128 protein-coding genes, 2 tRNA genes and 14 pseudogenes (1 of these 144 running past the window's edge) are annotated in these 115,343 nt (G+C 32.6%); 72 read left to right on the forward strand and 72 right to left on the reverse strand.

Going from position 1 to position 115,343, the window contains the following annotated elements:
* From AAHN00_RS05705 to AAHN00_RS05725, 5 genes are all read left to right on the forward strand, one after another.
* Nucleotides 1-77, forward strand: partial view of a hypothetical protein gene (locus AAHN00_RS05705; RefSeq protein ID WP_342271157.1) — the 3' portion only. It extends 76 nt beyond the left edge of the window; the window shows 77 of its 153 coding nt (coding positions 77-153); its start codon lies beyond the left edge, outside the window; it ends in the stop codon at nt 75-77.
* 87 nt (nt 78-164) lie between these two features.
* Nucleotides 165-1,055, forward strand: coding sequence for an IS982 family transposase (locus AAHN00_RS05710; RefSeq protein ID WP_342270939.1), 891 nt, complete (start codon nt 165-167; stop codon nt 1,053-1,055).
* Nucleotides 1,056-1,104: 49 nt separating this feature from the next.
* The gene (locus tag AAHN00_RS05715; protein WP_342272376.1) at nt 1,105-2,088 is read left to right on the forward strand and encodes an Rpn family recombination-promoting nuclease/putative transposase; all 984 of its coding nucleotides are present in this window, start codon (nt 1,105-1,107) and stop codon (nt 2,086-2,088) included.
* 229 nt (nt 2,089-2,317) lie between these two features.
* On the forward strand, nt 2,318-2,485 hold the full coding sequence (locus tag AAHN00_RS05720; RefSeq protein WP_342272377.1) for a hypothetical protein: 168 nt from the start codon (nt 2,318-2,320) through the stop codon (nt 2,483-2,485).
* Nucleotides 2,486-2,600: 115 nt separating this feature from the next.
* Nucleotides 2,601-3,308, forward strand: coding sequence for an IS6 family transposase (locus AAHN00_RS05725; RefSeq protein WP_342270905.1), 708 nt, complete (start codon nt 2,601-2,603; stop codon nt 3,306-3,308).
* Between the two features lie 184 nt (nt 3,309-3,492).
* Here AAHN00_RS05725 and AAHN00_RS05730 read toward each other — a convergent pair whose 3' ends face one another.
* The 3 genes from AAHN00_RS05730 to AAHN00_RS05740 all read right to left on the reverse strand — a co-directional run bounded on the left by AAHN00_RS05730 (nt 3,493) and on the right by AAHN00_RS05740 (nt 4,810).
* Complete coding sequence (locus AAHN00_RS05730; RefSeq protein ID WP_342272378.1) at nt 3,493-3,702, reverse strand: hypothetical protein; 210 nt, start codon at nt 3,700-3,702, stop codon at nt 3,493-3,495.
* A 103-nt stretch (nt 3,703-3,805) separates the two neighbouring features.
* Nucleotides 3,806-4,345, reverse strand: a complete 540-nt coding sequence (locus AAHN00_RS05735) for an Arm DNA-binding domain-containing protein (RefSeq protein WP_342272379.1) — start codon at nt 4,343-4,345, stop codon at nt 3,806-3,808.
* Between the two features lie 388 nt (nt 4,346-4,733).
* Nucleotides 4,734-4,810, reverse strand: a tRNA-Asp gene (locus AAHN00_RS05740).
* A gap of 376 nt (nt 4,811-5,186) precedes the next feature.
* On the opposite strand from AAHN00_RS05740, the gene AAHN00_RS05745 reads away from it, so the two are divergent.
* Together AAHN00_RS05745 and AAHN00_RS05750 are read left to right on the forward strand one after the other, a co-directional pair.
* Nucleotides 5,187-5,624, forward strand: a complete 438-nt coding sequence (locus tag AAHN00_RS05745) for a transposase (protein ID WP_342270975.1) — start codon at nt 5,187-5,189, stop codon at nt 5,622-5,624.
* Nucleotides 5,591-5,893: a hypothetical protein gene (locus tag AAHN00_RS05750; RefSeq protein ID WP_342272380.1), complete on the forward strand. Its 303-nt coding sequence runs from the start codon at nt 5,591-5,593 to the stop codon at nt 5,891-5,893. Before AAHN00_RS05745 ends, AAHN00_RS05750 begins: the two co-directional genes overlap by 34 nt.
* On the opposite strand, the gene AAHN00_RS05755 is transcribed toward AAHN00_RS05750, so the two are convergent.
* Nucleotides 5,870-6,850, reverse strand: a complete 981-nt coding sequence (locus AAHN00_RS05755; RefSeq protein WP_342271025.1) for a transposase — start codon at nt 6,848-6,850, stop codon at nt 5,870-5,872. The genes AAHN00_RS05750 and AAHN00_RS05755 overlap by 24 nt on opposite strands.
* 495 nt (nt 6,851-7,345) lie before the next feature.
* Between AAHN00_RS05755 and AAHN00_RS05760 the strand changes: the two genes are divergently transcribed.
* Nucleotides 7,346-7,573, forward strand: coding sequence for a hypothetical protein (locus AAHN00_RS05760; RefSeq protein ID WP_342272381.1), 228 nt, complete (start codon nt 7,346-7,348; stop codon nt 7,571-7,573).
* Nucleotides 7,574-7,754: 181 nt separating this feature from the next.
* Here AAHN00_RS05760 and AAHN00_RS05765 read toward each other — a convergent pair.
* Nucleotides 7,755-8,213, reverse strand: a pseudogene (locus AAHN00_RS05765) (HD domain-containing protein); the annotation flags it as partial.
* Nucleotides 8,214-8,289: 76 nt separating this feature from the next.
* On the opposite strand from AAHN00_RS05765, the gene AAHN00_RS05770 reads away from it, so the two are divergent.
* Nucleotides 8,290-8,628: a hypothetical protein gene (locus tag AAHN00_RS05770; RefSeq protein ID WP_342272382.1), complete on the forward strand. Its 339-nt coding sequence runs from the start codon at nt 8,290-8,292 to the stop codon at nt 8,626-8,628.
* On the opposite strand, the gene AAHN00_RS05775 is transcribed toward AAHN00_RS05770, so the two are convergent.
* Entirely contained in the window at nt 8,605-8,919 is a 315-nt protein-coding gene (locus tag AAHN00_RS05775; protein ID WP_342272383.1) for a hypothetical protein, read from the reverse strand. The genes AAHN00_RS05770 and AAHN00_RS05775 overlap by 24 nt on opposite strands.
* Between AAHN00_RS05775 and AAHN00_RS05780 the strand changes: the two genes are divergently transcribed.
* On the forward strand, nt 8,920-10,104 hold the full coding sequence (locus AAHN00_RS05780; RefSeq protein WP_342270912.1) for an IS3 family transposase: 1,185 nt from the start codon (nt 8,920-8,922) through the stop codon (nt 10,102-10,104).
* A 25-nt stretch (nt 10,105-10,129) separates the two neighbouring features.
* On the opposite strand, the gene AAHN00_RS05785 is transcribed toward AAHN00_RS05780, so the two are convergent.
* Both AAHN00_RS05785 and AAHN00_RS05790 read right to left on the reverse strand, forming a co-directional pair.
* Nucleotides 10,130-10,267: a hypothetical protein gene (locus tag AAHN00_RS05785; protein ID WP_342272384.1), complete on the reverse strand. Its 138-nt coding sequence runs from the start codon at nt 10,265-10,267 to the stop codon at nt 10,130-10,132.
* 284 nt (nt 10,268-10,551) lie between these two features.
* Nucleotides 10,552-10,716, reverse strand: coding sequence for a hypothetical protein (locus AAHN00_RS05790; RefSeq protein WP_342272385.1), 165 nt, complete (start codon nt 10,714-10,716; stop codon nt 10,552-10,554).
* Nucleotides 10,717-11,068: 352 nt separating this feature from the next.
* Here AAHN00_RS05790 and AAHN00_RS05795 point away from each other — a divergent pair, with 352 nt between their 5' ends.
* Nucleotides 11,069-11,302 carry a hypothetical protein gene (locus tag AAHN00_RS05795; RefSeq protein ID WP_250310741.1) on the forward strand — a complete coding sequence of 78 codons (234 nt, stop codon included), beginning with the start codon at nt 11,069-11,071 and terminating at the stop codon, nt 11,300-11,302.
* A 215-nt stretch (nt 11,303-11,517) separates the two neighbouring features.
* On the forward strand, nt 11,518-12,714 hold the full coding sequence (locus AAHN00_RS05800) for an IS66 family transposase (protein WP_342272386.1): 1,197 nt from the start codon (nt 11,518-11,520) through the stop codon (nt 12,712-12,714).
* Here the strand turns inward: AAHN00_RS05800 and tnpB are convergent.
* Nucleotides 12,711-12,896, reverse strand: coding sequence for an IS66 family insertion sequence element accessory protein TnpB (gene tnpB, locus AAHN00_RS15020; RefSeq protein WP_410521371.1), 186 nt, complete (start codon nt 12,894-12,896; stop codon nt 12,711-12,713). The two genes, AAHN00_RS05800 and tnpB, sit on opposite strands and share 4 nt — an antisense overlap.
* Nucleotides 12,897-13,158: 262 nt before the next feature.
* The gene (locus AAHN00_RS05805) at nt 13,159-14,343 is read right to left on the reverse strand and encodes an IS3 family transposase (RefSeq protein WP_342270912.1); all 1,185 of its coding nucleotides are present in this window, start codon (nt 14,341-14,343) and stop codon (nt 13,159-13,161) included.
* A 91-nt stretch (nt 14,344-14,434) separates the two neighbouring features.
* Here AAHN00_RS05805 and AAHN00_RS05810 point away from each other — a divergent pair, with 91 nt between their 5' ends.
* The 3 genes from AAHN00_RS05810 (at nt 14,435) to AAHN00_RS05820 (ending at nt 17,757) form a co-directional block, all read left to right on the forward strand.
* Nucleotides 14,435-15,346, forward strand: a complete 912-nt coding sequence (locus tag AAHN00_RS05810) for a transposase (protein ID WP_342272387.1) — start codon at nt 14,435-14,437, stop codon at nt 15,344-15,346.
* 220 nt (nt 15,347-15,566) lie between these two features.
* Nucleotides 15,567-16,751, forward strand: a complete 1,185-nt coding sequence (locus AAHN00_RS05815; RefSeq protein ID WP_342270912.1) for an IS3 family transposase — start codon at nt 15,567-15,569, stop codon at nt 16,749-16,751.
* Between the two features lie 196 nt (nt 16,752-16,947).
* Entirely contained in the window at nt 16,948-17,757 is an 810-nt protein-coding gene (locus AAHN00_RS05820) for a transposase (protein ID WP_342272388.1), read from the forward strand.
* Between the two features lie 157 nt (nt 17,758-17,914).
* Here AAHN00_RS05820 and AAHN00_RS05825 read toward each other — a convergent pair whose 3' ends face one another.
* Nucleotides 17,915-18,139, reverse strand: a complete 225-nt coding sequence (locus tag AAHN00_RS05825; protein WP_342272389.1) for a hypothetical protein — start codon at nt 18,137-18,139, stop codon at nt 17,915-17,917.
* Nucleotides 18,140-18,344: 205 nt separating this feature from the next.
* Nucleotides 18,345-18,926, reverse strand: coding sequence for a transposase (locus AAHN00_RS05830; protein WP_342272390.1), 582 nt, complete (start codon nt 18,924-18,926; stop codon nt 18,345-18,347).
* Here AAHN00_RS05830 and AAHN00_RS05835 point away from each other — a divergent pair.
* The 5 genes from AAHN00_RS05835 (at nt 18,889) to AAHN00_RS05855 (ending at nt 23,828) form a co-directional block, all read left to right on the forward strand.
* Complete coding sequence (locus tag AAHN00_RS05835) at nt 18,889-19,596, forward strand: IS6 family transposase (RefSeq protein ID WP_342270905.1); 708 nt, start codon at nt 18,889-18,891, stop codon at nt 19,594-19,596. The genes AAHN00_RS05830 and AAHN00_RS05835 overlap by 38 nt on opposite strands.
* A gap of 1,040 nt (nt 19,597-20,636) precedes the next feature.
* Entirely contained in the window at nt 20,637-20,774 is a 138-nt protein-coding gene (locus AAHN00_RS05840; RefSeq protein ID WP_342272391.1) for a hypothetical protein, read from the forward strand.
* A gap of 86 nt (nt 20,775-20,860) precedes the next feature.
* Nucleotides 20,861-21,748, forward strand: coding sequence for an Rpn family recombination-promoting nuclease/putative transposase (locus AAHN00_RS05845; protein WP_342272392.1), 888 nt, complete (start codon nt 20,861-20,863; stop codon nt 21,746-21,748).
* Between the two features lie 257 nt (nt 21,749-22,005).
* On the forward strand, nt 22,006-22,881 hold the full coding sequence (locus AAHN00_RS05850; RefSeq protein WP_342272393.1) for a transposase: 876 nt from the start codon (nt 22,006-22,008) through the stop codon (nt 22,879-22,881).
* Nucleotides 22,882-23,255: 374 nt separating this feature from the next.
* On the forward strand, nt 23,256-23,828 hold the full coding sequence (locus tag AAHN00_RS05855; protein ID WP_342272394.1) for a hypothetical protein: 573 nt from the start codon (nt 23,256-23,258) through the stop codon (nt 23,826-23,828).
* A 159-nt stretch (nt 23,829-23,987) separates the two neighbouring features.
* On the opposite strand, the gene AAHN00_RS05860 is transcribed toward AAHN00_RS05855, so the two are convergent.
* The 10 genes from AAHN00_RS05860 to AAHN00_RS05905 all read right to left on the reverse strand — a co-directional run bounded on the left by AAHN00_RS05860 (nt 23,988) and on the right by AAHN00_RS05905 (nt 33,116).
* Nucleotides 23,988-25,109 carry an IS481 family transposase gene (locus tag AAHN00_RS05860; protein ID WP_342272395.1) on the reverse strand — a complete coding sequence of 374 codons (1,122 nt, stop codon included), beginning with the start codon at nt 25,107-25,109 and terminating at the stop codon, nt 23,988-23,990.
* Between the two features lie 500 nt (nt 25,110-25,609).
* The gene (locus tag AAHN00_RS05865) at nt 25,610-26,671 is read right to left on the reverse strand and encodes a hypothetical protein (protein WP_342272396.1); all 1,062 of its coding nucleotides are present in this window, start codon (nt 26,669-26,671) and stop codon (nt 25,610-25,612) included.
* A gap of 304 nt (nt 26,672-26,975) precedes the next feature.
* Nucleotides 26,976-27,860 (reverse strand): Rpn family recombination-promoting nuclease/putative transposase, encoded by an 885-nt coding sequence (locus AAHN00_RS05870; RefSeq protein WP_342272397.1) that lies wholly within the window; start codon nt 27,858-27,860, stop codon nt 26,976-26,978.
* 84 nt (nt 27,861-27,944) lie between these two features.
* Nucleotides 27,945-29,054, reverse strand: coding sequence for an IS1380 family transposase (locus tag AAHN00_RS05875; protein ID WP_342272398.1), 1,110 nt, complete (start codon nt 29,052-29,054; stop codon nt 27,945-27,947).
* A 12-nt stretch (nt 29,055-29,066) separates the two neighbouring features.
* The gene (locus AAHN00_RS05880; protein WP_342270912.1) at nt 29,067-30,251 is read right to left on the reverse strand and encodes an IS3 family transposase; all 1,185 of its coding nucleotides are present in this window, start codon (nt 30,249-30,251) and stop codon (nt 29,067-29,069) included.
* Between the two features lie 340 nt (nt 30,252-30,591).
* A complete protein-coding gene (locus tag AAHN00_RS05885) occupies nt 30,592-31,452 on the reverse strand; it encodes an IS3 family transposase (RefSeq protein WP_342272592.1) in 861 nt (286 codons plus the stop codon).
* Nucleotides 31,410-31,700, reverse strand: a complete 291-nt coding sequence (locus tag AAHN00_RS05890) for a transposase (protein WP_342270937.1) — start codon at nt 31,698-31,700, stop codon at nt 31,410-31,412. The genes AAHN00_RS05885 and AAHN00_RS05890 overlap by 43 nt, the downstream gene beginning before the upstream one ends.
* Before the next feature lie 61 nt (nt 31,701-31,761).
* A complete protein-coding gene (locus tag AAHN00_RS05895; RefSeq protein WP_342272399.1) occupies nt 31,762-32,037 on the reverse strand; it encodes a hypothetical protein in 276 nt (91 codons plus the stop codon).
* A gap of 102 nt (nt 32,038-32,139) precedes the next feature.
* On the reverse strand, nt 32,140-32,307 hold the full coding sequence (locus tag AAHN00_RS05900; protein WP_342271924.1) for a hypothetical protein: 168 nt from the start codon (nt 32,305-32,307) through the stop codon (nt 32,140-32,142).
* A gap of 98 nt (nt 32,308-32,405) precedes the next feature.
* Nucleotides 32,406-33,116, reverse strand: coding sequence for a transposase (locus AAHN00_RS05905; RefSeq protein WP_342272400.1), 711 nt, complete (start codon nt 33,114-33,116; stop codon nt 32,406-32,408).
* A 39-nt stretch (nt 33,117-33,155) separates the two neighbouring features.
* On the opposite strand from AAHN00_RS05905, the gene AAHN00_RS05910 reads away from it, so the two are divergent.
* Nucleotides 33,156-34,136, forward strand: coding sequence for a transposase (locus AAHN00_RS05910; protein ID WP_342271025.1), 981 nt, complete (start codon nt 33,156-33,158; stop codon nt 34,134-34,136).
* Between the two features lie 138 nt (nt 34,137-34,274).
* Nucleotides 34,275-34,475 carry a hypothetical protein gene (locus AAHN00_RS05915; RefSeq protein WP_342272401.1) on the forward strand — a complete coding sequence of 67 codons (201 nt, stop codon included), beginning with the start codon at nt 34,275-34,277 and terminating at the stop codon, nt 34,473-34,475.
* Nucleotides 34,476-34,547: 72 nt separating this feature from the next.
* On the opposite strand, the gene AAHN00_RS05920 is transcribed toward AAHN00_RS05915, so the two are convergent.
* A complete protein-coding gene (locus tag AAHN00_RS05920) occupies nt 34,548-35,450 on the reverse strand; it encodes an IS3 family transposase (protein WP_342272567.1) in 903 nt (300 codons plus the stop codon).
* Nucleotides 35,408-35,698 (reverse strand): transposase, encoded by a 291-nt coding sequence (locus tag AAHN00_RS05925; protein WP_342270937.1) that lies wholly within the window; start codon nt 35,696-35,698, stop codon nt 35,408-35,410. The genes AAHN00_RS05920 and AAHN00_RS05925 overlap by 43 nt, the downstream gene beginning before the upstream one ends.
* 63 nt (nt 35,699-35,761) lie before the next feature.
* On the opposite strand from AAHN00_RS05925, the pseudogene AAHN00_RS05930 reads away from it, so the two are divergent.
* The 11 genes and pseudogenes from AAHN00_RS05930 to AAHN00_RS05980 all read left to right on the forward strand — a co-directional run.
* Nucleotides 35,762-36,232: pseudogene (locus AAHN00_RS05930) on the forward strand (IS982 family transposase); the annotation flags it as partial.
* Nucleotides 36,233-37,158: 926 nt separating this feature from the next.
* Nucleotides 37,159-38,190, forward strand: a complete 1,032-nt coding sequence (gene zapE / locus AAHN00_RS05935; protein ID WP_342272402.1) for a cell division protein ZapE — start codon at nt 37,159-37,161, stop codon at nt 38,188-38,190.
* The gene (tmk, locus tag AAHN00_RS05940) at nt 38,180-38,797 is read left to right on the forward strand and encodes a dTMP kinase (RefSeq protein WP_342272403.1); all 618 of its coding nucleotides are present in this window, start codon (nt 38,180-38,182) and stop codon (nt 38,795-38,797) included. The genes zapE and tmk overlap by 11 nt, the downstream gene beginning before the upstream one ends.
* Nucleotides 38,798-38,802: 5 nt before the next feature.
* Complete coding sequence (locus tag AAHN00_RS05945) at nt 38,803-39,330, forward strand: 3-hydroxyacyl-CoA dehydrogenase NAD-binding domain-containing protein (protein ID WP_342272404.1); 528 nt, start codon at nt 38,803-38,805, stop codon at nt 39,328-39,330.
* Complete coding sequence (locus AAHN00_RS05950; protein ID WP_342272405.1) at nt 39,279-39,440, forward strand: hypothetical protein; 162 nt, start codon at nt 39,279-39,281, stop codon at nt 39,438-39,440. Before AAHN00_RS05945 ends, AAHN00_RS05950 begins: the two co-directional genes overlap by 52 nt.
* A gap of 83 nt (nt 39,441-39,523) precedes the next feature.
* Nucleotides 39,524-40,453 carry an IS982 family transposase gene (locus AAHN00_RS05955; protein ID WP_342272406.1) on the forward strand — a complete coding sequence of 310 codons (930 nt, stop codon included), beginning with the start codon at nt 39,524-39,526 and terminating at the stop codon, nt 40,451-40,453.
* Between the two features lie 20 nt (nt 40,454-40,473).
* Nucleotides 40,474-40,686 carry a hypothetical protein gene (locus AAHN00_RS05960; protein ID WP_342272407.1) on the forward strand — a complete coding sequence of 71 codons (213 nt, stop codon included), beginning with the start codon at nt 40,474-40,476 and terminating at the stop codon, nt 40,684-40,686.
* Between the two features lie 431 nt (nt 40,687-41,117).
* Nucleotides 41,118-41,872: pseudogene (gene tatC / locus AAHN00_RS05965) on the forward strand (twin-arginine translocase subunit TatC).
* On the forward strand, nt 41,850-43,142 hold the full coding sequence (gene serS, locus AAHN00_RS05970) for a serine--tRNA ligase (protein WP_342272408.1): 1,293 nt from the start codon (nt 41,850-41,852) through the stop codon (nt 43,140-43,142). Before tatC ends, serS begins: the two are co-directional and overlap by 23 nt.
* A gap of 32 nt (nt 43,143-43,174) precedes the next feature.
* Entirely contained in the window at nt 43,175-45,613 is a 2,439-nt protein-coding gene (locus tag AAHN00_RS05975) for a VirB4 family type IV secretion/conjugal transfer ATPase (RefSeq protein ID WP_341752335.1), read from the forward strand.
* Nucleotides 45,614-45,629: 16 nt separating this feature from the next.
* The gene (locus AAHN00_RS05980) at nt 45,630-48,557 is read left to right on the forward strand and encodes a hypothetical protein (protein ID WP_342272409.1); all 2,928 of its coding nucleotides are present in this window, start codon (nt 45,630-45,632) and stop codon (nt 48,555-48,557) included.
* On the opposite strand, the pseudogene AAHN00_RS05985 reads toward AAHN00_RS05980, so the two are convergent.
* Together AAHN00_RS05985 and AAHN00_RS05990 are read right to left on the reverse strand one after the other, a co-directional pair.
* Nucleotides 48,532-48,735 (reverse strand): annotated as a pseudogene (locus AAHN00_RS05985) (transposase); the annotation flags it as partial. The gene AAHN00_RS05980 and the pseudogene AAHN00_RS05985 sit on opposite strands and share 26 nt — an antisense overlap.
* Complete coding sequence (locus tag AAHN00_RS05990) at nt 48,690-48,872, reverse strand: hypothetical protein (protein WP_342272410.1); 183 nt, start codon at nt 48,870-48,872, stop codon at nt 48,690-48,692. The gene AAHN00_RS05990 and the pseudogene AAHN00_RS05985, both read right to left, overlap by 46 nt.
* 102 nt (nt 48,873-48,974) lie before the next feature.
* Between AAHN00_RS05990 and AAHN00_RS05995 the strand changes: the two are divergent.
* The 4 genes and pseudogenes from AAHN00_RS05995 to AAHN00_RS06010 all read left to right on the forward strand — a co-directional run.
* Nucleotides 48,975-49,310 (forward strand): annotated as a pseudogene (locus AAHN00_RS05995) (IS6 family transposase); the annotation flags it as partial.
* A gap of 74 nt (nt 49,311-49,384) precedes the next feature.
* Nucleotides 49,385-50,599 (forward strand): IS256 family transposase, encoded by a 1,215-nt coding sequence (locus AAHN00_RS06000; protein ID WP_342270921.1) that lies wholly within the window; start codon nt 49,385-49,387, stop codon nt 50,597-50,599.
* Nucleotides 50,600-50,721: 122 nt separating this feature from the next.
* A complete protein-coding gene (locus tag AAHN00_RS06005; RefSeq protein WP_342272411.1) occupies nt 50,722-51,555 on the forward strand; it encodes an IS982 family transposase in 834 nt (277 codons plus the stop codon).
* Nucleotides 51,556-51,658: 103 nt separating this feature from the next.
* Complete coding sequence (locus AAHN00_RS06010; protein ID WP_342272412.1) at nt 51,659-51,826, forward strand: hypothetical protein; 168 nt, start codon at nt 51,659-51,661, stop codon at nt 51,824-51,826.
* A gap of 248 nt (nt 51,827-52,074) precedes the next feature.
* Here AAHN00_RS06010 and AAHN00_RS06020 read toward each other — a convergent pair whose 3' ends face one another.
* Complete coding sequence (locus AAHN00_RS06020) at nt 52,075-52,239, reverse strand: hypothetical protein (RefSeq protein WP_342272413.1); 165 nt, start codon at nt 52,237-52,239, stop codon at nt 52,075-52,077.
* Nucleotides 52,240-52,410: 171 nt separating this feature from the next.
* On the opposite strand from AAHN00_RS06020, the gene AAHN00_RS06025 reads away from it, so the two are divergent.
* Entirely contained in the window at nt 52,411-53,625 is a 1,215-nt protein-coding gene (locus AAHN00_RS06025) for an IS256 family transposase (RefSeq protein WP_342270940.1), read from the forward strand.
* 46 nt (nt 53,626-53,671) lie between these two features.
* Here the strand turns inward: AAHN00_RS06025 and AAHN00_RS06030 are convergent, their stop codons facing one another.
* Both AAHN00_RS06030 and AAHN00_RS06035 read right to left on the reverse strand, forming a co-directional pair.
* A complete protein-coding gene (locus tag AAHN00_RS06030) occupies nt 53,672-54,994 on the reverse strand; it encodes an IS5 family transposase (RefSeq protein WP_342271031.1) in 1,323 nt (440 codons plus the stop codon).
* A gap of 73 nt (nt 54,995-55,067) precedes the next feature.
* Nucleotides 55,068-56,039 carry a transposase gene (locus tag AAHN00_RS06035; RefSeq protein ID WP_342272414.1) on the reverse strand — a complete coding sequence of 324 codons (972 nt, stop codon included), beginning with the start codon at nt 56,037-56,039 and terminating at the stop codon, nt 55,068-55,070.
* Between the two features lie 77 nt (nt 56,040-56,116).
* Here AAHN00_RS06035 and AAHN00_RS06040 point away from each other — a divergent pair, with 77 nt between their 5' ends.
* The 6 genes from AAHN00_RS06040 (at nt 56,117) to AAHN00_RS06065 (ending at nt 59,513) form a co-directional block, all read left to right on the forward strand.
* On the forward strand, nt 56,117-56,656 hold the full coding sequence (locus AAHN00_RS06040; RefSeq protein WP_410521435.1) for an IS982 family transposase: 540 nt from the start codon (nt 56,117-56,119) through the stop codon (nt 56,654-56,656).
* Between the two features lie 172 nt (nt 56,657-56,828).
* Complete coding sequence (locus AAHN00_RS06045) at nt 56,829-57,119, forward strand: hypothetical protein (RefSeq protein ID WP_342272415.1); 291 nt, start codon at nt 56,829-56,831, stop codon at nt 57,117-57,119.
* A 42-nt stretch (nt 57,120-57,161) separates the two neighbouring features.
* Nucleotides 57,162-58,082, forward strand: a complete 921-nt coding sequence (locus tag AAHN00_RS06050) for an Rpn family recombination-promoting nuclease/putative transposase (RefSeq protein WP_342272416.1) — start codon at nt 57,162-57,164, stop codon at nt 58,080-58,082.
* Nucleotides 58,083-58,273: 191 nt separating this feature from the next.
* A complete protein-coding gene (locus tag AAHN00_RS06055; RefSeq protein WP_342272417.1) occupies nt 58,274-58,873 on the forward strand; it encodes a hypothetical protein in 600 nt (199 codons plus the stop codon).
* A gap of 44 nt (nt 58,874-58,917) precedes the next feature.
* The gene (locus tag AAHN00_RS06060) at nt 58,918-59,040 is read left to right on the forward strand and encodes a hypothetical protein (RefSeq protein ID WP_342272418.1); all 123 of its coding nucleotides are present in this window, start codon (nt 58,918-58,920) and stop codon (nt 59,038-59,040) included.
* 8 nt (nt 59,041-59,048) lie between these two features.
* Complete coding sequence (locus AAHN00_RS06065; protein ID WP_342272593.1) at nt 59,049-59,513, forward strand: transposase; 465 nt, start codon at nt 59,049-59,051, stop codon at nt 59,511-59,513.
* 44 nt (nt 59,514-59,557) lie between these two features.
* Here the strand turns inward: AAHN00_RS06065 and AAHN00_RS06070 are convergent, their stop codons facing one another.
* Both AAHN00_RS06070 and AAHN00_RS06075 read right to left on the reverse strand, forming a co-directional pair.
* Nucleotides 59,558-60,772 (reverse strand): IS256 family transposase, encoded by a 1,215-nt coding sequence (locus AAHN00_RS06070; RefSeq protein ID WP_342270940.1) that lies wholly within the window; start codon nt 60,770-60,772, stop codon nt 59,558-59,560.
* A gap of 126 nt (nt 60,773-60,898) precedes the next feature.
* A complete protein-coding gene (locus tag AAHN00_RS06075) occupies nt 60,899-62,083 on the reverse strand; it encodes an IS3 family transposase (RefSeq protein ID WP_342270912.1) in 1,185 nt (394 codons plus the stop codon).
* Between the two features lie 89 nt (nt 62,084-62,172).
* Between AAHN00_RS06075 and AAHN00_RS06080 the strand changes: the two are divergent.
* Nucleotides 62,173-62,853: pseudogene (locus AAHN00_RS06080) on the forward strand (IS256 family transposase); the annotation flags it as partial.
* On the opposite strand, the gene AAHN00_RS06085 reads toward AAHN00_RS06080, so the two are convergent.
* The 11 genes and pseudogenes from AAHN00_RS06085 to ybeY all read right to left on the reverse strand — a co-directional run bounded on the left by AAHN00_RS06085 (nt 62,833) and on the right by ybeY (nt 71,616).
* Nucleotides 62,833-63,048, reverse strand: a complete 216-nt coding sequence (locus AAHN00_RS06085; RefSeq protein ID WP_342272419.1) for a hypothetical protein — start codon at nt 63,046-63,048, stop codon at nt 62,833-62,835. The pseudogene AAHN00_RS06080 and the gene AAHN00_RS06085 overlap by 21 nt on opposite strands.
* A 280-nt stretch (nt 63,049-63,328) precedes the next feature.
* A complete protein-coding gene (locus tag AAHN00_RS06090) occupies nt 63,329-64,543 on the reverse strand; it encodes an IS256 family transposase (RefSeq protein WP_342270921.1) in 1,215 nt (404 codons plus the stop codon).
* 74 nt (nt 64,544-64,617) lie between these two features.
* Nucleotides 64,618-64,935, reverse strand: a pseudogene (locus AAHN00_RS06095) (DDE-type integrase/transposase/recombinase); the annotation flags it as partial.
* A gap of 404 nt (nt 64,936-65,339) precedes the next feature.
* Nucleotides 65,340-65,540, reverse strand: a complete 201-nt coding sequence (locus tag AAHN00_RS06100; RefSeq protein ID WP_342272420.1) for a helix-turn-helix domain-containing protein — start codon at nt 65,538-65,540, stop codon at nt 65,340-65,342.
* A 53-nt stretch (nt 65,541-65,593) separates the two neighbouring features.
* Nucleotides 65,594-65,728 (reverse strand): annotated as a pseudogene (locus AAHN00_RS06105) (IS6 family transposase); the annotation flags it as partial.
* A 155-nt stretch (nt 65,729-65,883) separates the two neighbouring features.
* Nucleotides 65,884-66,375, reverse strand: coding sequence for an SH3 domain-containing protein (locus AAHN00_RS06110; protein ID WP_342272421.1), 492 nt, complete (start codon nt 66,373-66,375; stop codon nt 65,884-65,886).
* 8 nt (nt 66,376-66,383) lie between these two features.
* Nucleotides 66,384-68,111 carry a cation:proton antiporter gene (locus AAHN00_RS06115; RefSeq protein ID WP_341748266.1) on the reverse strand — a complete coding sequence of 576 codons (1,728 nt, stop codon included), beginning with the start codon at nt 68,109-68,111 and terminating at the stop codon, nt 66,384-66,386.
* An 83-nt stretch (nt 68,112-68,194) separates the two neighbouring features.
* Nucleotides 68,195-68,524: a ribosome silencing factor gene (gene rsfS, locus AAHN00_RS06120; protein ID WP_341751565.1), complete on the reverse strand. Its 330-nt coding sequence runs from the start codon at nt 68,522-68,524 to the stop codon at nt 68,195-68,197.
* 39 nt (nt 68,525-68,563) lie between these two features.
* Nucleotides 68,564-70,198: an ABC-F family ATP-binding cassette domain-containing protein gene (locus AAHN00_RS06125; protein ID WP_342272422.1), complete on the reverse strand. Its 1,635-nt coding sequence runs from the start codon at nt 70,196-70,198 to the stop codon at nt 68,564-68,566.
* Nucleotides 70,195-71,115 (reverse strand): hemolysin family protein, encoded by a 921-nt coding sequence (locus tag AAHN00_RS06130; protein WP_342272423.1) that lies wholly within the window; start codon nt 71,113-71,115, stop codon nt 70,195-70,197. Before AAHN00_RS06130 ends, AAHN00_RS06125 begins: the two co-directional genes overlap by 4 nt.
* 3 nt (nt 71,116-71,118) lie before the next feature.
* The gene (gene ybeY, locus AAHN00_RS06135; protein WP_342272424.1) at nt 71,119-71,616 is read right to left on the reverse strand and encodes an rRNA maturation RNase YbeY; all 498 of its coding nucleotides are present in this window, start codon (nt 71,614-71,616) and stop codon (nt 71,119-71,121) included.
* A 164-nt stretch (nt 71,617-71,780) separates the two neighbouring features.
* Here ybeY and dusB point away from each other — a divergent pair, with 164 nt between their 5' ends.
* Nucleotides 71,781-72,752 carry a tRNA dihydrouridine synthase DusB gene (gene dusB, locus AAHN00_RS06140; protein WP_342272425.1) on the forward strand — a complete coding sequence of 324 codons (972 nt, stop codon included), beginning with the start codon at nt 71,781-71,783 and terminating at the stop codon, nt 72,750-72,752.
* 24 nt (nt 72,753-72,776) lie between these two features.
* Here dusB and AAHN00_RS06145 read toward each other — a convergent pair whose 3' ends face one another.
* The 5 genes and pseudogenes from AAHN00_RS06145 to AAHN00_RS06165 all read right to left on the reverse strand — a co-directional run bounded on the left by AAHN00_RS06145 (nt 72,777) and on the right by AAHN00_RS06165 (nt 75,123).
* The gene (locus AAHN00_RS06145) at nt 72,777-72,935 is read right to left on the reverse strand and encodes a hypothetical protein (protein ID WP_342272426.1); all 159 of its coding nucleotides are present in this window, start codon (nt 72,933-72,935) and stop codon (nt 72,777-72,779) included.
* A gap of 113 nt (nt 72,936-73,048) precedes the next feature.
* Nucleotides 73,049-73,180, reverse strand: coding sequence for a hypothetical protein (locus AAHN00_RS06150; RefSeq protein WP_342272427.1), 132 nt, complete (start codon nt 73,178-73,180; stop codon nt 73,049-73,051).
* Nucleotides 73,164-74,381 (reverse strand): annotated as a pseudogene (locus AAHN00_RS06155) (IS256 family transposase). The gene AAHN00_RS06150 and the pseudogene AAHN00_RS06155 overlap by 17 nt, the downstream one beginning before the upstream one ends.
* Complete coding sequence (locus tag AAHN00_RS06160) at nt 74,323-74,484, reverse strand: hypothetical protein (RefSeq protein ID WP_342271266.1); 162 nt, start codon at nt 74,482-74,484, stop codon at nt 74,323-74,325. The pseudogene AAHN00_RS06155 and the gene AAHN00_RS06160 overlap by 59 nt, the downstream one beginning before the upstream one ends.
* Nucleotides 74,485-74,745: 261 nt before the next feature.
* Nucleotides 74,746-75,123: a hypothetical protein gene (locus tag AAHN00_RS06165; RefSeq protein WP_342272428.1), complete on the reverse strand. Its 378-nt coding sequence runs from the start codon at nt 75,121-75,123 to the stop codon at nt 74,746-74,748.
* A gap of 267 nt (nt 75,124-75,390) precedes the next feature.
* Here AAHN00_RS06165 and iscX point away from each other — a divergent pair, with 267 nt between their 5' ends.
* The 6 genes from iscX (at nt 75,391) to elbB (ending at nt 81,810) form a co-directional block, all read left to right on the forward strand.
* Nucleotides 75,391-75,600, forward strand: coding sequence for a Fe-S cluster assembly protein IscX (gene iscX, locus AAHN00_RS06170; protein WP_341747867.1), 210 nt, complete (start codon nt 75,391-75,393; stop codon nt 75,598-75,600).
* A 377-nt stretch (nt 75,601-75,977) separates the two neighbouring features.
* Nucleotides 75,978-76,053, forward strand: a tRNA-Val gene (locus tag AAHN00_RS06175).
* Between the two features lie 282 nt (nt 76,054-76,335).
* The gene (locus AAHN00_RS06180) at nt 76,336-78,942 is read left to right on the forward strand and encodes an AsmA-like C-terminal region-containing protein (protein ID WP_342272429.1); all 2,607 of its coding nucleotides are present in this window, start codon (nt 76,336-76,338) and stop codon (nt 78,940-78,942) included.
* A 10-nt stretch (nt 78,943-78,952) separates the two neighbouring features.
* Complete coding sequence (locus AAHN00_RS06185; RefSeq protein ID WP_342272430.1) at nt 78,953-80,197, forward strand: AmpG family muropeptide MFS transporter; 1,245 nt, start codon at nt 78,953-78,955, stop codon at nt 80,195-80,197.
* A gap of 4 nt (nt 80,198-80,201) precedes the next feature.
* Complete coding sequence (locus AAHN00_RS06190; protein WP_342272431.1) at nt 80,202-81,146, forward strand: D-alanyl-D-alanine carboxypeptidase family protein; 945 nt, start codon at nt 80,202-80,204, stop codon at nt 81,144-81,146.
* Nucleotides 81,147-81,153: 7 nt separating this feature from the next.
* Nucleotides 81,154-81,810 carry an isoprenoid biosynthesis glyoxalase ElbB gene (gene elbB, locus AAHN00_RS06195; protein WP_342272432.1) on the forward strand — a complete coding sequence of 219 codons (657 nt, stop codon included), beginning with the start codon at nt 81,154-81,156 and terminating at the stop codon, nt 81,808-81,810.
* A gap of 240 nt (nt 81,811-82,050) precedes the next feature.
* Here the strand turns inward: elbB and AAHN00_RS06200 are convergent, their stop codons facing one another.
* The 4 genes from AAHN00_RS06200 to AAHN00_RS06215 all read right to left on the reverse strand — a co-directional run bounded on the left by AAHN00_RS06200 (nt 82,051) and on the right by AAHN00_RS06215 (nt 86,935).
* Nucleotides 82,051-83,268, reverse strand: a complete 1,218-nt coding sequence (locus tag AAHN00_RS06200) for an IS256 family transposase (RefSeq protein WP_342272594.1) — start codon at nt 83,266-83,268, stop codon at nt 82,051-82,053.
* A gap of 439 nt (nt 83,269-83,707) precedes the next feature.
* Nucleotides 83,708-84,610 carry an IS3 family transposase gene (locus AAHN00_RS06205; RefSeq protein WP_342272567.1) on the reverse strand — a complete coding sequence of 301 codons (903 nt, stop codon included), beginning with the start codon at nt 84,608-84,610 and terminating at the stop codon, nt 83,708-83,710.
* On the reverse strand, nt 84,568-84,858 hold the full coding sequence (locus AAHN00_RS06210; protein ID WP_342270937.1) for a transposase: 291 nt from the start codon (nt 84,856-84,858) through the stop codon (nt 84,568-84,570). The genes AAHN00_RS06205 and AAHN00_RS06210 overlap by 43 nt, the downstream gene beginning before the upstream one ends.
* Before the next feature lie 892 nt (nt 84,859-85,750).
* Nucleotides 85,751-86,935, reverse strand: a complete 1,185-nt coding sequence (locus AAHN00_RS06215; RefSeq protein ID WP_342270912.1) for an IS3 family transposase — start codon at nt 86,933-86,935, stop codon at nt 85,751-85,753.
* Nucleotides 86,936-87,168: 233 nt separating this feature from the next.
* Between AAHN00_RS06215 and rimM the strand changes: the two genes are divergently transcribed.
* Complete coding sequence (rimM, locus tag AAHN00_RS06220) at nt 87,169-87,660, forward strand: ribosome maturation factor RimM (protein WP_341755445.1); 492 nt, start codon at nt 87,169-87,171, stop codon at nt 87,658-87,660.
* 9 nt (nt 87,661-87,669) lie between these two features.
* Here rimM and typA read toward each other — a convergent pair whose 3' ends face one another.
* From typA to AAHN00_RS06235, 3 genes are all read right to left on the reverse strand, one after another.
* On the reverse strand, nt 87,670-89,490 hold the full coding sequence (typA, locus tag AAHN00_RS06225; protein WP_342272595.1) for a translational GTPase TypA: 1,821 nt from the start codon (nt 89,488-89,490) through the stop codon (nt 87,670-87,672).
* 502 nt (nt 89,491-89,992) lie between these two features.
* Nucleotides 89,993-90,148 (reverse strand): hypothetical protein, encoded by a 156-nt coding sequence (locus AAHN00_RS06230; RefSeq protein WP_342272433.1) that lies wholly within the window; start codon nt 90,146-90,148, stop codon nt 89,993-89,995.
* 417 nt (nt 90,149-90,565) lie between these two features.
* On the reverse strand, nt 90,566-90,799 hold the full coding sequence (locus tag AAHN00_RS06235) for a hypothetical protein (RefSeq protein ID WP_250310741.1): 234 nt from the start codon (nt 90,797-90,799) through the stop codon (nt 90,566-90,568).
* A 274-nt stretch (nt 90,800-91,073) separates the two neighbouring features.
* Here AAHN00_RS06235 and AAHN00_RS06240 point away from each other — a divergent pair, with 274 nt between their 5' ends.
* A complete protein-coding gene (locus AAHN00_RS06240) occupies nt 91,074-91,472 on the forward strand; it encodes a hypothetical protein (protein WP_342272434.1) in 399 nt (132 codons plus the stop codon).
* Here AAHN00_RS06240 and AAHN00_RS06245 read toward each other — a convergent pair.
* The 3 genes from AAHN00_RS06245 to AAHN00_RS06255 all read right to left on the reverse strand — a co-directional run bounded on the left by AAHN00_RS06245 (nt 91,469) and on the right by AAHN00_RS06255 (nt 92,718).
* Complete coding sequence (locus tag AAHN00_RS06245; protein ID WP_342272435.1) at nt 91,469-91,945, reverse strand: transposase; 477 nt, start codon at nt 91,943-91,945, stop codon at nt 91,469-91,471. The two genes, AAHN00_RS06240 and AAHN00_RS06245, sit on opposite strands and share 4 nt — an antisense overlap.
* 87 nt (nt 91,946-92,032) lie before the next feature.
* Nucleotides 92,033-92,275 (reverse strand): transposase, encoded by a 243-nt coding sequence (locus tag AAHN00_RS06250; RefSeq protein ID WP_342271051.1) that lies wholly within the window; start codon nt 92,273-92,275, stop codon nt 92,033-92,035.
* Nucleotides 92,269-92,718 (reverse strand): helix-turn-helix domain-containing protein, encoded by a 450-nt coding sequence (locus AAHN00_RS06255; RefSeq protein ID WP_342271056.1) that lies wholly within the window; start codon nt 92,716-92,718, stop codon nt 92,269-92,271. Before AAHN00_RS06255 ends, AAHN00_RS06250 begins: the two co-directional genes overlap by 7 nt.
* A gap of 149 nt (nt 92,719-92,867) precedes the next feature.
* Here AAHN00_RS06255 and AAHN00_RS15025 point away from each other — a divergent pair.
* A pseudogene (locus tag AAHN00_RS15025) lies at nt 92,868-92,966 on the forward strand (IS200/IS605 family transposase); the annotation flags it as partial.
* Nucleotides 92,967-93,067: 101 nt separating this feature from the next.
* Here the strand turns inward: AAHN00_RS15025 and AAHN00_RS06260 are convergent.
* A pseudogene (locus tag AAHN00_RS06260) lies at nt 93,068-93,154 on the reverse strand (IS982 family transposase); the annotation flags it as partial.
* A gap of 89 nt (nt 93,155-93,243) precedes the next feature.
* Between AAHN00_RS06260 and tnpA the strand changes: the two are divergent.
* Complete coding sequence (tnpA, locus tag AAHN00_RS06265) at nt 93,244-93,684, forward strand: IS200/IS605 family transposase (RefSeq protein WP_342272437.1); 441 nt, start codon at nt 93,244-93,246, stop codon at nt 93,682-93,684.
* Nucleotides 93,685-93,788: 104 nt separating this feature from the next.
* Here the strand turns inward: tnpA and AAHN00_RS06270 are convergent, their stop codons facing one another.
* Nucleotides 93,789-93,992: a hypothetical protein gene (locus tag AAHN00_RS06270; protein WP_342271160.1), complete on the reverse strand. Its 204-nt coding sequence runs from the start codon at nt 93,990-93,992 to the stop codon at nt 93,789-93,791.
* A gap of 110 nt (nt 93,993-94,102) precedes the next feature.
* Between AAHN00_RS06270 and AAHN00_RS06275 the strand changes: the two genes are divergently transcribed.
* Nucleotides 94,103-95,254, forward strand: coding sequence for an IS256 family transposase (locus AAHN00_RS06275; RefSeq protein WP_342272596.1), 1,152 nt, complete (start codon nt 94,103-94,105; stop codon nt 95,252-95,254).
* Between the two features lie 24 nt (nt 95,255-95,278).
* On the opposite strand, the gene AAHN00_RS06280 is transcribed toward AAHN00_RS06275, so the two are convergent.
* The 3 genes and pseudogenes from AAHN00_RS06280 to AAHN00_RS06290 all read right to left on the reverse strand — a co-directional run bounded on the left by AAHN00_RS06280 (nt 95,279) and on the right by AAHN00_RS06290 (nt 98,206).
* Entirely contained in the window at nt 95,279-96,541 is a 1,263-nt protein-coding gene (locus tag AAHN00_RS06280; RefSeq protein WP_342270914.1) for an IS256 family transposase, read from the reverse strand.
* A 91-nt stretch (nt 96,542-96,632) separates the two neighbouring features.
* Nucleotides 96,633-97,157: pseudogene (locus tag AAHN00_RS06285) on the reverse strand (IS256 family transposase); the annotation flags it as partial.
* Nucleotides 97,158-97,225: 68 nt separating this feature from the next.
* The gene (locus AAHN00_RS06290) at nt 97,226-98,206 is read right to left on the reverse strand and encodes a transposase (protein WP_342271025.1); all 981 of its coding nucleotides are present in this window, start codon (nt 98,204-98,206) and stop codon (nt 97,226-97,228) included.
* A 131-nt stretch (nt 98,207-98,337) separates the two neighbouring features.
* Between AAHN00_RS06290 and AAHN00_RS06295 the strand changes: the two genes are divergently transcribed.
* Nucleotides 98,338-98,616 carry a transposase gene (locus tag AAHN00_RS06295; protein WP_342272438.1) on the forward strand — a complete coding sequence of 93 codons (279 nt, stop codon included), beginning with the start codon at nt 98,338-98,340 and terminating at the stop codon, nt 98,614-98,616.
* 120 nt (nt 98,617-98,736) lie between these two features.
* The gene (locus AAHN00_RS06300; RefSeq protein ID WP_342270940.1) at nt 98,737-99,951 is read left to right on the forward strand and encodes an IS256 family transposase; all 1,215 of its coding nucleotides are present in this window, start codon (nt 98,737-98,739) and stop codon (nt 99,949-99,951) included.
* Nucleotides 99,952-99,977: 26 nt separating this feature from the next.
* Here the strand turns inward: AAHN00_RS06300 and AAHN00_RS06305 are convergent, their stop codons facing one another.
* Nucleotides 99,978-100,928 carry a transposase gene (locus AAHN00_RS06305; RefSeq protein WP_342272439.1) on the reverse strand — a complete coding sequence of 317 codons (951 nt, stop codon included), beginning with the start codon at nt 100,926-100,928 and terminating at the stop codon, nt 99,978-99,980.
* A gap of 107 nt (nt 100,929-101,035) precedes the next feature.
* Here AAHN00_RS06305 and AAHN00_RS06310 point away from each other — a divergent pair, with 107 nt between their 5' ends.
* The 4 genes and pseudogenes from AAHN00_RS06310 to AAHN00_RS06325 form a co-directional block, all read left to right on the forward strand.
* Nucleotides 101,036-101,401: a transposase gene (locus AAHN00_RS06310; protein ID WP_342272568.1), complete on the forward strand. Its 366-nt coding sequence runs from the start codon at nt 101,036-101,038 to the stop codon at nt 101,399-101,401.
* 238 nt (nt 101,402-101,639) lie between these two features.
* The gene (locus tag AAHN00_RS06315) at nt 101,640-102,146 is read left to right on the forward strand and encodes a transposase (RefSeq protein ID WP_342272440.1); all 507 of its coding nucleotides are present in this window, start codon (nt 101,640-101,642) and stop codon (nt 102,144-102,146) included.
* A gap of 75 nt (nt 102,147-102,221) precedes the next feature.
* Nucleotides 102,222-103,406: an IS3 family transposase gene (locus AAHN00_RS06320; protein ID WP_342270912.1), complete on the forward strand. Its 1,185-nt coding sequence runs from the start codon at nt 102,222-102,224 to the stop codon at nt 103,404-103,406.
* A 64-nt stretch (nt 103,407-103,470) separates the two neighbouring features.
* Nucleotides 103,471-103,788 (forward strand): annotated as a pseudogene (locus AAHN00_RS06325) (transposase); the annotation flags it as partial.
* Nucleotides 103,789-103,831: 43 nt separating this feature from the next.
* On the opposite strand, the gene AAHN00_RS06330 reads toward AAHN00_RS06325, so the two are convergent.
* The 3 genes from AAHN00_RS06330 to AAHN00_RS06340 are packed head-to-tail and all read right to left on the reverse strand — an operon-like array spanning nt 103,832 to nt 105,779.
* Nucleotides 103,832-104,539 carry an IS6 family transposase gene (locus AAHN00_RS06330; RefSeq protein ID WP_342270905.1) on the reverse strand — a complete coding sequence of 236 codons (708 nt, stop codon included), beginning with the start codon at nt 104,537-104,539 and terminating at the stop codon, nt 103,832-103,834.
* 21 nt (nt 104,540-104,560) lie between these two features.
* Nucleotides 104,561-105,292 (reverse strand): transposase, encoded by a 732-nt coding sequence (locus AAHN00_RS06335; RefSeq protein ID WP_342272441.1) that lies wholly within the window; start codon nt 105,290-105,292, stop codon nt 104,561-104,563.
* Nucleotides 105,293-105,314: 22 nt separating this feature from the next.
* The gene (locus tag AAHN00_RS06340) at nt 105,315-105,779 is read right to left on the reverse strand and encodes a helix-turn-helix domain-containing protein (RefSeq protein WP_342272442.1); all 465 of its coding nucleotides are present in this window, start codon (nt 105,777-105,779) and stop codon (nt 105,315-105,317) included.
* A 115-nt stretch (nt 105,780-105,894) separates the two neighbouring features.
* On the opposite strand from AAHN00_RS06340, the pseudogene AAHN00_RS06345 reads away from it, so the two are divergent.
* The 5 genes and pseudogenes from AAHN00_RS06345 to AAHN00_RS06365 form a co-directional block, all read left to right on the forward strand.
* A pseudogene (locus AAHN00_RS06345) lies at nt 105,895-106,062 on the forward strand (DDE-type integrase/transposase/recombinase); the annotation flags it as partial.
* A gap of 73 nt (nt 106,063-106,135) precedes the next feature.
* Nucleotides 106,136-107,350, forward strand: coding sequence for an IS256 family transposase (locus AAHN00_RS06350; protein WP_342272443.1), 1,215 nt, complete (start codon nt 106,136-106,138; stop codon nt 107,348-107,350).
* A 188-nt stretch (nt 107,351-107,538) separates the two neighbouring features.
* Complete coding sequence (locus AAHN00_RS06355) at nt 107,539-107,721, forward strand: JAB domain-containing protein (protein ID WP_342272444.1); 183 nt, start codon at nt 107,539-107,541, stop codon at nt 107,719-107,721.
* On the forward strand, nt 107,718-108,731 hold the full coding sequence (locus AAHN00_RS06360; RefSeq protein ID WP_342272445.1) for a UDP-phosphate alpha-N-acetylglucosaminyltransferase: 1,014 nt from the start codon (nt 107,718-107,720) through the stop codon (nt 108,729-108,731). Before AAHN00_RS06355 ends, AAHN00_RS06360 begins: the two co-directional genes overlap by 4 nt.
* Entirely contained in the window at nt 108,718-109,038 is a 321-nt protein-coding gene (locus AAHN00_RS06365; protein ID WP_341752329.1) for a DUF721 domain-containing protein, read from the forward strand. The genes AAHN00_RS06360 and AAHN00_RS06365 overlap by 14 nt, the downstream gene beginning before the upstream one ends.
* Nucleotides 109,039-109,053: 15 nt before the next feature.
* Here AAHN00_RS06365 and metG read toward each other — a convergent pair whose 3' ends face one another.
* The 4 genes from metG to AAHN00_RS06385 all read right to left on the reverse strand — a co-directional run bounded on the left by metG (nt 109,054) and on the right by AAHN00_RS06385 (nt 111,467).
* The gene (gene metG, locus AAHN00_RS06370) at nt 109,054-110,592 is read right to left on the reverse strand and encodes a methionine--tRNA ligase (RefSeq protein WP_342272446.1); all 1,539 of its coding nucleotides are present in this window, start codon (nt 110,590-110,592) and stop codon (nt 109,054-109,056) included.
* Nucleotides 110,593-110,762: 170 nt separating this feature from the next.
* Complete coding sequence (locus AAHN00_RS06375; RefSeq protein ID WP_342272447.1) at nt 110,763-110,987, reverse strand: hypothetical protein; 225 nt, start codon at nt 110,985-110,987, stop codon at nt 110,763-110,765.
* A 63-nt stretch (nt 110,988-111,050) separates the two neighbouring features.
* On the reverse strand, nt 111,051-111,290 hold the full coding sequence (locus AAHN00_RS06380) for a hypothetical protein (protein ID WP_342272448.1): 240 nt from the start codon (nt 111,288-111,290) through the stop codon (nt 111,051-111,053).
* A gap of 36 nt (nt 111,291-111,326) precedes the next feature.
* Nucleotides 111,327-111,467 (reverse strand): hypothetical protein, encoded by a 141-nt coding sequence (locus AAHN00_RS06385; RefSeq protein ID WP_342272449.1) that lies wholly within the window; start codon nt 111,465-111,467, stop codon nt 111,327-111,329.
* 140 nt (nt 111,468-111,607) lie between these two features.
* Here AAHN00_RS06385 and AAHN00_RS06390 point away from each other — a divergent pair, with 140 nt between their 5' ends.
* The 3 genes from AAHN00_RS06390 (at nt 111,608) to AAHN00_RS06400 (ending at nt 112,611) form a co-directional block, all read left to right on the forward strand.
* On the forward strand, nt 111,608-111,736 hold the full coding sequence (locus tag AAHN00_RS06390; RefSeq protein ID WP_342272450.1) for a hypothetical protein: 129 nt from the start codon (nt 111,608-111,610) through the stop codon (nt 111,734-111,736).
* Between the two features lie 141 nt (nt 111,737-111,877).
* Nucleotides 111,878-112,057, forward strand: coding sequence for a winged helix-turn-helix domain-containing protein (locus AAHN00_RS06395; RefSeq protein ID WP_342272597.1), 180 nt, complete (start codon nt 111,878-111,880; stop codon nt 112,055-112,057).
* The gene (locus AAHN00_RS06400; RefSeq protein ID WP_342270961.1) at nt 112,051-112,611 is read left to right on the forward strand and encodes an IS630 family transposase; all 561 of its coding nucleotides are present in this window, start codon (nt 112,051-112,053) and stop codon (nt 112,609-112,611) included. Before AAHN00_RS06395 ends, AAHN00_RS06400 begins: the two co-directional genes overlap by 7 nt.
* Here the strand turns inward: AAHN00_RS06400 and AAHN00_RS06405 are convergent.
* Both AAHN00_RS06405 and AAHN00_RS06410 read right to left on the reverse strand, forming a co-directional pair.
* Nucleotides 112,608-112,940, reverse strand: coding sequence for a hypothetical protein (locus tag AAHN00_RS06405; RefSeq protein WP_342272451.1), 333 nt, complete (start codon nt 112,938-112,940; stop codon nt 112,608-112,610). The two genes, AAHN00_RS06400 and AAHN00_RS06405, sit on opposite strands and share 4 nt — an antisense overlap.
* Before the next feature lie 418 nt (nt 112,941-113,358).
* Nucleotides 113,359-113,526, reverse strand: coding sequence for a hypothetical protein (locus AAHN00_RS06410; RefSeq protein WP_342272452.1), 168 nt, complete (start codon nt 113,524-113,526; stop codon nt 113,359-113,361).
* A 295-nt stretch (nt 113,527-113,821) separates the two neighbouring features.
* Here AAHN00_RS06410 and AAHN00_RS06415 point away from each other — a divergent pair, with 295 nt between their 5' ends.
* On the forward strand, nt 113,822-115,309 hold the full coding sequence (locus AAHN00_RS06415; protein WP_342272453.1) for a carboxypeptidase M32: 1,488 nt from the start codon (nt 113,822-113,824) through the stop codon (nt 115,307-115,309).
* Nucleotides 115,310-115,343 lie beyond the last annotated feature (34 nt).

Raw genomic sequence — 115,343 nt, forward strand, 5'->3', positions numbered from 1 at the left:
TATTACCAAATCCTAACCGTAAGCGTAAAGTGGGCTGCAGTATAGGACTCTCAGAGATTATTACTATTATAACCTGAGTTTGACGTAAGAAAGAACATTTGAAAATTAAGAAGGGAGGGATTATAAAGTTCTCTAATAATAATGACAAAATTGGAGAATATATTATGATCCCTCTTACGGAGATTTTCTGCTTAATTGATGATTTTTGCAAGCATTTTGATACGGAGCGAAATAAATATATATTACCAAATCCTAACCGTAAGCGTAAAGTGGGCTGCAGTATAGGACTCTCAGAGATTATTACTATTATAGTAATGTTTCACTTGAGTCACTACCGTACCTTTAAAGATTTTTATTTATGCTGCCTATGCCAAAGTTATAGAAAGGAATTTCCAAAACTTGTGAGCTATAGTCGTTTTGTTCAGTTAATGCCAATGAGCTTCATGCCCATGGTGTTACTGCTAAAAAGCCTAACAGGAAAACAAACTGGTCAATATTATATCGACTCTACTAAACTTCCTGCTTGCCATAATTTAAGAATTAATAGACATAAAGTATTCAAAGACATAGCAAAAAGAGGTAAGACTTCCACTGGGTGGTTCTTTGGCTGTAAGCTACATATTGTCATTAACAGTTGCGGAGAGATTATGAGTTTTTCTTTAACTCCTGGAAATGTCGATGATAGAGCAGTGGTGGAAAATTTAGTAGATAAATTACAAGGCTGGCTTTTTGGTGATCGTGGGTATATCAGTAAAAAACTCACTCAATCCCTTGCTAATCAAGGTTTAGAACTAATAACAAAAATTAAAAGTAATATGAAAGAAAGAATAATAGATCCTATTAAAAAGCAGTTTTTAAATAAAAGGCACATTATTGAAACCATTAATGATCAATTGAAAAACCTTTTTCATATAGACCATACAAGGCATAGATCTGTTATGAATTTTCAAACTAATGTATTAGCTGGGCTACTTGCCTATGTTTTCAAACCTAATAAAATTTCTGTAGCTTTTGGAAAATTAAACAATCTCAACCTTCATCTTGCATCAAACTGAGGTTAATTAACTAATTAAGAATATGTCAAAACAACTAAAACATGATGCATTGTTTAAAAAGATAATGGTCAATCAAATAGCAGCCCAAGAATTTTTGGAGCATTATTTACCAGAAGAGGTTAAGGAAATAGTTGATTTAACCAAAATAACAATAGAGAAAGAATCATTTGTTGAGGATGATCTAAAAAGAGCTCTTAGTGATTTAGTCTATTCTGTTAAGACTAAAGATAATGAGCAAGCCTTTGTGTATGTGTTGATTGAGGCGGAGATAAGACCAAAATATTGGATGGCACTCAAATTATGGAAATATATGTTGCTATTAGCTGAAAGACATAAAAAAGGTAGGAATAAAATACCGTTGATAGTACCAATGGTGTTTTATCATGGTACTAGAAGATTTAATGTGCCAAAGAATTTGTTTGAATTATTTAGCGATCCCAAACTTGCAAAGCAACTAATGTGTGAGGATTATAAGCTAATAGATTTACAAGCAATGTCTGATGATGAGATAAAGCAGAAGCAACATTTTGGTATGTTACAATTTATGATGAAAAATATACAGAAGCGAGATATATTGAAGTTATGGGATGAACTTTTAACAAATTTTAAACCATATATTAGTATAGATAAGGCAACAGGATATATTTACATAAAATCATTTTTATGGTATAGTGACGCTAAGATAGAAGAAGGTAGGCAACAAGAGCTAGAGAAGCTAATAGCTAGTCATTTAACTGCAACAGAAGAGGAGAATATTATGAGAACTATTGCTGAGAAATATATTGATGAGGGTGTAGAAAAGGGTATAGTTCAAGGTATCCAGATTGGTGAAGCTAAAGGTATCCAGATTGGTGAAGCTAAAGGTATCCAGATTGGTGAAGCTAAAAAAGCTGAAGGTAAAGCTGAAGGTAAAGCTGAAGAGAGAGTTGAAATAGCAAAAAAAATGTTAGTTCAAGGCTCTGATTTTGCCTTTATTTCTGCTGTAACTGGTCTTAGCAAATCTTTTATTCAATCTCTTGCTCAGAAAAAATAATTTATTTTTAGTAATATTTTGAGATAAGCTGAGCAAAATTTTTATGATTGCTAATATGATTATAAAAAATAAACCCAAATTAGCCATTTAGAAAGAGGGTGTCAGAAAGTTTGTGTAAGTTATAAAAATAGTTAGGAGTTAACCACTCTGCACTGCAAGTGCAGAGCTTAATATTACGGCATGAATGCCTCATGTATGTACTAACTTAAAAGTTAGAAACTATTTGTGTATGGCTCATTTAGAAAGTGTCACAACACAAAAAAATATATCTGTGAAGTGTAAGATTTTGTTAAAAAATATCCTATCTTTTCTTGATAAGATATTTAAAATTTATGTTGAAACGACGCACTGCAAGTGCGGGGTTTTTCTCCCAAAGTGGGACAATAAAATTAATTAAAACAACTTACATGAGGCTAATATGAAGAATAAGAGTAAAGTATCAAATCCGGTTCTGTCGCATATGTTGGACAATAGAAAAAAGATTGATATAATGATCTAAAAAAGATGTTAAGATGTTTCGTATTACTGCAAGATTATTATCATATTTCAAAGGATTTTGTTCTTCACCAGAAATAATAATGTTATTTGTCTATATGAAATGCCGATTTTCTTTAAGTTATCGAGATTTGGAAGAAATGATGAGTATAAGGGGAGCAAAAATTGATCACTCTACATTACAAAGATGGGTTATAAAATTTGTACCATTGATAGATCAGGTGGTTAGAAAAAGAAAGAAGCCAGTTGGTAGTAGTTGGAGAATGGATGAGACTTATATTAAATTAAACGGTAAATGGGTTTATTTATATAGAGCACTAGATAGTCTTGGTAATACTGTAGACTTTCTGCTACGTAAGCATAGAGACAAGCCTGCAGCACTTGCATTTTTTCGTAAAGCCTTTAGAGAGAATAATTTTCCTGAGAAAGTAGTAATTGATAAAAGCGGTAGTAATACGGCTGCTCTTAATGATTTGAATACAGAAGTTCCTAAAGATTATAAAATTAAGGTTATTCAGACCAAATACCTGAATAATCTTGTAGAACAAGATCATAGGTTTATCAAAAAACGTACAAAGCCAATGCTTGGTTTTAAGAGTTTTCATTCTGCAGAAATGACTATTACCGGTATAGAAAATATTCGTATGATGCAAAAAAGACAAATAATTGGAGCTAATGATAATCTTTCTACTTTTGAGAATTTTGCTATGTTAATGGCATCATAATGTCCAAAACCTTAGTTTTAACAATCTTGATGTAGTATGATTTATAGATGCGACAAAACCTAATAATCTTGCAGTAATACGAAACATCTTAACATCTTTTTTAGATCATTATATCAATCTTTTTTCTATTGTCCAACATATGCGACAGAACCTTTTATAATACCCAATGCCGGATTATACTTTACTAATCCCCATTCAATCCCTCTCTTAAATATGCCTGAAAATCTTGTAGCACATTTATTGTCCCACTTTGGGAGAAAAACCCCGCACTTGCAGTGCGTCGTTTCAACATAAATTTTAAATATCTTATCAAGAAAAGATAAGAATGAATCATACAGATATTTTTTAACAAAATCTTACACTTCACAGATATATTCTTTTTGTGTTGTGACACTTTCTAAATGAGCCATATACAAATAGTTTCTAACTTTTAAGTTAGTACATACATTAGGCATTCATGCCGTAATATTAAGCTCTGCACTTGCAGTGCAGAGTGGTTAACTGGCCATTACTTTTTTACCAGCCTTGGTGAGATCATTAAAAATCTTTTGGATATCATCTTTCTGTATAGTGGATATCTTTCTGTCATAGAGATGTTTTGCTTGCCTATCAATATCAGCAATGACATCTTTCCAACGCTCTATCTTATGCTTAGCATAGTCTTCAATATATATGTCAAATAGCTCTTTAAAGGTTAATTCATTATATTGTTTATTAGTTGATTTTGCATGAAGGTCTATACCTTTAGCAATTTGATTTTTTAAATCTACTATCTTTGATCTTGCTTCTATAACTGACACATCAGGGAAAGAACCTAGTATAATTTTGTAACGGATACCCTTAATTGTCTTGGCTAGAAAAAAACTTTTAGTTCCTAAATACGATACGTTTAAGACTAACCCCTTTTCTTTGGTATCTCTATAAACATGTTGGACAATTTCAGGACGAATAATTTTGCCTTTATGATCTTTTGTAAATTCAGGAGGGATAATTTTATCTATAGCCTCTTTAGTAAAATTAAATGAATTGCTTGCCATACGTACCTAATTAAATAAATTCTAGTTATTAAATGGTTAAGCTAAATCTAATTTTTCTAAAATATTTTAAAGGATAGTTGAATATTTAACCTCAGATTGGCTTAATCGATGATTAATTACCGCTGACAAAAGTAATTTGCAAGCACTAATTTATATTAATGAAGATTCAAAAAAATTTAAATAAAAATTTGTTAAAAATACTATTTTGATATGTGTTTTATATGTGCTTTTTCCGACAAAAATGCTAGAAATTAATTGTAAATTGACAAGTGATTTAATGTTAGATACTATATCGAGTGTTGATTTAATTAATAGGAGGAAATACTATGAAATCTAGGCTTTTGACAATAGAAAAACCTCGAGAGATAGGGATGTTACTATGCCTATTTGGCGGGAGTGACGGGGTTCGAACCCGCGACCTTCTGCGTGACAGGCAGACGCTCTAACCAACTGAGCTACACCCCCTTTATCAGGCTTACTATGATATACTACTCGTAAATGAAGAGTTGATAGACGAAGATCAAAATTATGATAGTAGCAGGAATCGAAGGGTCAAGGAGCGGAGAGTACATTTAGTACGTGGCTACCTACGATCCCTGAAGACGACAACGCAATTCTTGATTTTCATCGAGTATATATAGGTAAGCCGTAATATATATAAAGTCAACTACCCTGTCAAGAACTCATCAGTAACTAATTTAACTTGATTGCTTATATTAGAAAGTCTCCCCGTCAAAAGTCTAGAAGGATAATATATAATATGCTTAGCAGATAAAAATATATAGAGAATCCATAAGAAAAAGCTATAATATTGGCAAAAAACTTAAGGATTATCTGATTAATGCCGATAGAAAATATAACAAAGTTGCAAAGACAAGGACAACTTTTTGGTTACAAACTGACCGAAGAATTAAACCACAATAATAAATTATATAAATTAAGATCATTAATAAATTGGTCTAGTTTAGAGGAATGGTTGTCAGCAAATGTTGATATTAAGAAATTTGGTAGGAATCGCAGATGTCACCGCCTGTTACTTGGGGTGACTATGCTGCAAGCGATGTATAACCTGTCAGATGCAGCGACTGAGGAAGAGTTAAGAGAGAACGTATATTGGCAGTATTTTTGTGGTTGGGAATATTTGCAGAAAGATGCTGAAATATCAGAAGCTAGTATCCGTCGGTTTCGTACTATATTAGGAGAAGATGGCTACAATGAGATATTAAAGGAGCTGATAAGAATCGGATGCAAAGCAGGTGTAGTAAAAAAAAAGACTTAGCATCGATAATAGTTGATACTACTGTACAAATTAAGAATATTAAGTATCCCCATGATGTGTACTTGATGGATAAGGCAAGAATAGAGCTAGTAAAGCTATGTCATGCCTTAGGCATCAAGTTAAATGAAACATATGCCAAGCAATATAAAAGAGATATATTAAAATTATGGAAATATAAGGATAATAGTAAAGCCAAGAAGCGTAAGAAAATAATGAGGCATTTAAAAGTATCAGGAGTTTCGCAGTTAGCAAAATTGCGAATCAGCTAAAAGGCATCTAATGTTGTTCTGAATTGATGTTTTTATAACTTCCCAAGTTTGTTGATATAAAGTAATTTTTTCATTTATCCTCCTTTTGTTCATATCGAGCCAAGCAAATACGGCAAGGCAAATATGATTTCTCTGAGCTCGACCCGTGCGTGCCTGACAGCGTTCAATACCACAAGTTTGTTTTAATTCTCGATGATAAACTTCTATAGACCACCGTGCCTTAACAATTTTCTCTATTTGTTCACGTGTTGGATTTTCTAAGTTAGTTGTTATGTAATCAATGCGACCATTTTTTGCCACAAACTTAAATACCGTAACCCAACCGTATCCACGTAGGTGAATTTTTAGTCCCTCATCAGGAATCTCTAAACTTTCTAAGCTAACATTATGATTAACTTTTCTATTTTTTCTTAGGTTACTAACCCATGTCCAACCTAAATTACGTATATGTTTCAAATTCTCCAAACCGCTATACCACGCATCCATTACTACTGCATCAGGATTGATCCCTCTTTCCTTAGCTAAAGTAAGCATATCACAAAAATGCTCATTCTTTGTTTTTCCATCAGTTTCTTTATCATATATTCTATAATCTACAGGGGTAGATTGATCAGTTTTAGCATTGTAATGCAGTAAGTTGACCATCCCTATACCAGGTATAACATCATGTACAGCTCCAGAATATTGATAATGTACAAGCTCAATTTTCTTACTGTATTGCTTTGACAATAACGTGTCATCTCCCACTAATAAACAAGAAGCTTCCCTATCAATATATTTTGACACTTCTCTGTAGATCCCGCTAGGGCGGAAATCCTTACTATTTAACCATCGACTTGCACTATCATGAGATAGGTTTATTGGACTTACTTCAGATAATGCTTTACCACTATATCTTACGCTACTTGCTTGTAAAAATGATTTATATAAGTCTTTGCTACATTTTGATCTTGCCATGCTTAACTAAAACTCTTTCTTGCTAGATTAACATATTTTTTGCTAAGTGCGAAACTCCTGAGTATTACTGGGTCGTTTAGTTAGGATATGTCAGCGAGAAATAGCTAAAGCAAAGTTAAGTTTATCGGCAAGACAACAAGAAATACTGAATAAGATAAAAAAGATACAAGTACAATCTATATTGAGTAAAGCAGAAAAAGAACAATATAAAGAAGAGAAGAGAATAAAATATTATATAGTTTTCATGCACCGGAGGTAGAGTGCATTGGTAAAGGGAAATTAAACAAGCCATACGAGTTTGGTAATAAGGTTTCGATAGCAGTAAGTGGTCGGGGTAACTTTGTATTAGGGACAAAATCTTTTCATGGCAATCCATATGATGGGCATACATTATCGGAGACTGTAGAGATTGTAAAAGAATTAACAGGAGTTGAAGTAGCAAGAACCTTTGTTGACTAAGGTTACAAGGGGAATAATTTTAAGGAGAAGGGCAAAGTGTATAGCCCATATTGCAAGAAGAAACTATCGTCAGATGATAAGGCAATGCTCAAGAGACGGAGTGCCATAGAACCGATAATAGGGCATCTTAAAAGTTATGGTAGAGTTGGCAGAAACTACCTGAAAGGGGTAATAGGAGATGTCATTAATCCGTTAATTTCCGCTGTAGGATTGAACTTACGGTGTATTGCGAATCATTTACTCAAAACAAATTTTTCTACATAGAAATTAGTCAGTAAAAAAATAATCAAATAATTACAAAATCGTTAATAAATCATCATGCAAAAATTCTCTAAAAATCATCTTTTTGTACCAAAAATTTAAATCAAAAAAATTAAACTCTCAAATTTTATACAAGAATTTTTGGCTAAGGTATTAAATTTTGAATTTTTCTTAATTTTTAGCACTTTTGACGGGGAGACGATTTAGTTTCTAGAGTTTGTATATTATGAGTTCGATCAAATAATTTAATCAATGCCACATCATATTTTTCTTGTTGAAGTAATATATCTAATGTTTCCGCCGAGCTAATCTTCCCGTGAGGCTTGTTCCTGCTTAAGTCTTCTACTTGACTAGCAACCTGCTTCCCAAAGATATAGGCAATCATCTTTTCGGTAAGTTCTGTATCTTCGATGGTATCATGTAGTATGCTGGTAACAATAATGTCAGTGCGGAAAAGATAATCAGAAATCATATATGCTACCTCTAGTGGATGGGAGTAATAAGGCTCGCCTGACTGGCGCATTTGGCTGCCATGATATTTCTTGGCGTAATATATTGCTTTTTTGACTTCGTTAATATCTATTGGACGATTTACTTCCTCATTCATCTTACACGTCAGTTCGGGATAAGATTTAGATGAAATAGTAATAGATAAAAGGATTGTCAAAAAGGAGTGCCTGCAGTATTTATATTTTTAAACAAAAAAACAAACTACAGGCATGAGAAAAGATATCACAGAATTATATAGTTTTATAGATGATTTTTGTAAAATTTATTTGGAGTATGAACAGAGAAAGTTATTACCATCAAATAAGCAAAGAAATCGCTGTTGTAGCATGAGTCTAAGTGAAATGTTAACAATAATAATTATGTTTCATACATCCTATGCTAAGAATTTTAAATTTTTCTATAAAAGTTATATAGAGTGCATGGATAAGGATGATTTTCCCAAAGCCTTGAGTTATAATAGATTTGTTGAATTAATGGCACGATTATTCATACCGCTAAATATGTTGATTCCAGGAGTTTCGCAGTTAGCAAAATTGCGAATCAGCTAAAAGGCATCTAATGTTGTTCTGAATTGATGTTTTTATAACTTCCCAAGTTTGTTGATATAAAGTAATTTTTTCATTTATCCTCCTTTTGTTCATATCGAGCCAAGCAAATACGGCAAGGCAAATATGATTTCTCTGAGCTCGACCCGTGCGTGCCTGACAGCGTTCAATACCACAAGTTTGTTTTAATTCTCGATGATAAACTTTATAATGGACTGAAAAAATTAGACAAAGAAGCAGGTATTTTTGTTTCTCAATAAGTATAGAATAATAAATAAAATTAAAGAGAAACAAATGGGTAAAAAACAAATTAAAAATTTTAGTGCAGAAGCAAAAACTAAAATAGTATTAGAGATGTTAAAAGAAGAATCAACAATAGGTCAGTTATCGGTCAAATATGAAGTAACGGCTAAAACTATGCAAAACTGGAAACGACAATTTTTAGATAATGCGTCATTGGCATTTGAGCCAGCAAAAGCTGTTAGTGAGTACAAAGGGCAGATTAGTGAACTTAAGAATCAAAACGATGAACTTGCAAAAGCATTAGGTAAGGCTACAGTCGAGAGGGACTGGGCGGTGGGAAAGCTAAACAGCTTGGACTTATCAAATAAGAAAAGTCTTGTCGACCCCAAGCTGAGTACGTTAGCAAAGACAAGGCAATGTGAACTATTAAAGATAAGCAGATCTGGAGTATATTATAAAGCTAAAGTAATGAGCTTATATAATCTTGATATTTTAAATAGAATAGATGAAATATATACGGATAACCCTGAGTATGGTTATCGTTATATATACAAACAATTATTGGAAGACGGCTTTAATGTGGGCAGAGATAGGGTGCTTAAATATATGGGAATAATGGGTATAGAAGCTATTCATCCTCATAAAAAGCAATCTACTTCTGTGAAGGATGGTCAACATAAAATTTATAGCTATTTGCTTGAGCCGTACTGGCACAAATCAGGAACGAATAGAACTATTCATGTACCTTATGTTAATCAAGTGTGGAGTGGTGACATTACTTATATTAGAACTAACGGAGGATTTATGTATCTTGTGGCGATTATAGATTGGCATAGTAAGGCAATACTAAGTTATAAAGTATCTAATTCTATGGATGCATCACTTGTAACCGATGTATTAAAAGATGCACTGAATAAATACCCTGCACCACAAATATTCAATAGTGATCAGGGTAGTCAATATACTGGACATGAGCATACGGGAATTCTAAAAGAGAATAATATACAAATCTCAATGAACGGTAAGGGTAGAAGCATTGATAATATTGTGATTGAAAGATTTTTTAGAACTTTAAAATATAATTGTATATTTATAAATGATTTTAAAAATATCGCAGAACTTAAAGATGGTATTGATAAATACATGGATAAATATAACAATCAAAGATTCCATTCAAGTATTGGTTATAAAAAACCGATGAACGTGTATCTTGATTACTTACAAAATGCAGCTTAAAAATTATGTAAAATGGGAAACAAAATTAGTGAAAAATTTGTCTTGAAAAATCAGTCCAGTTTCCTTCTATAGACCACCGTGCCTTAACAATTTTCTCTATTTGTTCACGTGTTGGATTTTCTAAGTTAGTTGTTATGTAATCAATGCGACCATTTTTTGCCACAAACTTAAATACCGTAACCCAACCGTATCCACGTAGGTGAATTTTTAGTCCCTCATCAGGAATCTCTAAACTTTCTAAGCTAACATTATCAGGAGTTTCGCACTTAGCAAAAAATATGTTAATCTAGCAAGAAAGAGTTTTAGTTAAGCATGGCAAGATCAAAATGTAGCAAAGACTTATATAAATCATTTTTACAAGCAAGTAGCGTAAGATATAGTGGTAAAGCATTATCTGAAGTAAGGTATACTTGCAGCAAAACTGCGTAACACTATCTAATTTTTTTGCTAGTATGAATTTATTGTCCCACTTTGGGAGAAAAACCCCGCACTTGCAGTGCGTCGTTTCAACATAAATTTTAAATATCTTATCAAGAAAAGATAAGATAAGATAAGATATTTTTTTAACAAAATCTTACACTTCACAGATATATTCTTTTTGTGTTGTGACACTTTTTAAATGAACCATACACAAATAGTTTCTAACTTTTAAGTTAGTATATACATTAGGCATTCATGCCGTAATATTAAGCTCTGCACTTGCAGTGCAGAGTGGTTAACTGTATAAATTTGGGTTTCTACTATGCAAATATCACCGATTAATCAAAACTTACGCTATGTTTTATGATAAGTGGCTTTGTACTGAGATATTATTAAAATTCTTTACTATGAAAAAATGGCTTTCAGCCAAGGTTTTTAGTCATACTTGAGATAACATAGCGTAAGTTTTGTAATAAAAACTAGTTGAAAAAGTACCAATTATATTATAACATTTGAAATATTAATAATAATGATAATTAATCAAATGAAAAAACCAAAAGTAGCGACCTTAAGTGCTGAAGAACGAGAAGAACTAATACAACATGTCAAGGAAAGTTCATTAACGGGAGATGAACAGCAAACGATAGTAGAACTTGTGAAATTTTGTAATGAGCTAATAGACAAGCTAGCATCATCAAATATCAGTATAAATAAGCTTAAGGAAATGCTGATTGGTTTTAAGGCAGATAACAAAAAAAAGATAGTTCAGATTCATTAAAAGAACCGCCAAGTGAATCTGATAACGGGAATGGTGGTAATGAAGAAGAGTGCGATAAGCCCAAAAAGATAGATCGTAGTAATTGGCAAGGTAAATATGGGTTTGATGATTATAAGGATGCGAATACCAGCTATTTAACTCCTGAGAATTTTTGTAGTGGTGATAGCTGTCCTCACTGTTGTAATGGCAAACTATATAATAGTGAAGCTAGAAAATTGCTACAATTTACAGGTAATGCTCCAATTACAGTCAACAGATATGTAAAGAAAACGCTACGTTGTAATGCTTGTGATTATATAGTTATGAACAATAAAAATATCAACAAATGGACAAATAGTAGCAGAAGTGCAATAGTGTTACAAAAGACCTATGGTACTCCTTTCTACCGTTTATCTAGGCTGCAAAGTTTAAGTGGTGTTCCTGTGGCATATAGCTCGCTCTGGCAACAATATTTAGATGTTTGGCAAGAAGGTGGTGGAGCTGAAATTTACGGGGTATTATTGGAAATGGCTGCCGAATGTAGTTCACTGAACCTTGATGATACTAGAGCTAGGATTTTAGAAATTACTATAGCCAATAAGAAATTACGTACTCAAAATAAGAAAGGACGCAGCTGTTATACTACTACAATATGTGCTAAGACTGTAAATAATGAGGTGATAGTTTTATATTTTACCGGTAATAGGCATGGTGGAGAAAATATAGGTAACGTACTAAAGAATCGTAAGAATAGAACAGATTCTATCCAATTAATGACTGACGCAAGTAACAATAATAACCCGGTATTATCAGAAGCAGATCAAGAATTACTGGCAATAATAGTGATGATCAATTGTTTGTCACATGGTCAGAGAAAATTTACAGAGAATGAACTATATTACCCTGAAGAATGCGGATATTTTCTCAAACAAACACGAGGGATTTACCACAATGAACATCAATGTAAAGAGATGAGTCCTGAAGAAAAACTTGGGTATCATCAGGAACATAGCAGTAAATATATAGAAAACATATATAACAAAATAGACGAATTATTTAACGACAAGAAAGTTGAGCCTAATAGTAGGCTTGGACAAGCTATGAAATATTGGATAAATAATAAAGAAGGTTTGACCCAATTTTTAAAAATCCCAGTTAGCAATCTTGATAATAATTGGGCTGAGAGATCACTGCGTACCATTATTTTACAAAGGAAGAATTCATTATTCTTTAAAACAATCAATAGTGCTGAGATACATAGTGGTCTGTATAGTATAGTAAAGACTTGTAGTGAGAACGAGATCAATGCCTTTAAATATTTAAATTGGCTACAAGAGCAGAGTAGCAAAGCAAAGAAGCGTCCTGCGAATTATACGCCTTTTGCCTATGCAAGATATATGAATAATACGGAATTAATCGAGACAGCAGCTTAAACGACAGGAAGCCAATCATTAGAGAATTTGGCAGAACTAGGATCACCATTATGAATAAGAATGTGTAAGGTTCTATAACAAATTTGATAAGATGAATTATCAGATGGGAAAAGTTTTGCGGTAAATTTACCTTTGGATAGGCGTTTAGAGCATAGCCAAAAGCCTTGACCGTCAAAGGACAAAATTTTAATGGCAGTTCTGTTTTTATTGTCCCACTTTGGGAGAAAAACCCCGCACTTGCAGTGCGTCGTTTCAACATAAATTTTAAATATCTTATCAAGAAAAGATAAGAATGAATCATACAGATATTTTTTAACAAAATCTTACACTTCACAGATATATTCTTTTTGTGTTGTGACACTTTCTAAATGAGCCATACACGAAACTGGACTGATTTTTCAAGACAAATTTTTCACTAATTTTGTTTCCCATTTTACATAATTTTTAAGCTGCATTTTGTAAGTAATCAAGATACACGTTCATCGGTTTTTTATAACCAATACTTGAATGGAATCTTTGATTGTTATATTTATCCATGTATTTATCAATACCATCTTTAAGTTCTGCGATATTTTTAAAATCATTTATAAATATACAATTATATTTTAAAGTTCTAAAAAATCTTTCAATCACAATATTATCAATGCTTCTACCCTTACCGTTCATTGAGATTTGTATATTATTCTCTTTTAGAATTCCCGTATGCTCATGTCCAGTATATTGACTACCCTGATCACTATTGAATATTTGTGGTGCAGGGTATTTATTCAGTGCATCTTTTAATACATCGGTTACAAGTGATGCATCCATAGAATTAGATACTTTATAACTTAGTATTGCCTTACTATGCCAATCTATAATCGCCACAAGATACATAAATCCTCCGTTAGTTCTAATATAAGTAATGTCACCACTCCACACTTGATTAACATAAGGTACATGAATAGTTCTATTCGTTCCTGATTTGTGCCAGTACGGCTCAAGCAAATAGCTATAAATTTTATGTTGACCATCCTTCACAGAAGTAGATTGCTTTTTATGAGGATGAATAGCTTCTATACCCATTATTCCCATATATTTAAGCACCCTATCTCTGCCCACATTAAAGCCGTCTTCCAATAATTGTTTGTATATATAACGATAACCATACTCAGGGTTATCCGTATATATTTCATCTATTCTATTTAAAATATCAAGATTATATAAGCTCATTACTTTAGCTTTATAATATACTCCAGATCTGCTTATCTTTAATAGTTCACATTGCCTTGTCTTTGCTAACGTACTCAGCTTGGGGTCGACAAGACTTTTCTTATTTGATAAGTCCAAGCTGTTTAGCTTTCCCACCGCCCAGTCCCTCTCGACTGTAGCCTTACCTAATGCTTTTGCAAGTTCATCGTTTTGATTCTTAAGTTCACTAATCTGCCCTTTGTACTCACTAACAGCTTTTGCTGGCTCAAATGCCAATGACGCATTATCTAAAAATTGTCGTTTCCAGTTTTGCATAGTTTTAGCCGTTACTTCATATTTGACCGATAACTGACCTATTGTTGATTCTTCTTTTAACATCTCTAATACTATTTTAGTTTTTGCTTCTGCACTAAAATTTTTAATTTGTTTTTTACCCATTTGTTTCTCTTTAATTTTATTTATTATTCTATACTTATTGAGAAACAAAAATACCTGCTTCTTTGTCTAATTTTTTCAGTCCATTATAGTTTTGCTGCAGGTATACGAAGTAAGTCCAATAAACCTATCTCATGATAGTGCAAGTCGATGGTTAAATAGTAAGGATTTCCGCCCTAGCGGGATCTACAGAGAAGTGTCAAAATATATTGATAGGGAAGCTTCTTGTTTATTAGTGGGAGATGACACGTTATTGTCAAAGCAATACAGTAAGAAAATTGAGCTTGTACATTATCAATATTCTGGAGCTGTACATGATGTTATACCTGGTATAGGGATGGTCAACTTACTGCATTACAATGCTAAAACTGATCAATCTACCCCTGTAGATTATAGAATATATGATAAAGAAACTGATGGAAAAACAAAGAATGAGCATTTTTGTGATATGCTTACTTTAGCTAAGGAAAGAGGGATCAATCCTGATGCAGTAGTAATGGATGCGTGGTATAGCGGTTTGGAGAATTTGAAACATATACGTAATTTAGGTTGGACATGGGTTAGTAACCTAAGAAAAAATAGAAAAGTTAATCATAATGTTAGCTTAGAAAGTTTAGAGATTCCTGATGAGGGACTAAAAATTCACCTACGTGGATACGGTTGGGTTACGGTATTTAAGTTTGTGGCAAAAAATGGTCGCATTGATTACATAACAACTAACTTAGAAAATCCAACACGTGAACAAATAGAGAAAATTGTTAAGGCACGGTGGTCTATAGAAGTTTATCATCGAGAATTAAAACAAACTTGTGGTATTGAACGCTGTCAGGCACGCACGGGTCGAGCTCAGAGAAATCATATTTGCCTTGCCGTATTTGCTTGGCTCGATATGAACAAAAGGAGGATAAATGAAAAAATTACTTTATATCAACAAACTTGGGAAGTTATAAAAACATCAATTCAGAACAACATTAGATGCCTTTTAGCTGATTCGCAATTTTGCTAACTGCGAAACTCCTGATTATGATTAACTTTTCCAGGAGTTTCGCACTTAGCAAAAAATATGTTAATCTAGCAAGAAAGAGTTTTAGTTAAGCATGGCAAGATCAAAATGTAGCAAAGACTTATATAAATCATTTATAATGGACTGAAAAAATTAGACAAAGAAGCAGGTATTTTTGTTTCTCAATAAGTATAGAATAATAAATAAAATTAAAGAGAAACAAATGGGTAAAAAACAAATTAAAAATTTTAGTGCAGAAGCAAAAACTAAAATAGTATTAGAGATGTTAAAAGAAGAATCAACAATAGGTCAGTTATCGGTCAAATATGAAGTAACGGCTAAAACTATGCAAAACTGGAAACGACAATTTTTAGATAATGCGTCATTGGCATTTGAGCCAGCAAAAGCTGTTAGTGAGTACAAAGGGCAGATTAGTGAACTTAAGAATCAAAACGATGAACTTGCAAAAGCATTAGGTAAGGCTACAGTCGAGAGGGACTGGGCGGTGGGAAAGCTAAACAGCTTGGACTTATCAAATAAGAAAAGTCTTGTCGACCCCAAGCTGAGTACGTTAGCAAAGACAAGGCAATGTGAACTATTAAAGATAAGCAGATCTGGAGTATATTATAAAGCTAAAGTAATGAGCTTATATAATCTTGATATTTTAAATAGAATAGATGAAATATATACGGATAACCCTGAGTATGGTTATCGTTATATATACAAACAATTATTGGAAGACGGCTTTAATGTGGGCAGAGATAGGGTGCTTAAATATATGGGAATAATGGGTATAGAAGCTATTCATCCTCATAAAAAGCAATCTACTTCTGTGAAGGATGGTCAACATAAAATTTATAGCTATTTGCTTGAGCCGTACTGGCACAAATCAGGAACGAATAGAACTATTCATGTACCTTATGTTAATCAAGTGTGGAGTGGTGACATTACTTATATTAGAACTAACGGAGGATTTATGTATCTTGTGGCGATTATAGATTGGCATAGTAAGGCAATACTAAGTTATAAAGTATCTAATTCTATGGATGCATCACTTGTAACCGATGTATTAAAAGATGCACTGAATAAATACCCTGCACCACAAATATTCAATAGTGATCAGGGTAGTCAATATACTGGACATGAGCATACGGGAATTCTAAAAGAGAATAATATACAAATCTCAATGAACGGTAAGGGTAGAAGCATTGATAATATTGTGATTGAAAGATTTTTTAGAACTTTAAAATATAATTGTATATTTATAAATGATTTTAAAAATATCGCAGAACTTAAAGATGGTATTGATAAATACATGGATAAATATAACAATCAAAGATTCCATTCAAGTATTGGTTATAAAAAACCGATGAACGTGTATCTTGATTACTTACAAAATGCAGCTTAAAAATTATGTAAAATGGGAAACAAAATTAGTGAAAAATTTGTCTTGAAAAATCAGTCCAGTTTCATTTTTACAAGCAAGTAGCGTAAGATATAGTGGTAAAGCATTATCTGAAGTAAGTCCAATAAACCTATCTCATGATAGTGCAAGTCGATGGTTAAATAGTAAGGATTTCCGCCCTAGCGGGATCTACAGAGAAGTGTCAAAATATATTGATAGGGAAGCTTCTTGTTTATTAGTGGGAGATGACACGTTATTGTCAAAGCAATACAGTAAGAAAATTGAGCTTGTACATTATCAATATTCTGGAGCTGTACATGATGTTATACCTGGTATAGGGATGGTCAACTTACTGTATTACAATGCTAAAACTGATCAATCTACCCCTGTAGATTATAGAATATATGATAAAGAAACTGATGGAAAAACAAAGAATGAGCATTTTTGTGATATGCTTACTTTAGCTAAGGAAAGAGGGATCAATCCTGATGCAGTAGTAATGGATGCGTGGTATAGCGGTTTGGAGAATTTGAAACATATACGTAATTTAGGTTGGACATGGGTTAGTAACCTAAGAAAAAATAGAAAAGTTAATCATAATGTTAGCTTAGAAAGTTTAGAGATTCCTGATGAGGGACTAAAAATTCACCTACGTGGATACGGTTGGGTTACGGTATTTAAGTTTGTGGCAAAAAATGGTCGCATTGATTACATAACAACTAACTTAGAAAATCCAACACGTGAACAAATAGAGAAAATTGTTAAGGCACGGTGGTCTATAGAAGTTTATCATCGAGAATTAAAACAAACTTGTGGTATTGAACGCTGTCAGGCACGCACGGGTCGAGCTCAGAGAAATCATATTTGCCTTGCCGTATTTGCTTGGCTCGATATGAACAAAAGGAGGATAAATGAAAAAATTACTTTATATCAACAAACTTGGGAAGTTATAAAAACATCAATTCAGAACAACATTAGATGCCTTTTAGCTGATTCGCAATTTTGCTAACTGCGAAACTCCTGTTTTCTATTTTTTCTTGAGTCTGTCCTATAGTTTGTGTAAGTTGCAAAGAAAGCAGTAAGAGATTACTGTAAAAAAAGTAACTTAAGCAAGCAAGGAGGAATTATGGCTAAAAAATTAGATACAGATAAAGATACATTAGACATCAGTAATCAGCTAGTAGAAGAATTATTATCAAAAGCAGATCCATCGGAGTTATTTGGTCGAGATGGTTTATTGTCCCACTTTGGGAGAAAAACCCCGCACTTGCAGTGCGTCGTTTCAACATAAATTTTAAATATCTTATCAAGAAAAGATAAGAATGAATCATACAGATATTTTTTAACAAAATCTTACACTTCACAGATATATTCTTTTTGTGTTGTGACACTTTCTAAATGAGCCATATACAAATAGTTTCTAACTTTTAAGTTAGTACATACATTAGGCATTCATGCCGTAATATTAAGCTCTGCACTTGCAGTGCAGAGTGGTTAACCTGGATATTGCATGAAGGTGGTATTTATAAAAATAAAATGGCAATATCGCTTATAAGTGGTCATGGATATGGAGTCAATCATTTAATTTGTGTAAGTTCATTTTTTATTTTCCAATAAATCATATTTAAAATCTCCACAAAGTATTTCAAATTGATTTAAAGCTAAAGACCAATCTTTAATAGGCATGGTCCATTTTTTGGCTGCATTTTGTAGGGATAAAAATATTATTTTTTGAATTGACTTATCATCTGGAAACACCCCCTTATTTTTGATAATTTTTCTAATTTGACGATTTACAGATTCTATAGTGTTAGTAGTATAAATTACCTTTCTGATCTCTTCAGGAAAGGCAAAAAACGGTATTATCCCAGACCAATTACGTTGCCAAATATCAGAAATTACCGGATATTTTTTATCCCATTTTACACCAAATTGCTGAAGTTTTAAACGTGCCATTTCGTCATTATTAGCTGTATAAATTTGTTTTAGATCTGATGTGACCTCTTTTAAATCTTTATATGACACATACTTTACTGAATTGCGAACCATATGTACAATACATAATTGTACTATAGGGTTCTGTCGCATATGTTGGACAATAGAAAAAAGATTGATATAATGATCTAAAAAAGATGTTAAGATGTTTCGTATTACTGCAAGATTATTATCATATTTCAAAGGATTTTGTTCTTCACCAGAAATAATAATGTTATTTGTCTATATGAAATGCCGATTTTCTTTAAGTTATCGAGATTTGGAAGAAATGATGAGTATAAGGGGAGCAAAAATTGATCACTCTACATTACAAAGATGGGTTATAAAATTTGTACCATTGATAGATCAGGTGGTTAGAAAAAGAAAGAAGCCAGTTGGTAGTAGTTGGAGAATGGATGAGACTTATATTAAATTAAACGGTAAATGGGTTTATTTATATAGAGCACTAGATAGTCTTGGTAATACTGTAGACTTTCTGCTACGTAAGCATAGAGACAAGCCTGCAGCACTTGCATTTTTTCGTAAAGCCTTTAGAGAGAATAATTTTCCTGAGAAAGTAGTAATTGATAAAAGCGGTAGTAATACGGCTGCTCTTAATGATTTGAATACAGAAGTTCCTAAAGATTATAAAATTAAGGTTATTCAGACCAAATACCTGAATAATCTTGTAGAACAAGATCATAGGTTTATCAAAAAACGTACAAAGCCAATGCTTGGTTTTAAGAGTTTTCATTCTGCAGAAATGACTATTACCGGTATAGAAAATATTCGTATGATGCAAAAAAGACAAATAATTGGAGCTAATGATAATCTTTCTACTTTTGAGAATTTTGCTATGTTAATGGCATCATAATGTCCAAAACCTTAGTTTTAACAATCTTGATGTAGTATGATTTATAGATGCGACAAAACCGTTTAGTAGATCTTTTTTTCTTTGAATCAATGGAAATGTTATGGGAGATATTAGCTGGCAAACGAGATTACAGAGTCCCGCCAATATAGATTCGACCTATCAAAAGCTTTTTCTAGAGCAATAGACTTATTTATTGCTAACCGTTGGTTTTTACCAAATTGATTACAATAACGTGAATTATGATAAGTTTGTCTCAATAACAACCAGCTGAAGCTGGTGGGTTGATATCTAGACTGGAAGTCGCTATTACTCTAAAGAGATATTACTAATGCCTGTGCTATCTCTCTGATCCTAATTCTTATAAGTTACCCTGCAATACTTTTGTAGCGATATTTAGTGATCCAAACAACATGAAAGCGATGGTAAAATACAGTGTGGCTAGTCTTGTTATAATCTGTCATATATGATATTTTAATATACATGAAGAGCTTGCTCTTATGTATATTAAAATATCATATATTCAAGTTATAGTGAATTGAAATATTAGAACAAGGACTGAAGTCTTTCCCAGCTGAAGCTGGGGGTTTTAACCAAAAAGGTGACTATAAAAATATTTATAGAATTCAAGAAAATACATACAAATCTTTAACAAAAAAATAGATTATTCGTCTTAAAGTTGAGTGGGTCGCAATGCTAAAATTTCTCTATGTATCTATAATGTCATATTTGCAATTGCTGAATGGGAAGTGTAAAGGAATGATTTGATATTAACTGAAGTAATTGAGATTTAACTTACATTTGATAAAATAAATAAATTGTTAAATGGAGGTTCAAATGAATTTGAATCAAAAAATAGTTAACCACTCTGCACTGCAAGTGCAGAGCTTAATATTACGGCATGAATGCCTCATGTATGTACTAACTTAAAAGTTAGAAACTATTTGTGTATGGCTCATTTAGAAAGTGTCACAACACAAAAAGAATATATCTGTGAAGTGTAAGATTTTGTTAAAAAATATCTTATCTTATCTTTTCTTTTCTTGATAAGATATTTAAAATTTATGTTGAAACGACGCACTGCAAGTGCGGGGTTTTTCTCCCAAAGTGGGACAATAAAACCAAAACTAGGATTATTAGAATTTGTGATTTATCAAATAAAAAATTTACCTATAAACTAGATTATTTAATATTTAGTAGTTTGTGAGTTTTATGGTATAATGAGTAACATGTAAAACTATAACACCTCTTCAATAAATTACTATTTATGGCTATTACTAAGTTTCTCGATCCTAAAAATGATATTGCCTTTCGCCGTATATTTGGCTCGGAGAAAAATAAAGATATTCTTATTCATTTCATTAATGATGTGCTAGAGCTGAAAGGTAATGATAGAATCAAAGAAGTAACATTTTTACCTACTATTCAAGAACCAGAGATTGCTTCAAAGAAGCAAAGCATAGTAGATGTGTTATGTAAAGATGAAAATGGAGTGCAGCTAATTATTGAGATGCAGGTATCTCCGCAAGAAGGATTTGAGAAGCGAGCACAATATTATGCAGCAAAAGCCTATTCACGGCAGTTAAATAAAGGTAAGAAAGAAGGAGCTAGATATATAGATTTAAAGGCTATAATATTTATTGCTATTAGCGATAATATTATATTTAAAGACAAAGTATTCTATAAGTCTGATCATATTATTTTGGATAAAGATAGCTATGCCCATGATTTAAAGGATTTTTCTTTTACTTTTATTGAGCTACCGAAGTTTAAAATCACAGATATAAATTTACTGACCAACATAATCGAGAAGTGGTGTTATTTCTTTAAGCACGCAGATGAAACAAGTGAATCCGACTTACGTAAGATCATAGGATCAGATCAAGTAATAGAGAGAGCTTATGAAGAATTAAACCAGTTTAACTGGACGGAAAAAGAATTGTTAACTTACGAGCAAGAAACTAAACGTATCATGGATAATAAAGCAGCAGAAGATTACCTAATAGAAACTGCTAAAGCTGAAGGTAAAGCTGAAGGTAAAGCTGAATTGGTAAAGATACTGTTACAGAATGGCAATTCTGTGGAGTCAATTGCTAAGATGACAGGTATGTCTATTAAGGAAATCAAGGAATTATTAAATATACAGATACAATAAGAAAGGGAAGCATCTCCTATTTTTTATGTGTGATTTATAGAGCTTGTTACAACAGAAATATAAGATAAAATTACGACTTATCTTTTTGTAGAAGTCAAGATTTGATCTTACAGACCCCATAAATTAACTTATTAGATTGTCTGTCCGGCAAAACTCTATAAGTCTTATAGATAATAGGGTTTAATGGCAGAAAATAATAAAGAAATCCATAAGAAAATGTTAAAATATGCTAATAAACCTTATGGATTTCAGTCAATATGCCAATAGAAAATATTATCAAATCACAAAAACAAGGAAAACTTTTTGGTTATAAATTAAAAGAAGAATTAAACTCAAATAATAAGCTATATAAATTAAGAGAATTAATAAATTGGTCTGGTCTAGAAGAATGGTTATCAAAAAATGTTTCTATTAAGAGATTTGGTAGAAATAGAAAATGTCATAGAGTGATGCTTGGTGTAACGATGCTACAAGCAATGTATAATTTTTCAGATTCATTAGCAGAGGAAGAACTAAAAGAAAACATGTATTGGCAATATTTCTGTGGGTGGGAATATATAGAAACAGATATAGCGATGTCGGAAACTAGCATAAGAAGATTTCGTAATTTATTAGGTGAATCTGGATATAACGAGATATTAGCAGAGTTGATAAGAGTTGGAATAAGAACTAACACAATTAAAAAAAAAGATTTGGAATTGATAATTGCTGATACAACGGTACAAATTAAGAATATCAAGCACCCACATGATGTTTATTTAATGGATAAAGCTAGGCTTAGTATTGTGAAGCTTTGCCAAAGTTTGGGTATAAGTTTAAACGAAACCTACGCTAGAACCTATAAGCGAGATATAATAAAGCTCTGGAAGTATAAAGAGCATAGCAAAGCCAAGAAGCGTTGGAAAATAATGAAGCATTTAAAAACGTTACTTGGTCGTTTGGTTAGAATATGTGAGCGTGAGATAAAAAATCAGAAATTAAACTTATCTATCAGAGATCAAGAAGTATTGAAAAAAGTAAAACAAATACATAGCCAATTTGTTTTAAAAAGAGAAGAGAAAAAGCAATACAAAGAACAGAACAGAGTTAACCACTCTGCACTGCAAGTGCAGAGCTTAATATTACGGCATTGAATGCCTCATGTATGTACTAACTTAAAAGTTAGAAACTATTTGTGTATGGTTCATTTAAAAAGTGTCACAACACAAAAAGAATATATCTGTGAAGTGTAAGATTTTGTTAAAAAAATATCTTATCTTTTCTTGATAAGATATTTAAAATTTATGTTGAAACGACGCACTGCAAGTGCGGGGTTTTTCTCCCAAAGTGGGACAATAAAATATTGTATAGTTTTCATGCCCCTGAGGTAGAGTGTATAGGGAAGGGAAAACGCAACAAGCCATATGAGTTTGGCAGTTAACCACTCTGCACTGCAAGTGCAGAGCTTAATATTACGGCATGAATGCCTCATGTATGTACTAACTTAAAAGTTAGAAACTATTTGTGTATGGCTCATTTAGAAAGTGTCACAACACAAAAAAATATATCTGTGAAGTGTAAGATTTTGTTAAAAAATATCCTATCTTTTCTTGATAAGATATTTAAAATTTATGTTGAAACGACGCACTGCAAGTGCGGGGTTTTTCTCCCAAAGTGGGACAATAAAGTTGCGGTAGTAGTCAGTGGTCGTAGAAATTTTGTACTGTCAGCAAAATCGTTTCATAATAATCCTTATGATGGTCATACATTGCAGCAGAGTTTTGAAGCGGTAGAAAATGTAACTGGAATAAAGATAAAAAAATCGTTTGTTGATCTTGGTTATACTGGCAGCAATGTTAAAGAGAAGAGTAAGGTATATACCCCAAAAACTCGGAAAAAGTTATTGAAAGAAGACAAGTGTATGATCAGGAGACGCAGTGCTATAGAACCAATAATAGGGCATTTGAAACAATATGGCAGGATGGGCAGAAAGTTCTTGAAGGGTGTGATAGGAGATGTGATCAATCTAATAATCTCTGCTATAGGTTTGAATTTACGATGTATTGCCAATCATTTACACATCATGCCTAACTCTACATAAAAAAATTATCATTAAAAAACTTGCTAAACGATTAAAAAAAATCGTTAACAATAAGCTCATGTAAAAATTTTACTAAAACAGAAATTTTTCAATAAAATTGAAAACAATTTTTAATTTTAGTGCAAATATTAGAATTTTTTTTGTAAAAATTTTATTCAATCATAGATTATGGGGGGCTTTAAATATTTTTGGCGGACGGACTAGATTGTCAGATAAATTTTGACTGTCAGATAAGTGTTCAAGATACAAGATATCATTATTTTTTTCAAACGCTAATTTTTTACTATCTTTAAAGGTTTGCATTGGAGTTTTACCATAGCAATACTTGCCGGAATGAGGGCGTTCGTTATTATAATAATGTAACCAGGTATCAAGATCTTTTTGCAATTCAAAAAGTGAATTGTAAATCTTTTTACGCATTGCAGTATCATAAAACTCATTTTTCATGGTTTTATGAAACCTCTCACATATCCCGTTAGTTTGAGGGGAATATGCTTTTGTAACGGTGTGTTCTATTCCTTCAATACTTAAAAACAATTCAAAGGCATGATGTTCTATATTTCCTTTATATTCAGTACCACGATCAGTTAATATACGTAGTATAGGAATACCTTGTTCTTCGTACCAAGGTAGAACTCTATCATTTAACATATCAGCAGAGGTTATAGCTGTTTTGTCTGTGTATAATTTGGCATCCGTCACCCTGGAATAGCTATCGATAAAAGTTTGACCATAAACCTTACCTATTCCTTTAAAGTTGCCAACATAGTAAACATCTTGACAACCAAGATAGCCTGGATGTTCTGTCTCTATTTCCCCATGTGCCTCTTTAAGATTCTTACGATTCTCCAAGACACGTAATTGAGCTTCCTTAAGTATAATGCCATCCTGAGCCATTTTAGTTTCTAAAGCTACTAGCCGTTTCTTAAGATTATTGAGATCGTTCCTAAGCCAGATAGATCTAATGCCGCCGGGAGAGACTAAAATCCCATCTTTTTTTAATTCGTTCGATACACGAAGTTGACCATAAGCGGGGTACTCTATTGCCATGTCTAATACCGCTTTCTCTACAATAGGATCAACTCTATTAGCCAATATGGGTTTCTTACGGCTTATTTCATACAAGGCTTCATCGCCACCATTCTCATATAATTCCTTGAATCTATAATAACTATCTCTGCTATACCCCATTGTCTTACATGCACTAGATACATTTCCTAAGCTTTTTGCTAGTTCAAGTAATCCTATTTTTGGTCTTATTATTTTCTGATTTAAATTCATTTTAATCTCCATTTAATAATTTGTTTATAGTCACCTTTTTGGTTAAAACCCCCAGCTTCAGCTGGGAAAGACTTCAGTCCTTGTTCTAATATTTCAATTCACTATAACTTGAATATATGATATTTTAATATACATGAAGAGCTTGCTCTTATGTATATTAAAATATCATATATGACAGATTATAACAAGACTAGCCACACTGTATTTTACCATCGCTTTCATGTTGTTTGGATCACTAAATATCGCTACAAAGTATTGCAGGGTAACTTATAAGAATTAGGATCAGAGAGATAGCACAGGCATTAGTAATATCTCTTTAGAGTAATAGCGACTTCCAGTCTAGATATCAACCCACCAGCTTCAGCTGGTTGTTATTGAGTTTACTAAATGTAAGATTAAATCTCAACTACTTCATATTATCACCATTCTATCATTTCTTAACCGAATGCCATTGTCTACGTCAGAACACCTTCTAGCTTATATTTGGAATTGCTATCAAATTAACGTTGACGTATTGATGCTGACCTTGCATTATTAGGAGTACTAGATGGTATAAGTGAATTAGGGGTATCTACAGTTTTAGTAGACCCTATCCGCATTTTATGGATAATTTGTTGTTGCTTGCGATTATTTATTTTTTGTCTGCCAGTATTTACTATGGATTTAGTGATTTTAGCAGTTTCTGCTAATAATTCTTGAGGACTGTGTAGCTGGTCTATTTGTTCATAGTGATTCTTAAGAAATCTGTCCTTCACTTTATTATCTATGCCTTTTAGCTCAGCATATGTTTTGTATAACCCCTTTAAATTTGCTTTAGTTGCTGTTATTTGTTTTTCAGGAGATTCCTTAAAAATTGACTTAATAGAATTTATAAAACTATTACCTATTTCTTTAATTATATCTATTGCAGGTGATACTACTTCTTTTATTCCTCCGTAAATTTTTTGTAAGCCATTAGTAATAATGTTGGATACTTTGACTTCATATTCTTGAGCTACAGAGGAGATACCAGCAATTATATTACTCATTTCTTTAAGTTTATTAGCTAAGCTAGTTAACGATTTCTTATCTTGTATATTCTCAAACTGATCAGCAAATGTTTCAGCTATACCTGCTTGAGCATCAAGGTTAGCTGTCATAATTGATTGAGTATCATCAAAGGAGAATCTTACAGGTGTTTTTTTAATAACTCCATTAGAAGTAATATTAGAGATATATGATAAGCTTGTTGCTGATGTATTGTGTCTTATAGGACTATCAGCTTTTAATCTGTCTAGTCTATCACGTAGTGCTTGATCTTTCTGATTTCCTAATTCTATACTTTTTTTCTCTAGTTTAACTTCAGATTGTATTTGTGCTAGTAATTTGTCTACTTCATCATCAGAATGCAAATCTTTACCCCATAATTTATCCAACCTTGAATTAAATTGGTCATTGATTTGGTCAAAGTTATTCATCTCATTCTGTATATCTTTTTCAGTTTTTTCTGTAAGTTTTACAACTCTAGATTCTAATTCCTTTAATGATTGGGCATTAAAGGCTTTATTACTTCTTTTAGACATTTGCTTCCTTATAATCTTATCATTTATTCAATCTTAAATGACTATTTAGTGGTATTGGTTAGTATTATACTTTTTGTTAGTTGTTGAAACAAGATAAATGATAAGGTGACTATAAAAATTTAATTTCGTTAAGTTAGGACCACCGAGAGATTATTAGGAAAAAAATACTTAATTTGTTAAACTGATCAACAATGAAGCTTATTTGCACTTTATAACTATGCACATATTCTATATTTTACACTCAAATTGATCTCAATAAAAACCAGCTGAAGCTGGTGGGTTGATATCTAGACTGGAATTGCTGCTATTCAAGCTTCTTGATTTCTTCTTTGGTTAAACCAGTAGACTGAGAGATTATTTCAGTAGACACTCCTGCTTTCTTAAGGTTTTTAGCTACTTCAATATTTCGTTCAGATTTACCTATTTGGATACCTTCAGCTTTAGCAGTTTTTATCAGGTAATCCTCGGATGCCTTATTATCCATAATACGTTTAGTCTCTTTCTCATATGTCAGCAACTCTTCTTCTGTCCAATTAAACTGGTTTAGCTCATCGTATGCTCTCTCGATTACTTGATCCGATCCTATGATCTTACGTAAGTCGGCTTCACTAGTTTTATCCGCATGCTTAAAAAAGAAACACCATTTCTCAATTATGTTGGTCAGTAAATTTATATCTGTGATTTTAAACTTTGGTAGCTCTATAAAAGTAAAAGAAAAATCCTTTAAATCATGGGCATAGCTATCTTTATCCAAAATAATATGATCAGACTTATAAAACACTTTGTCTTTAAAAATAATATTATCACTGATAGCAATAAATATTACCGACTTTAAATCTATATATCTAGCTCCTTCTTCCTTGCCTTTATTTAACTGCCTTGAGTAGGCTTTAGCCGCATAATACTGAGCTCTCTTCTCAAAACCTTCTTGTGGAGATACCTGCATCTCAATAATTAGCTGTACGCCATTTTCATCTTTACATAAAACATCAACTACACTCTGCTTTTTAGCAGCAATCTCCGGTATTTGGATAGTGGGCAAAAATGTTACTTCCTTAATTCTATCACCACTTTTAAGCTCCAATACATCATTAATAAAATGAATCAGAATGTCTTTATTCTTCTCCGAACCAAATATACGGCGAAAGGCAACATCATTTTTAGGATCTAAAAATTTAGTAATAGCCATAAATAGTAATTATTAAGAGTTGTTACAGTTCCTACACATTAGTTATTATAACATAAAGCTAGCCAAATTACTAGAATATTACACTTAACAGCCATCAATTCCATCGGCAAATAGCTCTAACTGTTGCTCTTTTATACGATTTTCCATATCTCCACGTGCACAGTAAATTTTATCATATAAATCTTCTGGCTTACCTGCTAAATTAGTTACTATATATCTTGGATTCTCACCAAGGCTAGTTACTTCTGCTTTACCAACTATCTTACGATGACGACTCCAACTATCAGCTTTATATTTAAATTCACTAAAAAAGCGTTGCTTCTCTTTGCTAATTGTGAAGGCTTCGTTAGATTGTTGCATCAATGGCTCAAGCAGCTTGTTGAGTCTAGTATTTTGGGCTATTCCGACTATATATTTTACATTATTTTCATCACACCAATCCAGCATCTGATGACGACAAAATCCACCATCACCACGAAAAATAATCTCTACTTCAGGCCACGATTGACGAAAACGCTTGACTAATAGAGATAATATTGCCCAGCTATGCTTTGCTTGATCTAGCTTTGAGCTGCGAAGATAGCTTACTAACAGCTTTTTTCCACAAAAAACATATAAAGGTCGAAAGCAATTATGACGATAATATCCATGATAAAACTTCCCCTCTTGATTGCCATAAATTTCATCATCAGTGGCATCAAAATCAAGTATTAATTGTTTCGGCACGGTTTTATGAGATTCGACAAACTTGTCAATCATCACCTTATGAGCTTTAAGAGCAAATCCACGATCTGCTTTATTTTCTAAACGGCATAAAGTAGAGCTACTAGCCATATCGTCCAGTGTGTCTATACTTGTTTGCAAAGCTGGACATTTTCTTAAATTATCGTGATCATTTAAATCTTCATAACCAAGAGCAATACCATAAATACGCTGTTTGAGCATTGTTAAAATAGTATGAGTAATTTTATCAGAATCTCGCTTATCAGGAAAAATCTTAGCCAGTTCATTAGTTAGACCAAGTCTTTTATCTGCTTCTCTTAGCAATAATACACCTCCATCGCTACTAATATTACCTCCTGTGAAATTTATTTCTATTTGACGATTTTTTACTTTCGATTGGTAAATTAATCCTGTACAATTGAAACTGGACTGATTTTTCAAGACAAATTTTTCACTAATTTTGTTTCCCATTTTACATAATTTTTAAGCTGCATTTTGTAAGTAATCAAGATACACGTTCATCGGTTTTTTATAACCAATACTTGAATGGAATCTTTGATTGTTATATTTATCCATGTATTTATCAATACCATCTTTAAGTTCTGCGATATTTTTAAAATCATTTATAAATATACAATTATATTTTAAAGTTCTAAAAAATCTTTCAATCACAATATTATCAATGCTTCTACCCTTACCGTTCATTGAGATTTGTATATTATTCTCTTTTAGAATTCCCGTATGCTCATGTCCAGTATATTGACTACCCTGATCACTATTGAATATTTGTGGTGCAGGGTATTTATTCAGTGCATCTTTTAATACATCGGTTACAAGTGATGCATCCATAGAATTAGATACTTTATAACTTAGTATTGCCTTACTATGCCAATCTATAATCGCCACAAGATACATAAATCCTCCGTTAGTTCTAATATAAGTAATGTCACCACTCCACACTTGATTAACATAAGGTACATGAATAGTTCTATTCGTTCCTGATTTGTGCCAGTACGGCTCAAGCAAATAGCTATAAATTTTATGTTGACCATCCTTCACAGAAGTAGATTGCTTTTTATGAGGATGAATAGCTTCTATACCCATTATTCCCATATATTTAAGCACCCTATCTCTGCCCACATTAAAGCCGTCTTCCAATAATTGTTTGTATATATAACGATAACCATACTCAGGGTTATCCGTATATATTTCATCTATTCTATTTAAAATATCAAGATTATATAAGCTCATTACTTTAGCTTTATAATATACTCCAGATCTGCTTATCTTTAATAGTTCACATTGCCTTGTCTTTGCTAACGTACTCAGCTTGGGGTCGACAAGACTTTTCTTATTTGATAAGTCCAAGCTGTTTAGCTTTCCCACCGCCCAGTCCCTCTCGACTGTAGCCTTACCTAATGCTTTTGCAAGTTCATCGTTTTGATTCTTAAGTTCACTAATCTGCCCTTTGTACTCACTAACAGCTTTTGCTGGCTCAAATGCCAATGACGCATTATCTAAAAATTGTCGTTTCCAGTTTTGCATAGTTTTAGCCGTTACTTCATATTTGACCGATAACTGACCTATTGTTGATTCTTCTTTTAACATCTCTAATACTATTTTAGTTTTTGCTTCTGCACTAAAATTTTTAATTTGTTTTTTACCCATTTGTTTCTCTTTAATTTTATTTATTGTCCCACTTTGGGAGAAAAACCCCGCACTTGCAGTGCGTCGTTTCAACATAAATTTTAAATATCTTATCAAGAAAAGATAAGATAAGATATTTTTTAACAAAATCTTACACTTCACAGATATATTCTTTTTGTGTTGTGACACTTTCTAAATGAGCCATACACAAATAGTTTCTAACTTTTAAGTTAGTACATACATGAGGCATTCATGCCGTAATATTAAGCTCTGCACTTGCAGTGCAGAGTGGTTAACTATTCTATACTTATTGAGAAACAAAAATACCTGCTTCTTTGTCTAATTTTTTCAGTCCATTATACTAGTCATTAGTTGAATGCATCCTTATACGATTATAAAATACTTCTATATATTCAAATATGGCATATTTTGCTTCCTCCCTAGTTTTAAATTTATATTGATAAATTAGTTCTGTTTTTATAGTGTGAAAAAAGCTTTCAGCAACAGCATTATCCCAACAATTTCCTTTACCGCTCATACTCTGTATAATACCATGTTGTTTTGTAAGTTTTGAATGGCTATCAGAACAATATTGACTACCTCTATCAGTATGCCAAATAAGTCCTTTAGGTGGTTTACGTTGCCATATTGCCATTAGCAGAGCATTATTAACTAAATCAGCTTTCATGTTACTATTCATTGACCACCCTATAATTTTCCTAGAAAATAGATCAATAACGGTTGCTAAGTACAGCCAACCTTCTTCAGTTGGAACATATGTGATGTCCCCAACCCAATAACAATTAGCAGCATAGACCTTGAACTTTCTATCCAATAAATTAGGAGCAACTTGCTTATTATGACTAGAATCAGTAGTTGCTTTAAATTTATGTTTGCTTTTACATACTAAACCAGCTTCATTCATTAGCCTTGCAATCCGCTTCCGACTAACAATTATACCGTGTCTAGATAGTTCCTTTTTAATGGGTCTAGATCCATAATTCCTTCTACCTTCTTGAAAAATTGTTTTAATCTTACAGGTTAAAGCATTATCTTCTTTGTCCCTATTGCATTCAGGGGTAGTTAACCATTCATAATAGCCACTACGTGATACTTTCATAAATTTGCACATAATCGCAGTTGAAAAATCACCTTTATGCTTCTTTATCCATGCGTACTTTATTGGGACTCTTTCGCAAAGTACGCGGCAGCCTTTTTTAATAGATCACGCTCCTGCGTTACCCTAGCTAAATCTTTCTTTAATCTTTTTAATTCATCATAGAGATGTTCATCTGTTCGCATTATTGATTCTTTAGGTTTGGAATATTTATCTACCCAAGTATATAGAGTATTTCTAGTAATACCTAACTCTTTAGCTGTTTGTGACACAGGTCGCTTGGACTCAATTGCTAATTTAACTGCTGACTCTTTAAATTCAGCCGGATAAACCTTTGGTTTGCTATTAGTCATTTTTGTACTTCCTTTCTGTTAATATTGTCTCCTATTAACTGTCCGGAAAACTATAACCACATCAAACATCATGTACAGCTCCAGAATATTGATAATGTACAAGCTCAATTTTCTTACTGTATTGCTTTGACAATAACGTGTCATCTCCCACTAATAAACAAGAAGCTTCCCTATCAATATATTTTGACACTTCTCTGTAGATCCCGCTAGGGCGGAAATCCTTACTATTTAACCATCGACTTGCACTATCATGAGATAGGTTTATTGTCCCACTTTGGGAGAAAAACCCCGCACTTGCAGTGCGTCGTTTCAACATAAATTTTAAATATCTTATCAAGAAAAGATAGGATATTTTTTAACAAAATCTTACACTTCACAGATATATTTTTTTGTGTTGTGACACTTTCTAAATGAGCCATACACAAATAGTTTCTAACTTTTAAGTTAGTACATACATGAGGCATTCATGCCGTAATATTAAGCTCTGCACTTGCAGTGCAGAGTGGTTAACTGGACTTACTTCAGATAATGCTTTACCACTATATCTTACGCTACTTGCTTGTAAAAATGATTTATATAAGTCTTTGCTACATTTTGATCTTGCCATGCTTAACTAAAACAGGAGTTTCGCAGTTAGCAAAATTGCGAATCAGCTAAAAGGCATCTAATGTTGTTCTGAATTGATGTTTTTATAACTTCCCAAGTTTATTGATATAAAGTAATTTTTTCATTTATCCTCCTTTTGTTCATATCGAGCCAAGCAAATACGGCAAGGCAAATATGATTTCTCTGAGCTCGACCCGTGCGTGCCTGACAGCGTTCAATACCACAAGTTTGTTTTAATTCTCGATGATAAACTTCTATAGACCACCGTGCCTTAACAATTTTCTCTATTTGTTCACGTGTTGGATTTTCTAAGTTAGTTGTTATGTAATCAATGCGACCATTTTTTGCCACAAACTTAAATACCGTAACCCAACCGTATCCACGTAGGTGAATTTTTAGTCCCTCATCAGGAATCTCTAAACTTTCTAAGCTAACATTATGATTAACTTTTCTATTTTTTCTTAGGTTACTAACCCATGTCCAACCTAAATTACGTATATGTTTCAAATTCTCCAAACCGCTATACCACGCATCCATTACTACTGCATCAGGATTGATCCCTCTTTCCTTAGCTAAAGTAAGCATATCACAAAAATGCTCATTCTTTGTTTTTCCATCAGTTTCTTTATCATATATTCTATAATCTACAGGGGTAGATTGATCAGTTTTAGCATTGTAATGCAGTAAGTTGACCATCCCTATACCAGGTATAACATCATGTACAGCTCCAGAATATTGATAATGTACAAGCTCAATTTTCTTACTGTATTGCTTTGACAATAACGTGTCCAGGAGTTTCGCACTTAGCAAAAAATATGTTAATCTAGCAAGAAAGAGTTTTAGTTAAGCATGGCAAGATCAAAATGTAGCAAAGACTTATATAAATCATTTTTACAAGCAAGTAGCGTAAGATATAGTGGTAAAGCATTATCTGAAGTAAGTCCAATAAACCTATCTCATGATAGTGCAAGTCGATGGTTAAATAGTAAGGATTTCCGCCCTAGCGGGATCTACAGAGAAGTGTCAAAATATATTGATAGGGAAGCTTCTTGTTTATTAGTGGGAGATGACACGTTATTGTCAAAGCAATACAGTAAGAAAATTGAGCTTGTACATTATCAATATTCTGGAGCTGTACATGATGTTATACCTGGTATAGGGATGGTCAACTTACTGCATTACAATGCTAAAACTGATCAATCTACCCCTGTAGATTATAGAATATATGATAAAGAAACTGATGGAAAAACAAAGAATGAGCATTTTTGTGATATGCTTACTTTAGCTAAGGAAAGAGGGATCAATCCTGATGCAGTAGTAATGGATGCGTGGTATAGCGGTTTGGAGAATTTGAAACATATACGTAATTTAGGTTGGACATGGGTTAGTAACCTAAGAAAAAATAGAAAAGTTAATCATAATGTTAGCTTAGAAAGTTTAGAGATTCCTGATGAGGGACTAAAAATTCACCTACGTGGATACGGTTGGGTTACGGTATTTAAGTTTGTGGCAAAAAATGGTCGCATTGATTACATAACAACTAACTTAGAAAATCCAACACGTGAACAAATAGAGAAAATTGTTAAGGCACGGTGGTCTATAGAAGTTTATCATCGAGAATTAAAACAAACTTGTGGTATTGAACGCTGTCAGGCACGCACGGGTCGAGCTCAGAGAAATCATATTTGCCTTGCCGTATTTGCTTGGCTCGATATGAACAAAAGGAGGATAAATGAAAAAATTACTTTATATCAACAAACTTGGGAAGTTATAAAAACATCAATTCAGAACAACATTAGATGCCTTTTAGCTGATTCGCAATTTTGCTAACTGCGAAACTCCTGGTGTCATCTCCCACTAGTTAACCACTCTGCACTGCAAGTGCAGAGCTTAATATTACGGCATGAATGCCTCATGTATGTACTAACTTAAAAGTTAGAAACTATTTGTGTATGGCTCATTTAGAAAGTGTCACAACACAAAAAGAATATATCTGTGAAGTGTAAGATTTTGTTAAAAAATATCTTATCTTATCTTATCTTTTCTTTTCTTGATAAGATATTTAAAATTTATGTTGAAACGACGCACTGCAAGTGCGGGGTTTTTCTCCCAAAGTGGGACAATAAACAAGAAGCTTCCCTATCAATATATTTTGACACTTCTCTGTAGATCCCGCTAGGGCGGAAATCCTTACTATTTAACCATCGACTTGATCTGTCAACAGTTTTCCGGACAGTTTGTTTAGGCACATTTTTGCATTTTCTCGTATTGTACAGGTGATAGATAGTCATTAGTTGAATGCATCCTTATACGATTATAAAATACTTCTATATATTCAAATATGGCATATTTTGCTTCCTCCCTAGTTTTAAATTTATATTGATAAATTAGTTCTGTTTTTATAGTGTGAAAAAAGCTTTCAGCAACAGCATTATCCCAACAATTTCCTTTACCGCTCATACTCTGTATAATACCATGTTGTTTTGTAAGTTTTGAATGGCTATCAGAACAATATTGACTACCTCTATCAGTATGCCAAATAAGTCCTTTAGGTGGTTTACGTTGCCATATTGCCATTAGCAGAGCATTATTAACTAAATCAGCTTTCATGTTACTATTCATTGACCACCCTATAATTTTCCTAGAAAATAGATCAATAACGGTTGCTAAGTACAGCCAACCTTCTTCAGTTGGAACATATGTGATGTCCCCAACCCAATAACAATTAGCAGCATAGACCTTGAACTTTCTATCCAATAAATTAGGAGCAACTTGCTTATTATGACTAGAATCAGTAGTTGCTTTAAATTTATGTTTGCTTTTACATACTAAACCAGCTTCATTCATTAGCCTTGCAATCCGCTTCCGACTAACAATTATACCGTGTCTAGATAGTTCCTTTTTAATGGGTCTAGATCCATAATTCCTTCTACCTTCTTGAAAAATTGTTTTAATCTTACAGGTTAAAGCATTATCTTCTTTGTCCCTATTGCATTCAGGGGTAGTTAACCATTCATAATAGCCACTACGTGATACTTTCATAAATTTGCACATAATCGCAGTTGAAAAATCACCTTTATGCTTCTTTATCCATGCGTACTTTATTGGGACTCTTTCGCAAAGTACGCGGCAGCCTTTTTTAATAGATCACGCTCCTGCGTTACCCTAGCTAAATCTTTCTTTAATCTTTTTAATTCATCATAGAGATGTTCATCTGTTCGCATTATTGATTCTTTAGGTTTGGAATATTTATCTACCCAAGTATATAGAGTATTTCTAGTAATACCTAACTCTTTAGCTGTTTGTGACACAGGTCGCTTGGACTCAATTGCTAATTTAACTGCTGACTCTTTAAATTCAGCCGGATAAACCTTTGGTTTGCTATTAGTCATTTTTGTACTTCCTTTCTGTTAATATTGTCTCCTATTAACTGTCCGGAAAACTATAACCACATCAATAAAGTTTTTAAAGGATTAGCCAAACATAGTAAATCCTCTATGGGGTATTTTTATGGTTTTAAATTACATGTAATAATCAATAATAAAGGGGAGTTTATGGCATTAAAAGTGACCAAAGGCAATGTAGATGATAGGGTTCCAGTACCGGAGTTAACAAAAAGATTAACTGGAATTATAGCAGCTGATAAAGGTTATATTAAGCAAAATTTGTTCTTAAATTTATATGAAAGAGGCTTAAAAATGATTCATGGAATTAAGAAGAATATGGAAAATAAATTAATGGATTTGAAAGAAAAAATTTTACTTCGAAAGCGTAACTTAATTGAAACAGTTTTTGATTATCTAAAAAATAAAATGAACCTTGAACATACTAGACATAGATCACCAATAAATGCCTTTGTCCATATATTATCTACTCTTGTTGCTTACTCATTAAAGAAAAATAAACCTTCAACAAAATTTGATTTTAATCTACATGTTCACAATATCCTTATCCCGAATTCACGTATCTTACGTAATTTGTCCAGTAACCTAGTAGCATATTGACAAGGTGCATACTTTGAGTTGTTCCAATAATTAATCTCTTCTTCTTCCATAAAAAACCCTAAATATTTTTATATTCAATTTATAGGTTAAACTAAACTAAAATATAAATTATTACTAAGGATTTTTTATCTATTTTTACAAAAGATGAATATTTTTGCATTTTGTTGTTGTATAAATAGACAGTTACTTCCTTTATATTCACATATCCTATAAATCGTTGTGTAAACTGTAAATGACTAGACAAAAAAGTACCAGTAAAATTTATATTGTTATAGAACTCTTGCTAGAAAAAACTAGAGTAATATTTTAATGAGGTTGCCTTGGTGTAAATTGTTATATATTTATTGTCCCACTTTGGGAGAAAAACCCCGCACTTGCAGTGCGTCGTTTCAACATAAATTTTAAATATCTTATCAAGAAAAGAAAAGATAAGATAAGATATTTTTTAACAAAATCTTACACTTCACAGATATATTCTTTTTGTGTTGTGACACTTTCTAAATGAGCCATACACAAATAGTTTCTAACTTTTAAGTTAGTACATACATGAGGCATTCATGCCGTAATATTAAGCTCTGCACTTGCAGTGCAGAGTGGTTAACTATTTATTTCAGAGTATTTTTAGTTTATTTTCTAATTTTACCTATACACCTGAGTTCGATATAGGAGATCAGTTTAATAGTCTCGGTGTTGCTACGGCGGGGACTAAAAATAGCCTGAAAGGCTATTAAGTATCATGGATTCCTGCTTTTAGTTAGGAATGACATCACTTTTGCAGGGGGGAATAATTATTCTTATATCGAACTCAGGTTCAGGTTATACTAAATCTAAAATGAGAATGTAATATATTGCCTGAATTAAAATTTGACGAAAAGCAGTTGCTTTTACTCAGCAGAATTAAAGAGTTTGCTAAACAAATTGAAGATAAGTCGTTTTTTAGATTCTTTAATAGCAGTTTATTAGCAAAAAAAGCTATATATTTATATGGTAATGTAGGTAATGGCAAAACTGTATTAATGCAACATTTTTTCCAAATATTGCAAATTAAGAAATTAATGGTACATTACCAAAACTTTATGCAATCGGTACATAAAGATATTTATCAGTTGCAAGATAAATCACAATCTAAAAATAATATTATCAAAAGAATTGCTGCAAATTATGCAAAGCAGGCGGAAGTAATATGCATAGATGAGTTTGAAATTAAAGACATAACTGATGCTATGATAATAGGGCCGCTGCTCCTTGAACTCATAAGACATAAGGTGTTTATCTTCATTACTAGTAATATAGAGCCAAAAGATTTGTATAAAGATGGTTTACAAAAAAATTCTTTTTTGCCAATAATTAAAGAGATTTATCAAAAGTTTGAAGTTATGCATTTGGATAGTGAGCATGATTATCGATTAGATAAAATTATACACATGACTAATAGACGCATAATATACCCCATTAATGAAGATAATAAGCTTGAGATACAGAATATTATTAGCAAGTTAAATAGTAATAACCGATTAGTGTCTAAGTATATTCTAGTTTTTGGACGTAAAATATCTTTTAAAATGGCTAGTGAAAAAATATTAGTGACAGATTTTGAAGAGCTATTTGTAAGAGAATTAGGTTATGTTGATTATGTAAATATTTGCCAAAAATTTTCTATCATAATAGTAGAAAATATTCGTATAATAAGTTCTGATAACACAGACTTAGCTGTTAGGTTTATTAATTTTGTTGATAATGCTTATTTTTATAAGGTTGTATTATTCATGACATTACAAGATGAACCTATAAAAATATATCAGAATGGTTTTCGCAAAGGTGAATTTAACAGAACTATTTCAAGATTATATGAAATGAATAGTGATAGCTATGGCAATTAAAAAGGGTAAATTTATTACGTTTGAGGGTGGAGAAGGGTGCGGTAAATCCACCCAAAGTAATATGTTATACCAGTATTTACTATCACAAAATATTTCAGCAGATTTAACACGTGAAGTAGGGGGGACTATTTCTGCGGAGAAGATGCGTGACATTTTAGTTAATCAAGATTTGCTACCTATGTCAGAATTGCTGCAAATCATGGCAGCACGTTATGAACATGTTCATAAAAGGATTATTCCTAAACTAGATTGTGGGATATCAGTTATTTGTGATAGGTTTGTAGATTCTACTGCTTGTTATCAAGGGCAAGATATAGGGATTGATTTAGTTTATGATCTTCATAAGTCTTTAATATCTGATGTGATGCCTGATATTACATTTTTTATTGATATAGATCCAAATATTGCCTTACCAAGGGCATTAGTGCGAGGGAATAATAACAAATTTGAAAGCAAAAATATTGAATTTCATCAAAAAGTCTATGACGGATTTCAATATATATCAGCTAAATTTCCAAATAGAATAGTAAAAATAAATGCCTCAACTCTTAGTGTACAAGAAATTCATAATATAATAGTTGCGATGCTCGTTACAAAGGTTTGGTGAATAAGATGGAAGATAAAATAGAGAAGAAAATAGAGAAAATATGTGTTATTGGTTCTGGAGTAATGGGGCTAGCAATAGCTTCCTTGATAGCTAACTCCTCTCACCAAGTTGTTTTACTAGATGTAGTAAGCAACGACACTAATGACAGGAATGCAATCCTTACAAAGGCTCTAGAAAATATAGAGAAACAACAACCAGCTCCTTTATCGCATCCAAGTAAATTAGCGTTTATTACCATTGGTAATTTAGAAGATGATCTAAAGCTGATTACAGAATGTGATTTGATCATTGAAGTTATTATTGAAAAAATTGCAATAAAACATCTTCTATATGAGAAGATTCTAGCCTACCTAAAAGAAGATGCTATTTTAGCTTCTAATACTTCAACCTTACCTTTAAGGAAATTAAAAGAGCAAATGCCTGATTCTATAAAATCTACCATCAGGTCTAGATTAGTCATTTTTTTAATCCTCCAAGATATATGGAATTACTTGAACTTGTCGTGGATTCAGAGGTTAGCTCAGGGGTTATAGAGAGGATATCAGATTTTCTAACACGAGATTTAGGGAAAACTATTATTAAATGTCACGATACTCCAGGTTTTATAGCAAATCGAGTTACGTCAGTTCGGGATAAGATATAGATGAAATAGTAATAGATAAAAGGATTGTCAAAAAGGAGTGCCTGCAGTATTTATATTTTTAAACAAAAAAACAAACTACAGGCATGAGAAAAGATATCACAGAATTATATAGTTTTATAGATGATTTTTGTAAAATTTATTTGGAGTATGAACAGAGAAAGTTATTACCATCAAATAAGCAAAGAAATCGCTGTTGTAGCATGAGTCTAAGTGAAATGTTAACAATAATAATTATGTTTCATACATCCTATGCTAAGCATTTTAAATTTTTCTATAAAAGTTATATAGAGTGCATGCATAAGGATGATTTTCCCAAAGCCTTGAGTTATAATAGATTTGTTGAATTAATGGCACGATTATTCATACCGCTAAATATGTTGATTCATTTGTTGTTTGCTGAGGAAACAGGTATTTATTTTATTGACTCTACAACGATTAAAGCTTGTCACAATAAAAGGCGTTATAGCAATAAAGTTTTTAAAGGATTAGCCAAACATAGTAAATCCTCTATGGGGTATTTTTATGGTTTTAAATTACATGTAATAATCAATAATAAAGGGGAGTTTATGGCATTAAAAGTGACCAAAGGCAATGTAGATGATAGGGTTCCAGTACCGGAGTTAACAAAAAGATTAACTGGAATTATAGCAGCTGATAAAGGTTATATTAAGCAAAATTTGTTCTTAAATTTATATGAAAGAGGCTTAAAAATGATTCATGGAATTAAGAAGAATATGGAAAATAAATTAATGGATTTGAAAGAAAAAATCTTACTTCGAAAGCGTAACTTAATTGAAACAGTTTTTGATTATCTAAAAAATAAAATGAACCTTGAACATACTAGACATAGATCACCAATAAATGCCTTTGTCCATATATTATCTACTCTTGTTGCTTACTCATTAAAGAAAAATAAACCTTCAACAAAATTTGATTTTAATCTACATGTTCACAATATCCTTATCCCGAATTCACGTATTTTGGTGTTTCTGAGAATAAGAAGGTTGTTTTAATAGATGATGATCTAAATAATGTGAATATCGCAAAGAAAAATGATATGCAGGGGATACATGTTAAAGAGGGTATTGAGTATTTAAATGAGGCTTCTGAGATAGTTACAGCACAAGAACAAAAAGAAAATCAAATACAGACTAACTTTGATCAGCCAACAGAGAGTAAATTAGAACTGTTAGATGAAGTTCTTCCTTCCCTAGGAGATTTAGACTACTCTTATGACACATTATAGGGATTATACTATTTTGCTTTGAAGAAAAGACAATAGCAAAACTTCTAGGACTAAACACCTAGTATAATTTTCATCAAAACTAAGGATTATTTCTCCCATTTTTCTTAAAGCTTTGTTATAATCATTCTAGTTACAAACCTTTTTTATAGATGGTATACTGCTCGTAGGATCATTTGAGTATACCGCTAGAGTCTTGGATAATGACGACGCAATTTTTGGTTTTCTATTCTAGAATATAGTATACTTCTGATGAGTTTTTTATCATTCTATTCAATTTTTAGGTTCATAACAACCTATTTTGACTATCCACGTTAGTAATACCTCCTCACGAAAGCAGGAACGTCCATATATGACATCCTAGGCTATTAAACCGATGTCTTACATTAAACTGAGGTTATATACCTACTTAAACTTGTACATTTGGTTAATTTATGAAGTCATATACTTTTAAAGAGCATTTTTTAGAGCTAAAGGCTAGGTTCTTACGAGTATTTGCTGCATTCATTATTGGTTTTATTATTTGTTATTGTTTCAGTAACGATATATATAACATTTTATTAGAGCCACTTGCAGAATTAGATCATGCTGATATAAGAAAAGTGATCTATACTGGTCTTACTGAAGCATTCTTTACTTATATAAAACTTGCAGCTTTTGTTTCTTTTGTCATGATTATGCCAATTATCGCTATAGAATGTTTTTTATTTATAAGACCTGGGTTATATTCAGGTGAGAAGAAATATGCTGCTTTTATTCTTTTTATGTCGCCTGTTTTGTTTTGGTGTGGGAGCATCTTTGTATTTTATTTTGTTATGCCGCGTGCATGGCAATTTTTTCTAAGCTTTGAAGATAATAATGCTATTATTCCACTAATTCTAGAAGCTAGAATTAGTGAATATTTAAACTTAGTAATTCAGTTAATTATTGCGTTTGGTATAGCTTTCCAATTACCAATTATTATGTTAATATTAAATTTATTAAAAATATTAACAGCAAAAGACTTAGTGGACAAAAGAAGATCGTCTATAGTAATTATTTTTATTATTGCTGGTATTTTAACTCCACCGGATGTACTTAGCCAATTTGCCCTTGCAATACCAATGCTTTTATTATATGAAACTTCAATTATTATGTGTAAATTTGTAGAAAATCGAGGAAGTTAAATGTTAGATATAAAGTGGATTAGGGAGAATAAGCAGGAATTTGATGATCTACTTATCAAAAGGGGAATTCCCCCAATGTCCGATAAAATTACTAAACTAGATGAAAGCAAACGCCAGCTAACTAATCTTATTCAGCAATTTCAGCATGCAAGAAGGAAGAAATCTAGGGATCTAGGCAACATGCCTAACAAATTTAGTAAAGAATTTGAAGAAATAAAGCGTGATGTGGATCACATAAATGAGAAACTGGAAGAACTGAATTTAAAATTAAATAGTAATCACCAGTTAAACGATATGTTGGAGGTATTGCCAAACCTTCCTGATCCCGACGTACCATATGGCACTGATGGCAGTATGAATAAACTGCTTAAAACAGTAGGAGACATTACAACAAAACTATCTCTTCCTTTACCTAAGCAGCATTTTGAACTTGGTGAAAGTTTAGGAATGATGGATTTTGTACGTACTGCTAAAATGTCTGGTAGTAGGTTTGTGACTCTAAAGGGAGATTTAGCAAAGCTAGAACGTGCATTGATTAATTTTATGATTGATACACATACTCAAGAATTTGATTTTACTGAACTATCTCCTCCATCTTTGGTGCGACCAGCTGCTATGTATAATAGTGGTCAATTGCCAAAATTTGCAGAAGAGTCGTTTGAAACGGTGAATAATTACAGGTTAATTCCAACAGGTGAAGTACCTCTTGTTAATATGGTGGCCGATACCATAATAGCTAGGGAAGAATTGCCTATACGTTATGTTGCTTACACACCCTGTTACAGATCAGAATCTGGAAGTAGTGGTAGAGATACTAGAGGTATGATACGTATGCACCAGTTTGGTAAAGTTGAGTTGGTTACAATAACTACTGCAGAAGAATCTCAGCGTGAACATGAATATATAACTAATGCAGCTGAAACCATTCTAAAAAAACTTGATCTACCATATAGAGTTATGTTGCTTTGTACTGGAGATATGGGATTTACTGCCAAAAAGACCTATGATTTGGAAGTATGGTTGCCTGGTCAAAATCTATACCGTGAGATTTCAAGTTGTTCTAATTGTGGAGATTTTCAGGCTAGAAGGATGAAAGCTAGATATAAAGAATTTGATAGCAACGAAACCACTCTTGCCCATACTTTGAATGGTTCTGGTTTACCAATTGGTAGGACAATAATCGCAATTCTAGAAAATTACCAAAATGCAGATGGTTCAATAACAGTTCCAGATGTTTTGGTGAGTTACATGGGTGGGTTGGAGCGAATTCATACCACTAAAGAGTCTAAATAACATGTATTTGATAGGTATCATTGGTGTTCAAAATAGCTAGCAACTCAAGAAAAGTTGATAAGGATTTATATAATAATTCTGCAGAGGATTTCATTCCAATTGCTTGTCATTATAATGAGAATACTTTGTTAACTAAGAATGGCGAACTACTCCAAACTATCCAAATAAATGGTATCAATGCAGAAAATATTAGCACTAAGTTATTCAATTTACGAGAAGTAGTGCGTAATGCGATTAAGAAAAATGTTCATAATAAAAATTTTGCATTTTGGATACATACTGTACGACGTAAGACAAACTTAGATGACCCAACTCCTTACAATAAATTGTTACCAGCTAATATTCACAATTTATGGCAACAAAAAAATTACTGGGATGATAAATTTGTTAATACCTTATATATCTCAATAATTTATGATTCTGCTAAAATTAAAGTTAAAGATATCAACTCTTTAATAACTTCTTTGTCTTTCGATAAACTTGTCAATTACCAAAATAACTATTTAGATAGTGTTTTTAAAATGCTAAATAGTACTGTTGACAAAATACTTTTGGATTTACAAGATTTTGGTGCAGTAAAGTTAGGAATAAGATTTGAAGGAGAAGAATCTTACTCTGATTTGATGTTTTTATATCGTAGAATAATTCATCTCAACGAAGAATATTGCTTAGTACCGATTGCAAATCTATCTAATGCTTTAGCCTCTAATCAATATGCAGTTGGTAACGATAAGATTGAAGTAATAAGTAGGCATGATAAAAAGTTTGCCTCCATTATTTCAATAAAGGAATATCAAGAAGTATCATCAGCTGCACTTGATGGATTCCTACAATTACCTGTGGAATTAATAGCAACAGAAATATTTTACTTCGTTGATAAAAAAGAAGTATCTAAAACATTTGAACAACAGGCATATATTTTACAAGTTAGTAAGGATACTAAACTTGCTGAAATTACAGGAATAGATAAGATAATGAACCTTGATGCTTCAATCCCGAACCAATTTTGTAAACAACAAATTTCTATTGCTATTATAGGGTCAGATTTGGAGAAATTGGATCAATCAATTGCCCAAGCATCTAAGGAACTTGCTAAAATTGGTATTGTCCATGTGCGGGAAGATATAAACTTAGAGCAAACATTTTGGGCACAGCTCCCAGGGAACTTTTCCTATGTTAGGAGGCTCGCTCCCACAATTATAGAAAATACCGCCGCTTTGGCCTCATTACATAATTTCCCGACCGGAAACCAAAATAACATATGGGGTAAAGCGGTGACTTTGCTTAGAACAGAAAAAGGAACTCCTTACTTTATGAATTTTCATGCTAAAAGTAATAATAGAGGAAATACTTGTATTTTTGGCACAGCTAATACTGGTAAGACTGTACTAACAAATTTTTTAATTTCTGAAGCAACTAAATACAAGCCAACAATATTATATCTTTCCAATAATAATAATTCAAAGATTTTTGTTGAATCAATTGAAGGGCAGTGGTTTGAAAAGGAGAAGAACCTAATAAATCCATTTCTACTAGATGATACTCTAGAGTCAAGGAATTTCGTTATCGAATTTCTTAAGATAATTTGCAATCATTCTTTTTACCCTCTAACCAAAGCAGAATTAGCTTTTCTAGAAAACTTCGCTGATAAAATTTGGACTTTAGATAATAAAGAACGTAATTTTTCCTCCATTTTAAAAACAATGGACTTTTCTATAGAAGGTGGAGACTTAATTAAACTAAGGTTGACTGATTATACAAAAGGAGGATTATATGATGGTATATTTGATAGTGATAAATTCCCTTTATCTGAAGGCGGCATAATCGGGTTTAATTTGTATCCTTTTTCTGGGAAGTCTTTTACTGAACGTTTTTATCCAACAGATAGAAAACTTCTAGAAGATTTTTCAATGAATTTGACTAAGCATAATAGTTTATGTGCAGGATTAATATATGCTTTTAATTATCACTTAACTATTATAGGGAAGAGTCCAAAAATATTAGCAATAGATAATCTAGATTCCTTGTATAGACCGGAAAATTTTGATAACATATCACAAATGATTTCTGATAGATTGCTGAGTAATAATGGAATAATGGTTAGTAATTTTAATTTTAGTTATCTACAGTCAACAAAAACAAAGGTGCTACAGAATTGGTTGGATTTAATAGACACTAAAATAATTTTACCATCAGAAATAAAATCACAGTATTTAGAACAAATTTTAGGATTAAATGAATCAGAAATAAATAAATTATCGAAATTTACAATTGCTTCTAGAATGTTCTTAATAAATCAAAATAATCAATCTATTGCTTTGGAGTTAAGTATAGGAAGTTTAATTGGCATTATCAAGATTCTATCCTGTAGAACCGAGGAATTAAAAATATATCAAGAAATATTACAACAATATCCAGGACATCCTGATAATTGGATTAATCCTTTGTATATAGCATTAAATCATATTTAGTTGTAAGAGGAGTTTGGTGCTAAAAAAATATTATCTAGCATTTTTTTTGTTGATTTACTCTAGCAAGAGTTATTCTTCATTTTGGGATGGAGTTGCACAATGTCTAAGTGATCCTTGCAATTGCGGGTATAGTGAGATAAATGAAACATGGAATGGAAGTATAAAACGAACAATAAAGCCAAATCCTATATGCCCACCATGGAATAGACGGGATGGGCGCGATACAGATAATTGCTTGGTTCAATTTGATCCTCCTGAGAAATTTATTGGATTTTATCTTCAGCACTGTGCGGAACGTACACCAGAAAGCTCTTATTTTTCACCAAAGATTCGTATAAGAACTCAAAGTTGTAATGCAGTTGCATGCTGGAATCAATCCACTACTTTGAATTGGGATGGTGAATGCATAATATGGCCTGGGGCTTATGCCCTACCCTTACTCAGAATTTGTGCTAGGGTTGCTGTTCCTGCAGTTGCACCAACAGCCTTGAATAGTAAAGGAACGCCAGCAGACCCTGGTTATACACCTGGAAAACATTTGAATGATGTTGGCTTTACAGAAGATGATAAACCGATTATTGGAAGTGATGGAAAACCGATCGTTGGAGATGATGGAAAACCGTTTAATAGACCAAAGCTATGTGCATATAGTGATCCTGGCTTGGTAAACCTCGTCTTAGCTACCGGAGTTCACTTAGATCCGATGGACTGGAATCCAATAAGACAACCTCTTCATAAAACAGATGAGTTACACCCTTTTGCAAAAATTCTAAAATTTTTAATAGACATTAAGTCTAGTATAAGTATATCAGTACTATTAGGTAAGTTATTAGACATGATTGCTTCTGACAATACACCAGGTCTTGATGTTATAAAAGAAATAGTTAAATGGATAGGATATATTTTTGAACAACAATGGATGTATGAGGTGGCAAAACAAATAGTAGAAGCACTTGGTGCACTAAATCGTTCTGTTGATGACTACCAATTTGGTTGCGTTGAATTACCATTAGGTCCTTTTCCACCACCATACTGCCCTAAATTAAAACAGTTCATTATTACTCCTACGACAAAGCTTGTATGCAGTAAAAAGAAAGGTAATTTATTTGTTCAATCTTCAAATGCACCATGTGTGGTGTCTAAATTAAGAAATAATTTTATTCATAATGTCGTACGTGTTAGTTTAGACAATCTTGTCCCTCTTTGTAGAAATAAAGAAAATCCACAAGAAACCGATAAATGTGTAGTAATAGATAATCTTGGTCCATTTTCTTCAGCCAAAGGAATTCATATTGCTACCATTCAACGCGATGCAATAAAAAAATGTTCAGCTAATGATAAAGAACGTTGTGTTAACACAAAAATTCCCTTTGAATGTACTATTGAGGATGGTTGCAAAGATGGCTTTAGGATAGTTTACGCACAAAAAGTAGGTAATCATTCTACACCAAGTAGTTACTATGTTGATGATTTACCTGATTGTAATAGCAAAGAAGCAAATGGTAAGATTACTTGTCAAGAAATATGGGGCATAAATATTGGTGAGTTTATTGATGTTAGTCTTGCATTTCCTCCTATACAAGGTCAAGATACTACAAGTTTACTACCACTCAAAAAAACCTTTAAGCTCAGAGATAATGTCAGTGACAGGACTTTTGTTGCTTCAATTACTAGGAATACTACCTTAAATCCTAATCTTCGTCGTGATCCAAAATCTATTTGTGTAGCGGAAGGAGATAACTTGGTTGGTTGTGAAAACAGAGTAACAGATGGTTACCAAATCCTAACCTATCTGTGTGGAGGACTTCCTAGAGTTACTTGCAATAATAATAGCTATTATACCCCTCAATTTATTGCGTCAATACGAGTGTTAGACGATAAAGAGGATACTGTTGATTCAACTAGTACTGTTATTACACCATTATCGGTTACTCAGTCAATAGCAGGCGAGACAGAAGCAATAATAAATTTAGCAGGATTTAATTTTACTTCCTTCATGGCATATATTTCTAATACCCCCCCCACTATATATACTGCTATGCCATTTTCTGGCAAAAAATCTATGAATCCTTTAACAATATATGGTAATTATAAAGACGACAAGATCCCCTATGATGCTAAGACAGGAATTCCTACTACAGATGCTGTATATTTAAAGGGTCTTGAATATATAAATGGTAAATATATTCAAGGTGCAACGCATGGTTGTTTACAATTAAAAGATATAGACAAATGTATTCCTGGAGTAAATAATACTAACTGTATACTAGCAAGACTACTTGAATCAGATACAGTTGATTGCTCAAAATTTAAGACAAAAAGTATGCAATACCTAGGTCTGCAAATCTGTCAGGATACTCATACTGGTTGTAACTCTGCCGAGACTATAGACGATCTTAAGACAAAGGGTATTACGATTTATAAATGTGATAACTCTATGTATTGTTATAAAAATAATCGTAAGCCAAATGTTGAAGTATGTAAAGTGTCTGTAGATAGTAATAATAGAATCGATCCTTCCCCGTCACTAGGTCCTACAATAAACATTGATGGGCAGCATTATACTGCTAAGTTTAATGAGCAAGGTATTCTTGTCGATAAGGATGGTATTTCTCTTGACAAAACTGCTGCAATCCGAGATCAAACCCCACAAGAATTAGGTTTTTGTACTTCAGTTCTTGCCCCTAAATGTCAAGCAATTACCACCCCAACTAATGACAGTGGTAATGCAACATGGTCTAGCACAGAAAAAGATGATCCTGACACAAAAATAGGTGATTTGGCACTAGGTACTTGTAAGCCTGGTTGGGTATTAATTGATCCGAATAAACCACTACAACGTTATTGTCTATCAAATATCGATACTAAAACAGTGGCCTTTGAAGCCTTACCGGATGGTGTTGGATGTAAAGAGAACCTCAGTTTGATGCAAGATGAAGGTTGAGATTGTTTAATTTTCCAAAAGCTACAGAAATTTTATTAGGTTTGAAAACATAGGCAAGTAGCCCAGCTAATACATTAGTTTGAAAATTCATAACAGATCTATGCCTTGTATGGTCTATATGAAAAAGGTTTTTCAATTGATCATTAATGGTTTCAATAATCTGCCTTTTATTGTCCCACTTTGGGAGAAAAACCCCGCACTTGCAGTGCGTCGTTTCAACATAAATTTTAAATATCTTATCAAGAAAAGATAAGATAAGATATTTTTTAACAAAATCTTACACTTCACAGATATATTCTTTTTGTGTTGTGACACTTTCTAAATGAGCCATACACAAATAGTTTCTAACTTTTAAGTTAGTACATACATTAGGCATTCATGCCGTAATATTAAGCTCTGCACTTGCAGTGCAGAGTGGTTAACTTATATAGAGCACTAGATAGTCTTGGTAATACTGTAGACTTTCTGCTACGTAAGCATAGAGACAAGCCTGCAGCACTTGCATTTTTTCGTAAAGCCTTTAGAGAGAATAATTTTCCTGAGAAAGTAGTAATTGATAAAAGCGGTAGTAATAAGGCTGCTCTTAATGATTTGAATACAGAAGTTCCTAAAGATTATAAAATTAAGGTTATTCAGACCAAATACCTGAATAATCTTGTAGAACAAGATCATAGGTTTATCAAAAAACGTACAAAGCCAATGCTTGGTTTTAAGAGTTTTCATTCTGCAGAAATGACTATTACCGGTATAGAAGGCTCTGTACAAATAAGTGTGTAAATTTTTCAAAGGTTATATAAAAATATAATATAACAAAAGGAGAAATGATAATGCACCAAAAACAAAATGAAGCAATGAATCAAGCGATAGATTTATTAATAAATAATGATACAGATATATCAACATTACTTAAAGAGGATGGTTTATTAAAACAATTAACCAAACGGCTTGTAGAGAAGGCATTGCAGTCAGAGATGAATAATCATTTAGGATATGATAAATATTGTCATACTGATAGTGATAATGTTCGTAATGGTAGGAATGTAAAGAATCTAGTAACAAATAATGGAGTTGTAGAGATTGAGGTTCCAAGGGATAGAAGTAGTACATTTGAACCTGCATTAATTCCGAAGCGTCAAAGACGTATTGAAGGATTTGATGATAAAATAATATCATTATACGCTAAAGGAATGAGCTTATCTGATATTAAGATTCAAATGCAAGAATTGTATGGAGCTGACGTTAGCGAAAGTTTGATAAGTCAAATTACTGATGATGTAATTGAGGATGTCAAGATATGGCAAAGCCGACCATTGGATCGAGTATATGCTATAGTATTTTTTGACTGTTTAGTAGTAAAAGTACGTCAAGATAAACGAATTATCAATAAGTCTGTATATGTAGCATTAGGTATTGATTTATCTGGAAGGAAGGATATTTTAGGATTGTGGATCAGTGAAAATGAAGGAGCGAAATTTTGGCTTGGTAATTTTACTGAGATGAAGAACAGAGGTATGCAAGACATGCTTATTGCTTGCAGTGATAATTTAACCGGTATGTCTGAGGCAATAGAAGCAGTTTTTCCGAAAACCGAACATCAATTATGTATTGTACATCAGATTAGAAATAGTTTAAAATATGTATCATATAAAGACCGAAAAGAATTAGCGGCTGATTTAAAGCCTATATATACTGCTAGCACAGAGGAAGAAGCACATCTTGCTTTAGAATCTTTTGAAGCTAAATGGAGTAAACAGTATCCACAAATTGCTAAATCTTGGTATGTTCATTGGGAAAATTTAATGGTTTTTCTAGGATACCCTGAGGCGATAAGGAAAGTAATATACACAACTAATAGTGTAGAATCTGTCAATAGCCAATTACGTAAGGTTACTAAGAATAAACGGGTTTTTCCAAATGATAATGCCGTTTTTAAGACCTTGTATTTGGCAATTGATTATATGACCAAGAAATGGGTTATGCCGATTCCAAACTGGAACGCAGCTATGGCTCACTTTTTGATAAAATTTGAAGGTAGAATTTAAGCCCTATGAAAAATTTACACACTTAATTAACCTGAGTTTGACGTAAGAAAGAACATTTGAAAATTAAGAAGGGAGGGATTATAAAGTTCTCTAATAATAATGACAAAATTGGAGAATATATTATGATCCCTCTTACGGAGATTTTCTGCTTAATTGATGATTTTTGCAAGCATTTTGATACGGAGCGAAATAAATATATATTACCAAATCCTAACCGTAAGCGTAAAGTGGGCTGCAGTATAGGACTCTCAGAGATTATTACTATTATAGTAATGTTTCACTTGAGTCACTACCGTACCTTTAAAGATTTTTATTTATGCTGCCTATGCCAAAGTTATAGAAAGGAATTTCCAAAACTTGTGAGCTATAGTCGTTTTGTTCAGTTAATGCCAATGAGCTTCATGCCCATGGTGTTACTGCTAAAAAGCCTAACAGGAAAACAAACTGGTCAATATTATATCGACTCTACTAAACTTCCTGCTTGCCATAATTTAAGAATTAATAGACATAAAGTATTCAAAGACATAGCAAAAAGAGGTAAGACTTCCACTGGGTGGTTCTTTGGCTGTAAGCTACATATTGTCATTAACAGTTGCGGAGAGATTATGAGTTTTTCTTTAACTCCTGGAAATGTCGATGATAGAGCAGTGGTGGAAAATTTAGTAGATAAATTACAAGGCTGGCTTTTTGGTGATCGTGGGTATATCAGTAAAAAACTCACTCAATCCCTTGCTAATCAAGGTTTAGAACTAATAACAAAAATTAAAAGTAATATGAAAGAAAGAATAATAGATCCTATTAAAAAGCAGTTTTTAAATAAAAGGCACATTATTGAAACCATTAATGATCAATTGAAAAACCTTTTTCATATAGACCATACAAGGCATAGATCTGTTATGAATTTTCAAACTAATGTATTAGCTGGGCTACTTGCCTATGTTTTCAAACCTAGTTAACCACTCTGCACTGCAAGTGCAGAGCTTAATATTACGGCATGAATGCCTAATGTATGTACTAACTTAAAAGTTAGAAACTATTTGTATATGGCTCATTTAGAAAGTGTCACAACACAAAAAGAATATATCTGTGAAGTGTAAGATTTTGTTAAAAAATATCTGTATGATTCATTCTTATCTTTTCTTGATAAGATATTTAAAATTTATGTTGAAACGACGCACTGCAAGTGCGGGGTTTTTCTCCCAAAGTGGGACAATAAAATTTCTGTAGCTTTTGGAAAATTAAACAATCTCAACCTTCATCTTGCATCAAACTGAGGTTAATTAGAAAGGCTCGTATAGAAAATATTCGTATGATGCAAAAAAGACAAATAATTGGAGCTAATGATAATCTTTCTACTTTTGAGAATTTTGCTATGTTAATGGCATCATAATGTCCAAAACCTTAGTTTTAACAATCTTGATGTAGTATGATTTATAGATGCGACAAAACCTTTATTTTATTCAGGAGTTTCGCAGTTAGCAAAATTGCGAATCAGCTAAAAGGCATCTAATGTTGTTCTGAATTGATGTTTTTATAGTCCGTCCGCCAAAAATATTTAAAGCCCCCCATAATCTATGATTGAATAAAATTTTTACAAAAAAAATTCTAATATTTGCACTAAAATTAAAAATTGTTTTCAATTTTATTGAAAAATTTCTGTTTTAGTAAAATTTTTACATGAGCTTATTGTTAACGATTTTTTTTAATCGTTTAGCAAGTTTTTTAATGATAATTTTTGGCTCTGTACAAATAAGTGTGTAAATTTTTCAAAGGTTATATAAAAATATAATATAACAAAAGGAGAAATTATAATGCACCAAAAACAAAATGAAGCAATGAATCAAGCGATAGATTTATTAATAAATAATGATACAGATATATCAACATTACTTAAAGAGGATGGTTTATTAAAACAATTAACCAAACGGCTTGTAGAGAAGGCATTGCAGTCAGAGATGAATAATCATTTAGGATATGATAAATATTGTCATACTGATAGTGATAATGTTCGTAATGGTAGGAATGTAAAGAATCTAGTAACAAATAATGGAGTTGTAGAGATTGAGGTTCCAAGGGATAGAAGTAGTACATTTGAACCTGCATTAATTCCGAAGCGTCAAAGACGTATTGAAGGATTTGATGATAAAATAATATCATTATACGCTAAAGGAATGAGCTTATCTGATATTAAGATTCAAATGCAAGAATTGTATGGAGCTGACGTTAGCGAAAGTTTGATAAGTCAAATTACTGATGATGTAATTGAGGATGTCAAGATATGGCAAAGCCGACCATTGGATCGAGTATATGCTATAGTATTTTTTGACTGTTTAGTAGTAAAAGTACGTCAAGATAAACGAATTATCAATAAGTCTGTATATGTAGCATTAGGTATTGATTTATCTGGAAGGAAGGATATTTTAGGATTGTGGATCAGTGAAAATGAAGGAGCGAAATTTTGGCTTGGTAATTTTACTGAGATGAAGAACAGAGGTATGCAAGACATGCTTATTGCTTGCAGTGATAATTTAACCGGTATGTCTGAGGCAATAGAAGCAGTTTTTCCGAAAACCGAACATCAATTATGTATTGTACATCAGATTAGAAATAGTTTAAAATATGTATCATATAAAGACCGAAAAGAATTAGCGTCTGATTTAAAGCCTATATATACTGCTAGCACGGAGGAAGAAGCACATCTTGCTTTAGAATCTTTTGAAGCTAAATGGAGTAAACAGTATCCACAAATTGCTAAATCTTGGTATGTTCATTGGGAAAATTTAATGGTTTTTCTAGGATACCCTGAGGCGATAAGGAAAGTAATATACACAACTAATAGTGTAGAATCTGTCAATAGCCAATTACGTAAGGTTACTAAGAATAAACGGGTTTTTCCAAATGATAATGCTGTTTTTAAGACCTTATATTTGGCAATTGATTATATGACCAAGAAATGGGTTATGCCGATTCCAAACTGGAACGCAGCTATGGCTCACTTTTTGATAAAATTTGAAGGTAGAATTTAAGCCCTATGAAAAATTTACACACTTAATTAGAAAGACTCTAATTTTTTTATGTAGAGTTAGGCATGATGTGTAAATGATTGGCAATACATCGTAAATTCAAACCTATAGCAGAGATTATTGGATTGATCACATCTCCTATCACACCCTTCAAGAAGTTTCTGCCCATCCTGCCATATTGTTTCAAATGCCCTATTATTGGTTCTATAGCACTGCGTCTCCTGATCATACACTTGTCTTCTTTCAATAACTTTTTCCGAGTTTTTGGGGTATATACCTTACTCTTCTCTTTAACATTGCTGCCAGTATAACCAAGATCAACAAACGATTTTTTTATCTTTATTCCAGTTACATTTTCTACCGCTTCAAAACTCTGCTGCAATGTATGACCATCATAAGGATTATTATGAAACGATTTTGCTGACAGTACAAAATTTCTACGACCACTGACTACTACCGCAACTTTATTGCCAAACTCATATGGCTTGTTTCGTTTTCCCTTCCCTATACACTCTACCTCAGGGGCATGAAAACTATACAATATTTTATTCTGTTCTTTGTATTGCTTTTTCTCTTCTCTTTTTAAAACAGATTGGCTATGTATTTGTTTTACTTTTTTCAATACTTCTTGATCTCTGATAGATAAGTTTAATTTCTGATTTTTTATCTCACGCTCACATATTCTAACCAAACGACCAAGTAACGTTTTTAAATGCTTCATTATTTTCCAACGCTTCTTGGCTTTGCTATGCTCTTTATACTTCCAGAGCTTTATTATATCTCGCTTATAGGTTCTAGCGTAGGTTTCGTTTAAACTTATACCCAAACTTTGGCAAAGCTTCACAATACTAAGCCTAGCTTTATCCATTAAATAAACATCATGTGGGTGCTTGATATTCTTAATTTGTACCGTTGTATCAGCAATTATCAATTCCAAATCTTTTTTTTTAATTGTGTTAGTTCTTATTCCAACTCTTATCAACTCTGCTAATATCTCGTTATATCCAGATTCACCTAATAAATTACGAAATCTTCTTATGCTAGTTTCCGACATCGCTATATCTGTTTCTATATATTCCCACCCACAGAAATATTGCCAATACATGTTTTCTTTTAGTTCTTCCTCTGCTAATGAATCTGAAAAATTATACATTGCTTGTAGCATCGTTACACCAAGCATCACTCTATGACATTTTCTATTTCTACCAAATCTCTTAATAGAAACATTTTTTGATAACCATTCTTCTAGACCAGACCAATTTATTAATTCTCTTAATTTATATAGCTTATTATTTGAGTTTAATTCTTCTTTTAATTTATAACCAAAAAGTTTTCCTTGTTTTTGTGATTTGATAATATTTTCTATTGGCATATTGACTGAAATCCATAAGGTTTATTAGCATATTTTAACATTTTCTTATGGATTTCTTTATTATTTTCTGCCATTAAACCCTATTATCTATAAGACTTATAGAGTTTTGCCGGACAGACTTTATAACTTCCCAAGTTTGTTGATATAAAGTAATTTTTTCATTTATCCTCCTTTTGTTCATATCGAGCCAAGCAAATACGGCAAGGCAAATATGATTTCTCTGAGCTCGACCCGTGCGTGCCTGACAGCGTTCAATACCACAAGTTTGTTTTAATTCTCGATGATAAACTTCTATAGACCACCGTGCCTTAACAATTTTCTCTATTTGTTCACGTGTTGGATTTTCTAAGTTAGTTGTTATGTAATCAATGCGACCATTTTTTGCCACAAACTTAAATACCGTAACCCAACCGTATCCACGTAGGTGAATTTTTAGTCCCTCATCAGGAATCTCTAAACTTTCTAAGCTAACATTATGATTAACTTTTCTATTTTTTCTTAGGTTACTAACCCATGTCCAACCTAAATTACGTATATGTTTCAAATTCTCCAAACCGCTATACCACGCATCCATTACTACTGCATCAGGATTGATCCCTCTTTCCTTAGCTAAAGTAAGCATATCACAAAAATGCTCATTCTTTGTTTTTCCATCAGTTTCTTTATCATATATTCTATAATCTACAGGGGTAGATTGATCAGTTTTAGCATTGTAATGCAGTAAGTTGACCATCCCTATACCAGGTATAACATCATGTACAGCTCCAGAATATTGATAATGTACAAGCTCAATTTTCTTACTGTATTGCTTTGACAATAACGTGTCATCTCCCACTAATAAACAAGAAGCTTCCCTATCAATATATTTTGACACTTCTCTGTAGATCCCGCTAGGGCGGAAATCCTTACTATTTAACCATCGACTTGCACTATCATGAGATAGGTTTATTGGACTTACTTCAGATAATGCTTTACCACTATATCTTACGCTACTTGCTTGTAAAAATGATTTATATAAGTCTTTGCTACATTTTGATCTTGCCATGCTTAACTAAAACTCTTTCTTGCTAGATTAACATATTTTTTGCTAAGTGCGAAACTCCTGTTATTGACTCTACAACGATTAAAGCTTGTCACAATAAAAGGCGTTATAGCAATAAAGTTTTTAAAGGATTAGCCAAACATAGTAAATCCTCTATGGGGTATTTTTATGGTTTTAAATTACATGTAATAATCAATAATAAAGGGGAGTTTATGGCATTAAAAGTGACCAAAGGCAATGTAGATGATAGGGTTCCAGTACCGGAGTTAACAAAAAGATTAACTGGAATTATAGCAGCTGATAAAGGTTATATTAAGCAAAATTTGTTCTTAAATTTATATGAAAGAGGCTTAAAAATGATTCATGGAATTAAGAAGAATATGGAAAATAAATTAATGGATTTGAAAGAAAAAATCTTACTTCGAAAGCGTAACTTAATTGAAACAGTTTTTGATTATCTAAAAAATAAAATGAACCTTGAACATACTAGACATAGATCACCAATAAATGCCTTTGTCCATATATTATCTACTCTTGTTGCTTACTCATTAAAGAAAAATAAACCTTCAACAAAATTTGATTTTAATCTACATGTTCACAATATCCTTATCCCGAATTGACGTGAGATCTATGATAATATCAACTGGGATGAGTGTTTTAAACTATTTTGTCAATTGCGGGGTACACCAAGCTCAATTCTCAAGAGTGAACAGGAAGTATTACAGCTTAGACAGCAACGCAAAATGATGCATTTACAACAACAGATGCATCAACAAATACAAGGGCAACAAAATGAAACTATCAATTAATTGTTCAGCAATTTCTCAATCTTCATCCCAACGCTCAATACTCACAAAAGAGCAATTAAAATCAATTTATTGCAAGCTTTTTAATGGAGAAGATGGTAGAATAGTCTTGGAAGATTTAGCCCAAGTCAGTGGTGTGTATCGTAGCAACTTCATTCGGCAAGAAAGTGACTACACCGCCTTCCTAGAAGGGCAACGAGCTTTGTTGTTGTATATATGTTCACAAGCTTCAGAGGATGAGGGAGTTGATAATATTGAAGGCGGTATAATAGATTAATATAACAAGAATATTTTTTAAAAGGATGAGATAGTAAAGTTTATGACAAGATATTTAGATCCAACGAACGATGTTGCCTTTAAAAAATTGTTTGCCGAGGACAGTATAAGGTTGATGAGTTTCTTAAACAGCATTATGAGATTGCCGGATAGTTTAAAGATTACGGAACTCGAATATATTACCAATGAACAAGTTCCTGATCTCGGACAAAATAAGAGGAGTATAGTTGATGTTAAAGTAAAAGATAACTCAGGTAATACATACATTGTTGAAATGCAAAACGGCTATGCTGATGCTTTTTTAGCTAGGGTGCAATTTTATGGTTGCGTAGCATTTTCTTCACAACTGAAAAGAGGTAAGAGATATGCTGATTTAGCTCCTGTAGTTATGGTAATAATTACTTCAGGATTCTGTGCATTACCTGAAGAAGAGGAATGTATTAGTTGTCATCAAATTATCAATGTAGATAATGGCAAGAACCACCTCAAATGTTTATCTTACGTATTTGTTGAACTGGATAAATTTACTAAGGAAGCAAATGAGCTTGAGACAATGGAAGATGATTGGTTATATATGATGGCTAAATTTGATAAAGCCAAAGAGCCACCAGAACATACCAAGGATAAAACAATACTCTCAGCCTATCGGACTATCGAACAATTTAACTGGAGTGAGAAAGAATATGAGGCTTACCTAAAAGCTATGTTGGTAGCTCAGACCGAAGAACTAAATTTGGAAAGTAAATATAAGCAAGGTAGAGAAGAAGGTAAGGCTGAAGGTAAGGCTGAAGGTAAGGCTGAAGGTAAGGCTGAAGGTAAGGCTGAAGAAAAAATAGCAATGGCAAAAGAGATGTTGAAAGAAGGGTATCCTATAGAGACTATAAGTAAATTAACAAAACTATCTATAGAAGAAATAAAAAAGCTACGTGATGATTTGGCTAAAGAGACAACTACTGATAGTTAATGAAAATTAAATGGCAAAGAATATGGGCTTATTGTATTGCCAAAATAGAGGATTACGTTGGTCATCCGCTACATAGCTAAAGACTCTAGTAGTCATAACCATAATACTAATTATATTGTTAATGAATATTATATAAAGTTTTTTGTCAAGTTTCTAAGAAAATTACGTATGAAATTATCAATGAGTAAAATATGAGTGAGGAAGCAAGTATTATTAACCATGAAACTGGCAGCAGCAATAGCAATGATTCATGGTTAGCTAGTTTGCCGGAGGAGATCTGCAAAGCTGAATCACTGAGCAAGTTTAAAGATATTTCTTCTTTGGCACAGAGCTATTTAGAAGCAGAAAAAAGCTTGAATCAGCGGGTTGTTGTGCCAAAGTCCGAAGCTTCAGAAGAGGAATGGCGTAAATTTTATTGTCGCTTAGGCTTGCCTGAGGATAAGAAATATACTGATAAAAGAAGTAAGGAAGATGAAGAATATCTAGCTCGCTATGAGGAGATGTTTTACCAAAGCGGTTTATCTAAAAAGCAGGGCGAGAAGTTACTGGAGAATTTGTATGCTTTCTCGCAGGATTTGCAGAAGCAGCAGCAAAAAGCCATTGAACAAGCTAGTCACTCAAATATTGATTGGCTAAAAAATAATTATGGTAATGAGTTTGACAGCAAGATGATAGTAATGCAAGCAGCCTTGTCTAAATTCGGTACTAAGGAACTAGCTAACTTAATTGAAGAATCAAGTTACTCGCCGAGTCTGTCCTATAGTTTGTGTAAGTTGCAAAGAAAGCAGTAAGAGATTACTGTAAAAAAAGTAACTTAAGCAAGCAAGGAGGAATTATGGCTAAAAAATTAGATACAGATAAAGATACATTAGACATCAGTAATCAGCTAGTAGAAGAATTATTATCAAAAGCAGTCCATCGGAGTTATTTGGTCGAGATGGTTTATTTCAACAGCTAAAGAAGCAAATAGTTGAGAAAATATTAGCAAGTGAGTTGGATCATGAATTAGGATATTCAAAACATAGCAAGATGCCAAAAGTAGATAATAATCGTCGTAATGGTAGCTATGAGAAGACAGTAATTGATGGGGATGGTCGTAAGCTGACAGTAGAAGTACCAAGAGATCGGGAAGGAGAGTATAATCCTCAATTAATACCAAAAGGGCTGAGGAGATTTAATGGATTTGATGAGAAAGTGATATCCCTTTATGGTCGCGGTATGACAGTCAGCGAGATCCGAGGGCATTTAGAAGAAATATATCAAACTGATGTATCTGGTGACTTGATATCCACCATAACAGATGGGGTGATAGAAGAAGTAACTAGGTGGCAAAATCGTTGTTTAGATAGGGTGTATCCAATATTATACTTGGACTGTATCTATGTAAAATCTAGAGACAATCACATAGTAATAAATAAGAAACTGGACTGATTTTTCGAGCCTTTCTAATTAAGTGTGTAAATTTTTCATAGGGCTTAAATTCTACCTTCAAATTTTATCAAAAAGTGAGCCATAGCTGCGTTCCAGTTTGGAATCGGCATAACCCATTTCTTGGTCATATAATCAATTGCCAAATATAAGGTCTTAAAAACAGCATTATCATTTGGAAAAACCCGTTTATTCTTAGTAACCTTACGTAATTGGCTATTGACAGATTCTACACTATTAGTTGTGTATATTACTTTCCTTATCGCCTCAGGGTATCCTAGAAAAACCATTAAATTTTCCCAATGAACATACCAAGATTTAGCAATTTGTGGATACTGTTTACTCCATTTAGCTTCAAAAGATTCTAAAGCAAGATGTGCTTCTTCCTCCGTGCTAGCAGTATATATGGGCTTTAAATCAGACGCTAATTCTTTTCGGTCTTTATATGATACATATTTTAAACTATTTCTAATCTGATGTACAATACATAATTGATGTTCGGTTTTCGGAAAAACTGCTTCTATTGCCTCAGACATACCGGTTAAATTATCACTGCAAGCAATAAGCATGTCTTGCATACCTCTGTTCTTCATCTCAGTAAAATTACCAAGCCAAAATTTCGCTCCTTCATTTTCACTGATCCACAATCCTAAAATATCCTTCCTTCCAGATAAATCAATACCTAATGCTACATATACAGACTTATTGATAATTCGTTTATCTTGACGTACTTTTACTACTAAACAGTCAAAAAATACTATAGCATATACTCGATCCAATGGTCGGCTTTGCCATATCTTGACATCCTCAATTACATCATCAGTAATTTGACTTATCAAACTTTCGCTAACGTCAGCTCCATACAATTCTTGCATTTGAATCTTAATATCAGATAAGCTCATTCCTTTAGCGTATAATGATATTATTTTATCATCAAATCCTTCAATACGTCTTTGACGCTTCGGAATTAATGCAGGTTCAAATGTACTACTTCTATCCCTTGGAACCTCAATCTCTACAACTCCATTATTTGTTACTAGATTCTTTACATTCCTACCATTACGAACATTATCACTATCAGTATGACAATATTTATCATATCCTAAATGATTATTCATCTCTGACTGCAATGCCTTCTCTACAAGCCGTTTGGTTAATTGTTTTAATAAACCATCCTCTTTAAGTAATGTTGATATATCTGTATCATTATTTATTAATAAATCTATCGCTTGATTCATTGCTTCATTTTGTTTTTGGTGCATTATAATTTCTCCTTTTGTTATATTATATTTTTATATAACCTTTGAAAAATTTACACACTTATTTGTACAGAGCCGATTTTTCAAGACAAATTTTTCACTAATTTTGTTTCCCATTTTACATAATTTTTAAGCTGCATTTTGTAAGTAATCAAGATACACGTTCATCGGTTTTTTATAACCAATACTTGAATGGAATCTTTGATTGTTATATTTATCCATGTATTTATCAATACCATCTTTAAGTTCTGCGATATTTTTAAAATCATTTATAAATATACAATTATATTTTAAAGTTCTAAAAAATCTTTCAATCACAATATTATCAATGCTTCTACCCTTACCGTTCATTGAGATTTGTATATTATTCTCTTTTAGAATTCCCGTATGCTCATGTCCAGTATATTGACTACCCTGATCACTATTGAATATTTGTGGTGCAGGGTATTTATTCAGTGCATCTTTTAATACATCGGTTACAAGTGATGCATCCATAGAATTAGATACTTTATAACTTAGTATTGCCTTACTATGCCAATCTATAATCGCCACAAGATACATAAATCCTCCGTTAGTTCTAATATAAGTAATGTCACCACTCCACACTTGATTAACATAAGGTACATGAATAGTTCTATTCGTTCCTGATTTGTGCCAGTACGGCTCAAGCAAATAGCTATAAATTTTATGTTGACCATCCTTCACAGAAGTAGATTGCTTTTTATGAGGATGAATAGCTTCTATACCCATTATTCCCATATATTTAAGCACCCTATCTCTGCCCACATTAAAGCCGTCTTCCAATAATTGTTTGTATATATAACGATAACCATACTCAGGGTTATCCGTATATATTTCATCTATTCTATTTAAAATATCAAGATTATATAAGCTCATTACTTTAGCTTTATAATATACTCCAGATCTGCTTATCTTTAATAGTTCACATTGCCTTGTCTTTGCTAACGTACTCAGCTTGGGGTCGACAAGACTTTTCTTATTTGATAAGTCCAAGCTGTTTAGCTTTCCCACCGCCCAGTCCCTCTCGACTGTAGCCTTACCTAATGCTTTTGCAAGTTCATCGTTTTGATTCTTAAGTTCACTAATCTGCCCTTTGTACTCACTAACAGCTTTTGCTGGCTCAAATGCCAATGACGCATTATCTAAAAATTGTCGTTTCCAGTTTTGCATAGTTTTAGCCGTTACTTCATATTTGACCGATAACTGACCTATTGTTGATTCTTCTTTTAACATCTCTAATACTATTTTAGTTTTTGCTTCTGCACTAAAATTTTTAATTTGTTTTTTACCCATTTGTTTCTCTTTAATTTTATTTATTATTCTATACTTATTGAGAAACAAAAATACCTGCTTCTTTGTCTAATTTTTTCAGTCCATTATATAAAGCAGTATATTTAGCACTTGCTGTAAATATAGAAGGGAAAAAGGAGTTACTTGGCATTTGGATAGGCAAAAATGAAGGTGCTAAATTTTGGATGCAAGTAGTTACTGAGTTAAAGAATCGAGGAATTGAACAAATTTATGTTGCTTGTGTGGATGGTTTAAAGGGCTTTCCAGAAGCTATAAGCAGTGTATTCCCGAGTACTATAGTACAATTATGTATTGTACATATGGTTCACAATTCAGTAAAGTATGTGTCATATAAAGATTTAAAAGAGGTCACATCAGATCTAAAACAAATTTATACAGCTAATAATGACGAAATGGCACGTTTAAAACTTCAGCAATTTGGTGTAAAATGGGATAAAAAATATCCGGTAATTTCTGATATTTGGCAACGTAATTGGTCTGGGATAATACCGTTTTTTGCCTTTCCTGAAGAGATCAGAAAGGTAATTTATACTACTAACACTATAGAATCTGTAAATCGTCAAATTAGAAAAATTATCAAAAATAAGGGGGTGTTTCCAGATGATAAGTCAATTCAAAAAATAATATTTTTATCCCTACAAAATGCAGCCAAAAAATGGACCATGCCTATTAAAGATTGGTCTTTAGCTTTAAATCAATTTGAAATACTTTGTGGAGATTTTAAATATGATTTATTGGAAAATAAAAAATGAACTTACACAAATTAAATGATTGACTCTACTCGCCAGCTTTAGTAGATTTATTGTCCCACTTTGGGAGAAAAACCCCGCACTTGCAGTGCGTCGTTTCAACATAAATTTTAAATATCTTATCAAGAAAAGATAAGATAAGATATTTTTTAACAAAATCTTACACTTCACAGATATATTCTTTTTGTGTTGTGACACTTTCTAAATGAGCCATACACAAATAGTTTCTAACTTTTAAGTTAGTACATACATGAGGCATTCATGCCGTAATATTAAGCTCTGCACTTGCAGTGCAGAGTGGTTAACTAGTTCGGGTTGGTGAAACCTTAAAATCTGATTCATTAGTTACCGGTAATGAACCACCGACAATTAGCAGTCAAGATAAGGCGTTGCAAGAGATTAATAGACTTGAATCTGATGGGGAATTCATGGTAAAATTAGAGCCTTTCTAATTAAGTGTGTAAATTTTTCATAGGGCTTAAATTCTACCTTCAAATTTTATCAAAAAGTGAGCCATAGCTGCGTTCCAGTTTGGAATCGGCATAACCCATTTCTTGGTCATATAATCAATTGCCAAATACAAGGTCTTAAAAACGGCATTATCATTTGGAAAAACCCGTTTATTCTTAGTAACCTTACGTAATTGACTATTGACAGATTCTACACTATTAGTTGTGTATATTACTTTCCTTATCGCCTCAGGGTATCCTAGAAAAACCATTAAATTTTCCCAATGAACATACCAAGATTTAGCAATTTGTGGATACTGTTTACTCCATTTAGCTTCAAAAGATTCTAAAGCAAGATGTGCTTCTTCCTCTGTGCTAGCAGTATATATAGGCTTTAAATCAGCCGCTAATTCTTTTCGGTCTTTATATGATACATATTTTAAACTATTTCTAATCTGATGTACAATACATAATTGATGTTCGGTTTTCGGAAAAACTGCTTCTATTGCCTCAGACATACCGGTTAAATTATCACTGCAAGCAATAAGCATGTCTTGCATACCTCTGTTCTTCATCTCAGTAAAATTACCAAGCCAAAATTTCGCTCCTTCATTTTCACTGATCCACAATCCTAAAATATCCTTCCTTCCAGATAAATCAATACCTAATGCTACATATACAGACTTATTGATAATTCGTTTATCTTGACGTACTTTTACTACTAAACAGTCAAAAAATACTATAGCATATACTCGATCCAATGGTCGGCTTTGCCATATCTTGACATCCTCAATTACATCATCAGTAATTTGACTTATCAAACTTTCGCTAACGTCAGCTCCATACAATTCTTGCATTTGAATCTTAATATCAGATAAGCTCATTCCTTTAGCGTATAATGATATTATTTTATCATCAAATCCTTCAATACGTCTTTGACGCTTCGGAATTAATGCAGGTTCAAATGTACTACTTCTATCCCTTGGAACCTCAATCTCTACAACTCCATTATTTGTTACTAGATTCTTTACATTCCTACCATTACGAACATTATCACTATCAGTATGACAATATTTATCATATCCTAAATGATTATTCATCTCTGACTGCAATGCCTTCTCTACAAGCCGTTTGGTTAATTGTTTTAATAAACCATCCTCTTTAAGTAATGTTGATATATCTGTATCATTATTTATTAATAAATCTATCGCTTGATTCATTGCTTCATTTTGTTTTTGGTGCATTATAATTTCTCCTTTTGTTATATTATATTTTTATATAACCTTTGAAAAATTTACACACTTATTTGTACAGAGCCTTCTATACCGGTAATAGTCATTTCTGCAGAATGAAAACTCTTAAAACCAAGCATTGGCTTTGTACGTTTTTTGATAAACCTATGATCTTGTTCTACAAGATTATTCAGGTATTTGGTCTGAATAACCTTAATTTTATAATCTTTAGGAACTTCTGTATTCAAATCATTAAGAGCAGCCGTATTACTACCGCTTTTATCAATTACTACTTTCTCAGGAAAATTATTCTCTCTAAAGGCTTTACGAAAAAATGCAAGTGCTGCAGGCTTGTCTCTATGCTTACGTAGCAGAAAGTCTACAGTATTACCAAGACTATCTAGTCTCCCCGTCAAAAGTGCTAAAAATTAAGAAAAATTCAAAATTTAATACCTTAGCCAAAAATTCTTGTATAAAATTTGAGAGTTTAATTTTTTTGATTTAAATTTTTGGTACAAAAAGATGATTTTTAGAGAATTTTTGCATGATGATTTATTGTCCCACTTTGGGAGAAAAACCCCGCACTTGCAGTGCGTCGTTTCAACATAAATTTTAAATATCTTATCAAGAAAAGATAAGATAAGATAAGATATTTTTTAACAAAATCTTACACTTCACAGATATATTCTTTTTGTGTTGTGACACTTTCTAAATGAGCCATACACAAATAGTTTCTAACTTTTAAGTTAGTACATACATGAGGCATTCATGCCGTAATATTAAGCTCTGCACTTGCAGTGCAGAGTGGTTAACTAAATTTTTGATAATCTCTTACATGCTTTCTTATAGCTTCTTTACTTAACAGCAATGCTTCTGCTATTTCTCCATAGCTCCAACCTTTATCATACAGCAAAACTGCCTTAATTCGGTCACATACTCTCCTATCTCGTTCATTACCATGACGTGACTTCAGTCCCGTTCTTTGTTCAGATGTTAAAATATCTCCCATTATCATATTCTAGCTTCTTTCTTCTCTTCATTCAACTCTTCATTTACGAGCAGTATACTCATCATTTCTTCCAAATCTCGATAACTTAAAGAAAATCGGCATTTCATATAGACAAATAACATTATTATTTCTGGTGAAGAACAAAATCCTTTGAAATATGATAATAATCTTGCAGTAATACGAAACATCTTAACATCTTTTTTAGATCATTATATCAATCTTTTTTCTATTGTCCAACATATGCGACAGAACCTCTCACTAGTCAAACTAGTGGCTTACCTATCATTGAGTTATACTATCGTCTACCAACTCTTCATTTACGAGCAGTATACTATGGTGTATATTATTCATCCTTATATACTCCCCACAATACTGTTTTAGGTAGCCATCCAGTATAATTCTTGCAGCACACCTGACAATAATCAGGTTTGCATTTATTAAGTAGGCAACGGACATAATTACTTACTCTTGCAACAATTTTATGTTGATCATTAGCTACTTGAGTCAGAGCTACTAATTCAGGACTTACCACAATCACCGATCTTTTACCGGACAATACACTTGAATGTACCCAGCCTCCTTCTCCTTTTATATCACGAATTTGCCTCCATTGTTCATATTCTGCAATAATTTCTATGGGTTCACCTTTTTTAACAAATACCCATTCTATAGGTGTTTTTATCGAAGGACCAACTCTAGCATTTACCTCATTAGCCTTTATTGAGGCAAATCTAGGTATCGGCAATTTCTGATTATCAGCTATCGTTAGTAAAGGTGTAATGGTCAAGATTATAATCAAAATATATGACTGTTGCTTTAGTAACTTGATTGCCATGGTTATTCTTAATCATTCTCTTCTAATTCACGCAAAGCATCATCTCGTTTAGCTATTACATAATTACCTGATCTAAATTGCCCTTTGATACGATTTATTTCATATTCACTAAGACCAATAAATTTTAAAATTGTTCCACCAAGCTGTAACCCCGTCTCATAATTCTCTGGTATGATTGTTGTTGCTCCAGCATCATAAAATTCTCTAGCCTTCTCTAGATTCTTTAATCTTACAATAACTTCAAGATCTGGAAAATGACTTGAAATTGTTCGAAGAGATTTTTTGATAGTAACACTATTATTCATTGTAAGTACTAGAGTTAAAATCCTTTCTGCTCCCACAGCTTTTAGCGTATCAATCTGTGATACATCTCCTTTAAAAACTGGAAAGCCATTAGCTGTTTCTGCTTTTACAATCTCGTCATTAACATCTAGTGCTATATAATTGATTCCTTCAGCTTCCAATACTAATGCTACCATTCTACCAACACTACCAAAACCAGCAATTATTATATGGTTTGTTAAATCTCTTGCTCCAAGTTCTATAATTTGTATTGGAGTCTTGCCAAGTTGTTTATCAAGTCTTTCAGCAAGTTTTCTTCCTAAAATTGCCAGTAATGGAGTTAGTGCCATAGTACATGTCACCACTAATAACAGAACATTAGCCGTACTCTCTCTAATAACCTGAGTTTCTTTACCAAGACCGAATAAGATAAAAGCAAATTCTCCACCTTGTGATAATAATAAACCTGCATGCAAGGCTACTCCTTTATTAAAACCAAATAAAATGCAAGAGGCGGCAATAATTAGTGTTTTTACTACAATCAAGGCAATAGAACAAGTTAGTATAGTTGATATTTGAGCGTATATTTCTTGAGCGTCAATATTCATTCCAACGCTCATAAAAAATAGCCCTAGCAATAAGCTTTTGAAAGGGTATATACTTTCTTCAGCTTGCAACCGAAATTCTGTCTCTGCAACCAAAACACCTGCAACAAAAGCTCCTAAAGCAAGTGATAAACCAAAATATTCCGTGGCCCAAGCTGCAGAGAGAACTACCAATAGAGTCATGGAAATTGGTAGTTCGTTTATATCGCCATTGTCCGATGAAATTAACCCAAATAAAGGTCTTAGTAATACTCTACCTGCAACAAATATTGCAAGTAGTGCTATGATAGCCTTAAGCAAAGCTGTTCCTAGAGCTATCGCTAACGAATCTTTACTATTGCTAGCAAATAGTGGTACCATAACTAGCAATGGCACAACTGCTAAATCTTGTAACAACAAGATAGCTAGGGATATACGACCTAGTTGAGTTGATTGGCTACGGCTTTCCTCAATAACTTGCATAACAAGGGCAGTTGAGGATAAAGCAAGACCACCTCCTATAATAATTGCAGCACTACTATTACCGCTGATTAGTACAACAGCGGCAGCAATCACTATAGCTGTAGTTAACACTTGTAGTGAGCCAAGACCAAATACATACCGCCTCATTACCTTTAATCTTTCAAAAGATAATTCTAAACCTATAGCAAAAAGTAAAAAAACTACTCCTAATTCTCCTAGTAATTTTGTTTGATCATATGTTACAATCTTGAATCCATGGTCTCCAATTACCGCTCCTGCAATTAAATAACCCAAAACTGGGCTTAGATTAAGGCGTTTAAGTATTGCTACAACAAATACAGCTGTTCCTATTAAAATTATAATATTGATAAGAATATGCTCTTCCATTTACACCTTTTCCCTAGAAGTATTAATACATTATTTTTTAAATACACTAAGTAGTTTTCAGTAAAAAATCTAATATTTTTAATTTATTTTTTGCTCCACATCTCTTCCAACTTAAAATACTCTCTAGTTTCTGGATAGAAAATATTAACTAATACATTTCCAGCATCTATTAATACCCATTCAGATGTTCCAAGTCCTTCAATATTAGTATCGATATTAACTTGATGTTTTAACTCTAAAGCTAAATATTCAGCAATTGCTCCAACATTTTTAGTTGAACGCCCGCTTGCAAAAATAATATATTCAGCTAATGTAGTTTTTTGTCTTATATCTATTACTACTATATCTTCTGCTTTTTTTTCTTCTAAACATTTAACCATAAACTCTTTCAATAGTTCAGTATTTTCTATCATAATTATCTCCAATTGCTAAAGTAACCTGAGTTTACTATACTATTTCACTCTCTTATTTGCCAACACCCAACTACTATCCAAATAATCATTACCATACTTATGCAAATATTCCTGATATTTACCTTTAAAATCAGTGATAGTTCGGTGGGATAGAGCAATAACCCTTGTGGCTATGTTGCTAGCAAAATCTCGATCATGAGTTACTAATATTAGAGTTCCTTGGTAGTTAATTAGAGCTTTTTTTAACATATCCTTAGATTCAATATCTAAGTGATTAGTTGGCTCATCTAATACCAATATATTACTTTCTTCCAATATAATTTTTGCTAGTAATAAACGTGCTCCTTCTCCTTCACTCAAATTTAAAATATTCTTAGTTACTTCATCTTTACGGAATAATAATTGACCTAATATAGTACGCAGAGTATTATCATTCTCAGTAGGTATTTGGTTGGATAACCAATCAATAACACTCATACTTTCATTTAGTAATTCATGATGATCCTGAGCAAAATAGGAAATTTGAGTTTCATATCGCCATTCATAACTTCCTAAATCAGCAGAAATTTTATTAATAAGAATCTTAAGCAAAGTAGATTTACCAATACCATTTGGACCAATAATAACAATTTTTTCTCCACGCGAGACAGTAAAATTCACATTATTTAATATTTTTTTATCCTCGTAGCTTTTAGAAATACCCTGAATTTTTAATGCTAATTTTCTAGATGGTCTTTTTTGCTTAAAATTAAAATATGGACTAACACGCGAACTTCTTTGGATGTCAGGTAATTCCATTTTTTCTATTTGTTTCTCTCGGGATGCAGCCTGTCTAGCTCTACTAGACAAAGCTCTAAACCGATCAACAAAACTCTGCATAACAGCAATTTTTTTCTCTAAATGAGAGAATTCTTTAAGTTTTTGTTCGGTAACCAACTGTTTATCACGAACAAAAATATCATAATTACCAGTATAAATCTTGATAGTACCATAATCTATATCAAGAATATGTGTAGAAATATTATTAAGAAAAACAAGATCGTGTGAAATAAATACCACAGCACCTTTGAATTTCTGTTTTAGGTAATTTTCTAGCCAATAAATTGAGACTATATCAAGATGATTTGTCGGCTCATCAAGTAACAATATATCAGGATTATTAAATAAACTTTGTGCTAGTAACACCCTAAGTTTATAGCCGCCGGATAGAACGGATAAAGGTTGATAATGATATTTTTCTTGTATTCCTAAACCAAGCAGTAACTCAACTGCAAAAATTTCTGATATATATCCATCATTGTCAGCTATAATTTGTTCCAACTCACCTAATCGATAACCGATTTCCTCATCACATTGATCAATTGCTAATAATTTTTCTTTTTCTTGCAGTGCTTGCCATAATTCACTTCTACCGGCAATAACGGTATTAATAATTGAAGTATTTTCATAAAGAAATTGATCCTGCTTTAAACATCCTATACGTGCATTTTTGACACAGGTAAATTCTCCGATACTAGCCTCTTCCTCTTGAAGCAAAATCTTAAAGAACGTAGATTTACCAGCACCATTTGCTCCAACAAGCCCATACCTATTACCTTTCTTAATATGCAAGTTCACATCAGTAAATAATATTTTTGCACCATAGCTCATGGCCAAATTAGTTGTAATAATCATAAGGTATTATCAGGTAATATTGTACCATTTTTTAACTGCAGCTTAACTTGTTTAAGTGATCTTGGGCTTGCATCAATTACTTCAAGTTCAACCTGCTGCTCAATATCAATTTTAGTACCAACCAAAGGGACATTACCTACTTTTGCTAAGACTAAACCACCAATTGTATCAAATTCATCATTCTGAAGTTTTAGTTTCACACCTAGAGCTGATTCGAGATCCTCAACTTTCACTCGAGCATTTGATAAAATAGTATTATTATTGATAATTCTAAAACTATCATTATCCGATTTCTTATCATGCTCATCATCTATTCTGCCAACTATCTCCTCCATAATATCTTCCATGGTTACAATACCGTCAGTTCCACCATATTCATCCACAACTATCGAGATCTGTACACAATCTCTTCGCATTTTTGCTAGTAAATCTATCAATTTCATTGAAGGAGCAGAAATGATAGGTTTACGAATTATTTTTTTTAGCTGCAACTCTTGATTTGTAATAAGTTGCTTAGTAATAAGTATCTTGAATAAATCTTTTATATGAATAAAGCCTACTATATTATCCAAAGTTTCATCATAAACTAATGTTCTAGTATTAAGCATTTGGCTTAACTCATCTATACTGGCAGTTAATTTTACTGCCTTAATATCAGATCTAGGGATCATTACATCTTCTACAGTTTTATGACCAAATTTCAGAAGATTCATAAAAATCTTTTTTTCTTCTAACGTCATTTTTTTACTGTTAGATTTTAGCTTTTTAATTGCATCATAAAAATTATCCTCTAGCTTCTCTTTAGAAAACAGCCGAGAGAAAAAAGATTTAAGAGTAACAATTTTTGAAGAATTTTTCAGCATATCCCTTTTAGAATGAATAGATGCAAGGTTTTCTTTTTTCAAAGAAGTGAACAAAAGCTAATATGGGGAAGCAATAGCAAAACTCTTTAATATCTCTATTTCTAAATTTTCCATAATATCTGCTTCCTCGTTATCTTGGTGATCAAAGCCTAGTAAATGCAAAATACTATGTACCAAAAGATGGATCAAATGATCTCCAAAGGCTTTATTTTGACTTATAGCTTCACTTTGAATTATTTCATAGCCAAAAGCTATGTCCCCCAAATACATATAATGTACATTAGGAGTAAATTCAAGTAAATGCCGAAAGTCTAATTCTATATCAGGAAATGATAGTACATTTGTAGCTTTTGCTTTGCCACGAAATTGGCTATTCAAATTTAACATTTCATTATTATTAGTCAGTAATATTGCTAACTCAAACTCTGCAACTCCCTTGAAATTTTTATATTTACTCAGTATAGCACCAACAACCTTCTTCACTAATAGTTTATTGATAAATTTTTGATTTTTCCAATCTTGACAAGCTCGAATAATCTCTACATTGATTTTCATGATATAGTTTCTTAGCTGAAAATGCTCAATAATATTATATAACAATATCCTGCAGATAATACTAAAAATTTTTCTTAGTGATAGCATTAGTTTGTGGTATCTTATTATAATTTATAATAATTATTCTATAATTAAAAGCTACTTAAAGTAATGAAAATATATTTATGATAAAAATAGGCAATATTCAACTACCTCATTCGGTGATATTAGCTCCAATGTCTGGGGTCACTGACCTACCATTTAGAAAATTAGTACGAAAATTTGGTGCAGGTTTGGTAGTCTCTGAAATGGTAGCAAGTAGGGCAATGATTATTGAAACAATGCAATCTTTGCAAAGATGTGCAATCATTCAAGACGACGCTACTGGTTCATGTGTACAGATTGCTGGATGTGAACCTGATATAATAGCAAAATCAGCTAAAACGATTGAGGATATGGGAGCCAAGATTGTTGATTTAAACTTTGGTTGCCCAGCTAAAAAAGTAGTAAATGGCTATTCTGGTTCAGCTTTAATGCGAAATGAGAAATTAGCGGCAAAAATTTTAGAGACTACGGTCAAAGCGGTAAAAATCCCAGTAACTTTAAAAATGCGTACTGGCTGGGATGATCAAACTAAGAATGCACCAAATTTAGCAAAAATAGCCTATGATGCTGGTATACAAATGATTACCATCCATGGTAGAACAAGATGTCAGTTTTATTCTGGTCAAGCAGATTGGGAGTTTATAAGGCAAGTTAAGGATGCGGTAAAGATTCCAGTTATCGCTAATGGAGATATTACCTCCTTATCTAAAGCCAAGGAATGCTTACAAAAATCAGGTGCTGATGGCATAATGGTTGGTCGGGGAGTATATGGTAGACCATGGTTTATTTCTCAAATAGCCCATTATCTTGAAACAGGAGAAGAACTCCCCTCCCCTTCCATGGCAAAACAGTTAGAAGTGATACTAAATCATTATGATGCCATGCTAGAATATTACGGAAACGATACTGGCGTTCAGTTAGCTAGAAAACATATAGGTTGGTATAGTAGTGGTTTAGCAAATTCAGCGGAATTCAGAGGAGGGGTTAATATGATGACTGATCCAATTCAGGTTAAAGAAAAGATTATGGAATTTTATGGAAAATTCTTTTAATATAGTGACCCCAAAACTCTAATACTATCTGATAGGACTAACTGCTCTAGGACGGCTATTGTTCCTAATAGCAGGAGGAGATGCAGTAGGACGAGATGGATAGGTATTTATTGTCCCACTTTGGGAGAAAAACCCCGCACTTGCAGTGCGTCGTTTCAACATAAATTTTAAATATCTTATCAAGAAAAGATAAGATAAGATAAGATATTTTTTAACAAAATCTTACACTTCACAGATATATTCTTTTTGTGTTGTGACACTTTCTAAATGAGCCATACACAAATAGTTTCTAACTTTTAAGTTAGTACATACATGAGGCATTCATGCCGTAATATTAAGCTCTGCACTTGCAGTGCAGAGTGGTTAACTAATTGAGCCTTTCTAATTAAGTGTGTAAATTTTTCATAGCGCTTAAATTCTACCTTCAAATTTTATCAAAAAGTGAGCCATAGCTGCGTTCCAGTTTGGAATCGGCATAACCCATTTCTTGGTCATATAATCAATTGCCAAATACAAGGTCTTAAAAACGGCATTATCATTTGGAAAAACCCGTTTATTCTTAGTAACCTTACGTAATTGGCTATTGACAGATTCTACACTATTAGTTGTGTATATTACTTTCCTTATCGCCTCAGGGTATCCTAGAAAAACCATTAAATTTTCCCAATGAACATACCAAGATTTAGCAATTTGTGGATACTGTTTACTCCATTTAGCTTCAAAAGATTCTAAAGCAAGATGTGCTTCTTCCTCTGTGCTAGCAGTATATATAGGATTTAAATCAGCCGCTAATTCTTTTCGGTCTTTATATGATACATATTTTAAACTATTTCTAATCTGATGTACAATACATAATTGATGTTCGGTTTTCGGAAAAACTGCTTCTATTGCCTCAGACATACCGGTTAAATTATCACTGCAAGCAATAAGCATGTCTTGCATACCTCTGTTCTTCATCTCAGTAAAATTACCAAGCCAAAATTTCGCTCCTTCATTTTCACTGATCCACAATCCTAAAATATCCTTCCTTCCAGATAAATCAATACCTAATGCTACATATATAGACTTATTGATAATTCGTTTATCTTGACGTACTTTTACTACTAAACAGTCAAAAAATACTATAGCATATACTCGATCCAATGGTCGGCTTTGCTATATCTTGACATCCTCAATTACATCATCAGTAATTTGACTTATCAAACTTTCGCTAACGTCAGCTCCATACAATTCTTGCATTTGAATCTTAATATCAGATAAGCTCATTCCTTTAGCGTATAATGATATTATTTTATCATCAAATCCTTCAATACGTCTTTGACGCTTCGGAATTAATGCAGGTTCAAATGTACTACTTCTATCCCTTGGAACCTCAATCTCTACAACTCCATTATTTGTTACTAGATTCTTTACATTCCTACCATTACGAACATTATCACTATCAGTATGACAATATTTATCATATCCTAAATGATTATTCATCTCTGACTGCAATGCCTTCTCTACAAGCCGTTTGGTTAATTGTTTTAATAAACCATCCTCTTTAAGTAATGTTGATATATCTGTATCATTATTTATTGTCCCACTTTGGGAGAAAAACCCCGCACTTGCAGTGCGTCGTTTCAACATAAATTTTAAATATCTTATCAAGAAAAGATAGGATATTTTTTAACAAAATCTTACACTTCACAGATATATTTTTTTGTGTTGTGACACTTTCTAAATGAGCCATACACAAATAGTTTCTAACTTTTAAGTTAGTACATACATGAGGCATTCATGCCGTAATATTAAGCTCTGCACTTGCAGTGCAGAGTGGTTAACTAGGCAATTTCCCCGACACTAATATGTTAGGAGGTCTTTTTAGAATTTCCGACTCTACTAAATTTGTAACTGGGATATATGGAATGTAAGAAGTTCTTTTTTGTTCTACATGCCTATGAGCTATCGCATTATCTCGGTCGTTATCATTTGTAAAAAACACGTGATTGGCTTATGTAAGAACAGGTGACCAGTAGTTATAATATGGCAAAGTTTGATTATATGCATTATAATTACTAAAGGTAAAACAAGTTTGAATACCTGATTTTTTTAATGCTGCTAAATCATTTATATCAACTATAGGTTTTTCCATGTTTGAATTATATTGAATATTAAGTATAGGCTTTTCTCCTTGTTTAACTTCGTGCAATATTTCAATTATTATATTATCTTTATTTAGTTTGCCATTTTGAATGTTATTTTTAAGCTCCCTAGTTGGTATGTTTAAGTAAGAATTAGCCAATATAATATTGTGCTGAGTCTTTTGACCTACATGACCATTAATATTAAATAACCTTACCTTATTTTCTTTTTTACCTGTTTTTGCCATATATACTCCAAAGTCCTCAATATCTAATTGACTATCATCTTAAACAAAAAAACAAATCTATACAAATCAATTATATCTCTACACCAGTATTGATGCATTTTACAGCCTCATTGTATTTTAAGTTAAATTTTACAGATATATTTGCATAATAATCTCACCCCCTTTAATAATATACTATATTTAAGCCTGCACTAATATATTATTTAATTGGTAGAGGAATGGTTAGATGGTAATAGTAATGCCTATGGAAATAATTAGGTAAAAATAATGCATTGGCATGATGTTGACGAAATTGCTATAAGTTTAGAAAAAAATTATTCCGATGAGGATATATCTGAATTAACACTAAAAGATCTTGAGGACTTAATAAAATCATTAAGTGATTTTGATGACCACGAAATTGAAACAAATAAAGAAGTGTTAAAAGAAATTCTCGAAGCTTGGAAAGAGATTAAAGATAGTAATTTTGAAGATTAATATATACTCTTCTGCTTTGAAGGAGAGCTATCACAAATACTTGCGGAGAATGTACGTATACTCAGGTAGAACTTCAAGAATTGGCGTTCCCGCGACCAAAGATCGAAGCTGCCTAGTTACTCATGGTACGCTACGCTGCTCGACTTTGCTACTGCCTAGCTCTTCTTGAAGTTATACTATCGTCTACCAACTCTTCATTTACGAGCAGTATACTTGTACCGCATGCTAGTTCATCTATAGCTAATCTCAAGAAGGTCTATCTATTAGAGTATCTTAGACAGACCTTCTTGAGATTAGCTATAGAATCTAAATAATTTACAGAAATAACTTGATTTTTTTGGGGAGATAGGGCATTATCTGCGTTAAATTGAAAGAAGGGGCGGTTAGCTCAGTTGGTAGAGCATCCCGTTTACACCGGGACGGTCGGCAGTTCGAGTCTGTCATCGCCCACCATATATCTCTCGGATTTCAGGGTTTTTATCATTGCAATAAAAAGTCTGTATTCCCGTCGCATGCCGTTTTTTCACTAAAGTTACCGGAATACGAGTATAAAAAATTTCTCTCTTTAACGAGTGTTTTGAGGAGGGAATTATTACAAAAGTGTTAAAATGTACACCTAGTCCGCTTACCCCTTGTTTGTTACCCCCATCATGTTAGATATTTATTATATAGTTTTTATTTTTAACGTTTTTGATATATACCTAGTAATATTGGTTCTTGGAAGATAATAATTTTATGATAAGAAAAGTAATTATATTTACTGTTATTGCTATTTCGTTGTTAGTATGTACTATATTAGTTGAGGTAAACTTTGTTGATTATACTTCTGCCAGTAATAGTCTTGTTAATGAATTAAAAATTTCTCCTCAGAATCTAAAAAAAATTAAAATAATTAAATTTCCCATACCTTATTTGATTATTGATCACATAAAAGAGGAAGGAAAGTTAGAATTAGAAAATATAGAAATTTACTTTGTCCCATGGTCATTATTAATTTTTAGACCAAGAATTAGTGCTGTAACCATATATAGTGCCACAATATATTCAGATGAACAAGATTTTGACATTATAAACCATGATAGGCTAGTTAGTTCATTCATAACCAATGATATAATGGATATAAATTTTAATGTTAAAAATCTGAGTATTCTAAATAAAAATAACCAACCTATTCTTACTTTAAATAATTGCTCTTTATTTAAAAATAACTCTATTGCTAATAGCACTTCATTCAAAGGGGATGGAGGATATGTAGGAAAATTATCTGGGTTTTTTGAGAAAAAGGCCAACCAAATAAATTTCGATCTTACTATCTCTAATAATGATTATAATTTTCATTTGCTAGAAACCTATATAGACTCTAAACTAATAAATGGTAAAGCAGAATATTTAATACAAAATTTAGCTGATATATTACATATTCTAGTGCCAGATTTAGATTCTTTATTTAGAAGATTTAATCAAAATGAAAAGATAAATATCAAATTTGATATTTTGCCTACTCCACAATTACTTAAGTTAGAAAATATAGCTATAGAGTCTAATTCACTAGTAGGTAACGGCTCAATATATCTGAATAAAAGTAACGATGTTACTAGTACAATAAAATTATATTTTCCTAAGATAGACGCAAGATCACTGATTACCTCATCCAATAATATTAAACAATTTAGCAATTCAGTCTTTGGGCTAAGGTTTCTTTTTAAGAATAAATCAATTATAACCGATATTTTAGTTGATCAAATAATATTAAATAACGATGAGGTATTAAATAATACCAAAATTTTGCTTAATTTAGACAAAGGGGTATTAGTGGTTAATGATTTCTCTAGTATGATAAAATCTGGAGGCAGTTTTCAATTGATAGGTAATGTAACCCAAAACTCAGTACGAAGTATATTTGATGGCACAATTTACTTGCAATATAATGACCTTAATTCTGTGTTGAATACTTTAGGTTACAAACAAGCAGCTAGTAAAAAACCTACAGCTTTTATTTTATCTTCAGATTTAAAACTAACTTTAATAGATGTCTATTTACAAAACCTTATGTTAAAAACTGACAACACTAAAGTTACAGGTAATATTACAGCTAGATTTATTGGTTCTATGCCGCATTTTATAGCGACCATTGACTTTTCTTCGATTGATTTAAATAGAGACGATTACCCGATAATCTCACCAATGATCAAATTTGCTAAAAGTTTGTCAGAGAATATGAAAGATGAATCATACTTAGCTAAATATATTCCCATTAGGACAGCTGATTATTTAGGTAATTTTGATATTACTATAAATGATCTGCTGATAGGAAATAATTTATTTGGCAAAGCATATATCTTAGCAAATGTCTCACCAGGTAATATTGGAATTAGTAATCTTGATATAAGAGGCAATAGTGATTACATCAATCTTAGTGCTAGTTTGTTAGCAAGTAACATTAAACCACAACTAACAATTACAATAAATGATGGTTCTCTTAATGTTAACTTTTTAACCCCTAAATCTTTACTTAATCTGCAAAATAACTTATTGAATGAATTTGACGTAGAAAAAATAGAGTTAAAATTAAATTGTGTATTATCAAAAATAATTCAGAATGATCTAGTATTACAAAATGTTAAACTTGCTTTAGCAAATAATAATGCTTTATTTAAGATCGATAACCTTGAAGCAAATCTACTTTCTGGTAAATTAAAAGCAGAAGGTAATATTTTATTAAATCCATATACTCTGAACTTTGTTTATGCACTTAATTCTATTGATTTAGCTCAATTATCTAATGTTTTGCCAAGAGGATTACTAGACAATTACGGTGGAATGAGCATAAATGGAACATTTGATACTCATGGCAATAGTTTAAAAGAATTATTGTATGAGCTTAACACTCAATCAGAATTTGTAGTAAAAAATGCCAAGATTAGTAACTTCTCTGTTGATTCATTGATAGAAAAAATTAATAATAAAGACTATAGTCTAAAGTATTTAAAAGATGATTTAGCAAAATCTATGTATCAAGGGCAAACTGAATTGAATAATTTGCGTGGTAATCTTCAGTTAAAAAATGGAATAGTTACAATGAAAGACTTAGTATTTAATACAAAATATGCTAGCGGAGCTGCATCATTAGCTGTAAATATATATAATTTGGATATGGTATTATCTTCAATATTATCTTTCTATATAGCAGACTTAAATCCTAATCTAAATAATTCTAGTAATCAAAATACACCTATAAATCTTACAATAAAAACCTCAGGCACTATATTAGATACCATAAAAACGTCAGACGAGACTGAACTAAGAAAGGCTTTAGAGAACAGAAGGAAATCTATAAATTAAAGAAGAATAAATGTTATTATTAAGAATTTTAAAAGATTATAGACTATTCGAAATATTGGTTCTTGGGGCAATTAGTGGCATGCCACTAGCTATATTATTCACTAGCTTAGTTGCTTGGCTTAAAGATTCTAATATTGATATTGCAATTATTACCACTTTTGCCGTTGCAAGACTATCCTATTCGCTAAAAGTTTTTTGGTCTCCTTTGGTAGATTATTTTAATATACCATTATTAAAGAAATTTGGTCATAGAAAAAGTTGGCTGATACTTTGTACTATACTAATATCTTTAGTACTATTCACTATGAGTACAATTTTACCTAACGAATCATTAACTTTACTATATTTTGTTACTATTTGCCTTGGTTTCTTGTCAGCAACATTTGATATTAGTGTTGATGCACTTAGGATAGATAAATTTGATCAGGAAACCCAAGCTATAGCAAGTGCTACGGCAGTATTAGGCTATAGACTTGGCATGCTGATTACTGGAGCTGGGGCTTTATATTTTGCTGAAACCACAAGTGATTGGTCAGCTACATTTGTGGCTATGAGTATAATTTTTATTGTAGCAACAATTTTTATAATTACTGTCAATGAACCTACATTATTACGAGAAAATGTTGATATTTTATCTTTATTATCACTAACAAAAATAGTAATTAACCCTTTTAAGGACTTCTTTGTTAGGAAATATGCTGTTACTATTTTACTAGCAGTAATATTCTTTAAATTAGGTGATGCTATGCTTGCTGTAGTATCTATGCCATTTTATATGGAACTTGGTTATACAAAGGGACAGATAGCACTGATTACTAAATTTTATGGTGTACTAGCTACAGTTGCTGGGTCTTTTGCTGGCGGAATAGTTGTATACCGACTTGGAAATTTTAAAGGACTGATTATAACGGGAATTATACAGAGTATCACGCATTTCGCATTTATTTGGTTAAATCATCAACCAGTAAATTCTGAATCTCTGTTTATTGCCATTACTATAGAAAATTTTGCTTCTGCTATGGGTATGACTGCACTTGTTGGATATATTAGCATATTGTGTAATAAACAATATTCTGCATCGCAATATGCTTTACTCAGCAGTAGTAGTACTTTATTTAATAACACAGTCACCATTTATGGTGGTAGCCTAGTAAAAATGTTGGGTTGGGATAATTTTTTTATCTTAACAATAATTCTAGCCTTGCCAGGAGTTATAATATTGTTCTATCTTAATAAAAAGATTTCTAAAACGTAAAATTATGTTAATACGATTATTGCTATTTTTTACTTGCGTAATAACATTCAGTACAAACCTAAATCCTGTTTATGCTGCAAAAAAACTTGTGTCTTCGCCAACTCAAACAAGTCTTGTCGTAGATTACAATACTGGTAGGATATTGCACGATAAAAATTCTACTACTAGAATATACCCTGCTTCATTGACAAAATTAATGACCTTGTATTTGTTATTTGAAGCGGTAGAATCTAGCAGGTTATCAATGAATCAAAGATTATATGTTTCAAAAAATGCAGAGAAAATGTTGCCCTGCAAATTAGGGCTTAAAGAAAAAGAAACTATTACTGTAAAAGAAGCTATTTTAGGGCTAATTATTAGATCAGCAAACGATGTAGCTATGGTAGTAGCTGAAAATATTAAAGGTACTGAAGAAAATTTTGCTCGTTTGATGAATATTCGTGCTAAACAGCTTGGTATGAAAGATACTTATTTTAAAAACGCTTCTGGATGGCATCATCCTTGTCAGAAAACTACGGCCCGAGATCTTGCTAAACTATCTATAGCTATTAAGCGAGATTTCCCTAAATATTATGCTTTCTTCTCTAGAAACAACTTTGTTTTTAGAGGCAATATTGTACGAGGACATAATAAAGTAAATGAAACTTATGAAGGAGTTGAAGGGTTGAAAACTGGTTATACCACTCCAGCCGGCTATAACTTGATTACTGCAGCAACTAGACAAAATAAATCTTTGGTTGCTATTGTTACTGGTGGTAAATCTGCTGAGTCTAGAAATATGCAAATGGTAAAACTATTAGATACCCATTTTGACCAACCTAGAAATAATAAGACTATGGTTGATAAATTGATAGTCAAGACAACAGTACCATCAAGAACATATGGTAAGAAAACAAAATCAACTAAAGTTGCTACAAATCTTAAAGTAAGAAACAGAAAAAAACTATAGAAATATTATGAAAAATGTTGCTGTAATTATTTCAGGTTGTGGATATTTAGATGGGGCTGAAATCTTTGAAACAGTTTTTACACTATTGGAACTTGATAAGCATAATGTAAATGTAAAAATTTTTGCTCCTAATAAAAATCAACATCATGTGATCAACCATCTAACTCAAGAAAAAATGTTAGAGGAGCGTAATATATTAGTTGCATCAGCACGCATTGCTCGTGGTAAAATTCAACCATTAAATAAAATACGTGCTAAAGACTTTGATGCTTTAATATTACCGGGTGGGTTTGGTGCTGCACTAAATTTGTCTGATATAGGACTTAAAAATGAAAATGCTACAGTACCAAAAGACTTACAGGAAATAATAGTAGGCTTCTATAATTTATCAAAACCAATTGGAGCTATATGTATTGCTCCTGCTTTACTTGCTATAGTCTTAAGAAATCATACAAAAATTAAGGTTACCCTTGGAGAATCAAATGATCTGATACATAAGCTAGGAGCAACAGGAGAAACTTGTAATGCTCAAGATATAGTCGTGGACGAAGATAATAGATTGGTTACTACTCCTGCTTTTATGTTAAATTCTCCTTTAGCACAAATACATAAAGGTATTAAGGGTTTAGTAATTAAAGTGCTGCAAATGTGTACTAATATCTGAACGATAATAGATTAAAATGTATTCGTAGAAGCACTTCAAGAATGTATTTTTCTAAAGAACTTAAATTATTCTAGCCAGTTTTGGATTAAAATTTTTAATTTTAATCCAAAACTAAGGTTAAATAAGGAAGATATAGGTCAATATGAATAGATTAATACAAGCAGATGGGGTATCTCAAACTTGTCTAACTAGAGAACAAAAAGAGCCTTTCTAATTAAGTGTGTAAATTTTTCATAGGGCTTAAATTCTACCTTCAAATTTTATCAAAAAGTGAGCCATAGCTGCGTTCCAGTTTGGAATCGGCATAACCCATTTCTTGGTCATATAATCAATTGCCAAATATAAGGTCTTAAAAACAGCATGATCATTTGGAAAAACCCGTTTATTCTTAGTAACCTTACGTAATTGGCTATTGACAGATTCTACACTATTAGTTGTGTATATTACTTTCCTTATCGCCTCAGGGTATCCTAGAAAAACCATTAAATTTTCCCAATGAACATACCAAGATTTAGCAATTTGTGGATACTGTTTACTCCATTTAGCTTCAAAAGATTCTAAAGCAAGATGTGCTTCTTCCTCCGTGCTAGCAGTATATATAGGCTTTAAATCAGACGCTAATTCTTTTCGGTCTTTATATGATACATATTTTAAACTATTTCTAATCTGATGTACAATACATAATTGATGTTCGGTTTTCGGAAAAACTGCTTCTATTGCCTCAGACATACCGGTTAAATTATCACTGCAAGCAATAAGCATGTCTTGCATACCTCTGTTCTTCATCTCAGTAAAATTACCAAGCCAAAATTTCGCTCCTTCATTTTCACTGATCCACAATCCTAAAATATCCTTCCTTCCAGATAAATCAATACCTAATGCTACATATACAGACTTATTGATAATTCGTTTATCTTGACGTACTTTTACTACTAAACAGTCAAAAAATACTATAGCATATACTCGATCCAATGGTCGGCTTTGCCATATCTTGACATCCTCAATTACATCATCAGTAATTTGACTTATCAAACTTTCGCTAACGTCAGCTCCATACAATTCTTGCATTTGAATCTTAATATCAGATAAGCTCATTCCTTTAGCGTATAATGATATTATTTTATCATCAAATCCTTCAATACGTCTTTGACGCTTCGGAATTAATGCAGGTTCAAATGTACTACTTCTATCCCTTGGAACCTCAATCTCTACAACTCCATTATTTGTTACTAGATTCTTTACATTCCTACCATTACGAACATTATCACTATCAGTATGACAATATTTATCATATCCTAAATGATTATTCATCTCTGACTGCAATGCCTTCTCTACAAGCCGTTTGGTTAATTGTTTTAATAAACCATCCTCTTTAAGTAATGTTGATATATCTGTATCATTATTTATTGTCCCACTTTGGGAGAAAAACCCCGCACTTGCAGTGCGTCGTTTCAACATAAATTTTAAATATCTTATCAAGAAAAGATAAGAATGAATCATACAGATATTTTTTAACAAAATCTTACACTTCACAGATATATTCTTTTTGTGTTGTGACACTTTCTAAATGAGCCATACACAAATAGTTTCTAACTTTTAAGTTAGTACATACATGAGGCATTCATGCCGTAATATTAAGCTCTGCACTTGCAGTGCAGAGTGGTTAACTAATAAATCTATCGCTTGATTCATTGCTTCATTTTGTTTTTGGTGCATTATAATTTCTCCTTTTGTTATATTATATTTTTATATAACCTTTGAAAAATTTACACACTTATTTGTACAGAGCCAACAAAAAGAGGCTGTCGGATTACTTTCAATCGGTACATTTCTAGACTATTTTGATCTGATGCTCTATATACATATTGATCTGTCAACAGTTTTCCGGACAGTTTGTTTAGGCACATTTTTGCATTTTCTCGTATTGTACAGGTGATAGATAGTCATTAGTTGAATGCATCCTTATACGATTATAAAATACTTCTATATATTCAAATATGGCATATTTTGCTTCCTCCCTAGTTTTAAATTTATATTGATAAATTAGTTCTGTTTTTATAGTGTGAAAAAAGCTTTCAGCAACAGCATTATCCCAACAATTTCCTTTACCGCTCATACTCTGTATAATACCATGTTGTTTTGTAAGTTTTGAATGGCTATCAGAACAATATTGACTACCTCTATCAGTATGCCAAATAAGTCCTTTAGGTGGTTTACGTTGCCATATTGCCATTAGCAGAGCATTATTAACTAAATCAGCTTTCATGTTACTATTCATTGACCACCCTATAATTTTCCTAGAAAATAGATCAATAACGGTTGCTAAGTACAGCCAACCTTCTTCAGTTGGAACATATGTGATGTCCCCAACCCAATAACAATTAGCAGCATAGACCTTGAACTTTCTATCCAATAAATTAGGAGCAACTTGCTTATTATGACTAGAATCAGTAGTTGCTTTAAATTTATGTTTGCTTTTACATACTAAACCAGCTTCATTCATTAGCCTTGCAATCCGCTTCCGACTAACAATTATACCGTGTCTAGATAGTTCCTTTTTAATGGGTCTAGATCCATAATTCCTTCTACCTTCTTGAAAAATTGTTTTAATCTTACAGGTTAAAGCATTATCTTCTTTGTCCCTATTGCATTCAGGGGTAGTTAACCATTCATAATAGCCACTACGTGATACTTTCATAAATTTGCACATAATCGCAGTTGAAAAATCACCTTTATGCTTCTTTATCCATGCGTACTTTATTGGGACTCTTTCGCAAAGTACGCGGCAGCCTTTTTTAATAGATCACGCTCCTGCGTTACCCTAGCTAAATCTTTCTTTAATCTTTTTAATTCATCATAGAGATGTTCATCTGTTCGCATTATTGATTCTTTAGGTTTGGAATATTTATCTACCCAAGTATATAGAGTATTTCTAGTAATACCTAACTCTTTAGCTGTTTGTGACACAGGTCGCTTGGACTCAATTGCTAATTTAACTGCTGACTCTTTAAATTCAGCCGGATAAACCTTTGGTTTGCTATTAGTCATTTTTGTACTTCCTTTCTGTTAATATTGTCTCCTATTAACTGTCCGGAAAACTATAACCACATCATATGGCTGTAATTCTTAATGAGCTTTTTTTCCCGAAATATGATCCCCATGCAGCACAATTACTTTCAGCCTTTACTTTTTGTACCACATATTTATTGTCCCACTTTGGGAGAAAAACCCCGCACTTGCAGTGCGTCGTTTCAACATAAATTTTAAATATCTTATCAAGAAAAGATAAGATAAGATAAGATATTTTTTAACAAAATCTTACACTTCACAGATATATTCTTTTTGTGTTGTGACACTTTCTAAATGAGCCATACACAAATAGTTTCTAACTTTTAAGTTAGTACATACATGAGGCATTCATGCCGTAATATTAAGCTCTGCACTTGCAGTGCAGAGTGGTTAACTTAACATTTATTCATTGCGGAGAGATTCTTAGAAATAATTTTGGTTATACAGCTGAACAAGTTATCTATCAAAATTTCTTTGTTTCAATAGTAGAAATGTTAGGGAATTTATCATTGATATATTTAGGTTATTACGTGTACCCCCTAATGATTTTAAAAATTAGAATGGTAATTTTTTGGGTTCTTATTCTAGTTTGCCTATACTTATTGAGTCATGCTAGAACACCTTTTGATATTTTTCTGTTCCAAGCATTTATTATATTGATTATACCTGGTTTAACACCAGCCCATTCAATTTTATTTACATATTTCCCTGTTTTTAAACGCTTCACATATGTTAGTTTTTTATATGCTATATCTAATACTATTATGTATATTATCACATCTTTTGGGTTTATTTATTTAACAAAATAGAAACTGGACTGATTTTTCAAGACAAATTTTTCACTAATTTTGTTTCCCATTTTACATAATTTTTAAGCTGCATTTTGTAAGTAATCAAGATACACGTTCATCGGTTTTTTATAACCAATACTTGAATGGAATCTTTGATTGTTATATTTATCCATGTATTTATCAATACCATCTTTAAGTTCTGCGATATTTTTAAAATCATTTATAAATATACAATTATATTTTAAAGTTCTAAAAAATCTTTCAATCACAATATTATCAATGCTTCTACCCTTACCGTTCATTGAGATTTGTATATTATTCTCTTTTAGAATTCCCGTATGCTCATGTCCAGTATATTGACTACCCTGATCACTATTGAATATTTGTGGTGCAGGGTATTTATTCAGTGCATCTTTTAATACATCGGTTACAAGTGATGCATCCATAGAATTAGATACTTTATAACTTAGTATTGCCTTACTATGCCAATCTATAATCGCCACAAGATACATAAATCCTCCGTTAGTTCTAATATAAGTAATGTCACCACTCCACACTTGATTAACATAAGGTACATGAATAGTTCTATTCGTTCCTGATTTGTGCCAGTACGGCTCAAGCAAATAGCTATAAATTTTATGTTGACCATCCTTCACAGAAGTAGATTGCTTTTTATGAGGATGAATAGCTTCTATACCCATTATTCCCATATATTTAAGCACCCTATCTCTGCCCACATTAAAGCCGTCTTCCAATAATTGTTTGTATATATAACGATAACCATACTCAGGGTTATCCGTATATATTTCATCTATTCTATTTAAAATATCAAGATTATATAAGCTCATTACTTTAGCTTTATAATATACTCCAGATCTGCTTATCTTTAATAGTTCACATTGCCTTGTCTTTGCTAACGTACTCAGCTTGGGGTCGACAAGACTTTTCTTATTTGATAAGTCCAAGCTGTTTAGCTTTCCCACCGCCCAGTCCCTCTCGACTGTAGCCTTACCTAATGCTTTTGCAAGTTCATCGTTTTGATTCTTAAGTTCACTAATCTGCCCTTTGTACTCACTAACAGCTTTTGCTGGCTCAAATGCCAATGACGCATTATCTAAAAATTGTCGTTTCCAGTTTTGCATAGTTTTAGCCGTTACTTCATATTTGACCGATAACTGACCTATTGTTGATTCTTCTTTTAACATCTCTAATACTATTTTAGTTTTTGCTTCTGCACTAAAATTTTTAATTTGTTTTTTACCCATTTGTTTCTCTTTAATTTTATTTATTATTCTATACTTATTGAGAAACAAAAATACCTGCTTCTTTGTCTAATTTTTTCAGTCCATTATAATATTTAGGTAATTATGGATTGCTGATCATTATAATTCCAGTCATGATAGGATATAGCTTTGGCATATTTCATTTTGAAAAATTAGAGAAAGCAGCTGGAAACTATCCAAAAAAGAAAAAATGGTTTCTCTTAATGAATTAGGTGGTGTCTATTAAAAAAGATTTAATTTTTGTTGGTGTAGTATCATCAGCACACGGAGTGCAGGGTAATGTTTACGTCAAATCTTTTACTATGCCAAATACTAATATCATTAAAATGAATTTGGTGGATGAATTAGGAAAAAAAATTATCCTTAAACTCATTAGTCAAAATTCTAAAGGTGATATAATATGTAGATTTAACAAAATTAATAATAGGACATTAGCTGAAGAGTTAAAGGGATGTAAGCTTTTTTGTCATAGGCGTGATTTCCCTTCATTAAGTGAAGATGAATTTTATATTGAAGACTTAAGAGGCTTACTGGTACTAGATACCAATTTGGTGGCTATAGGAAAGATTACAAATGTTTTTAATTTTAAAGCAGGTGATATCATTGAAATCGAGTTTGTCAGCAATAAAAAAGTAGAACTATTTCCTTTTAACAAGCAATTTTTCCCAGTAGTGACGAAAGAGCATGCTATTTTAGCAAAGATTTGACTATAGCAATTAGTCCTCGTTACGTCGGTCTGATTTTTTCCGGTCATTAGGGTTCAACATTGCCTTACGAAGTCTAATTGATTTAGGAGTAACTTCTACCCTTTCATCACTTTGGATATAGCTGATAGATTGCTCTAATGTCATAAGAGTTGGCGGGATAAGACGCATAGCTTCATCTTTACCAGAAGCCCGAACATTTGATAATTGCTTGGCTTTCAGAGGATTTACCTCTAGATCGTTATCCCTATTATGTTCTCCTATAATCATTCCTTGATATACTAGTTCATTAGGGTTTATAAACATTTTCCCACGATCTTCAAGATTCCATAGAGCATAGGCAACAGCTTCCCCGTCCCCATTAGAAATTAACACTCCATTACGCCTTCCTTCAATAGCCCCTTTATAAGGAGCATAACTATGGAAAACACGATTCATAATACCCGTACCCCGAGTTTCAGTTAAGAATTGACCGTGATAACCAATAAGACCGCGTGATGGTCCTAAAAATGTTACTCTAGTTTTACCGCCACCAGATGGACGCATATCAGTCATTTCTGCTTTACGTATTGCCAAGGATTTAACAACAACTCCAACAAAATCATCATCAACATCAACTTGGATTTCTTCAATTGGTTCTAATCTTTTTCCCTGTTCATCCTCTTTGAATAATACTCGAGGTCTGCTGATTGATAGTTCGAAACCTTCCCGCCGCATGGTCTCAATTAATATGCCTAATTGTAGTTCACCACGCCCTGCAACTTGAAAAGCATCTTTTTCTTCAGTTTGGCTGACCTGTATTGCTACGTTACTTTCGATCTCTCGCATTAATCTATCACCTAGAACTCTTGCGGTAAGTTTTGAGCCTTCTCGTCCAGCAAGAGGAGAATCATTTACTCCAAAAGTCATAGATAATGTTGGGGTATCTATAGGTAAGGATGGCAGTGCTACCATTATTTCAGGGGCACATATCGTATCAGCTACAGTAGCGTCCTGAATCCCAGCAATAGCAATAATATCTCCAGCATATGCAACATCGACAGCCACACGTTCCAATCCCCGGAATAAAAGTATTTTACTTATTCGAGCATTTTCAGTTGCCATATTATCACGATTAAGTACTTTAACATTTTGGTTAGTCTTAATTGTGCCGCTATGGATGCGACCGGTAAGCACGCGACCAAAATATGGGTTATATTCTCTAGTGGTAACAAGCATAGAAAAAGGAGATTCACTATCAGCAATAGGAGCAGGCACATGAGATACTATCAAATCAAAAAGTGGAGCAAGGTCTTTTTGTTCATCTTCTAAGTGACGTGATGCCCAACCGCTACGTCCTGAAGCGTAGATAATGGGAAAATCTAGTTGTTCATCATTTGCCTCTAATGCCATAAATAATTCAAATACTTCATCAACTACTTCACTTACCCTTCTATCAGGGCGGTCAATTTTATTGATAACAACAATTGGTTTTAACCCAAGTTTCAGGGCTTTAGACAATACAAATTTGGTCTGAGGCATTGTGCCTTCAGAAGAATCCACCAGTAATATGACTCCATCTACCATAGTAAGAATGCGTTCTACCTCGCCACCAAAATCAGCGTGACCAGGAGTATCAACTATATTAATGCGGATATCTTTCCACATAAGAGAAGTACATTTGGCGAGAATGGTTATACCACGTTCACGCTCCAGGTCATTGGAATCCATAGCACGTTCTGCTACTTCCTGGTTTGCTCGAAAAGTACCACTTTGCTTAAGCATATTATTAACTAGAGTGGTTTTACCATGATCAACGTGGGCGATAATGGCAATATTGCGAATAGCGGACATCAAAAACCTTTAATATATTTTTTAATTGGCAATTATAGAGCAAACTATATCAAAAGGGAATAGAGTTCTTACATTATAATATCACAGAGAAAATAGCCCGGCATCATTGCGAGACCACTTGAGTGGTCGCGACAATCTATTCTTAGTGACTTTTATTGCTTCGTCGACCTACGACCTTCCTCGCAATGATGGCATGGACTTCGTCCATATATGACGTCGGACTGTTGCTCTTGGACTTTTAAATGCCATGTGTAAGGTGAGTTAAATTATAGACTCTATATACTCAGGTAGAACTTCAAGAATTGGCGTTTCCGCGACCAAAGATCGAAGCTGCCTAGTTACTCATGTACGCTACGCTGCTAGACTTTGCTACTGCCTAGCTCTTCTTGAAGTTATACTATCGTCTACCAACTCTTCATTTACGAGCAGTATATACTTCTTTTATTAGCTCCGTTAAGTGAGTTTTTGTTTTAAACATACCAACTATTCTCATGAATCATCTTTAATAAACTAGTTTATTGTCCCACTTTGGGAGAAAAACCCCGCACTTGCAGTGCGTCGTTTCAACATAAATTTTAAATATCTTATCAAGAAAAGATAAGATATTTTTTAACAAAATCTTACACTTCACAGATATATTCTTTTTGTGTTGTGACACTTTCTAAATGAGCCATACACAAATAGTTTCTAACTTTTAAGTTAGTACATACATGAGGCATTCATGCCGTAATATTAAGCTCTGCACTTGCAGTGCAGAGTGGTTAACTGTTCATAACTATATAATCACAAGCATTACAACGTAGCGTTTTCTTTACATATCTGTTGACTGTAATTGGAGCATTACCTGTAAATTGTAGCAATTTTCTAGCTTCACTATTATATAGTTTGCCATTACAACAGTGAGGACAGCTATCACCACTACAAAAATTCTCAGGAGTTAAATAGCTGGTATTCGCATCCTTATAATCATCAAACCCATATTTACCTTGCCAATTACTACGATCTATCTTTTTGGGCTTATCGCACTCTTCTTCATTACCACCATTCCCGTTATCAGATTCACTTGGCGGTTCTTTTAATGAATCTGAACTATCTTTTTTTTGTTATCTGCCTTAAAACCAATCAGCATTTCCTTAAGCTTATTTATACTGATATTTGATGATGCTAGCTTGTCTATTAGCTCATTACAAAATTTCACAAGTTCTACTATCGTTTGCTGTTCATCTCCCGTTAATGAACTTTCCTTGACATGTTGTATTAGTTCTTCTCGTTCTTCAGCACTTAAGGTCGCTACTTTTGGTTTTTTCATTTGATTAATTATCATTATTATTAATATTTCAAATGTTATAATATAATTGGTACTTTTTCAACTAGTTTTTATTACAAAACTTACGCTATGTTATCTCAAGTATGACTAAAAACCTTGGCTGAAAGCCATTTTTTCATAGTAAAGAATTTTAATAATATCTCAGTACAAAGCCACTTATCATAAAACATAGCGTAAGTTTTGATTAATCGGTGATATTTGCATAGTAGAAACCCAAATTTATACAATAAATTCATACTAGCAAAAAAATTAGATAGTGTTACGCAGTTTTGCTGCAAGTATACAATTTTTTCATGAGATACTAGTGAAGTTTTACTTATATATAACATCTTTAATTCCATCGGTTACTGATAATATTTACGATATAGATACAGCTATGAGGCTTGGTTATAGTTGGAAAATTGGTCCTTTTGAGTTGTTAATTAATCACATAGGAGGAGGATTTGAGTGGCTTAAAAAACAAGCAATGCTAATGAATTTAACATTACCGGAATATATCGCTAATAGTTCCTATGAAACTATTGAACTAAGTCAATTTCATTTGACTAGAGTCAGATTAGAAGAAAGTAAGATTTTATTGAAGAATGATTCGGCTCAACTAGTTCTGTATAAAAATAGGTTGGTTTTTACTATTAATACCAATTGCAATAATTAACACGGTGTATTTATCCAGTCTCTATACATAATTGATTTTACTAAATCTACATTATGAGCAAGTTGATTCCAAGCGTAACAAGCCATAGTGACGATATCTTCATATACACCATAACATTGGTTAGACAAGTAATGATTCTTGATCCATTCCCAAACTTGTTCCATTGCATTAAGTTCCGGTGCATAGGGCGGAAGCGGTATCAAAGTGATATTGCTTGGCACAGTTAGTTTTTTGGCTGTGTGCCAACCTGCATTATCCGTTAGTAAAGCTATATGTCGGTTGCCTTGAATACTGCGAGAAAGGTCTTCTAAGAATTTATTGTCCCACTTTGGGAGAAAAACCCCGCACTTGCAGTGCGTCGTTTCAACATAAATTTTAAATATCTTATCAAGAAAAGATAGGATATTTTTTAACAAAATCTTACACTTCACAGATATATTTTTTTGTGTTGTGACACTTTCTAAATGAGCCATACACAAATAGTTTCTAACTTTTAAGTTAGTACATACATGAGGCATTCATGCCGTAATATTAAGCTCTGCACTTGCAGTGCAGAGTGGTTAACTCATTGCCTGTGTGTTTGCATATGGTAAAATTAATGCAAAAGCTTCTCCTGTATCATGGCAAGCAGCTCCATAAATATATGTTGAAATGAATTGCTGTTGCCGAACTTTACGGGGTCTAGTGCCACGCTTAGCCCATATACGAGTTAAGCTACCTTGTTGCCCAACTCGAGTTTCATCCTGAGACCATATATCAACTTTACATCTATCGATATTTTTTGGTAATAATTCTGTTAACATATCTGGAAAGTTTTTTTATATGTATTTTGAGTCTCTTGATTTGACTTTGGATGCATTGAACGAGAAGTAATCCAGCTAAAACCAAGGCGGTGCATAGTATTGTAGACTGTTTTTAAAGCACATTTAGCACCATATTCCTCAAGTAACATGATATGTAACTCCTTTCCAGTTATATATCCACCAGTTTTACTTTCACTGAGCGTATTGATTTTATCAAAAAGAGCAGACTCTTGTATAGTGTTAATCTTCCTAGGGGCACCGCTTCTTTGTGATTCAAATAATCCTTCAAAACCATGATTCCTAAATCTTCTGAGCCATGATTGCACAGTTTTCCAGTGTGACTTCACTATTTCAGATATGGCTTTAAAAGATTTGCCTAATTGAAGGTGATACATCGCCAATAAACGTATACGATTTCGACCATGCGGCTCATGTTTCATCATTTTTATAGTCACCTTTTTGGTTAAAACCCCCAGCTTCAGCTGGGAAAGACTTCAGTCCTTGTTCTAATATTTCAATTCACTATAACTTGAATATATGATATTTTAATATACATGAAGAGCTTGCTCTTATGTATATTAAAATATCATATATGACAGATTATAACAAGACTAGCCACACTGTATTTTACCATCGCTTTCATGTTGTTTGGATCACTAAATATCGCTACAAAGTATTGCAGGGTAACTTATAAGAATTAGGATCAGAGAGATAGCACAGGCATTAGTAATATCTCTTTAGAGTAATAGCGACTTCCAGTCTAGATATCAACCCACCAGCTTCAGCTGGTTGTTATTGAGTTTTTAGATAATCAAAAACTGTTTCAATTAAGTTACGCTTTCGAAGTAAGATTTTTTCTTTCAAATCCATTAATTTATTGTCCCCCAACGGGGATTATAAAAAACCCTCGCCTTTAGGCGAAGGGAAGATATAATGAAGTCGTATTAACGACGAATTAGTGAAATAAGATGAGGAGTTATAGGACTAATAGCCATAGTAAACACGATTTAAAAGTGCATTTAGTGTGGATACCAAAATATCGTAAAAGAATATTAACTGGCAAAGTAGCTGAGAGAGTAAGGGATGTGTTAAGGCAAATATCGATGGATCATGAGGTTTACCTAATATCAGGAAAAGTGGTAGCAGATCATATTCATATGTTTGTATCCTATAAACCGCAAATAGCGTTAAGTAAGTTGGTACAGTATTTAAAAGGTGGTAGTGCAAGAATCATGTTTGAAGAATTTCCCCATTTAAAAAAGCAGTTTTGGGGACGTCACTTATGGGCTAGAGGATATATGGCAGTTAGTTCAGGTAACATAACAGATGAAATAATTCAGAAATATATAGAAGAACAAGAAGGAGAACCAATTGAAGTAGGTCAATTTCAAATTGACTCTACTTTATAACCCCTCAGCTTAGAGCTGAGGGTTGTTCAGTTTCCGGCTCTGTACAAATAAGTGTGTAAATTTTTCAAAGGTTATATAAAAATATAATATAACAAAAGGAGAAATTATAATGCACCAAAAACAAAATGAAGCAATGAATCAAGCGATAGATTTATTGTCCCACTTTGGGAGAAAAACCCCGCACTTGCAGTGCGTCGTTTCAACATAAATTTTAAATATCTTATCAAGAAAAGATAAGAATGAATCATACAGATATTTTTTAACAAAATCTTACACTTCACAGATATATTCTTTTTGTGTTGTGACACTTTCTAAATGAGCCATATACAAATAGTTTCTAACTTTTAAGTTAGTACATACATTAGGCATTCATGCCGTAATATTAAGCTCTGCACTTGCAGTGCAGAGTGGTTAACTAATAAATAATGATACAGATATATCAACATTACTTAAAGAGGATGGTTTATTAAAACAATTAACCAAACGGCTTGTAGAGAAGGCATTGCAGTCAGAGATGAATAATCATTTAGGATATGATAAATATTGTCATACTGATAGTGATAATGTTCGTAATGGTAGGAATGTAAAGAATCTAGTAACAAATAATGGAGTTGTAGAGATTGAGGTTCCAAGGGATAGAAGTAGTACATTTGAACCTGCATTAATTCCGAAGCGTCAAAGACGTATTGAAGGATTTGATGATAAAATAATATCATTATACGCTAAAGGAATGAGCTTATCTGATATTAAGATTCAAATGCAAGAATTGTATGGAGCTGACGTTAGCGAAAGTTTGATAAGTCAAATTACTGATGATGTAATTGAGGATGTCAAGATATGGCAAAGCCGACCATTGGATCGAGTATATGCTATAGTATTTTTTGACTGTTTAGTAGTAAAAGTACGTCAAGATAAACGAATTATCAATAAGTCTGTATATGTAGCATTAGGTATTGATTTATCTGGAAGGAAGGATATTTTAGGATTGTGGATCAGTGAAAATGAAGGAGCGAAATTTTGGCTTGGTAATTTTACTGAGATGAAGAACAGAGGTATGCAAGACATGCTTATTGCTTGCAGTGATAATTTAACCGGTATGTCTGAGGCAATAGAAGCAGTTTTTCCGAAAACCGAACATCAATTATGTATTGTACATCAGATTAGAAATAGTTTAAAATATGTATCATATAAAGACCGAAAAGAATTAGCGTCTGATTTAAAGCCTATATATACTGCTAGCACGGAGGAAGAAGCACATCTTGCTTTAGAATCTTTTGAAGCTAAATGGAGTAAACAGTATCCACAAATTGCTAAATCTTGGTATGTTCATTGGGAAAATTTAATGGTTTTTCTAGGATACCCTGAGGCGATAAGGAAAGTAATATACACAACTAATAGTGTAGAATCTGTCAATAGCCAATTACGTAAGGTTACTAAGAATAAACGGGTTTTTCCAAATGATAATGCTGTTTTTAAGACCTTATATTTGGCAATTGATTATATGACCAAGAAATGGGTTATGCCGATTCCAAACTGGAACGCAGCTATGGCTCACTTTTTGATAAAATGAGTCAATCATTTAATTTGTGTAAGTTCATTTTTTATTTTCCAATAAATCATATTTAAAATCTCCACAAAGTATTTCAAATTGATTTAAAGCTAAAGACCAATCTTTAATAGGCATGGTCCATTTTTTGGCTGCATTTTGTAGGGATAAAAATATTATTTTTTGAATTGACTTATCATCTGGAAACACCCCCTTATTTTTGATAATTTTTCTAATTTGACGATTTACAGATTCTATAGTGTTAGTAGTATAAATTACCTTTCTGATCTCTTCAGGAAAGGCAAAAAACGGTATTATCCCAGACCAATTACGTTGCCAAATATCAGAAATTACCGGATATTTTTTATCCCATTTTACACCAAATTGCTGAAGTTTTAAACGTGCCATTTCGTCATTATTAGCTGTATAAATTTGTTTTAGATCTGATGTGACCTCTTTTAAATCTTTATATGACACATACTTTACTGAATTGCGAACCATATGTACAATACATAATTGTACTATAGTACTCGGGAATACACTGCTTATAGCTTCTGGAAAGCCCTTTAAACCATCCACACAAGCAACATAAATTTGTTCAATTCCTCGATTCTTTAACTCAGTAACTACTTGCATCCAAAATTTAGCACCTTCATTTTTGCCTATCCAAATGCCAAGTAACTCCTTTTTCCCTTCTATATTTACAGCAAGTGCTAAATATACTGCTTTATTTATTACTATGTGATTGTCTCTAGATTTTACATAGATACAGTCCAAGTATAATATTGGATACACCCTATCTAAACAACGATTTTGCCACCTAGTTACTTCTTCTATCACCCCATCTGTTATGGTGGATATCAAGTCACCAGATACATCAGTTTGATATATTTCTTCTAAATGCCCTCGGATCTCGCTGACTGTCATACCGCGACCATAAAGGGATATCACTTTCTCATCAAATCCATTAAATCTCCTCAGCCCTTTTGGTATTAATTGAGGATTATACTCTCCTTCCCGATCTCTTGGTACTTCTACTGTCAGCTTACGACCATCCCCATCAATTACTGTCTTCTCATAGCTACCATTACGACGATTATTATCTACTTTTGGCATCTTGCTATGTTTTGAATATCCTAATTCATGATCCAACTCACTTGCTAATATTTTCTCAACTATTTGCTTCTTTAGCTGTTGAAATAAACCATCTCGACCAAATAACTCCGATGGATCTGCTTTTGATAATAATTCTTCTACTAGCTGATTACTGATGTCTAATGTATCTTTATCTGTATCTAATTTTTTAGCCATAATTCCTCCTTGCTTGCTTAAGTTACTTTTTTTACAGTAATCTCTTACTGCTTTCTTTGCAACTTACACAAACTATAGGACAGACTCCATCTGGAAACACCCCCTTATTTTTGATAATTTTTCTAATTTGACGATTTACAGATTCTATAGTGTTAGTAGTATAAATTACCTTTCTGATCTCTTCAGGAAAGGCAAAAAACGGTATTATCCCAGACCAATTACGTTGCCAAATATCAGAAATTACCGGATATTTTTTATCCCATTTTACACCAAATTGCTGAAGTTTTAAACGTGCCATTTCGTCATTATTAGCTGTATAAATTTGTTTTAGATCTGATGTGACCTCTTTTAAATCTTTATATGACACATACTTTACTGAATTGCGAACCATATGTACAATACATAATTGTACTATAGTACTCGGGAATACACTGCTTATAGCTTCTGGAAAGCCCTTTAAACCATCCACACAAGCAACATAAATTTGTTCAATTCCTCGATTCTTTAACTCAGTAACTACTTGCATCCAAAATTTAGCACCTTCATTTTTGCCTATCCAAATGCCAAGTAACTCCTTTTTCCCTTCTATATTTACAGCAAGTGCTAAATATACTGCTGAGTCAATCATTTAATTTGTGTAAGTTCATTTTTTATTTTCCAATAAATCATACAGGAGTTTCGCAGTTAGCAAAATTGCGAATCAGCTAAAAGGCATCTAATGTTGTTCTGAATTGATGTTTTTATAACTTCCCAAGTTTGTTGATATAAAGTAATTTTTTCATTTATCCTCCTTTTGTTCATATCGAGCCAAGCAAATACGGCAAGGCAAATATGATTTCTCTGAGCTCGACCCGTGCGTGCCTGACAGCGTTCAATACCACAAGTTTGTTTTAATTCTCGATGATAAACTTCTATAGACCACCGTGCCTTAACAATTTTCTCTATTTGTTCACGTGTTGGATTTTCTAAGTTAGTTGTTATGTAATCAATGCGACCATTTTTTGCCACAAACTTAAATACCGTAACCCAACCGTATCCACGTAGGTGAATTTTTAGTCCCTCATCAGGAATCTCTAAACTTTCTAAGCTAACATTATGATTAACTTTTCTATTTTTTCTTAGGTTACTAACCCATGTCCAACCTAAATTACGTATATGTTTCAAATTCTCCAAACCGCTATACCACGCATCCATTACTACTGCATCAGGATTGATCCCTCTTTCCTTAGCTAAAGTAAGCATATCACAAAAATGCTCATTCTTTGTTTTTCCATCAGTTTCTTTATCATATATTCTATAATCTACAGGGGTAGATTGATCAGTTTTAGCATTGTAATGCAGTAAGTTGACCATCCCTATACCAGGTATAACATCATGTACAGCTCCAGAATATTGATAATGTACAAGCTCAATTTTCTTACTGTATTGCTTTGACAATAACGTGTCATCTCCCACTAATAAACAAGAAGCTTCCCTATCAATATATTTTGACACTTCTCTGTAGATCCCGCTAGGGCGGAAATCCTTACTATTTAACCATCGACTTGCACTATCATGAGATAGGTTTATTGGACTTACTTCAGATAATGCTTTACCACTATATCTTACGCTACTTGCTTGTAAAAATGATTTATATAAGTCTTTGCTACATTTTGATCTTGCCATGCTTAACTAAAACTCTTTCTTGCTAGATTAACATATTTTTTGCTAAGTGCGAAACTCCTGACAGTAAGAAAATTGAGCTTGTACATTATCAATATTCTGGAGCTGTACATGATGTTATACCTGGTATAGGGATGGTCAACTTACTGCATTACAATGCTAAAACTGATCAATCTACCCCTGTAGATTATAGAATATATGATAAAGAAACTGATGGAAAAACAAAGAATGAGCATTTTTGTGATATGCTTACTTTAGCTAAGGAAAGAGGGATCAATCCTGATGCAGTAGTAATGGATGCGTGGTATAGCGGTTTGGAGAATTTGAAACATATACGTAATTTAGGTTGGACATGGGTTAGTAACCTAAGAAAAAATAGAAAAGTTAATCATAATCAGGAGTTTCGCAGTTAGCAAAATTGCGAATCAGCTAAAAGGCATCTAATGTTGTTCTGAATTGGGCTCTGTACAAATAAGTGTGTAAATTTTTCAAAGGTTATATAAAAATATAATATAACAAAAGGAGAAATTATAATGCACCAAAAACAAAATGAAGCAATGAATCAAGCGATAGATTTATTAATAAATAATGATACAGATATATCAACATTACTTAAAGAGGATGGTTTATTAAAACAATTAACCAAACGGCTTGTAGAGAAGGCATTGCAGTCAGAGATGAATAATCATTTAGGATATGATAAATATTGTCATACTGATAGTGATAATGTTCGTAATGGTAGGAATGTAAAGAATCTAGTAACAAATAATGGAGTTGTAGAGATTGAGGTTCCAAGGGATAGAAGTAGTACATTTGAACCTGCATTAATTCCGAAGCGTCAAAGACGTATTGAAGGATTTGATGATAAAATAATATCATTATACGCTAAAGGAATGAGCTTATCTGATATTAAGATTCAAATGCAAGAATTGTATGGAGCTGACGTTAGCGAAAGTTTGATAAGTCAAATTACTGATGATGTAATTGAGGATGTCAAGATATGGCAAAGCCGACCATTGGATCGAGTATATGCTATAGTATTTTTTGACTGTTTAGTAGTAAAAGTACGTCAAGATAAACGAATTATCAATAAGTCTGTATATGTAGCATTAGGTATTGATTTATCTGGAAGGAAGGATATTTTAGGATTGTGGATCAGTGAAAATGAAGGAGCGAAATTTTGGCTTGGTAATTTTACTGAGATGAAGAACAGAGGTATGCAAGACATGCTTATTGCTTGCAGTGATAATTTAACCGGTATGTCTGAGGCAATAGAAGCAGTTTTTCCGAAAACCGAACATCAATTATGTATTGTACATCAGATTAGAAATAGTTTAAAATATGTATCATATAAAGACCGAAAAGAATTAGCGTCTGATTTAAAGCCTATATATACTGCTAGCACGGAGGAAGAAGCACATCTTGCTTTAGAATCTTTTGAAGCTAAATGGAGTAAACAGTATCCACAAATTGCTAAATCTTGGTATGTTCATTGGGAAAATTTAATGGTTTTTCTAGGATACCCTGAGGCGATAAGGAAAGTAATATACACAACTAATAGTGTAGAATCTGTCAATAGCCAATTACGTAAGGTTACTAAGAATAAACGGGTTTTTCCAAATGATAATGCTGTTTTTAAGACCTTATATTTGGCAATTGATTATATGACCAAGAAATGGGTTATGCCGATTCCAAACTGGAACGCAGCTATGGCTCACTTTTTGATAAAATTTGAAGGTAGAATTTAAGCCCTATGAAAAATTTACACACTTAATTAGAAAGACTCCTGAATTGATGTTTTTATAACTTCCCAAGTTTGTTGATATAAAGTAATTTTTTCATTTATCCTCCTTTTGTTCATATCGAGCCAAGCAAATACAGCAAGGCAAATATGATTTCTCTGAGCTCGACCCGTGCGTGCCTGACAGCGTTCAATACCACAAGTTTGTTTTAATTCTCGATGATAAACTTCTATAGACCACCGTGCCTTAACAATTTTCTCTATTTGTTCACGTGTTGGATTTTCTAAGTTAGTTGTTATGTAATCAATGCGACCATTTTTTGCCACAAACTTAAATACCGTAACCCAACCGTATCCACGTAGGTGAATTTTTAGTCCCTCATCAGGAATCTCTAAACTTTCTAAGCTAACATTATGATTAACTTTTCTATTTTTTCTTAGGTTACTAACCCATGTCCAACCTAAATTACGTATATGTTTCAAATTCTCCAAACCGCTATACCACGCATCCATTACTACTGCATCAGGATTGATCCCTCTTTCCTTAGCTAAAGTAAGCATATCACAAAAATGCTCATTCTTTGTTTTTCCATCAGTTTCTTTATCATATATTCTATAATCTACAGGGGTAGATTGATCAGTTTTAGCATTGTAATGCAGTAAGTTGACCATCCCTATACCAGGTATAACATCATGTACAGCTCCAGAATATTGATAATGTACAAGCTCAATTTTCTTACTGTATTGCTTTGACAATAACGTGTCATCTCCCACTAATAAACAAGAAGCTTCCCTATCAATATATTTTGACACTTCTCTGTAGATCCCGCTAGGGCGGAAATCCTTACTATTTAACCATCGACTTGCACTATCATGAGATAGGTTTATTGGACTTACTTCAGATAATGCTTTACCACTATATCTTACGCTACTTGCTTGTAAAAATGATTTATATAAGTCTTTGCTACATTTTGATCTTGCCATGCTTAACTAAAACTCTTTCTTGCTAGATTAACATATTTTTTGCTAAGTGCGAAACTCCTGATAATGTTAGCTTAGAAAGTTTAGAGATTCCTGATGAGGGACTAAAAATTCACCTACGTGGATACGGTTGGGTTACGGTATTTAAGTTTGTGGCAAAAAATGGTCGCATTGATTACATAACAACTAACTTAGAAAATCCAACACGTGAACAAATAGAGAAAATTGTTAAGGCACGGTGGTCTATAGAAGTTTATCATCGAGAATTAAAACAAACTTGTGGTATTGAACGCTGTCAGGCACGCACGGGTCGAGCTCAGAGAAATCATATTTGCCTTGCTGTATTTGCTTGGCTCGATATGAACAAAAGGAGGATAAATGAAAAAATTACTTTATATCAACAAACTTGGGAAGTTATAAAAACATCAATTCAGAACAACATTAGATGCCTTTTAGCTGATTCGCAATTTTGCTAACTGCGAAACTCCTGGAAAAAATTAGCTATAGAATATAGCTAATATGGTACTGTCCCCGGTACAATAAAAAATGGGGGTAAGGGGGGATTCTATCTTAAATCAGGAAGAATTGCATATCTAGACATAATTTAAGTGAAAATTAACATATCCAGAGTCTGTCCTATAGTTTGTGTAAGTTGCAAAGAAAGCAGTAAGAGATTACTGTAAAAAAAGTAACTTAAGCAAGCAAGGAGGAATTATGGCTAAAAAATTAGATACAGATAAAGATACATTAGACATCAGTAATCAGCTAGTAGAAGAATTATTATCAAAAGCAGATCCATCGGAGTTATTTGGTCGAGATGGTTTATTTCAACAGCTAAAGAAGCAAATAGTTGAGAAAATATTAGCAAGTGAGTTGGATCATGAATTAGGATATTCAAAACATAGCAAGATGCCAAAAGTAGATAATAATCGTCGTAATGGTAGCTATGAGAAGACAGTAATTGATGGGGATGGTCGTAAGCTGACAGTAGAAGTACCAAGAGATCGGGAAGGAGAGTATAATCCTCAATTAATACCAAAAGGGCTGAGGAGATTTAATGGATTTGATGAGAAAGTGATATCCCTTTATGGTCGCGGTATGACAGTCAGCGAGATCCGAGGGCATTTAGAAGAAATATATCAAACTGATGTATCTGGTGACTTGATATCCACCATAACAGATGGGGTGATAGAAGAAGTAACTAGGTGTATAATGGACTGAAAAAATTAGACAAAGAAGCAGGTATTTTTGTTTCTCAATAAGTATAGAATAATAAATAAAATTAAAGAGAAACAAATGGGTAAAAAACAAATTAAAAATTTTAGTGCAGAAGCAAAAACTAAAATAGTATTAGAGATGTTAAAAGAAGAATCAACAATAGGTCAGTTATCGGTCAAATATGAAGTAACGGCTAAAACTATGCAAAACTGGAAACGACAATTTTTAGATAATGCGTCATTGGCATTTGAGCCAGCAAAAGCTGTTAGTGAGTACAAAGGGCAGATTAGTGAACTTAAGAATCAAAACGATGAACTTGCAAAAGCATTAGGTAAGGCTACAGTCGAGAGGGACTGGGCGGTGGGAAAGCTAAACAGCTTGGACTTATCAAATAAGAAAAGTCTTGTCGACCCCAAGCTGAGTACGTTAGCAAAGACAAGGCAATGTGAACTATTAAAGATAAGCAGATCTGGAGTATATTATAAAGCTAAAGTAATGAGCTTATATAATCTTGATATTTTAAATAGAATAGATGAAATATATACGGATAACCCTGAGTATGGTTATCGTTATATATACAAACAATTATTGGAAGACGGCTTTAATGTGGGCAGAGATAGGGTGCTTAAATATATGGGAATAATGGGTATAGAAGCTATTCATCCTCATAAAAAGCAATCTACTTCTGTGAAGGATGGTCAACATAAAATTTATAGCTATTTGCTTGAGCCGTACTGGCACAAATCAGGAACGAATAGAACTATTCATGTACCTTATGTTAATCAAGTGTGGAGTGGTGACATTACTTATATTAGAACTAACGGAGGATTTATGTATCTTGTGGCGATTATAGATTGGCATAGTAAGGCAATACTAAGTTATAAAGTATCTAATTCTATGGATGCATCACTTGTAACCGATGTATTAAAAGATGCACTGAATAAATACCCTGCACCACAAATATTCAATAGTGATCAGGGTAGTCAATATACTGGACATGAGCATACGGGAATTCTAAAAGAGAATAATATACAAATCTCAATGAACGGTAAGGGTAGAAGCATTGATAATATTGTGATTGAAAGATTTTTTAGAACTTTAAAATATAATTGTATATTTATAAATGATTTTAAAAATATCGCAGAACTTAAAGATGGTATTGATAAATACATGGATAAATATAACAATCAAAGATTCCATTCAAGTATTGGTTATAAAAAACCGATGAACGTGTATCTTGATTACTTACAAAATGCAGCTTAAAAATTATGTAAAATGGGAAACAAAATTAGTGAAAAATTTGTCTTGAAAAATCAGTCCAGTTTCGTGGCAAAATCGTTGTTTAGATAGGGTGTATCCAATATTATACTTGGACTGTATCTATGTAAAATCTAGAGACAATCACATAGTAATAAATAAAGCAGTATATTTAGCACTTGCTGTAAATATAGAAGGGAAAAAGGAGTTACTTGGCATTTGGATAGGCAAAAATGAAGGTGCTAAATTTTGGATGCAAGTAGTTACTGAGTTAAAGAATCGAGGAATTGAACAAATTTATGTTGCTTGTGTGGATGGTTTAAAGGGCTTTCCAGAAGCTATAAGCAGTGTATTCCCGAGTACTATAGTACGGTTTTGTCGCATCTATAAATCATACTACATCAAGATTGTTAAAACTAAGGTTTTGGACATTATGATGCCATTAACATAGCAAAATTCTCAAAAGTAGAAAGATTATCATTAGCTCCAATTATTTGTCTTTTTTGCATCATACGAATATTTTCTATACCGGTAATAGTCATTTCTGCAGAATGAAAACTCTTAAAACCAAGCATTGGCTTTGTACGTTTTTTGATAAACCTATGATCTTGTTCTACAAGATTATTCAGGTATTTGGTCTGAATAACCTTAATTTTATAATCTTTAGGAACTTCTGTATTCAAATCATTAAGAGCAGCCGTATTACTACCGCTTTTATCAATTACTACTTTCTCAGGAAAATTATTCTCTCTAAAGGCTTTACGAAAAAATGCAAGTGCTGCAGGCTTGTCTCTATGCTTACGTAGCAGAAAGTCTACAGTATTACCAAGACTATCTAGTGCTCTATATAAATAAACCCATTTACCGTTTAATTTAATATAAGTCTCATCCATTCTCCAACTACTACCAACTGGCTTCTTTCTTTTTCTAACCACCTGATCTATCAATGGTACAAATTTTATAACCCATCTTTGTAATGTAGAGTGATCAATTTTTGCTCCCCTTATACTCATCATTTCTTCCAAATCTCGATAACTTAAAGAAAATCGGCATTTCATATAGACAAATAACATTATTATTTCTGGTGAAGAACAAAATCCTTTGAAATATGATAATAATCTTGCAGTAATACGAAACATCTTAACATCTTTTTTAGATCATTATATCAATCTTTTTTCTATTGTCCAACATATGCGACAGAACCTTATGTAATCAATGCGACCATTTTTTGCCACAAACTTAAATACCGTAACCCAACCGTATCCACGTAGGTGAATTTTTAGTCCCTCATCAGGAATCTCTAAACTTTCTAAGCTAACATTATGATTAACTTTTCTATTTTTTCTTAGGTTACTAACCCATGTCCAACCTAAATTACGTATATGTTTCAAATTCTCCAAACCGCTATACCACGCATCCATTACTACTGCATCAGGATTGATCCCTCTTTCCTTAGCTAAAGTAAGCATATCACAAAAATGCTCATTCTTTGTTTTTCCATCAGTTTCTTTATCATATATTCTATAATCTACAGGGGTAGATTGATCAGTTTTAGCATTGTAATGCAGTAAGTTGACCATCCCTATACCAGGTATAACATCATGTACAGCTCCAGAATATTGATAATGTACAAGCTCAATTTTCTTACTGTATTGCTTTGACAATAACGTGTCATCTCCCACTAATAAACAAGAAGCTTCCCTATCAATATATTTTGACACTTCTCTGTAGATCCCGCTAGGGCGGAAATCCTTACTATTTAACCATCGACTTGCACTATCATGAGATAGGTTTATTGGACTTACTTCAGATAATGCTTTACCACTATATCTTACGCTACTTGCTTGTAAAAATGATTTATATAAGTCTTTGCTACATTTTGATCTTGCCATGCTTAACTAAAACTCTTTCTTGCTAGATTAACATATTTTTTGCTAAGTGCGAAACTCCTGTATATGTATTTTGAGTCTCTTGATTTGACTTTGGATGCATTGAACGAGAAGTAATCCAGCTAAAACCAAGGCGGTGCATAGTATTGTAGACTGTTTTTAAAGCACATTTAGCACCATATTCCTCAAGTAACATGATATGTAACTCCTTTCCAGTTATATACCCACCAGTTTTACTTTCACTGAGCGTATTGATTTTATCAAAAAGAGCAGACTCTTGTATAGTGTTAATCTTCCTAGGGGCACCGCTTCTTTGTGATTCAAATAATCCTTCAAAACCATGATTCCTAAATCTTCTGAGCCATGATTGCACAGTTTTCCAGTGTGACTTCACTATTTCAGATATGGCTTTAAAAGATTTGCCTAATTGAAGGTGATACATCGCCAATAAACGTATACGATTTCGACCATGCGGCTCATGTTTCATCATTTTTATAAAATCATGACCTTCAAAACCTTGCGGTAATATTAACCTAGCTATTTGATTACCTTTTATCAGTTAAAAAACCATTTTATAACACTGCGTTAATTATTGCAATTGGTATAATACGGCTGCTCTTAATGATTTGAATACAAAAGTTCCTAAAGATTATAAAATTAAGGTTATTCAGACCAAATACCTGAATAATCTTGTAGAACAAGATCATAGGTTTATCAAAAAACGTACAAAGCCAATGCTTGGTTTTAAGAGTTTTCATTCTGCAGAAATGACGGCTCTGTACAAATAAGTGTGTAAATTTTTCAAAGGTTATATAAAAATATAATATAACAAAAGGAGAAATTATAATGCACCAAAAACAAAATGAAGCAATGAATCAAGCGATAGATTTATTAATAAATAATGATACAGATATATCAACATTACTTAAAGAGGATGGTTTATTAAAACAATTAACCAAACGGCTTGTAGAGAAGGCATTGCAGTCAGAGATGAATAATCATTTAGGATATGATAAATATTGTCATACTGATAGTGATAATGTTCGTAATGGTAGGAATATAAAGAATCTAGTAACAAATAATGGAGTTGTAGAGATTGAGGTTCCAAGGGATAGAAGTAGTACATTTGAACCTGCATTAATTCCGAAGCGTCAAAGACGTATTGAAGGATTTGATGATAAAATAATATCATTATACGCTAAAGGAATGAGCTTATCTGATATTAAGATTCAAATGCAAGAATTGTATGGAGCTGACGTTAGCGAAAGTTTGATAAGTCAAATTACTGATGATGTAATTGAGGATGTCAAGATATGGCAAAGCCGACCATTGGATCGAGTATATGCTATAGTATTTTTTGACTGTTTAGTAGTAAAAGTACGTCAAGATAAACGAATTATCAATAAGTCTGTATATGTAGCATTAGGTATTGATTTATCTGGAAGGAAGGATATTTTAGGATTGTGGATCAGTGAAAATGAAGGAGCGAAATTTTGGCTTGGTAATTTTACTGAGATGAAGAACAGAGGTATGCAAGACATGCTTATTGCTTGCAGTGATAATTTAACCGGTATGTCTGAGGCAATAGAAGCAGTTTTTCCGAAAACCGAACATCAATTATGTATTGTACATCAGATTAGAAATAGTTTAAAATATGTATCATATAAAGACCGAAAAGAATTAGCGTCTGATTTAAAGCCTATATATACTGCTAGCACGGAGGAAGAAGCACATCTTGCTTTAGAATCTTTTGAAGCTAAATGGAGTAAACAGTATCCACAAATTGCTAAATCTTGGTATGTTCATTGGGAAAATTTAATGGTTTTTCTAGGATACCCTGAGGCGATAAGGAAAGTAATATACACAACTAATAGTGTAGAATCTGTCAATAGCCAATTACGTAAGGTTACTAAGAATAAACGGGTTTTTCCAAATGATAATGCTGTTTTTAAGACCTTATATTTGGCAATTGATTATATGACCAAGAAATGGGTTATGCCGATTCCAAACTGGAACGCAGCTATGGCTCACTTTTTGATAAAATTTGAAGGTAGAATTTAAGCCCTATGAAAAATTTACACACTTAATTAGAAAGACTCGAAATGACTATTACCGGTATAGAAAATATTCGTATGATGCAAAAAAGACAAATAATTGGAGCTAATGATAATCTTTCTACTTTTGAGAATTTTGCTATGTTAATGGCATCATAATGTCCAAAACCTTAGTTTTAACAATCTTGATGTAGTATGATTTATAGATGCGACAAAACCCATAATCATCCAAGTGGTGTTAGTAAGCCTTCAAATACTGATATTGAACTAACACACAAAATAGTAGAAACTTGTGCTAATATGAACATATCGGTTCATGACCACGTAATTATTACAGCCCATGAATATTTCAGTTTTAAATCTAATATGCTGTTATGAGTAACTTTATTAATTATAGTTTTTTGTTTTTATTATCTTTTATAGCAACAAGCTTTCTTACTTGGCTATTGATTTCTAGTCTTCCATCTTTTGGAGTGGTGGATATACCAGATCCACGTAGAGTACATAGTAGAATCACACCAAGAGGAGGTGGACTTGCGATAGTTATAGTGGTAATAATTGCTCTTATCGCCTATGAATATTTTTCAACAAAAACTCTGATAAACTCAATTAAAATTGTACCTTTACTGCTGATCATTTCCAGCATTTCATTTTTAGATGATCTTATTTCCATTCCGATATTTGTAAGACTAATTTTTCACATAATTTGTTCTACAATAGCCATTTTCCTATTTTTATTTCCAGTAGTATTATTTCATCACGAATTACCTTTATATATTGATTTTATGCTATCTATAATAGGATTGATTGTCTTTTTAAATATTTATAATTTTCTTGATGGAATAGATGGTATTAGTGGTGCTGAATCTATTCATTTATCGATCACTATATTGATACTTTGTTATCTAAAATCTGATATAATAATAAATATAAATTTTATAATTGTGCTTAACATCATTATATTAGCATGTTCCATAGGTTTTTTGATATTTAACTGGCATCCTGCTAAAATCTTTCTAGGGGACGTAGGTAGTATAAGCTTAGGATTTTTATTAGGTTTATGTTTGCTACTTATTTCAGCATCTAGTGTTCATTTGTTTGTTGCTTCATCTATTGCTAGCTTATATTACCTAGCAGATGGAGGATTAACCATACTAATTAGACTAGTTAATAAGGAGAAAATTTGGCAACCTCACTTAAAGCATTTTTTTCAAAAAGCAGTCAGAAATGGTAAAAGTCATAAGGAAGTAGTGAGTAGAATTATAATATGCAATATATTACTTATGGTATTATCAATCATTTCTCTGTACTTTCCTTTATTATCAATTAGCTTTGCTATATTAGTAGTAATGGTTACAATAATTAATTTTGCCCATGAAACCGCTTAGCCATGACATCAACATAATTATTAGACGAATCTTTGGTAAACAGCACCCATTGCTTGCAGAAATTATGATTAATTGGAGCAAGATTGTTGGACCAAAATTTAGTAGCAAAACTAGCCCCTTAAAAATATCTAGCCCTAAAGAGAAAGGACAGAGAATAAATATTTTACATGTACAAGTGGAAAATTCGAGCATCGCCTTAGAAATATCATTTCACCAACAGATAATTATTGAGCGTATTTCCGTTTATCTAGGTTTTAAGGCCATACATAGTTTAAGAACTACAATATATGCTACAAGAAATAACTAGAATAGACTTCTATTCTCATCGAGTATTATCCTGAAATCTTGGAAATATAGCTTTTGGCTGGCTAATGTTACTACCTGGAATTAAAATAAACTCCTTTGTTAAATGTTTAAACATTCTCTGACTTTTTGGTACACCAAGCTGATCAAGCATTTTATTAGCCGAATCAGGAATAAATGGCTGTAACATTACAGCAATATATCTTAGTGTCTCAAGTAGCGTATATAACACCTCATTCATCCTTATAGGATCAGTTTTTTTTAACTGCCAAGGGGCTTCTCGATCTATATAAATATTAGCTTCTTCAGTTAAAGTAATAATATTTTCTAACACAGAATTAATAGCAAAAGTCTTAGTGAACAGTGAATTTTCTGATATAATTTGGTGAGATAGCTTCATCAAAAATGACTCATAAATGCTATCGATAGATTCCTTGCCAATTGACGGAATTTTTGCCTCATTGTTATTATAAACAAAGGCTAGAGTTCTTTGCAATAAATTACCAATTTTATTAGATAACTCACTATTCACTCTATTGATTAAGCTACTACGAGAATAATTACCATCTGAGCCAAATATTACCTCTCTCATCAAATAATACCTAACTGTATCTAAACCAAACTCTTTTATTAATTGCAATGGATCAATTACATTCCCTATAGATTTAGAGATTTTTTGTCCTTCATTAGTCCACCACCCATGTGCCATAACACATTTTGGTAGCGGCAAGCCAGCTGCCATCAAAAATGCTGGCCAGTATACGGCATGAAAGCGTAATATATCTTTACCGACTATATGAACATCAGCCGGCCAAAATTTGTTATACTTGCTTGTATCATTTGGATATCCTAAAGCCGAAATATAGTTGGTTAGTGCATCAAGCCATACATATATTACGTACTTTTCATCATTTGGTACTTTAATTCCCCACTTAAAACTAGAACGTGATATGGATAAATCATGCAATCCGGATTTGACAAAACTAATAACTTCATTACGTCTAGTACTTGGTCTGATAAAATCAGGGTTGGCATCGTAAAAATCTAATAATTTATCTTGCCATTTTGATAGGGCAAAAAAGTAACTTGGTTCTTCAAGCCATTCAACAGGAGCTTTAGTCGGAGCTAGTCCATCTTCTGTTAATTCTGATTCATCATAAAAAGCCTCATCACGCGTCGAGTACCAGCCTTTATAGCTATCAAGGTAAATATTGCCACTATCCAGCAATTTTTGCCATAGACTACTTACTGCTTGTTTATGCCTAGCTTCTGTAGTTCTAATAAAATCATCATTAGAAATGTTCATTGAGTGCATTAATGTACGAAAAGTTTCAGATACTGTATCGGTAAATATTTGTGGTTCAACATTTTTGACAATAGCAGATTTTTCTACCTTTTGACCATGTTCATCAGTACCGGTCAAAAACATTACCTCTTTACCTGATAAACGCATAAATCTTGCTATTACGTCAGACACAACGCTTGTATAAGCATGCCCTATGTGAGGTATATCATTAACATAATAAATAGGGGTGGTAATATAATATGTATTTTTCATAATGAATTTATAATGGATAAACCTATATTTGTTATAGTTATTCTTGCTAAATATGTATACTATAAAAATAGTTAATTTGAGCCGCTTGTTGCCGATGAAAGCAAGCCAGTGTCATTTCGAAATCAAGCAGTCACAAGTATACATTAGAATAAGAATGTAAATCTTTTGACCTAAGGGTGAATAAGATGGAGTTTAGAAAAATATGTTTTGTAACGTGCCACATCTCTTGTAAGAAGAGGAATATTTAATACAGACGCATGTGCTCCGATAAAGAAATCTAGTAATACGGAGTTTTCCTTACCACTATTTGCTTTTTTATATTGTATAAAAACTTTTCCTGGAGCCTTTCTAATTAAGTGTGTAAATTTTTCATAGGGCTTAAATTCTACCTTCAAATTTTATCAAAAAGTGAGCCATAGCTGCGTTCCAGTTTGGAATCGGCATAACCCATTTCTTGGTCATATAATCAATTGCCAAATACAAGGTCTTAAAAACGGCATTATCATTTGGAAAAACCCGTTTATTGTCCCACTTTGGGAGAAAAACCCCGCACTTGCAGTGCGTCGTTTCAACATAAATTTTAAATATCTTATCAAGAAAAGATAAGATAAGATAAGATAAGATAAGATAAGATAAGATAAGATATTTTGTAACAAAATCTTACACTTCACAGATATATTCTTTTTGTGTTGTGACACTTTCTAAATGAGCCATACACAAATAGTTTCTAACTTTTAAGTTAGTACATACATGAGGCATTCATGCCGTAATATTAAGCTCTGCACTTGCAGTGCAGAGTGGTTAACTATCAATATTTTGGTCTTGGTTATATTGGTAAACATAATATTGTTCTGTTGATACAGTAATATCTTCAACTTCTTTAGCCATTTTTACTGCTTTATACCAATTGCAATAATTAACGCAGTGTTATAAAATGGGTTTTTAACTGATAAAAGGTAATCAAATAGCTAGGTTAATATTACCGCAAGGTTTTGAAGGTCATGATTTTATAAAAATGATGAAACATGAGCCGCATGGTCGAAATCGTATACGTTTATTGGCGATGTATCACCTTCAATTAGGCAAATCTTTTAAAGCCATATCTGCAATAGTGAAGTCACACTGGAAAACTGTGCAATCATAGCTCAGAAGATTTAGGAATCATGGTTTTGAAGGATTATTTGAATCACAAAGAAGCGGTGCCCCTAGGAAGATTAACACTATACAAGAGTCTGCTCTTTTTGATAAAATCAATACGCTCAGTGAAAGTAAAACTGGTGGGTATATAACTGGAAAGGAACTATATATCATGTTACTTGAGGAATATGGTGCTAAATGTGCGTTAAAAACAGTCTACAATACTATGCACCGCCTTGGTTTTAGCTGGATTACTTCTCGTTCAATGCATCCAAAGTCAAATCAAGAGACTCAAAATACATATAAAAAAACTTTCCAGATATGTTAACAGAATTATTACCAAAAAATATCGATAGATGTAAAGTTGATATATGGTCTCAGGATGAAACTCGAGTTGGGCAACAAGGTAGCTTAACTCGTATATGGGCTAAGCGTGGCACTAGACCCCGTAAAGTTCGGCAACAGCAATTCATTTCAACATATATTTATGGAGCTGCTTGCCATGATACAGGAGAAGCTTTTGCATTAATTTTACCATATGCAAACACACAGGCAATGAATAAATTCTTAGAAGACCTTTCTCGCAGTATTCAAGGCAACCGACATATAGCTTTACTAACGGATAATGCAGGTTGGCACACAGCCAAAAAACTAACTGTGCCAAGCAATATCACTTTGATACCGCTTCCGCCCTATGCACCGGAACTTAATGCAATGGAACAAGTTTGGGAATGGATCAAGAATCATTACTTGTCTAACCAATGTTATGGTGTATATGAAGATATCGTCACTATGGCTTGTTACGCTTGGAATCAACTTGCTCATAATGTAGATTTAGTAAAATCAATTATGTATAGAGACTGGATAAATACACCGTGTTAATTATTGCAATTGGTATTAGACATCATTAGGTTAATCTCATCCTGTATATATTTTAGATCAACTCCCTCTTTTTCTATTCGCATACTAGATATAAGTATATCTTCTTTTACATCCATTTGTTCAGTAACAGATATATTAAGATACGAACCATTCTGATTTGTTGGTAAATCTTTAGACTGCATAGCAATTACCGGTAAAGTAAATGATATTAACGCTATAGTAAGAAGACTTTTATACATAATACTACCCTTATAATAGTTTTGTTTTTTGAGGTTATCCAAAACGCTCCATCTTATTTCAAAAAAAAGCACTTCCCCTCTAGAACCCAAAAAACATCCAGTTTATCCACGGGGATTTATGCTTAGACCCTATAAGTCTAGTATACGTTATAAGTAAAGAACTTACAAGTAAGAATCTTACTATTCTTATTAAAAAATACATATCTACAGCCATGAATGTGTATTTGCTAGCATGCTTCAATAGTGTCTTGGGTTGGTGAATAATTATTGTCACCCTCTAACTTCATCTCTTGTGAACAATTAGTAAAATTACCTATAATTGCTTCAGAATTAGGGTTATTGTGAATTATATTACCATCTCTAGAAATTATTTCTATCCATTGACTAATCTCTTGATCTGTCAGATTATTAGCTACAAAATATTCTATCTCCTTAGAGAGGTCAAAATGGGGTCAAAACATAAATCCCAGCAGATAAACTAGAAACCTATGAATTTGCAAATTCACATCTAATATTTTTTATTGTCCCACTTTGGGAGAAAAACCCCGCACTTGCAGTGCGTCGTTTCAACATAAATTTTAAATATCTTATCAAGAAAAGATAGGATATTTTTTAACAAAATCTTACACTTCACAGATATATTTTTTTGTGTTGTGACACTTTCTAAATGAGCCATACACAAATAGTTTCTAACTTTTAAGTTAGTACATACATGAGGCATTCATGCCGTAATATTAAGCTCTGCACTTGCAGTGCAGAGTGGTTAACTAATTGTACTATTTTTTTTAAAAGTTCAGGAATATATTGTTAAATATTTCATTTGCTAATAATCTTGTTGTTATATCAATAAAAATAAGATTATTAGCGATAATAGATTAAAATGCATTCGTGTCAGCCGCTTCAAGAATGCATTTTTCTGAATATTCTAGCCAGTTTAGGATTAAAACAACTTTTAAAGTAGGGGGAATTATATGAAACATTATACATTATTAGAGCAAGAGTTAGAGCAAATTTTTCAAATTAATAACGTGATTAACATACTTTATTGGGATATCGCAGTAAATATTCCGCATGGATCAATTGATAGTAGAACAAGTGAAATAGCACTACTATCTTCCATAGCCCGCTCTAGGTTACAATCGAAAAAATTAGCTGAACTAATAGAATCTGTCTCTGAAAACGTGAACACTCTTGATGTTTGGCAGTTAGCTAATTTAAGAGAAACAAAAAGACGAATTACAGAATCTACATGTATAGATGATGATTTATGGAAAATGTATGTTACTGCTAGTGCAAAATGTGAGTTAATTTGGCGAGATGCTAGAAAAAATAATGATTATCTATCACTTAAACCTTACCTACAAACAGTATTAGATTGCGTACAAAAAATGGCTAAATCTAAAGCCCATGCACTAAACTGTTCTGTATATGATGCTTTACTTGACACATATGATCCTGAACGTAGACTTGATGAAGTTAAAGTAGTGTTTAATAATCTAAAAAAAACTATACCAGAATTAATTAGTCAAATAGTAGAAAAACAAAGTAAAGAAAATGTTCTACCTATCACTAATAGTATTAGTGAAGCTCAACAAAAATTAATTGCTAAAAGGCTTATGGAAATAATGGGTTTTAACCTCACTAAAGGTAGGTTAGATGAATCAACCCATCCATTTTGTAGGGGTACTCCTGATGATGTTAGGTTAACTAATAGATATAATGAGCATAATTTTATTTCAGGGATTATGGGGATTATGCATGAAACTGGTCATGGTTTATATAAACAGGGCTTGCCCAGCAAATATAAAAACCAACCAGTAGGTAAGGCTAAAGGTATGGCTGTCCATGAAAGTCAATCTTTATTTATGGAAATGCAAGTAGGTAGATCAGGAGAATTTTGTCAATATCTATCAAAGCTACTTAAGGATGAATTTGGATTCAAAGGACTAGAATATTCTGCAGAAAATCTTTACAAATTAATGACAAGAGTCAAACTAGGTTTTATTAGACTAGAAGCAGATGAAGTGACTTATCCAATGCATGTAATAGTTAGGTTTGAACTAGAAAGATTGCTAATTAGCGGAGATCTATCTTTGAATGATCTACCACATTATTGGAACAATAAGATGCAGGAATATTTAGGCATTACTCCACAGAACGATAAAGACGGATGCTTACAAGATATACATTGGCCAATGGGCAGTTTTGGTTATTTTCCATCCTATACTAATGGAGCAATTATTGCTTCAATGGTCATGAAAAAAGCACAGGAAGTTAATCACAATATAAAAAAGGAAATAACAAGAGGAAAATTCAATGGTGTAAACCAATTCTTAGATAATAATATTAGAAGCTATGGCTCATTAAAAAATACCAGTGAATTAATTAAAGACGCTACGGGTGAAGATCGCATTCAATCGGAAATATTTTTAAAATATCTCCAACAAAAATATTTATAACTTATTTAACCTCAAGTATCTGTAACAAGTTAAT

Source organism: Candidatus Tisiphia endosymbiont of Parasteatoda lunata (assembly GCF_964030955.1).
GTDB lineage: Bacteria > Pseudomonadota > Alphaproteobacteria > Rickettsiales > Rickettsiaceae > Tisiphia.

What these genes read in the sequence shown, in the direction of transcription:
- AAHN00_RS05710 (WP_342270939.1), top strand. Translation starts at nt 165, where the DNA reads ATGATCCCTCTTACGGAGATTTTCTGCTTAATTGATGATTTTTGCAAG.
- AAHN00_RS05720 (WP_342272377.1), top strand. Translation starts at nt 2,318, where the DNA reads ATGGCTCATTTAGAAAGTGTCACAACACAAAAAAATATATCTGTGAAG.
- AAHN00_RS05725 (WP_342270905.1), top strand. Translation starts at nt 2,601, where the DNA reads ATGTTTCGTATTACTGCAAGATTATTATCATATTTCAAAGGATTTTGT.
- AAHN00_RS05735 (WP_342272379.1), bottom strand. Translation starts at nt 4,345, where the DNA reads ATGGCAAGCAATTCATTTAATTTTACTAAAGAGGCTATAGATAAAATT.
- AAHN00_RS05745 (WP_342270975.1), top strand. Translation starts at nt 5,187, where the DNA reads ATGCCGATAGAAAATATAACAAAGTTGCAAAGACAAGGACAACTTTTT.
- AAHN00_RS05750 (WP_342272380.1), top strand. Translation starts at nt 5,591, where the DNA reads ATGCAAAGCAGGTGTAGTAAAAAAAAAGACTTAGCATCGATAATAGTT.
- AAHN00_RS05755 (WP_342271025.1), bottom strand. Translation starts at nt 6,850, where the DNA reads ATGGCAAGATCAAAATGTAGCAAAGACTTATATAAATCATTTTTACAA.
- AAHN00_RS05770 (WP_342272382.1), top strand. Translation starts at nt 8,290, where the DNA reads ATGAGAAAAGATATCACAGAATTATATAGTTTTATAGATGATTTTTGT.
- AAHN00_RS05780 (WP_342270912.1), top strand. Translation starts at nt 8,920, where the DNA reads ATGGGTAAAAAACAAATTAAAAATTTTAGTGCAGAAGCAAAAACTAAA.
- AAHN00_RS05795 (WP_250310741.1), top strand. Translation starts at nt 11,069, where the DNA reads ATGAAAAAACCAAAAGTAGCGACCTTAAGTGCTGAAGAACGAGAAGAA.
- AAHN00_RS05805 (WP_342270912.1), bottom strand. Translation starts at nt 14,343, where the DNA reads ATGGGTAAAAAACAAATTAAAAATTTTAGTGCAGAAGCAAAAACTAAA.
- AAHN00_RS05815 (WP_342270912.1), top strand. Translation starts at nt 15,567, where the DNA reads ATGGGTAAAAAACAAATTAAAAATTTTAGTGCAGAAGCAAAAACTAAA.
- AAHN00_RS05835 (WP_342270905.1), top strand. Translation starts at nt 18,889, where the DNA reads ATGTTTCGTATTACTGCAAGATTATTATCATATTTCAAAGGATTTTGT.
- AAHN00_RS05845 (WP_342272392.1), top strand. Translation starts at nt 20,861, where the DNA reads ATGGCTATTACTAAGTTTCTCGATCCTAAAAATGATATTGCCTTTCGC.
- AAHN00_RS05850 (WP_342272393.1), top strand. Translation starts at nt 22,006, where the DNA reads ATGCCAATAGAAAATATTATCAAATCACAAAAACAAGGAAAACTTTTT.
- AAHN00_RS05855 (WP_342272394.1), top strand. Translation starts at nt 23,256, where the DNA reads ATGGCTCATTTAGAAAGTGTCACAACACAAAAAAATATATCTGTGAAG.
- AAHN00_RS05860 (WP_342272395.1), bottom strand. Translation starts at nt 25,109, where the DNA reads ATGAATTTAAATCAGAAAATAATAAGACCAAAAATAGGATTACTTGAA.
- AAHN00_RS05865 (WP_342272396.1), bottom strand. Translation starts at nt 26,671, where the DNA reads ATGTCTAAAAGAAGTAATAAAGCCTTTAATGCCCAATCATTAAAGGAA.
- AAHN00_RS05870 (WP_342272397.1), bottom strand. Translation starts at nt 27,860, where the DNA reads ATGGCTATTACTAAATTTTTAGATCCTAAAAATGATGTTGCCTTTCGC.
- AAHN00_RS05875 (WP_342272398.1), bottom strand. Translation starts at nt 29,054, where the DNA reads ATGGGAAACAAAATTAGTGAAAAATTTGTCTTGAAAAATCAGTCCAGT.
- AAHN00_RS05880 (WP_342270912.1), bottom strand. Translation starts at nt 30,251, where the DNA reads ATGGGTAAAAAACAAATTAAAAATTTTAGTGCAGAAGCAAAAACTAAA.
- AAHN00_RS05890 (WP_342270937.1), bottom strand. Translation starts at nt 31,700, where the DNA reads ATGACTAATAGCAAACCAAAGGTTTATCCGGCTGAATTTAAAGAGTCA.
- AAHN00_RS05900 (WP_342271924.1), bottom strand. Translation starts at nt 32,307, where the DNA reads ATGGCAAGATCAAAATGTAGCAAAGACTTATATAAATCATTTTTACAA.
- AAHN00_RS05910 (WP_342271025.1), top strand. Translation starts at nt 33,156, where the DNA reads ATGGCAAGATCAAAATGTAGCAAAGACTTATATAAATCATTTTTACAA.
- AAHN00_RS05925 (WP_342270937.1), bottom strand. Translation starts at nt 35,698, where the DNA reads ATGACTAATAGCAAACCAAAGGTTTATCCGGCTGAATTTAAAGAGTCA.
- tmk (WP_342272403.1), top strand. Translation starts at nt 38,180, where the DNA reads ATGGCAATTAAAAAGGGTAAATTTATTACGTTTGAGGGTGGAGAAGGG.
- AAHN00_RS05945 (WP_342272404.1), top strand. Translation starts at nt 38,803, where the DNA reads ATGGAAGATAAAATAGAGAAGAAAATAGAGAAAATATGTGTTATTGGT.
- AAHN00_RS05950 (WP_342272405.1), top strand. Translation starts at nt 39,279, where the DNA reads ATGGAATTACTTGAACTTGTCGTGGATTCAGAGGTTAGCTCAGGGGTT.
- AAHN00_RS05955 (WP_342272406.1), top strand. Translation starts at nt 39,524, where the DNA reads ATGAGAAAAGATATCACAGAATTATATAGTTTTATAGATGATTTTTGT.
- serS (WP_342272408.1), top strand. Translation starts at nt 41,850, where the DNA reads ATGTTAGATATAAAGTGGATTAGGGAGAATAAGCAGGAATTTGATGAT.
- AAHN00_RS06000 (WP_342270921.1), top strand. Translation starts at nt 49,385, where the DNA reads ATGCACCAAAAACAAAATGAAGCAATGAATCAAGCGATAGATTTATTA.
- AAHN00_RS06005 (WP_342272411.1), top strand. Translation starts at nt 50,722, where the DNA reads ATGATCCCTCTTACGGAGATTTTCTGCTTAATTGATGATTTTTGCAAG.
- AAHN00_RS06025 (WP_342270940.1), top strand. Translation starts at nt 52,411, where the DNA reads ATGCACCAAAAACAAAATGAAGCAATGAATCAAGCGATAGATTTATTA.
- AAHN00_RS06030 (WP_342271031.1), bottom strand. Translation starts at nt 54,994, where the DNA reads ATGCCAATAGAAAATATTATCAAATCACAAAAACAAGGAAAACTTTTT.
- AAHN00_RS06035 (WP_342272414.1), bottom strand. Translation starts at nt 56,039, where the DNA reads ATGGCAAGATCAAAATGTAGCAAAGACTTATATAAATCATTTTTACAA.
- AAHN00_RS06045 (WP_342272415.1), top strand. Translation starts at nt 56,829, where the DNA reads ATGAAACTATCAATTAATTGTTCAGCAATTTCTCAATCTTCATCCCAA.
- AAHN00_RS06050 (WP_342272416.1), top strand. Translation starts at nt 57,162, where the DNA reads ATGACAAGATATTTAGATCCAACGAACGATGTTGCCTTTAAAAAATTG.
- AAHN00_RS06055 (WP_342272417.1), top strand. Translation starts at nt 58,274, where the DNA reads ATGAGTGAGGAAGCAAGTATTATTAACCATGAAACTGGCAGCAGCAAT.
- AAHN00_RS06060 (WP_342272418.1), top strand. Translation starts at nt 58,918, where the DNA reads ATGGCTAAAAAATTAGATACAGATAAAGATACATTAGACATCAGTAAT.
- AAHN00_RS06070 (WP_342270940.1), bottom strand. Translation starts at nt 60,772, where the DNA reads ATGCACCAAAAACAAAATGAAGCAATGAATCAAGCGATAGATTTATTA.
- AAHN00_RS06075 (WP_342270912.1), bottom strand. Translation starts at nt 62,083, where the DNA reads ATGGGTAAAAAACAAATTAAAAATTTTAGTGCAGAAGCAAAAACTAAA.
- AAHN00_RS06090 (WP_342270921.1), bottom strand. Translation starts at nt 64,543, where the DNA reads ATGCACCAAAAACAAAATGAAGCAATGAATCAAGCGATAGATTTATTA.
- AAHN00_RS06100 (WP_342272420.1), bottom strand. Translation starts at nt 65,540, where the DNA reads ATGGGAGATATTTTAACATCTGAACAAAGAACGGGACTGAAGTCACGT.
- AAHN00_RS06110 (WP_342272421.1), bottom strand. Translation starts at nt 66,375, where the DNA reads ATGGCAATCAAGTTACTAAAGCAACAGTCATATATTTTGATTATAATC.
- AAHN00_RS06115 (WP_341748266.1), bottom strand. Translation starts at nt 68,111, where the DNA reads ATGGAAGAGCATATTCTTATCAATATTATAATTTTAATAGGAACAGCT.
- rsfS (WP_341751565.1), bottom strand. Translation starts at nt 68,524, where the DNA reads ATGATAGAAAATACTGAACTATTGAAAGAGTTTATGGTTAAATGTTTA.
- AAHN00_RS06125 (WP_342272422.1), bottom strand. Translation starts at nt 70,198, where the DNA reads ATGATTATTACAACTAATTTGGCCATGAGCTATGGTGCAAAAATATTA.
- ybeY (WP_342272424.1), bottom strand. Translation starts at nt 71,616, where the DNA reads ATGAAAATCAATGTAGAGATTATTCGAGCTTGTCAAGATTGGAAAAAT.
- dusB (WP_342272425.1), top strand. Translation starts at nt 71,781, where the DNA reads ATGATAAAAATAGGCAATATTCAACTACCTCATTCGGTGATATTAGCT.
- AAHN00_RS06160 (WP_342271266.1), bottom strand. Translation starts at nt 74,484, where the DNA reads ATGGCTCATTTAGAAAGTGTCACAACACAAAAAAATATATCTGTGAAG.
- AAHN00_RS06165 (WP_342272428.1), bottom strand. Translation starts at nt 75,123, where the DNA reads ATGGCAAAAACAGGTAAAAAAGAAAATAAGGTAAGGTTATTTAATATT.
- iscX (WP_341747867.1), top strand. Translation starts at nt 75,391, where the DNA reads ATGCATTGGCATGATGTTGACGAAATTGCTATAAGTTTAGAAAAAAAT.
- AAHN00_RS06180 (WP_342272429.1), top strand. Translation starts at nt 76,336, where the DNA reads ATGATAAGAAAAGTAATTATATTTACTGTTATTGCTATTTCGTTGTTA.
- AAHN00_RS06185 (WP_342272430.1), top strand. Translation starts at nt 78,953, where the DNA reads ATGTTATTATTAAGAATTTTAAAAGATTATAGACTATTCGAAATATTG.
- AAHN00_RS06190 (WP_342272431.1), top strand. Translation starts at nt 80,202, where the DNA reads ATGTTAATACGATTATTGCTATTTTTTACTTGCGTAATAACATTCAGT.
- elbB (WP_342272432.1), top strand. Translation starts at nt 81,154, where the DNA reads ATGAAAAATGTTGCTGTAATTATTTCAGGTTGTGGATATTTAGATGGG.
- AAHN00_RS06200 (WP_342272594.1), bottom strand. Translation starts at nt 83,268, where the DNA reads ATGTTGAAACGACGCACTGCAAGTGCGGGGTTTTTCTCCCAAAGTGGG.
- AAHN00_RS06210 (WP_342270937.1), bottom strand. Translation starts at nt 84,858, where the DNA reads ATGACTAATAGCAAACCAAAGGTTTATCCGGCTGAATTTAAAGAGTCA.
- AAHN00_RS06215 (WP_342270912.1), bottom strand. Translation starts at nt 86,935, where the DNA reads ATGGGTAAAAAACAAATTAAAAATTTTAGTGCAGAAGCAAAAACTAAA.
- typA (WP_342272595.1), bottom strand. Translation starts at nt 89,490, where the DNA reads ATGTCCGCTATTCGCAATATTGCCATTATCGCCCACGTTGATCATGGT.
- AAHN00_RS06235 (WP_250310741.1), bottom strand. Translation starts at nt 90,799, where the DNA reads ATGAAAAAACCAAAAGTAGCGACCTTAAGTGCTGAAGAACGAGAAGAA.
- AAHN00_RS06245 (WP_342272435.1), bottom strand. Translation starts at nt 91,945, where the DNA reads ATGGCTCATTTAGAAAGTGTCACAACACAAAAAAATATATCTGTGAAG.
- AAHN00_RS06250 (WP_342271051.1), bottom strand. Translation starts at nt 92,275, where the DNA reads ATGTTAACAGAATTATTACCAAAAAATATCGATAGATGTAAAGTTGAT.
- AAHN00_RS06255 (WP_342271056.1), bottom strand. Translation starts at nt 92,718, where the DNA reads ATGATGAAACATGAGCCGCATGGTCGAAATCGTATACGTTTATTGGCG.
- tnpA (WP_342272437.1), top strand. Translation starts at nt 93,244, where the DNA reads ATGAGGAGTTATAGGACTAATAGCCATAGTAAACACGATTTAAAAGTG.
- AAHN00_RS06280 (WP_342270914.1), bottom strand. Translation starts at nt 96,541, where the DNA reads ATGGCTAAAAAATTAGATACAGATAAAGATACATTAGACATCAGTAAT.
- AAHN00_RS06290 (WP_342271025.1), bottom strand. Translation starts at nt 98,206, where the DNA reads ATGGCAAGATCAAAATGTAGCAAAGACTTATATAAATCATTTTTACAA.
- AAHN00_RS06295 (WP_342272438.1), top strand. Translation starts at nt 98,338, where the DNA reads ATGGTCAACTTACTGCATTACAATGCTAAAACTGATCAATCTACCCCT.
- AAHN00_RS06300 (WP_342270940.1), top strand. Translation starts at nt 98,737, where the DNA reads ATGCACCAAAAACAAAATGAAGCAATGAATCAAGCGATAGATTTATTA.
- AAHN00_RS06305 (WP_342272439.1), bottom strand. Translation starts at nt 100,928, where the DNA reads ATGGCAAGATCAAAATGTAGCAAAGACTTATATAAATCATTTTTACAA.
- AAHN00_RS06315 (WP_342272440.1), top strand. Translation starts at nt 101,640, where the DNA reads ATGGCTAAAAAATTAGATACAGATAAAGATACATTAGACATCAGTAAT.
- AAHN00_RS06320 (WP_342270912.1), top strand. Translation starts at nt 102,222, where the DNA reads ATGGGTAAAAAACAAATTAAAAATTTTAGTGCAGAAGCAAAAACTAAA.
- AAHN00_RS06330 (WP_342270905.1), bottom strand. Translation starts at nt 104,539, where the DNA reads ATGTTTCGTATTACTGCAAGATTATTATCATATTTCAAAGGATTTTGT.
- AAHN00_RS06335 (WP_342272441.1), bottom strand. Translation starts at nt 105,292, where the DNA reads ATGGCAAGATCAAAATGTAGCAAAGACTTATATAAATCATTTTTACAA.
- AAHN00_RS06340 (WP_342272442.1), bottom strand. Translation starts at nt 105,779, where the DNA reads ATGATGAAACATGAGCCGCATGGTCGAAATCGTATACGTTTATTGGCG.
- AAHN00_RS06350 (WP_342272443.1), top strand. Translation starts at nt 106,136, where the DNA reads ATGCACCAAAAACAAAATGAAGCAATGAATCAAGCGATAGATTTATTA.
- AAHN00_RS06355 (WP_342272444.1), top strand. Translation starts at nt 107,539, where the DNA reads ATGATTTATAGATGCGACAAAACCCATAATCATCCAAGTGGTGTTAGT.
- AAHN00_RS06360 (WP_342272445.1), top strand. Translation starts at nt 107,718, where the DNA reads ATGAGTAACTTTATTAATTATAGTTTTTTGTTTTTATTATCTTTTATA.
- AAHN00_RS06365 (WP_341752329.1), top strand. Translation starts at nt 108,718, where the DNA reads ATGAAACCGCTTAGCCATGACATCAACATAATTATTAGACGAATCTTT.
- metG (WP_342272446.1), bottom strand. Translation starts at nt 110,592, where the DNA reads ATGAAAAATACATATTATATTACCACCCCTATTTATTATGTTAATGAT.
- AAHN00_RS06390 (WP_342272450.1), top strand. Translation starts at nt 111,608, where the DNA reads ATGATGAAACATGAGCCGCATGGTCGAAATCGTATACGTTTATTGGCG.
- AAHN00_RS06400 (WP_342270961.1), top strand. Translation starts at nt 112,051, where the DNA reads ATGTTAACAGAATTATTACCAAAAAATATCGATAGATGTAAAGTTGAT.
- AAHN00_RS06410 (WP_342272452.1), bottom strand. Translation starts at nt 113,526, where the DNA reads ATGGCTCATTTAGAAAGTGTCACAACACAAAAAAATATATCTGTGAAG.
- AAHN00_RS06415 (WP_342272453.1), top strand. Translation starts at nt 113,822, where the DNA reads ATGAAACATTATACATTATTAGAGCAAGAGTTAGAGCAAATTTTTCAA.